Genomic DNA, 111,710 nt, shown 5'->3' with positions numbered 1-111,710 from the left:
TACGGGCAAGCCTATCGGCAGCGACGACGCGTTCTTCGGCGAGATCAACAATGAGCTCGCCGACAAGGGTTTTCTCGTCACCTCCACGGACGAGCTGATCACCTGGGCCCGCACGGGCTCGCTGATGTGGATGACCTTCGGCCTCGCCTGCTGCGCGGTCGAGATGATGCAGCTTTCGATGCCGCGTTACGACGTCGAGCGCTTCGGTTTTGCGCCGCGTGCCTCGCCGCGCCAGTCGGACGTGATGATCGTCGCCGGCACGCTGACCAACAAGATGGCGCCCGCGCTCCGCAAGGTCTATGACCAGATGCCGGAGCCGCGTTACGTCATTTCGATGGGCTCCTGCGCCAATGGCGGCGGTTATTACCACTATTCCTATTCGGTGGTGCGCGGCTGCGACCGGGTCGTGCCGATCGACATCTATGTTCCGGGCTGTCCCCCCACGGCGGAGGCACTGCTCTACGGCGTGCTTCTGCTGCAGAAGAAGATCCGACGGACCGGCACGATCGAGCGCTGAGGGCCAGAGGCTAAGGGTAATTGGACAAGATCATGAGTGAAGCCCTGAACGAGCTTTCGACCTACATCCGCGAAGCGCGTCCGTCCCTCGTGTCGGATGCGGAAATCGCCTATGGCGAGCTGACGCTGACCGCGACGGCGGAAAACCTGCTGCCGCTGCTGACCTTCCTGCGCGACGACGTGCAGTGCGGGTTCATCAGCTTCATCGACATCTGCGGTGTGGATTATCCGGCGCGCGAAAAGCGTTTCGACGTGGTCTATCATCTTCTGTCGCCCCGCCAGAACCAGCGTATCCGCATCAAGGTCGCGACTGCCGAGGACGAGCCGGTTCCGTCCGCCTGCCCGGTTTATCCCGGCGCCGATTGGTTCGAGCGCGAAGCCTGGGACATGTACGGCATCCTGTTCACCGGCCATCCGGACCTGCGCCGCATCCTGACGGACTACGGTTTCGAAGGCCATCCGCTGCGCAAGGACTTCCCGACCACCGGTTTTGTCGAGGTTCGCTACGACGACAACGCCAAGCGCGTCGTCTACGAACCCGTCGAGCTGCGCCAGGAATTCCGCAGTTTCGACTTCTTGAGCCCGTGGGAGGGGACGGATTACGTCCTTCCCGGGGATGAAAAGGCCAAGGTCTGAGGCTGGCGCGCCTGCGCCGGTCTAACCGTACTTCTTTCCGCTTGACGCCCGACGGGCACGGAGCAAGCAGCAATGACTGAACATAACGTTCGCAACTTCAATATCAATTTTGGGCCTCAACACCCCGCAGCGCACGGCGTCCTCCGCCTGGTGCTCGAACTCGATGGTGAAATCGTCGAGCGCGTCGATCCACATATCGGCCTGCTTCACCGCGGCACCGAGAAGCTGATCGAGACCAAGACCTATCTGCAGGCGGTCCCCTATTTCGACCGCCTCGATTACGTCGCGCCGATGAACCAGGAGCATGCTTTCGCGCTTGCCGTGGAAAAGCTTCTGGATATCCAGATCCCGATCCGCGGCCAGCTGATCCGCGTTCTCTATTCGGAAATCGGCCGCATCCTCTCGCATCTCCTCAACGTCACGACGCAGGCGATGGACGTCGGTGCGCTGACGCCGCCGCTCTGGGGTTTCGAAGAGCGCGAAAAGCTGATGGTGTTCTACGAGCGCGCCTCCGGTTCGCGCATGCATGCGGCCTATTTCCGGCCGGGCGGCGTCCATCAGGACCTGCCGGCAGAACTGGTCGAGGATATCGGCAAGTGGTGCGACCAATTCCCGGCCAAGCTCGACGACATCGACGAACTGCTGACCGGCAACCGCATCTTCAAGCAGCGCAACGTCGATATCGGCGCCGTCAAGCTCGAAGACGCCTGGGCCTGGGGCTTTTCCGGCGTCATGGTGCGCGGTTCGGGCGCTGCCTGGGACCTGCGCCGCTCGCAGCCTTATGAGTGTTATTCCGACCTCGAATTCGACATCCCGATCGGCAAGAACGGCGACTGCTACGACCGTTACCTGATCCGCATGATCGAGATGCGCGAGTCGGTGAAGATCATGAAGCAGTGCGTCAACCGTCTGCTCGGCGATGCCAGGACCGGCCCGTTCTCGTCTACGGACGGCAAGGTCGTGCCGCCGAAGCGCGGCGAGATGAAGCGGTCGATGGAAGCGCTGATCCATCACTTCAAGCTCTATACCGAAGGCTATCACGTCCCGGCGGGCGAGGTTTATGCGGCCGTCGAAGCCCCGAAGGGCGAGTTCGGCGTCTTCCTGGTCGCCGACGGCACCAACAAGCCCTATCGCTGCAAGATCCGCGCGCCGGGTTATGCCCATCTCCAGGCCATGGATTTCATCTGTCGGGGACACCAGCTGGCCGACGTTTCGGCGGTGCTCGGTTCGCTCGACATCGTCTTCGGCGAGGTGGACCGCTGATGATCCGCGCCGTCGTTTTCGCTGCCATTCTGTCTGGTGCTCCGGCTGCCTTCGCGCAGCAGCCGCAGACCGACGGCGCGATTTCGACCCAAGGCGGCGGATCGAAGTCGATGAAGGATCTCCTGTCCGACGGATACGAGATCAAAACCTCCGTTCCCAGTGGAACAAAGTTCATAGTGTTCATGCAGAAAGACAAGTCTGCCTATGCCTGCGAATTCGTGTCGCTCACGAGATCGCGGTGTGGATCCATAAACTGATAAGGCGTGGAAAAGAATGTCCGTTCGTCGATTAGCCGAAGACCAGGTGCAGCCGGCAATATTCGCCTTCAATGACGAAAATTCCGTCTGGGCCGAGGCAACGATCAGGAAATATCCGGCAGGCCGGCAGCAATCGGCTGTCATCCCGCTTCTGATGCGTGCGCAGGAACAGGATGGCTGGGTGACCCGCGCGGCGATCGAATTCGTCGCAAACAAGCTCGACATGCCCTATATCCGCGTCCTCGAAGTCGCGACCTTCTATACTCAGTTTCAGCTGAAGCCGGTCGGTACCCGCGCGCATATCCAGGTTTGCGGCACCACGCCCTGCATGCTGCGCGGTGCGGAAGACCTGATGAAGGTCTGTCAGCACAAGATCCATCACGATCCCTTCGCGCTCAATGCCGACGGCACGCTGTCGTGGGAAGAGGTCGAATGTCAGGGCGCGTGCGTCAACGCACCGATGGTCATCATCTTCAAGGATGCCTATGAGGACCTGACGCCTGAGCGCCTCGAGGAGATCATCGATGCTTTCGAAGCCGGCAAGGGGCATGAGATCAAGCCAGGCCCGCAGATCGACCGCATTTTCTCGGCCCCCGAGGGCGGCCCGCAGACGTTGAACGACGAGATCAAGCCGGTCCGCACCAATCTCGACCCGCAGCCGAGCGCCGAGGAAGTGGCGGACGCTGCCAGCATTCCTCCTGCCGATGCCGGTCGTCCGAAGGACACGGCGCCGGAGACGGACCCGAAACTGAAGACCCCCGCAACCGCGCCGGCGGCTGCCGCCGCGAATGCCAAGGCCGCGGAGACGCAGCCGCTGTCGGCGACCGCAAAGAGCAAGCCGGCTCCGAAGACGCCCGGCAGTGCAGCGGAAGGCGCGCCGCCGGAACCTGGCGCGGTCTCCGGGGACTTGAAGCCGAAGCGCACACGGCGCAAGACCACGACTGAAGGTGAGTCGTGACATTAGAGAATTTGTGTGCGGCCTTTGAAAAAGGCTGCAATATATCGACGGACAACCGGCTTAATCGCGACGGACTTGTGGAATAGATCATGTTGAAAGATCAGGATCGCATCTTTACCAATATCTACGGCCTCAAGGACAAGTCCCTGAAGGGCGCGATGAGCCGCGGCCATTGGGATGGCACCAAGGAGATCATCGAGAAGGGCCGGGACTGGATCATCAACGAGATGAAGGCTTCGGGCCTTCGTGGCCGCGGCGGCGCAGGCTTCCCGACCGGTCTCAAGTGGTCCTTCATGCCGAAGGAATCGGATGGCCGCCCGCATTACCTCGTGGTCAATGCCGACGAATCCGAGCCCGGCACCTGCAAGGACCGCGAAATCATGCGCCACGATCCGCACACGCTGATCGAAGGCTGCGTCATCGCCGGTTTCGCCATGGGTGCCCACACCGCCTACATCTACGTGCGCGGCGAATACATGCGCGAACGCGAAGCGCTGCAGGCGGCGATCGACGAATGTTATGATTTCGGCCTGCTCGGCGGCAACAGCAAGCTCGGCTGGGATTTCGACATCTACGTCCACCACGGTGCCGGCGCCTATATATGCGGCGAAGAAACCGCGCTGCTCGAAAGCCTCGAAGGCAAGAAGGGCCAGCCGCGCCTGAAGCCTCCGTTCCCGGCCAATATGGGCCTCTATGGTTGCCCGACGACGGTCAACAACGTCGAATCGATCGCTGTCGCCCCGACCATCCTGCGCCGTGGCGCCGGCTGGTTCTCGTCCATGGGCCGTCCGAACAATGTCGGCACCAAGCTGTTCATGCTCTCCGGCCACGTCAACAAGCCGTGCACCGTCGAAGAAGTGATGGGCATCACCTTCCGCGAACTGGTCGACAAGCATGCCGGCGGCATCCGCGGCGGCTGGGACAATCTTCTGGCGGTCATTCCGGGCGGCGCGTCCTGCCCGATCGTGCCGGCCAAGGACATCATGGATTGCCAGATGGATTTCGACGGCCTGCGCGCCGTCGGCTCCTCCTTCGGCACCGCCGGCGCCATCGTCATGGACAAGTCCACCGACGTCATCAAGGCGATCGCCCGCATCTCGGCCTTCTTCAAGCACGAGAGCTGCGGCCAGTGCACGCCGTGCCGCGAAGGTACGGGCTGGATGTGGCGGGTGCTGGAGCGCATGGTCAAGGGCAATGCCCAGAAGCGCGAAATCGACATGCTGTTCCAAGTGACCAAGCAGATCGAAGGTCACACCATCTGCGCGCTCGGCGATGCGGCGGCCTGGCCTGTACAGGGTCTGATCCGGCATTTCCGTCCGGAGATCGAAGCGCGTATCGACCAGTATACCCGAAACGCGACGGCGCATGGCGCCGTCCTGGAAGCTGCGGAGTAGCCAAGTGACAAAGTCGGGCAAAGAGCATGAAGGGGAGGCGACGGGTCGTCCGGCGCTCGATCCGGCGCGAATGCCCGATTTTTCCGAGGCGATGAAGCACAATCCGCTGATGGCGAATATGGCGGCCGCGACGGCAGTCGGCTTCGGCATCGCCGCTCAGATGGCCGGAGTCTTCCTGGGTGCGCTGCAGGGCGCGATGGAAGCGGGCAACCGTCAGAAGGCTGCCGGAGAGGCTCCATCCGCGACGGCTCCGGTTGAGGCGCCCGCTGCCACGGAAACGCCGGCTCCGGGACCGACCGCCGCGGCTGCAATCTCAGAGCCGGCGCCGATCGCTGAAAAGCCGAAGGCAAAGCTGGTCGCGCCGGCTCGCAAGGCTGCTGCACCGGCGCCCAAGGCCGCCGTAACAGCGCCCAAGGCCGAATCGGTCAAGAAGCCGGTCGCCAAGGCCAAGGTTGCGACGGCAAAGGCCGCTGCTCCGAAGGCTCCGGCAAAGCCGGTCGTCGAAGCAAAGCCGGTAAAGGCGGCCAGGGCGAAGGTAACGAAGGCCAAGGCACCTGCCGGCGGCGATCTGAAACAGATTTCGGGCATCGGCCCGAAGCTGGTGGAAGTGCTGAACGGGCTGGGCGTCACGAGCCTCGCTGAGGTCGCGGCCTGGAACGAGGCCGATATCGCCCGCTTCGACAAGGAATTGGGTTTCGAGGGACGCATCAGCCGCGACGATTGGGTCGGCCAGGCGAAAGCTCTGTTGAAATAAAAGAATATGTCCCCGAGTCGCCTGACCCCCAGGAGACCCAAAGGATGGAACTAAGGACGTAAGTGAGACGATGGTTAAGCTGAAGGTTGACGGCAAAGAGGTCGAAGTTCCGGATCATTTCACGCTGCTTCAGGCATGCGAGGAAGCCGGCGCCGAGGTCCCGCGCTTTTGTTTCCACGAACGTCTTTCGGTCGCCGGCAATTGCCGCATGTGCTTGATCGAAGTGAAGGGCGGCCCGCCCAAGCCGGCAGCCTCCTGCGCCATGGGCGTGCGCGACGTGCGCGGCGGCCCGAACGGCGAGCTGCCGGAAATCTTCACCAACACGCCGATGGTCAAGAAGGCCCGCGAAGGCGTGATGGAATTCCTGCTGATCAACCATCCGCTGGATTGCCCGATCTGCGACCAGGGCGGCGAGTGCGACCTGCAGGACCAGGCGATGGCCTTCGGCATCGACTCATCCCGCTACACGGAAAACAAGCGCGCCGTCGAAGACAAGTATATCGGCCCGCTGGTCAAGACCGTGATGAACCGCTGCATTCACTGCACGCGCTGCGTCCGCTTCACCACCGAAGTCGGCGGCATTTCCGAACTCGGCCTGATCGGCCGCGGCGAGGATGCCGAGATCACCACCTATCTCGAAAGCGCCATGACGTCGGAACTCCAGGGTAACGTCATCGACCTTTGCCCGGTCGGTGCGCTGACCTCGCGTCCCTTCGCCTTCACCGCCCGTCCGTGGGAACTCAACAAGACCGAATCGATCGACGTCATGGACGCCGTAGGCTCGGCGATCCGCGTCGATACCCGCGGCCGCGAAGTGATGCGCATCATGCCGCGCGTCAACGAGCAGGTGAACGAGGAGTGGATCTCCGACAAGACCCGTTTCATCTGGGACGGACTGAAGACCCAGCGCCTCGACCGCCCCTACGTCCGCAAGGGCGGCCGCCTTCAGGCTGCCTCTTGGGGCGAAGCCTTCGGCGCCATCAAGGCCGCCGTTTCCGGCACGTCCGCAGCCAAGATCGGCGCGATCGCCGGCGATCTGGCTTCGGTCGAAGAAATGTACGCCCTGAAGGAACTGATCCGGTCGCTCGGATCGGAAAACCTCGACTGTCGCCAGGACGGGACGGCGCTTGATCCGTCGCTCGGCCGCGCAAGCTACGTCTTCAACCCGACCATCGAAGGCATCGAACAGGCCGGCGCACTGCTTCTGATCGGCGCCAATCCGCGCCTCGAGGCAGCCGTCCTCAACGCCCGCATCCGCAAGCGCTTCCGCCGCGGCAACTTCCCGATCGGCGTGATCGGCGAAGTCAGCGAACTGCGTTACGTCTACGATTATCTCGGTGCAGGCCCCGAGACGCTTTCCGACCTCGCGTCCGGCGCAAACAGCTTCGCCGACACGCTGCGGGCTGCCAAGAACCCGATGATCATCATAGGGCAGGGGGCTCTCTCCCGTCCGGATGGCGCGGCGATCCTTAGCTCGGCCGCCCAGCTTGCCGGTTCGGTCGGCGCGCTCACCGAAGACTGGAACGGCTTTGCCGTCCTCCACACCGCTGCTGCCCGCGTCGGCGGCCTCGATCTCGGCTTCGTGCCGGGTGAAAAGGGCGCCAACGCCGCCGCCCAGGTCGCTGGCATGGACGTTCTCTTCCTGCTTGGCGCCGACGAACTCGACTTCTCGAAGAAGGGCGCCAAGTTCACCGTCTATATCGGCAGCCACGGCGATGCCGGCGCGCACAATGCCGACGTCATCCTGCCGGGTGCGGCCTATACCGAAAAGTCCGGGACCTGGGTCAACACCGAAGGCCGCGTCCAGATGGGCAACCGCGCCGGCTTCGCGCCCGGCGAGGCTCGCGAGGACTGGGCGATCATCCGCGCGCTCTCCGACGTGCTCGGAGTCAAGCTGCCCTTCGATTCGCTGAGTGCCCTGCGTGCGAAACTCTATGCGGACTACCCGCATTTCGCGGCCATCGACGAGATTGCGGCGGGTTCGGTGAACGAAATTGCCGCACTTGGCCAAAAAGCCGGTGGTATGACGAAGTCCGGGTTTGCGTCGCCGATCAAAGACTTCTATTTGACGAACCCGATCGCTCGCGCTTCGGCCGTCATGGCTGAATGCTCGGCATTGGCCCGCAACAATTTCCAGGCTGCGGCGGAGTAATTTTGAACATGGACTCGTTCTTTTCCATCTACGTCTGGCCGGGCATCGTCATGGTCGCGCAGTCGCTTCTGCTGCTGGTCTGCCTGCTCGTCTTCATCGCCTACATCCTGCTCGCCGACCGCAAGATCTGGGCAGCCGTCCAGCTGCGCCGCGGCCCGAACGTCGTCGGTCCCTTCGGTCTGTTCCAGTCCTTCGCCGACCTTCTGAAATTCGTCTTCAAGGAGCCGGTCATTCCGGCCGGCGCCAACAAGGGCGTCTTCCTGCTGGCGCCTCTCGTCGCCGTGGTGCTGGCGCTTGCCACCTGGGCAGTCATTCCGCTGAACCAGAACTGGGTGATCGCCAACATCAATGTCGGCATCCTCTATGTGTTCGCGATCTCCTCGCTCGAAGTCTACGGCATCATCATGGGTGGCTGGGCTTCGAACTCGAAATATCCCTTCCTCGGCGCGCTCCGCTCGGCGGCGCAGATGGTCTCCTACGAAGTCTCGATCGGCTTCGTCATCGTCACCGTGCTGCTCTGCGTCGGCTCGTTGAACCTCACCGACATTGTCAATGCCCAGAATGACGGGCTCGGCACGATGATGGGCCTGCCGGCCTCGTTCCTCGACTGGCACTGGCTGGCGCTGTTCCCGATGTTCGTGGTGTTCTTCATCTCGGCGCTCGCCGAGACGAACCGCCCGCCCTTCGACCTTCCCGAAGCGGAATCGGAACTGGTCGCCGGCTTCATGGTCGAATACGGCTCGACCCCGTACATGATGTTCATGCTCGGCGAATACGCGGCGATCTGCCTGATGTGCGCGCTGACCACGATCCTCTTCCTCGGCGGCTGGCTGCCTCCGGTCGATATCGCCATCCTGAATTGGGTGCCGGGCATCATCTGGTTCGTGCTGAAGGCGAGCCTCGTCTTCTTCATGTTCGCCATGGTGAAGGCCTTCGTTCCGCGCTACCGCTACGACCAGCTCATGCGCCTCGGCTGGAAGATCTTCCTGCCGCTGTCGCTCGCCATGGTCGTCATCACCGCATTCGTGCTGAAGCTGATGGGATGGGCATGATCATGACCGTCCTTTCTCTCGGCATCATTGGAGAATAATATGGCAAGTCTCGGCCAAGCCGTGAATTCGCTGTTCCTGAAGGAGTTCGTCGGCGCGTTCTTCCTGTCGATGCGCTACTTCTTCAAGCAGAAGGCGACGATCAACTACCCGTTCGAGAAGGGCCCGGTCTCTCCGCGTTTCCGCGGCGAACATGCGCTGCGGCGTTACCCGAACGGCGAGGAACGCTGCATCGCCTGCAAGCTCTGCGAGGCGATCTGTCCTGCCCAGGCGATCACCATCGAGGCAGGCCCGCGCCGCAACGACGGTACCCGCCGCACGGTGCGCTACGATATCGACATGGTGAAGTGCATCTATTGCGGCTTCTGCCAGGAAGCCTGCCCGGTGGATGCGATCGTCGAAGGCCCGAATTTCGAATTCGCCACCGAGACGCGCGAAGAGCTCTATTTCGACAAGGCGCGTCTCCTGGAAAACGGCGACCGCTGGGAGCGCGAAATCGCTCGCAACATGGCAATCGATGCGCCCTACCGCTAAGGCGGGGTGATTTGTCCGGTGCCGCCCATCAGCGGGCAGCGCACCGGTGACATCTGGATGAAATACCCGGCGCATATCACAAGGCCGGGTTTCGACGGGTAGGGGCATTCGCCCCGATCCCGGTGAGGGACGAAAAGGCACCACGATGGGTCTGCAGGCAATCTTCTTCTATCTCTTCGCGTTCATCGCGGTGGCGTCGGCGTTCATGGTCATTTCGGCCAAGAACCCGGTACACTCGGTGCTGTTCCTGATCCTGGTCTTCTTCAACGCCGCCGGTCTCTTCCTGCTGACGGGCGCCGAATTCCTGGCGATGATCCTCCTGGTCGTCTATATCGGCGCGGTCGCGGTTCTCTTCCTCTTCGTCGTCATGATGCTCGATATCGACTTTGCTGAACTGCGCTCCGGCGTGCTGCAATATGCGCCGATCGGCATGCTGGTCGGCCTGATCGTCGCAGCCGAACTGGTCGTCGTCATCGGCGGCAGCGTGCTGACGCCGGAAGCCGCCAAGGCGATCACCATGCCGATCCCGAACCCGGCCAGCCGCACCAACACGGCTGCCCTCGGCGACGTGCTCTATACGAATTACGTCTACTTCTTCCAGATCGCCGGCCTGGTGCTTCTGGTGGCGATGATCGGCGCGATCGTGCTGACCCTGCGTCACCGCACCAATATCAAGCGACAGGATGTTTCCAAGCAGGTGGCTCGCACGCCGGCGACAGCCGTCGAAGTGGTCAAGGTCAAGCCGGGCCAGGGCGTCTGAGGCGGGAAAAAGGAATAAAGACATGGAAATCGGACTTTCCCATTACCTTACGGTCAGCGCCATCCTCTTCACGCTCGGCGTTTTCGGCATCTTCCTGAACCGCAAGAACGTCATCATCATCCTGATGTCGGTGGAGCTCATCCTGCTCTCGGTCAACCTGAACATGGTGGCCTTCTCCTCCTTCCTGAACGACATCGTCGGCCAGGTCTTCGCATTGTTCATTCTGACCGTGGCGGCCGCCGAAGCGGCCATCGGTCTTGCAATTCTCGTCGTCTTCTACCGCAACCGCGGTTCGATCGCCGTCGAAGACGTCAATATGATGAAGGGCTGATCGGGTCATGATCTACAAGGCAATCGTCTTTCTTCCCCTGATCGGCTTCCTGATCGCCGGCCTGTTCGGCCGTTCGATCGGCGCAAAGGCGTCCGAATACGTCACCAGCGGCCTGATGATCATAGCGGCCGTACTCTCCTGGATCGTCTTCTTCAACGTGGCGCTCGCCCATGGCGAGGCAGGCGAGGTGATCAAGGTCCCGGTCATGCGCTGGATCCAGTCCGGCGGCATCGACGTCGAATGGGCCTTCCGCGTCGACACGCTGACGGCGGTCATGTTCGTCGTCGTCAACACCGTCTCGACGCTCGTGCATGTCTATTCGATCGGCTACATGCACCACGACCCGCATCGGCCGCGTTTCTTCGCCTACCTGTCGCTCTTCACCTTCGCGATGCTGATGCTGATCACGTCGGACAACCTCGCCCAGATGTTCTTCGGCTGGGAAGGCGTCGGTCTTGCCTCCTACCTGCTGATCGGCTTCTGGTACAAGAAGCCCTCGGCCTCGGCTGCCGCGATGAAGGCGTTCATCGTCAACCGCGTCGGCGACTTTGGGTTCGTGCTCGGCATTGCCGGCGTCTTCGTCCTGTTCGGCTCGATCAGCTTCGAAACGATCTTTGCGGCTGCCGCCACCTACCTGCCGGCCGCCGGTTCGCCGGAAGCGTCCCAGGCGATCGTCAACATCTTCGGCATGTCGCTCGACAAGGCAAATGCGGTCACCGTCGTCTGCCTGCTGCTGTTCATGGGCGCGATGGGCAAGTCGGCGCAGTTCCTGCTGCACACCTGGCTTCCGGACGCCATGGAAGGCCCGACCCCGGTGTCTGCGCTCATCCATGCCGCGACCATGGTCACCGCCGGCGTCTTTCTCGTCGCCCGCATGTCGCCGATCTTCGAACTGTCGCCCAACGCCCTGCTTGTCGTGACCATCATCGGCGCGATCACCGCCTTCTTCGCGGCGACCGTCGGCCTCGTCCAGAACGACATCAAGCGCGTCATCGCCTATTCGACCTGCTCGCAGCTCGGCTACATGTTCGTGGCGCTCGGCGTCGGTGCCTATGGCGCGGCGATCTTCCACCTCTTCACCCACGCCTTCTTCAAGGCGCTGCTGTTCCTTGGCGCCGGCTCGGTCATCCACGCCGTCGATGGCGAGCAGGACATGCGCTACATGGGCGGGCTCCGGAAGCACATCCCGGTCACCTTCTGGATGATGACGATCGGCACGCTTGCGCTGACCGGCGTCGGCATCCCGGGAACGATGTTCGGTTTCGCCGGCTTCTTCTCCAAGGACGTGATCATCGAAAGCGCCTATTCGTCGCATTCGGCGGCGGCGGGCTTTGCCTTCACGCTTCTGGTCATCGCCGCGCTGTTCACCAGCTTCTATTCCTGGCGTCTCGCTTTCATGACCTTCTTCGGCAAGCCGCGCGCGTCGGCCGACGTGATGCACCATGTGCATGAATCGCCGATGGTCATGCTGGCGCCGCTCTACATCCTCGCCGCCGGTGCGGTCCTCGCGGGCGTTCTGTTCGAAGGGTATTTCTTCGGCCACGAGTATGCCGAGTTCTGGAAGGGGGCACTGTTCACGCTTCCGGAAAACAAGATCCTCGAAGAGTTCCATCACGTACCGGTCCTGGTTGCCTGGAGCCCATTCATCGCCATGGCGGTCGGTTTCGTCACGGCCTGGTATTTCTACATCAAGTCGCCTTCGACGCCCCGCCGTCTCGCCGCTTCGCAGAAGGTCCTCTACGAGTTCCTGCTCAACAAGTGGTATTTCGACGAACTCTACGACTTCCTCTTCGTCCGCTCCGCCAAGGCGCTCGGCCGGTTCCTGTGGAAGAAGGGTGATGTCGGCGTCATCGATACCTACGGCCCGAACGGCGTCGCCGCCCGCGTGGTCGACGTCACCAACCGGGTGGTCAAGCTGCAGTCCGGTTACCTTTATCATTATGCGTTCGCGATGCTGATCGGCATCGCCGCCCTCGTCACCTGGATGATGCTCGGGAGCTCAATCTAATGACCGACTGGCCAATTCTCTCGACGGTCACCTTTCTGCCGCTGGTCGGCGTGCTGTTGCTGCTTCTGACGCGGGAAGACGGCCCCTTCGGGCGCCGGAACATCCTCAACGTCTCGCTGTTCACGACGGTCTTCACCTTCATCGTCTCGCTCTTCATCTGGATCGGCTTCGACAATTCGAATGCCGGCTTCCAGATGGTCGAGAAGCATGACTGGCTCGGCACCGGCATCTCCTACCATCTCGGCGTCGACGGCATTTCCATGCTGTTCGTCATCCTGACGACCTTCCTGATGCCGTTCTGCGTGCTCGCCAGCTGGAATACGATCGAGAAGCGCCTCAAGGAATACATGATCGCCTTCCTGCTCCTGGAAGTGGTCATGACCGGCGTCTTCGTTTCGCTCGACGTCGTCCTCTTCTACGTCTTCTTCGAAGCGACCCTCATCCCGATGTTCGTCATCATCGGCGTCTGGGGCGGCAAGGACCGCGTCTACGCGTCCTACAAGTTCTTCCTCTATACGCTGCTCGGCTCGGTGCTGATGATGCTCGCCATCATGGCCATGTACTGGCAGGCCGGCACGACCGACATCACCGAACTGCTGAAATACGGCTTCCCGGCCGGCATGCAGACCTGGCTCTGGCTCGCCTGCTTTGCGGCCTTTGCCGTCAAGATGCCGATGTGGCCGGTTCATACCTGGCTTCCGGACGCGCACGTCCAGGCTCCGACCGCAGGCTCGGTCATCCTGGCCGGCGTCATGCTGAAGCTCGGCGGCTACGGGATGATCCGCTTCTCGCTCGCCATGTTCCCGATCGCGTCCGAACATTTCGCGCCGCTGGTCTTCGCGCTGTCGGTCATCGCCATCATCTACACCTCGCTGGTGGCGATGATGCAGGACGACATCAAGAAGCTGATCGCCTATTCGTCGGTCGCCCACATGGGCTACGTCACCATGGGCATCTTTGCGGCGAACGTGCAGGGCGTGCAGGGTGCGATCTTCCAGATGCTGTCGCACGGCATCGTCTCGGGCGCGCTCTTCCTCTGCGTCGGCGTTGTCTATGACCGTCTCCACACTCGCGAGATCTCGGCCTATGGCGGCCTCGTCAACAACATGCCGAAATATGCCGTGGCTTTCATGATCTTCACCATGGCCAATGTCGGCCTGCCGGGCACGTCGGGTTTCGTCGGCGAATTCCTGACGATCATCGGCGTCTTCCGGGTCAACACCTGGGTCGCCCTGTTTGCCGCGACCGGCGTCATCCTCTCGGCCTCCTACGCTCTCTGGCTCTATCGCCGGGTGATCTTCGGGGCACTCGAGAAGGAAAGCCTCAAGGGCCTGCTAGACCTTTCCGGCCGCGAAAAGCTGATCCTCTATCCGCTGATCGCGCTCACCATCTTCTACGGCTTCTATCCGGCGCCGATCTTCGATGCGACGGCAGCATCCGTGGACCTGCTGGTGAACAATTATTCCGCAGCCCTGGCAGCAGCGAAAGACCTTGCACTCAACGTGCACTGAGACGGGACAAGACTGGACATGACCGCTGAAATTCTCTCCCTAAGCCTGCAGCTCTCGATGCCGGAGATCATCCTGGCCGTGGGCGCGCTCGCTCTTCTGATGATCGGCGTCTTCTCCGGCGACAAGTCCGCGCCGACGGTGACCGGGCTTGCGGTGGCGCTGCTCGCGGTCGCCGGCCTGTGGCTGATCTTCATGCCCGGCGAGGGCGTGGCCTATGGCGGCGCCTTCAAGCTCGATGCCTTCGGCCGCTTCATGAAGGTCCTGGCGCTCATCGGCTCGATTACCGCCATGGTCATGTCCGTCGGCCATGCGAAGTCGGATCAGCTCAACCGCTTCGAGTTCCCGGTCCTGCTGGTGCTCTCGACGCTCGGCATGCTGCTCTTGATCTCGGCGAACGACCTGATCGCCTTCTATCTGGCGCTGGAACTGATGTCGCTGGCGCTCTACGTCATCGCCGCCTTCAACCGGGACAGCCTGCGCTCGACCGAAGCCGGCCTGAAATATTTCGTCCTCGGTGCGCTTTCCTCCGGCATGATGCTGTACGGCATGTCGCTGGTCTACGGCTTCACCGGCAATACCGGCTTCGAAGGCATCGCCAAGGTTCTCTCCGCCGAGACCCGTGGCCTCGGCTTGATCTTCGGCATGGTCTTCGTGCTCGCCGGCGCCTGCTTCAAGATCTCCGCCGTGCCGTTCCACATGTGGACGCCGGACGTTTATGAAGGCGCGCCGACCCCGGTCACCGCCTTCTTCGCAGCCGGCCCGAAGGTCGCCGCCATGGCGATCCTCGTGCGCATCGTCTCCGACGCCTTCCTGCCGATCGTTGCCGACTGGCGCCAGATCATCGTCTTCGTGTCGATCGCCTCCATGCTGCTCGGCTCGTTCGCCGCGATCGGCCAGCGCAACATCAAGCGGCTGATGGCCTATTCCTCGATCGGTCACATGGGCTATGCGCTTGTCGGTCTTGCCGCCGGCTCCGAGACGGGTGTCTCCGGCGTCGTCCTCTACATGACCATCTACATGGTCATGACATTAGGCACCTTCGCCTGCATCATGGCAATGCGCCGCAAGGACGGTGAAAATGTCGAGAATGTCGACGATCTCGCCGGCCTGTCGTCCACCAAGCCATTCATGGCGGTGGTGCTGACCGCGCTGATGTTCTCGATGGCCGGCATTCCGCCGCTCGCTGGCTTCTTCGCCAAGTATTTCGTGTTCGTCGCGGCGATCGAAGCCAAGCTCTATGCGCTGGCCGTCATCGGCGTGCTCTCCTCGGTCGTCGGCGCCTACTACTACCTGCGCATCGTCAAGCTGATGTGGTTCGATGAAGCCAAGGGCGAGTTTGCCCGCATCTCCGGCGAACTTCGTCTGGTCTTCGGCCTCTCCGGTCTCTTCGTCACGGCCTATGTGCTGATCGGCGGACCGATCGGCACGGCGGCGAGTGCTGCCGCGAAGTCCTTCTTCTGAGAATGCCGGGAGCAGGGGGCCGCTTTTCGCTCGATGCGTTCCGCCACGAGGCGCTCGACGAAGTCGGATCCACCAATAGCGAATGTCTCGCCCGCGCCCGCGCGGGCGATTCCGGTTTGTTGTGGCTGACCGCGACGCGCCAGCTCGCCGGCCGTGGTCGCCGTGGCCGGGCCTGGACGTCGGAACCCGGCAATCTCTACGCGTCGCTGCTGCTGATCGATCCCGCGCCGCCGGAGCGCATCGGTTCTCTGCCGCTCGCCGTCGCCGTCGCGGTTCACGCCGCCGTCAGGTCGGTTCTGCCGCCGGGCGGCGAGCCGCTCGATGTCAAATGGCCGAACGATATCCTGATCGGCCGCAAGAAGACCTGTGGTATTCTGCTGGAAGGCGAGGGCCTGCCGGACGGCCGCCGCGCGCTCGTCATCGGCATCGGCATCAACATCCGCCACATGCCCGACAGTGCTGCCTATGCGGTGACCCGGCTTGCCGATCACGGCGCCAACATCTCGCCGGAAGAGCTTTTCGCGCATCTTTTCAGAGAGATGGCGCAGGTTCTGGAATCCTGGGATGAGGGGCGGGGCACGCCCGAAATCAGCCGGCGCTGGCGCGAAGTTGCCTGTGGCATCGGCGAAAAAATCACCGTGAACCTGCCGGATCGCTCGCTTGTTGGCACATTCGCAGGTATCGATGACAAAGGATTTCTGCTGCTCGACACCGGATTAGGCGCGCTGACGTCGATCGCCGCCGGTGATGTATTTTTTCAAGGAATGGAATAGACAAAGAAAATGGCAAACCAAGAAGAACTGGTGTTTCTGCCGCTTGGCGGCGTGGGCGAGATCGGCATGAACCTCGCCCTCTACGGCTATGGAACGCCGGAGAAGCGCCAGTGGATCATGGTCGACTGCGGCGTAACCTTCCCTGGGCCGGACCTGCCGGGCGTCGATCTCGTGCTGCCCGATATCCGCTTCCTCGCCAGCCAGCGCAGCCATCTCAAGGCGATGATCATCACCCACGCGCATGAGGATCACTACGGCGCCATGAACGACCTCTGGCCGGGCCTCAACGTGCCCGTCTATGCCTCGCCGTTCACCGCCGGCATGCTGGAGGCGAAACGCAATTACGAAGGTTCGCGCGCCGAAATCCCGGTGACGATCTTCAAGGCCGGCGACCGCATCAATATCGGTCCGTTCGAGATCGAGGCGGTCGGCGTCAACCATTCGATCCCCGAACCGATGTCGCTGGTCATCCGCACCCCGCTCGGCAACGTCGTCCATACCGGCGACTGGAAGATCGACCATGCGCCGTCGCTCGGACCGTTCACCGACGAGACGCGCTTCCGCAAGATCGGCGACGAGGGCGTGCTGGCGCTGATGTGCGACAGCACCAACTCCATGCGCGAGGGCGTTTCGCCTTCCGAGGAGGAGGTGTCCGAGGGCTTGCGCAAGATCATCGAGGCCGCTGAGGGCAGGGTGGCGATCACCACCTTCTCGTCGAATGTCGGCCGCATCCGCTCGATCGCGCAGGCCGCAGACGCTGCCGGCCGCGAAGTGCTGCTGCTCGGTTCGTCGCTGAAGCGCGTCGTCGGCGTCGCCCGCGATATCGGCATCATGGAGGGCCTGAAGCCCTTCATCGCCGAGGACGAATATGGCTATATCCCGCGCGACAAGATCGTGGTGATCCTGACCGGCAGCCAGGGCGAGCCCCGTGCGGCGCTTGCCAAGATCGCCCGCGACGAGATGCGCCATGTGGCGCTGACCGCAGGCGATACGGTGGTCTTCTCCTCGCGCACCATTCCCGGCAACGAGAAGGCGATCATCGAGATCAAGAACGGCCTGATCGAGCAGGGCATCAAGATCGTCACCGACAGCGATGCGCTCGTCCACGTTTCCGGCCATCCGCGCCGCAGCGAACTGGTGCAGATGTATGAATGGACCCGCCCGCAGATCCTCGTGCCCGTCCATGGCGAGGCGGCGCACCTGACGGCCCAGGCCGAACTCGGCGCATCCGTTGGCATCAAGACCATTCCGCGTGTCCGCAACGGCGATATCCTGCGCCTCGCGCCCGGCCCGGCCGAGGTCATCGGCGAAGCGCCGCATGGACGCATCTTCAAGGACGGCAAGCTGATCGGCGATTTCGAGGAAATGGGCATCGGCGACCGCCGCAAGCTCTCCTTCGTCGGCCATGTCTCCATCAACGTCCTGCTCGACACCCGCTATGACTTCGTCACCGATCCCGATCTCATCGCCTTCGGCCTGCCGGAGTTCGACGACGAGGGCGAGGACATGGAGGATACGCTTTATGACGCGGTGCTCGGCGCCGTCGAAAGCATCCCGCGTGCCCGCCGCAAGGACCTCGACATGGTCCGTGAGGCCATCCGCCGCGCCGTCCGCTCCACCGCCAACGAGGCCTGGGGCAAGAAACCGATCGTGACGGTGTTCGTGACAAGGCTCTGAGGGGCGAGAGCAGCCACTTTTGGAATGAGGCGTTGCCACGAATCGATCTCCCCCCCTGAGGGGGAGATGCCCGGCAGGGCAGAGGGGGGGATTGCGGCACACTCTTCTTCCACCGTATTTGCCGCACCGTCGCCACCCCCCTCTGTCACCTTCGGTGACATCTCTCCCTCAAGGGGGGAGATCATAGGGAGCCCGCGGCACCGTCCGTATCTCTATAGGCAGCCGCTCCAAAACCGCCTAACCTGCACTCGGGAGGACAAAAATGCTCGGACGCGTCAATCACATCGCCATCGCCGTGCCGGATCTCGGCATCGCGACCACGGCCTATCGCGATACCCTCGGCGCCCGCGTCTCCCAGGCCCAGGCCTTGCCGGAGCATGGCGTCACCGTGGTCTTCGTCGAACTCCCCAACACCAAGGTGGAACTGCTCGAGCCGCTCGGACCCGATTCGCCGATCGCGGCCTTCCTCGAGAAGAACCCGTCCGGCGGCATGCACCATATCTGCTACGAGGTGGATGATATCATCGCTGCCCGCGACCAGTTGAAGGCGGTCGGTGCCCGCGTGCTAGGAGACGGCAATCCGAAGACCGGAGCCCATGGAAAACCTGTGCTTTTCCTGCATCCGAAGGACTTCAACGGCACCCTGGTCGAGCTCGAACAGGTCTGAGTCCGCAACTGTGACATCACGCCCGGGCATGCAGGTTTGAGCTTGCTGGCCTTTAGGCCTATAAGGCGCCAATTCTTCGAACCGGAATCGAGTCGAAACCATGCCGCTTTTGACGGTCGCCGCCATCTACTTCATCATCTGGTGGACCGTGCTCTTCATCGTCCTGCCGCTCGGCTATCGCAGCCAGCAGGAAGACGGCGAGGTGACCAACGGTACTGTGGAAAGCGCCCCGGCCCGGTTTCGCGGCGGCCGCGTCATCCTGCTGACGACGGTGATCTCGTTGCTGATCTACGTCGGCTATTACGTTGCATCCGCCTATTTCGGCGTCGGCATTGCCGATATTCCCGTCATCGTGCCGACCTTCGACTAAGCGCACGAATGAGGCAGGACCATCGGGAGCCTGTCATTCCCCTGTCATGATTTGCGGGCATAGGAGCGGTGACGAAGGCACCCGCACGCCGCCGTTCGGACTGGCGAAAAAGCAAAAAAAAACAAGGCGGTTAAGCCTTGTTTCTAGTTTCGCGTGATCCTTAACCGTTACCGGGGCTGCGACAAGCGCGCCTAAGATCTGATCCTCCCAAGACTTGACCGCGAAATGGCAAGAATTTGAACTCCTTGCCTCTTTTGTGAGCTGAACCTAGCTCAAAGGATGTGCTTTGTCATCTGCTATTTTTGTATTTTTGCTACACTTCGATAAAATTTTTCTGTTGACATAAATGTCGCACGTTTGCCACGAAATCCCCATTTTTAGCGGGTCTGCAGATGCCGGCGCTGAATCGTGACACCCTCGCGATTCCTGCGGGGGCGGGTTCCCATGGAGCCCCGGAACGGCTATGTACCCTCGCCATATCACTGAAGAAATGGCCGATTCCTGTAACCTAAGGATAGGCCCTGACAACCTCGGAAATCGCGATGCGCCTGTCCCGCTATTTTATGCCCATCCTGAAGGAAAACCCCAAGGAAGCGGAAATCGTGTCCCACCGGCTGATGCTGCGTGCCGGCATGATCCGCCAGCAGAGCCAGGGCATCTATTCCTGGCTGCCGCTCGGCAAGCGCGTGCTTGACAAGGTCAACAACATCATCCGCGAGGAGCAGAACCGTGCCGGCGCCATCGAGGTGCTGATGCCGACGCTGCAGTCCGCCGAACTCTGGCAGGAAAGCGGCCGCTACGACGCTTATGGCAAGGAAATGCTGCGCATCAAGGACCGCCAGGAGCGGCCCATGCTCTACGGCCCCACCAACGAGGAAATGATCACGGACATCTTCCGGTCCTACGTCAAGTCCTACAAGAACCTGCCGCTCAACCTTTATCACATCCAGCTGAAGTTCCGTGACGAGATCCGTCCCCGCTTCGGCACCATGCGCTCGCGCGAGTTCCTGATGAAGGATGCCTATTCCTTCGACCTGACCAAGGAAGGTGCCGAGCATTCCTATCGCAAGATGTTCACCGCCTATCTGCGCACCTTCTCGAGGCTTGGCCTGCGGGCGATCCCGATGCGCGCCGATACCGGCCCGATCGGCGGCAACCTGTCCCACGAATTCATCATCTTGGCCGAGACCGGCGAGTCGGAAGTGTTTTCCCACAAGGATTTCGTCAATTTCGACATCCCCAGCACGGATACAGATTTCGATGACGTAGGGGCCATGCAGGCGGTGTTCGACAAGTGGACCTCGGTCTACGCCGCGACCTCGGAAATGCACGACGAGGAAGCGTTCAACGCCATTCCCGAGACCGACCGGCTGTCCGCCCGCGGCATCGAGGTCGGTCACATCTTCTATTTCGGCACCAAGTATTCGGAACCGATGGGCGCCAAGGTGCAGGGACCGGACGGCAAGGAACACCATGTCCACATGGGTTCCTACGGTATCGGCCCGACACGCCTTGTTCCCGCCATCATCGAAGCATCGCATGACGACAACGGAATCATCTGGCCGGCATCGGTCGCGCCGTTCGACGTCGTGGTGATCAACATGAAGCCCGGCGACGAGGCCTGCGACCGGATCTGCGAAACGCTCTATGGCGGTCTCGCGACGGTCGGCAAGGACGTGCTCTACGACGATACGGACGAGCGCGCCGGCACCAAGTTCGCGACCGCCGACCTGATCGGCGTGCCGGTCCAGGTGATTGTCGGACCCCGCTCCGCCGCGTCAGGCGAAGTGGAGGTCAAGGACCGCAAGACCGGCGAGCGCGAAACGCTGACCGTCGAAGCGGCCATGAACAGGCTCGCCGGCCGATAAGCCGGTCGGCGTATCACGGCGGATTTCCCGCCTTCGGCAGGTTGAGGAAATGGCATGGCGAGCGTCGCGACGAATGGTGAAGCGGTAAAGGCGGGCGGTTCGCCTGCGGCCGGTCCTTTCTCGGCTTTCGAGCGGATGGTCGCCTGGCGTTACCTGCGCTCGCGCCGCAAGGAAGCTTTCATCTCGGTCATCGCCGGCTTCTCCTTCATCGGCATCATGCTCGGCGTCGCGACGCTGATCATCGTCATGGCTGTCATGAACGGTTTCCGCACCGAGCTGATCTCGCGCATTCTCGGCATCAATGGCCACATGATCGTCCAGCCGATCGACGGACCGCTCACCGATTACGCCGAACTCACGCAGAAATTTGCAGCCGTCCCCGGTGTGCGGATGGCGCTGCCGCTGGTCGAGGGCCAGACGCTCGCATCGGGCCGCGGCGGTGCCGGTTCCGGCGCGCTGGTGCGCGGCGTCCGCCCGGAAGATCTCGAGAAGCTGTCGGAAGTCGCTGGCAACGTCAAATCCGGCGATATGGTCGGTTTTGCCTCGGGGCAGGGCGTTCTGGTGGGCTCCAGGCTCGCCGCCCAGCTCGGGCTGTCCGCCGGCGACCAGATCACCCTGATTTCGCCGGAGGGCGACGTGACGCCGATGGGCGTCAATCCGCGCGTCAAATCCTACCCCGTGTCCGGCATTTTCGAGATCGGCATGTCGGAATACGACGCGACGATCATCTATATGCCGCTCGAGGAATCGCAGCTCTATTTCAATGCCGAAGGCCTCGTTCAGTCGATCGAGCTGTTCATCGACAATCCGGACAATGTCGACGACCTGCGCCCGAAGATCGAGGCGGCGGCGGGCCGCCAGATCTTCATCACCGACTGGCGGCAGCGCAACCAGACCTTCTTCTCCGCGCTCCAGGTTGAGCGCAACGTCATGTTCATGATCCTGACCCTGATCGTGCTGGTGGCGGCGCTCAACATCATCTCCGGCCTGATCATGCTGGTGAAGGACAAGGGCAGCGATATCGCCATCCTGCGCACCATGGGCGCCGGTGCGGGTGCGATCATGCGCATCTTCTTCATGACCGGGGCGGCGATCGGCCTGGTCGGGACCTTCGCAGGCGTCCTGCTCGGCGTGGTCGTCTGTCTGAACGTCGAATCGATCCGCCAGTTCTTTTCCTGGATATCGGGCACCATCCTCTTCGATCCGCAGCTCTATTTCCTCAGCCAGTTGCCGGCGGAGATGAGCTTTGGCGAAACCTTCTCGGTGGTCATGATGGCGCTCGTCCTCTCCTTCATCGCCACCATCTTCCCGGCATGGCGGGCCTCCCGGCTCGATCCTGTCCAGGCCCTTCGATACGAATAGGACCGAAATCCTTCATGGCACCCAAAACCGTCTTGCAGCTCTCGGGCGTCGAACGTCACTACGGCCAGGGCGAGACCACGCTTTCGATCCTCAAGGGGGCTGATTTCGACCTGAAGACCGGCGAGATCGTCGCGTTGGTCGCTCCGTCGGGCACCGGCAAGTCGACGCTTCTGCATCTCGCCGGCCTGCTCGAACATCCCGATGCCGGCGAGGTCTTTCTTGCCGGGCAGGCCTGCAACGGGCTTCCCGATGCGGAACGCACCGCGATGCGCCGCAACAAGATCGGTTTCGTCTACCAGTTCCACCATCTCCTGCCGGAGTTTTCCGCCGTCGAGAACATCATGATGCCGCAGCTGATCGCCGGCCTTACCAAGGCCGAGGCGAGGGAGCGGGCAAGCCAGCTTCTGGACTATATGCGCATCGGCCACCGCGCCGAGCACCGTCCCTCGGAACTGTCCGGTGGCGAGCAGCAGCGCGTGGCGATCGCCCGTGCCGTCGCCAACGCCCCGCGCGTGCTCCTCGCCGACGAACCGACCGGCAATCTCGACCCGAAGACCGCATCCTATGTCTTCGACGCGCTGGAAGCCCTGGTGCGCCAGTCGGGCCTCGCGGCCCTGATCGCCACCCACAACCACGACCTCGCCAGCCGCATGGACCGCCGCGTGACGATCGAAGGCGGCAGAGTCGTCGAGATGTGAAGAGGCGTATATGCGTGCGTCTGGATCCTCTCCCGGACACGACGCCTGATAAAAGGGGTGTCCCCGTGCGACCGCACGGCGACTGGATCCTCGGGTCAAGCCCGAGGATGACGCCGCTGGGTGGGATGTTGTGCCCTCTCCTCCGTCATCCTCGGGCTTGACCCGAGGATCCACCCTCCACGCGCCACCCTCTCCGGGCACATTCGGCACGTCGCTGCCAGCCCTATCAAACACTTAGCCTTTCTCTCATCCCCGCCCCCGCAACCCATGCCTACAATCCCCCCGTTCCGTCGCGGATACACCGGCAGGCGTGCCGGCGAGACGGGACCGGCGCCGGGTGGCAGGAAACGACGTAAGTCCTTTCATCCGGGGTTCGCGGAAAATGGTCTCCCTCCGGCGACACGGGGAGAGACGGAGGCAAACGGACCGAGCCTTCGTCTCTTGAAGCCCGAAACAGCGCGCCGGGCGTGCCTGTGCGGCACACAGGGTGGCAAACCGGATGGTTTCGCCGGGCTTTGACAAGTCCGACCGATCCTATCGGAGAAACCGGCGGAGACCTGTGGAAGCCTTGCCGATAACTCGGTTCGGACGGGCGCCACGGGTCAGACGAACATCGTCCGGGAAGGCCACGGCAGAGGGGCCGAAGTCGCGGGCATAAACAGCCGAACGGGGCGCTGAGAGGTGTCACCTATTACTTATCTTACGAGGCAGCTTTCAGCGCCCCGTCCGAACATGCTCATGCCCGGACTGGTCATTCCAGGTCCGGATCCCTCGGCATGCGTTCAACCGGGCAGATCCCCGGATTAACGCCTTGTTTACCAGGTGAGGGAGGATATCGAGGCATGTTTGTTTCCGGTCTGTTCTTTTATTGACTCTCAAACAAAATGAGAACAAATTAAAAACATAAGAGAACACGGGAGACGACGATGACTGACCTGCTTCGTGACATTGCCGCATTCGCTTCCATCGCCACCTTCGTGGCCAGCCTCTCCATGATCATGATGGCCATGTGATCTGGACCCTCGGCCGAAAGGCGTTGAGGGAGGAATTCCGAACTGGACTCTCAAGCCCCTGCGCCGGACAATAGCCTGATTCATGAGATGGTTCCCGCTTCATCAAACGGGTAAGGCGCAGATATGGCAGATACAGTGGACGTAAAATCGGGATCGGAAAAGCTGGGGACCACCCCTCAATTCGTTCACCTTCGCGTCCATTCGGCCTATTCGCTTCTGGAAGGCGCCCTGCCGCTCAAGAAGATCCTCTCGAAGGCCATCGCGGACAATCAGCCTGCGATCGCGATAACCGACACCAACAATCTGTTCGTAGCCCTGGAATTCGCCCAGAAGGCGATCGGCGACGGCCTGCAGCCGATCATCGGCTGCCAGATGTCGATCGATATGGAAGACCAGTCGGACGAGCGGCGCAACAGCCACCAGCAGCTCGCCAAGTTGCCGGCGATCGTTGTGCTGGCTGCCAATGCCGTCGGCTACGAACGGCTCGTCGACCTCATCAGCCGCGCCTATCTCGGCGGCGAGGGGCACCAGTCGACCCATATCTGCCGTTCCTGGCTGGAAGAGGGCGGTACCGAGGGGCTGATCGCGCTGACCGGCGCCGGCAGCGGGCCGGTCGACGCGGTCCTGAAGGAAGGCAATGCCACGCTTGCCGAAGCAAGGCTGCTGAAACTCAAGGAGATCTTCGGCGATCGGCTTTATGTCGAATTGCAGCGCCATGGCGCCTACGACCGGCGCCACGAGCACAAGATCGTCACGCTCGCCTACGATCACGACCTGCCGCTGGTCGCGACCAACGAGGCCTTCTTTCCCACCAAGGCCGATTACGATGCCCATGACGCGCTGATGGCGGTTGCCCACAACGCGATCGTCTCGGACGACACCCGCTTCCGCCTGACGCCCGATCATTATCTGAAGAGCCGCGCCGAGATGGCGAAGCTGTTCGCCGACCTTCCTGAGGCGCTCGAAAACACGGTCGAGATCGCGCGGCGCTGCTCCTTCGTGCTGAAGACCCGCAATCCGATCCTGCCGCGCTTCACCGGTGCCACCGACGATCCGGCGGAAGCCGAGCGTGCCGAGGCCGAAGAGCTGCGCCGCCAGTCCGTCGAAGGGCTCGAAGAGCGAATCGCGACGCTCGGCATGACGCGCGGTTATTCCGAGCAGGATTATCGGGATCGGCTGGATTTCGAACTCAGCGTCATCGAGAAGATGAAGTTCCCGGGCTACTTCCTGATCGTTGCCGACTTCATCAAGTGGGCCAAGCAGCAAGGCATCCCGGTCGGCCCGGGCCGTGGCTCGGGTGCGGGCTCGCTGGTCGCCTATGCGCTGACCATTACCGACGTCGATCCGCTGCGCTTCTCGCTTCTGTTCGAGCGCTTCCTCAATCCCGACCGCGTCTCGATGCCGGACTTCGACATCGACTTCTGCCAGGACCGCCGCGAAGAGGTGATCCGCTACGTGCAGCAGAAATACGGCCGCGAGCAGGTGGCGCAGATCATCACCTTCGGTTCGCTGCAGGCGCGCGCCGCGTTGCGCGACGTCGGACGCGTGCTCGAAATGCCCTATGGCCAGGTCGACAAAATCTGCAAGCTGGTGCCGAACAACCCGGCCAACCCGACGCCGCTCTCGAAGGCGATCGAGGAGGATCCGAAATTCCAGGAGGAGGCCGACAAGGAGCCGGTCGTCGCCCGCCTCCTCGATATCGCCCAGAAGATCGAAGGCCTTTATCGCCACGCCTCGACCCACGCCGCCGGCATCGTCATCGGCGACCGTCCGCTGTCGAAGCTCGTGCCGATGTATCGCGACCCGCGCTCGGACATGCCGGTCACCCAGTTCAACATGAAATGGGTGGAGCAGGCGGGCCTGGTGAAGTTCGACTTCCTCGGCCTGAAGACGCTGACCGTGCTGAAGACCGCCGTCGATTTCTGCCGCAAGCGCGGCATCGAGATCGATCTCGCCAAGATCCCGCTCGACGACACCAGGACCTACGAAATGCTATCGCGCGGCGAGACGGTCGGCGTGTTCCAGGTGGAAAGTGCCGGCATGCGCAAGGCACTGATCGGCATGCGGCCGGACTGCATCGAGGACATCATCGCGCTGGTGGCGCTTTATCGTCCGGGCCCGATGGAGAACATTCCGACCTACAATGCCCGCAAGCACGGCGAGGAGGAGATCGAGTCGATCCATCCGATGATCGACCATCTCCTGAAGGAGACCCAAGGGGTCATCGTCTACCAGGAGCAGGTCATGCAGATCGCCCAGGTGCTGTCGGGCTATTCGCTCGGCGAGGCCGACCTGCTGCGCCGCGCCATGGGTAAGAAGATCAAGGCGGAGATGGACCAGCAGAGCGAACGCTTTGTCGATGGCGCCATCAAGAACGGCGTCTCCAAGCCGCAGGCCAACAACATTTTCGAACTGCTCGCCAAGTTCGCGAACTACGGTTTCAACAAATCCCACGCCGCGGCCTACGCGATCGTCTCCTACCAGACGGCCTTCATGAAGGCGCATTACCCGGTCGAGTTCCTTGCCGCCTCGATGACCTACGATATGTCGAACAGCGAGAAGCTCAACGACTTCCGGCAGGATGCGGGCCGCCTCGGCATTGCGGTCATTCCGCCCTCGGTGCAGACCTCGTTCCGGCAGTTCGAGACCGGCGAGAACCGCATCTATTATGCGCTGGCCGCCATCAAGGGCGTCGGTGAGTCGGCGGTCGACCACATTACCGAGGTGCGCGGCGACGTGCCCTTTGCCAGCATCGAGGATTTCTGCCTCCGGATCGATCCGAAACAGGTCAACCGCCGCGTCATGGAAAGCCTGATCTCGGCGGGCGCCTTCGATTGTTTCGGCCGCGACCGCGCCGAACTGAGTGGCGGCCTCGACCGCATCATCGGTTATGCGCAGCGCGCGCAAGGGGAAAAGGTCAGCGGCCAGCACGACATGTTCGGCTCGTCCTCCGCCTCAGGGCCGGAAACGCTGATTTTTCCGCCGTTCACGCCTTGGATGCCGTCCGAAAAGCTGATGCGCGAATACCAGGTGCTCGGCTTCTATCTCTCCGCCCATCCGCTGGATGCCTATGCCAACGTGCTCGCCAAGATGCGCGTCCAGAATTTCGCGGACTTTTCCGCCGCCGTGAAACAGGGCGCCACCGCCGGCCGGCTGGCCGGAACGGTGACCAGCAAGCAGGAGCGCAAGACCCGCACCGGCAACAAGATGGGCATCGTCACCTTCTCGGATGCGACCGGCCAGTTCGAGGCGGTGCTGTTCTCGGAGGGGCTGGCGCAATACCGCGACCTGCTGGAGCCCGGCAAGTCGCTGGTCATCACCGTGCAGGCGGAAGAGCGGCCGGAAGGCATCGGCCTGCGCATCCAGACCGCCCAGTCGCTCGAGGAAAAGTCGGTACAGATGCAGAAGGCGCTGCGCGTCTTCGTGCGCGATTCAGGCCCGATGCGCGCCGTCGCGCGGCACCTCAACGCCCGGGGCGACGGGCTGGTGTCCTTCGTGGTCATCAAGGATGACGGCAAGCGGGAAATCGAGGTGGAGCTGACGGAAAAATACCGCATCTCGCCGGAAATCGCCGCAGCGCTTCGGACAGCGCCGGGCGTTCTGGACGTCGAGCTGGTCTAGCCTCAGTAGAGGCCGTAGGCGCGGGGCCTCGCCGCCGTCCGCCGCTGGCTGACCGGCTGCGGCTTGGTGATGGAGGCCTGTGCTTCGGCCACCCGCTGCACCGGCTGGGTGACGGTGATGAAATCGGTGCCGTCGCCGGTTTCCTGGCCGATGCCCTGGTCGTTGATCGTCAGAGACGATCCGTCGCTGATCAGCGTTTCGATCCGGTCGCGGATGTCGGCCGGGATTTCGATACGGTTTAGAGCCTGTGCCGCGGCGCCCGGCGCGTAAGGATCGTCGGCGACCGTGATCCCGAGCCGCTGTTTCATCGCGGGGCTGAGGCCGTTGGGAACCGTGACGCTGTGCCATTCGGCCGTCTCTTCCTTGCGCTCGACCTTGTCGACGCTGAAGAAATGCGTGCCGAGCGCGATTTCGGGATCCTTGATGCCGACCGGGGCCTCGAACAGCGGCTGGAAATTCTGGCGCACCATGATCTGGCCCATCGGCGGACGCGGCTTGCCGGCGGTCTCGTAGAGCGATTCCAGGAATTCCGGCGTCACCAGCGCGCCCTTGGGCGAAAGGTTCTTCCAGCGCTTGAAGCCGGCGATCGCGCTGCGGGTCATCGGCCCGGCAAAGCCGTCGCCGCCGCCGGTGTCGAAGCCGAGCTGCTGCAGCAGGAGCTGGGCATCCATCAATGTCTCGCGCTCGCCGCGGCGGGTGATGAGGATGCGCAGCGGTGCGACATCCTCTTTCGCGGCCGCGACCGGTTGGGTGGGAGCAGGCCGCGCGTCGGTCGTCGGATGGATGATCGAGGGATTGTTCGGAACGACGTTCATCGCCACTTCGACCGGCTTGGAATCGACAGGCTTGGAACTGCCGCCGATCGACGAGGTCCTCAGCTGCACGTCGGAAAGCAGCGGCCCGGTCGGCAGCGGCTTGCGCGGCAGGAACAGGTTGGCGCTCTCGATCCGCTGCGGCACGACCGGCGCATCGGTGATGATCACATGCGCGCCGCGCTCGGTCATCTGGAAGAGTGATTTGGCAAATGCGCCCGGCATGCGCACGCAGCCATGCGAGGCCGGATAGTTCGGCACGCTGTTCGACTCGTGAAGCGCGATGCCCGACCAGGTCAGGCGCTGCATCCACGGCATGGGCGCGTTCGAATAGAGGTTGGATTCGTGATATTTCTGTTTTTCGAGGATCGAGAAGATCCCGCTCGGCGTCGTGTGGCCTTGCTTGCCGGTCGATACCTTTGAGGTGGTGAGGACCGTTTCGCCGTCATAGACGACAAGCGACTGCTTGTCCTTGGAAACGATGATCTGCAGCGTGCGGGCACCTTCCGCAAGAGCCGCATGCGACAGCATGGTCGCAGACAAAAGACCTAACCCGAACACCAGGCGACGCAACATGACCGACCCCATACGCAATACACGACCCGGATATTAGCGCATGAGGTTTAAGGAAGGTTATCCGCGACGCGAGTAGTTTTAGCGTCATGGTTAATAACGGATCACATTTCATTGATCCCGGCGGCGGCTGCCGAAAGTATATCCGGTCTCGACCGCGGCCTTGCCGAACTTGTCGCGCAGCTTGTCCATGGCCGCCTCCGCGGCCGCGCGGCGCCCAGCCTGGCGGTCGACGAGGTCTGGCGGATCGGCACGCGCCGGGTCGCCGAGGTCGGTGACGCCGATTCCGAGCAGGCGGAATTTGGTGCCGTCGGTCTCGCGTTCCATCAGCGAAAGGCCGGTCCTGAAAATCCGGTCGGCGAGCTGGGTCGGGTCCTCCAGCCGCTTGTTGCGGGTGCGGCTCTTGAAGTCGGCGGTCTTCAGCTTGAGAACGACGGTCTGCCCGGCGATGCCATGCTTCTTCAGCCGCGCCGAGACCTTTTCGGAAAGCCGGCGCAGGATCGGCACCAGGTCGTCGTAACGAGATATGTCGTCGAAGAAGGTGGTCTCGGCCGAAACGCTTTTGGCCGCGTCGTTTATATGCACTTCGCGGTCGTCGATGCCGCGCGAGAGGCGATAGAGCCGCTGGCCCATCGAGCCGTAGCGGCGCATCAGGTCGGCTTCCTGCATGGTCTGGAGCTGGCCGATGGTGCGGATCCCGTCCGCCTCCAGCGTCGCGTTGAACGCCTTGCCGACGCCCCAGATGGTGGTGACGGGGCGGGCTGCGAGGAATTCCAGCGCCTCCTCCTGCCCGATCACCGAAAAGCCGCGCGGCTTCTGCAGGTCGGAGGCGACCTTGGCGAGAAACTTGCAATAGGAGAGGCCGACAGAAACGCTGATGCCGATCTCGTCCTGCACCCGCTTGGCGAACTTGGCGAGAATTCGCGCCGGCGGGGCATGGTGCAGCCTTTCGGTGCCAGCAAGTTCGAGAAAGGCCTCGTCGATCGACAGCGGCTGAACCAGCGGCGTCAGATCCTGCATCATGGCGCGCACTTGCCGCCCGACGGTGACGTATTTCTCCATGTTCGGCGGGATCACGACGGCGTCAGGGCAGAGTTCCAGCGCCTTGAACATCGGCATCGCCGAGCGCACGCCATTGATGCGGGCAATATAACAGGCTGTCGAGACGACGCCGCGTTTGCCGCCGCCGATGATCACGGGCTTGTCGGCAAGATCCGGATTGTCGCGTTTTTCGATCGTCGCATAAAAGGCGTCGCAATCGATATGCGCCAGCGTCAGCGCGTAGAGCTCCTTGTGATAGACGAGGCGCGGGCTGCCGCAGGCGCGGCAGCGGCGCACTTCCGCCTTCTGCTCCGCAAGGCAGTCGCGACAGAAGCCGGGTGTCTTGTCAGGCGTGGGCGTCATGGCAGAGAACAAAGATTGAACACTGCGACGTTAAGGCCTAAGCTCGTGAGTCACAAGGGAGCGCGGAGAGGTTTGGCGTGGATATCGATCTTCGTTTCGAGCCTGTGACGGCGGAGCGCTGGGAGGATTTCGAAATGCTTTTCGGTCTGCATGGCGCCTTCTGCGACTGTTGGTGCGTCGCGCTGCGCCTGCCGCATGCGGTGCGTACCAAGATGCGGCCGCAGGAGCGCAAGGACCATATCCGCGACCGCATAGCCGCCGGTCCGCCGCCCGGCATTCTGGCCTATTCGGAGGATGAACCGGTGGCCTGGGTGCAGGTGGGGCCGCGGCACGACGTGCCGCAGTTCAATTCGCCGCGCACCGTTTCGCGCCCGCTGGAGGAAGCGGATGCAGCCGATCCCTCGGTCTGGGCGGTCAGCTGTTTTTTCCTGAAGTCGAAGCTCAGGGGCAAGGGACTGAGCCACCGCCTGCTGTCCGGCGCAGTTGACCATGCCCGGCATATGGGAGCGCGTTTCGTCGATGCCTGTCCGATCGATCATGTGAAGCAGTCGAAATCGGTGACGCTGTGCATTGGCTCGACGGCGATCTTCGACGCAGCCGGCTTCGACGTGGTAGAGCGCCGCAAGGACGGAAGGCCGCTGATGCGGCTGGAGCTTTAGATGTCAGGCGGCTTTGGGCTCGATATGGCGACGGATCAGCTCGGCAGCATGGCTCCAGTCGGTTGCCCGGACGATGCCTTCGGCAGGTTTCGGCGCAAGCAGATGCAGGGGCGAGTCGGGCATCATATGGAGGACAAGGCATTCCGCGACGTGATCCCGAACCGAGTGGAGATTGTGCGCCATGTCGTCGATGAAGACCGAGGGCAGGGGACGCCCGGCATGCAGGCGCTGCATGATCGGACCCTTGGGCTCTTCGCTGGCGATCAGCGGGAAGCTGAGGCCGATCTGGTCGAGAAGCCGGCGGCGGTGGTCGCGATAACGCGGCGGCATGGCGGTGAGGAACACGACGTCGGCATCCTTCGACAGCGTTTCGAGCGTCTGGACGACCAAGTCGGTGGGGATCTGCCAGTTTTCCTGGGCCTCGAAGAAATCCTCGATCAACCGACGCACGTCCGGATGCTCGAGCGCGATCTGGGTCTCTATGGAGACGATATTGCCGGTGAGCCGAAACGAGCGCGGCAGCAGCTCATGGCCTTCGCGCCGCAGAAACTCCTGGAAGGGAGCAACGAAATGCAGCACCACGTCGTCGACATCGCAGACGACGAGCGGCCGGTCGCCAAGGCGCACATGGGAAAGGTCGAGGATCTCGGTCATCTCAATAATCGCCGGAATCGAGCCCGGGGCCGGAATAGTGATGCGAGGCTGCCGCCACGGCTTCAGGTTTTGTATCCGTCGCCTCGCAGAAGGCGAGCAGCGTCGGCTCATGGCCCATCAGGAAATCGATCATGCCGGCGAGAAAGCCCGGATCGTTTACCGCATTGCGCAACTGGTTGGGCTGTACGCCGGAAAGGGCGAGGAATCGGCCCAGCATGTCGGGTTCGTTGGCGAGCCATCCAAGAATGGCGCCTGCCGTCTCTTCCGCCTTGGCTTCGTTGCTTCGAGCATTACCGGGATCGCGCCGCATTGTCCGCCGAATTACCTCTTTTTCAACTAAATGGCTTTACCGTGCCTGATAGGCGCTCCGTGGAATCGGCCGTTCCGGGAGCTTATATACTGAAGGCACTCATGCAAGCCGGGATTTAAGGAACGGATCGCTATGCCCAAACGGGTCATGATCGTCGAGGACAACGAGCTGAACATGAAGCTCTTCCGCGACCTGATCGAAGCATCGGGATACGATACCATCCAGACCCGCAACGGTATGGAAGCGCTTGATCTTGCACGCAAACATCGCCCCGACCTGATTTTGATGGACATCCAGCTGCCTGAGGTTTCGGGTCTGGAAGTCACCAAATGGCTGAAGGAAGACGATGAACTGCACGTCATTCCGGTGATCGCGGTGACCGCCTTTGCCATGAAGGGCGACGAGGAACGCATTCGCCAGGGCGGTTGCGAGGCCTATGTCTCGAAGCCCATCTCGGTGCCGAAATTTATCGAGACCATAAAAACATATCTCGGCGACGCGTGAAAACGGGACGGACCTCATGACGGCGCGGATACTGGTAGTCGACGATATTCCGGCGAATGTGAAGCTGCTCGAAGCCAGGCTTCTGGCCGAATATTTCGACGTCCTGACCGCCGACGACGGCTACAAGGCGCTGGCGATCTGCGACAGCACGCATGTGGACCTGATCCTGCTCGACATCATGATGCCGGGCATTGACGGTTTCGAGGTCTGCGAGCGGCTGAAGTCCAATCCGCGCACCGCCCATATTCCCGTCGTCATGGTGACCGCGCTCGACCAGCCGTCCGACCGCGTCCGCGGCCTGAAAGCCGGCGCCGACGATTTCCTGACCAAGCCGGTCAACGACCTGCAGCTTATTTCGCGCGTGAAAAGCCTGGTGCGGCTGAAGACGCTCAGCGACGAACTGCGCATCCGCGCCGACACGGCCAGCAATATCGGGCTGGAAGACATGCTCAAGGGTGTCGACGGCCGCGAAGAGATGGCCCAGGTCCTGCTCGTCGATGGCCGCGCGAGCTCGCAGGAGCGCATCATCAAGGCGCTTAAGCCGGTTGCCGGCGTCATTGCGATGTCCGATCCGCAGGCGGCGCTATTTGAAGCCGCGGAGAGCCCGGTCGATCTGGTGATCGTCAACGCCAATTTCGACGAGTACGATCCGCTGAGGCTCTGCTCGCAGCTGCGCTCGTTGGAGCGCACCCGCTTCCTGCCGCTGCTGCTGGTGACCGAAATGGGCGCCGACGATCTGATCGTGCGAGCGCTCGACCTCGGCGTCAACGACTATATCGTCCGCCCGATCGATCCGAACGAACTCGTGGCCCGTGTGATCACCCAGATCAAGCGCAAGCGCTACAACGATCGCCTGCGCATGAGTGTCCGCCAGACGATCGAGCTTGCCGTCACCGACGGGCTGACCGGCCTCAGCAACCGGCGTTATCTCGACAATCACCTCAAGGTCCTGTTCAACCGGGCTGCCGCACGCTCCCGGCCGCTGTCCGTCTGCATCACCGACATCGACCGCTTCAAGTCGGTCAACGACGCCTACGGTCACGATGCCGGCGACGAGGTACTGAAGGAGTTCGCGGCCCGCGTCCGCTCGACCGTCAGGGGAGCCGATCTTGCCTGCCGTTACGGAGGTGAGGAATTCGTGGTCGTCATGCCCGATACCGACGCTACGTCGGCCGCCACGATTGCCGAGCGGCTGCGCAGCATCATCGAGAGCCAGCCGTTCCATTTGAAGACGGCGGGTATCATGCTCAATATCACCGCCTCGCTCGGCCTCGCCTGCAGCACGCAGGGCGCCGAAACGCCGGAACAGCTCCTGAAGCAGGCCGACCGCGCGTTGTATGAAGCGAAAAACGGTGGGCGCAACCGGGTGGTTGCCGCAGCCGCGTAGAGAATCAGTAAATCCTGAAATTCCCGTCCGCCTTCTCTCAACGGCGAAATACCGAGAAAAAAGCCCACGGTCCCCAGTTATTTTTGGGCAGAACCTAACTTTTTGCGGGTGCTAATTAATGGAAGAATTTCATGAACAGTAATCAGTTATTGGACCTGCTGCAGCGCATCGAAGAAATTTCGAAGGTATCTGCACACTCTCAGATTTGACGATAGAGAATAGCTGTTCGTATTGGCTTTGAGTTTTTTCCGTGGCCGAGAAGATAGACAGCGCTCACCAAGGATGTGCTTGAAACTTGGAAGGCATTTCTAAGAGCTAGATCAAAGTAAGCATATAAAGCACCGGAAGTAACTTCGGATTTATGCCAAAAAAATCGGACAAATATCGGTAGCGGCCTCGGATTTTAACCAACAACAGTGAAGGATTCGGTTCGAGATTAAGATTGTGTTGATTTTCTTTCCGTTTTGCGCAATTTTGGCCCCGACCAGACAGTGTACCCGAAATGGTACATAGATACCCCATGATGCTCAGGTCCGCCGCATCTCCTGGGTCGTGGGGTCGGTCGACTGGCAGGCATACCAAAGCGGTTCCTCGTGCCGTGATTGCAGGCTGGTCGACCCCCATTTGAAAGCGCCGCTTCCAGTCTCTGGAGCGGCGCTTTTCCATTTCTACGCAGCCCGTCTCGCTCTGGATCACTCTGCTGCCGCATCGGCCCGAAAATCGGTTCCGAGTTCTGGAAAACACGCGGCAAGGCGAGGATTCGGGACGAAGCCAAAAGAAAAGGCGCCTAGCCCTGTCGGCCGGCGCCCTTCAACAAACCTCGGATCAAGGACTTACTTGATCTTGGTTTCCTTGAATTCAACGTGCTTCTTGGCGACCGGGTCGTACTTGGTCTTGGTCATCTTGTCGGTCATCGTGCGGCTGTTCTTCGTCGTGACGTAGAAGAAACCGGTGTCAGCCGTCGACAGCAGCTTGATCTTGATGGTCGTAGCTTTCGCCATGGTGTTCTGCCTCTAAGAAAAAATGAAGCCGCGGACGCGGGTTGGGTCCACGGCGAAATCTGGCGCGAAATTACAAATCGCGCCCGAAAAGTCAACTCCGTTTTGACCGGAAAAGCATTCGGCAGATGGAAACCAGCACATAGAAGCCGAAGAATCCCGCCAATGCCCAGGCAAAACCGTTATTGCCGGCGATATCGATGGCCGCGCCGATGCCCTGCGGGCCGGCTACCGTACCGACCGCATAGCAGAAGATGAAGGCTGCGTTGGCCGCGGCAAGGTCGGCTCCGCTGAGCCTCGATCCGAGATGCGCCAGGCCGACGGTATAGAGGCCGGACACGCAACCGCCCCAGAAGAACAGCACCACGGCCATCATGATCCAGTGCTGGACCAGGAAGGGCAGGGCAAGCGATCCCGCGACGCCCAGCACCGCCATGGCGGTCAGCAGCGGCCGCCGATCCTTCAGCTTGTCGGAATAGAGACCGAGCGGGATCTGGAAGGCCATGTTGCCGATTCCCATCACCGTCAGCAGCACCGCGGTCTGGGGTTCGGTCAATGCGGAACGCAGCGCATAGATCGGGAACAGCGACAGCCCGCGCCGCCGACACCGCGCCGAAGGCGAATACAGCGGCCGTCGCGGTCGGAACGAGGAAGATGTAGTGGAAGAAATGCCGGTCCGGCTTGGTGTCCAGCACGGGGCTTTCATTGCGGGCGATGAAGATCGGGATGATCGCCAGCATGATGATGGCCGCGCCGACCAGGAAAGGAAGGATGCCGTCGCTGCCGAGCGCGGAGAAGAGCAGGGGGCCGATTGCGAAGCCGATGGCGAGCACTGTCGCATAGATGCCGAGAACGAGCCCACGGCGCCGGGGAGGGGCTGCCTCGTTGATCCAGAATTCCGACAGGATGAACAGCGTTGTCGTTGCGCCGTGGAAGGTGAAACGCAGCGGGAACCACATCCAGAAGGCCTCCGCGTAATAGAAGCCGATGGCGCTGATGGCGGCGACGAGCACCGCGAACATCATGGTGCGCGCGACGCCGCAGTCGTGGGCAATCTTGGTGGTGATTGGCGCCGCCACCATCGAGGCGATGCCGGCCATGGCGGCGTTGAGGCCGATCAGGGTGGAGGAAATCCCGCGCTTTTCAAGAATGATGCTGAGGAGCGGCAGGCCGAGGCCGATGGCGATGCCCACGGCACTGATGGCGGATGTGGCGGCAATCAGCGACGGCCAGTGAATCTTCTCGACATGGCCGTTGGCGTCTGTCGTCGGCTGAGCCATTCAATATTCCTTACAGTCGGCTGCGGACGAATCGTCCATGACGCATGAAGTAGAAGGACACCGGGCTTCCAAACGGTAAAGATGGATCGGAGACCATCAGGTTTTTCACGTCCTCCAGAACCGCCTGCGTGATGCGCGGGAGTTTCAGACCCGAAAGCTCGGCAATGTCAACCCAGCGCACGTCCTGAAGTTCGCTTGAGTCGCCCAGGCGCGTCATGTCGAAGAGGGTTTCGTCGGCAAAGGTAAGAAAGAAGCGCGTATCGTAGCGCCGGACATTGCCGGGCGGCGTGATGGCGCGGGCGACGTAACGCAGGCGAGAGAGGTCGGCAGCGCCGCCGCCAAGCCCCGTCTCCTCGTGGAGTTCCCTGAGGGCCGCAAGCGCCAAGGCCCGGGCGCGGGCCGAGGTCATGCGGGCGCTGGCGCCAACCGCCAGCTTTTCGAAAACGAGCGGGTCGAGGTCGGCTTCGAAGGGAAGGGCATGGTCGCGAGGATCGCGCTTGCCGCCCGGGAACACGTAGACGTCCGGCATGAAGACGTGGCCGCTGCCGCGCCGGCCCATGAGGACCCGGGGAGCCGTGTCCGAGCGATCGATCAGGATCAGTGAAGCTGCATCCCTGGGCGTCACGCCGGCCACGCGGGCATGCTTCGGCGCGTCCATAGCGAACGGAGCGTGTTCCTCGGCAGACGATGTCATCCGATCGGTCCGCCTCGGCCTGGATCGACGGCTTCGTCGTCAGCACCATTGAAGCCGTGCATCTTCAGTGCCCACTGGAAGCCGATCACGCCGCCCTTGATCGGCTGGATCGTCAGAAGCGCCGCAAGGATCGCCATCGGTACCCAGATGGCGAGATGCACCCAGGGCGAAACCCGAAGCGTCATGTCGGTCAGCATGTAGCCGGTCATCAGCACGTGACCGACGACGACGATGACGAGATAGGCCGGCAGGTCGTCGGCGCGGTGGTGATGGATTTCCTCGCCGCAGACGGCGCAGGTATCGACCGGTTTCAGGAAGGCCCGGAACAGGCGGCCGGTGCCGCAGGCAGGACAGGTAGAGAGCATGCCCCGCTTGATGGAGCGGCCGAGCGGCCTTTCGGCCTCAGGCGCTCCACCATATCGGACGGTCTGTTCGCCCTGTTTCTGCATTGCTATCTCCTTCGGCCGCTCCGCGGAGGCCGCGTGCCGGGTTGCGTCCGGCCACGCCGCCCCGATTTGTGGAAGGAGCGTGTCGCGGTCGGCAATTTCTTGCCCTCGCTCAGCATTTCGAACTGCAGCGCGCCGGCAAGCGGGATGGCCTGTTTCAGCCGCACATCGACCGTATCGCCGATCTGGTAGCCGAGACCCGTCTTCTCTCCGGAGAGCGCCTGATGCGCCTCGTCGTAGATGAAGTAGTCGTTGCCGAGCGTGGATATAGGTATGAATCCGTCCGCGCCATAGGTCGGAAGCGAGACAAATAGTCCCGCCTTGGTGACGCCGGAGACCCGGCCGACGAATTCCTCTCCGATCCGCTCGCTCAAATGGTGGGCGATCAGCCGGTTGATCGTGTCGCGCTCGGCGGCCATAGCGCGGCGCTCGAAGGTCGAGATCTCGGCGGCAATATCGTCGAGCTGCGCCTCTTCCTCCGGCTTGATGCCCCCTTCGCCGAGACCCAGCGACCCGACCAGCGCACGGTGCACGATGAGGTCCGCATAACGGCGGATCGGCGAGGTGAAATGCGCATATTTCATCAGGTTGAGGCCGAAATGGCCGATATTCTCGGGGCTGTAGATCGCCTGGCTCTGGGAGCGCAGCACCATCTCGTTGACCATCACCTGGTGCGCGGTGCCCTCGGCCTTGGCGAGAATGCCGTTGAAGGAATTGGCGCGCATCTGGCCGCCCTTGGCCATCGGGATGCCCAATGTCGCGAGGAACTCGCGCAGCGTCTCCTGCTTGGCGAGCGAGGGCGTGTCGTGGATGCGGTAGATCAGCGCCTGCCGTTTCTTTTCCAGCGTCTCGGCGGCGGCGACGTTCGCCTGGATCATCATCTCTTCGATGAGCTTGTGCGCGTCGAGCCGTTCCGGCACGAAGACCCGGTCGACGGTGCCGTCGGGCTTCAGCAGGATCTTGCGCTCCGGCATGTCGAGTTCGAGCGGCTGGCGGCGGTCGCGGCCGCGCTTCATCACGCTATAGGCATGCCACAGCGGCTTCAGGATCGGCTCGAGCAGCGGTCCGCTCTTGTCGTCCGGCTTGCCGTCGATCGCCGCCTGCGCCTGTTGATAGGAGAGCTTGGCGGCGCTCTTCATCATGATGCGGTGGAAGGTATGGCCGGCCTTGCGGCCTTCCTTTGAAAACACCATCCGCACGGCAAGCGCCGGCCGGTCTTCGCCTTCGCGCAGCGAGCAAAGGTCGTTCGAAATGCGCTCCGGTAGCATCGGCACAACGCGGTCGGGGAAATAGACCGAGTTGCCGCGCTTCAGCGCCTCGCGGTCGAGCGGAGAGCCGGTACGGATATACCAGGAGACATCGGCGATCGCGACGGTGACGATGACGCCGTCCGGATTGTCGGGCGAGGGGTCGAGCTCGGCATAGACCGCGTCGTCGTGATCCTTGGCGTCGGCCGGGTCGATGGTGATGAGCGGCAGAGAACGCCAGTCCTCGCGCTGCGCCATGGTGGCGGGCTTGGCCGCTTCGGCCTCGTCCATGACCTGTTTCGGGAAGATATGCGGAATGCCGTGCGAATAGACGGCGATCATCGAGATCGCCTTTTCCGAACCGATCGTGCCGACGATCGACAGAACCCGGGCGCGGGGCAGGCCGAACCGGCCGGAGCGGACGACTTCCGTCTCGACCAGGTCGCCGTCCTTGGCCTCGCCGATATCGGCGGGCTCGATCACCATTTCCTCGCCGCGCCGGTCGATCGGCAGCAGGCGCAGCTCGCCGTCGTCAAGCTTGTGGACGATGCCGAGCGAGGCGCCGCGGCGCTTGTCGATGATCTTGATGACGCGGGCGGTATAGGCAGGGCCGGTCCGGTCCTTGTTGGGGAAGATCTTTGCCAGCACACGGTCGTTGAGACCTGCGGCAGTCACCCGGCCTTTGCCACGGCTGTCCGATGACTGGCGGATCAGCACCGCCGGAGCAGCACCCAGTTCCTCCGGCCATTCGGCCGGCCGGGCGATCAGTTCGCCGTCCTTGTCGCGGGTGGTGATGTCGAGCACGGTGACCGGCGGCAGCGCATCGGGACGGGTCAGCGACTTGCGGCTCTTCTTGAGAAGGCCTTCCTCCTCCAGCGTCCGCAGCAGGTCTTTCAGTTCGACGCGGGTGTCGCCCTTCAGCCCGAAGGCCTTGGCGATCTCCCGCTTCGACCCCTTGTCCGGATTTTCGGCGATGAATTCGAGCAGGACATCACGCGGCGGCACGGCACCGTGGATGATCACCGGCTTCTCCGTTGCGGAAGCGGCGTGACCGCGGGCAACCTTTTCGGGGCGTTTTCCCTGATGTCTCGATCTATCGCGTGGTTCTCTCACGTGCCTGTCTTCTTCGCCTTGGGTGCGGCTGCAGTCTTTTTCGCCGGAGCTTTGGCCTTCGTGGCCGTCTTGGCTTTCGGCGCCGCCTTCTTGGTATCGGTGGTTGCCTTGGCGGCGGCCTTTTTCGGCTTTGCCTTGGACGACGGTGCCTTGCCGCCCTTTTCGATGATGAAGGCCATCGCCTGTTCCATCGTCACCGATTGCGGGTCGAGCCCCTTCGGCAGCGTCGCGTTGACCTTGCCCCAGTTGACGTAAGGGCCGTATTTGCCGTCGCGCACGGTGATCGAACCACCGTCCGGATGGTCGCCGAGTTCCTTCAGCGCCGCAGGTGTGCCACGGCCGCGGCCGCCGCCAGCCGCCACCTTGCTCTGCTTTTCGGCAAGCACGGTCACGGCGCGGTTGAGGCCAATCGAGAACACGTCCTCGATGCTTTCCAGATTGGCATAGCTGCCGTCATGGAGCAGGAATGGTCCGTAACGGCCAAGCCCGGCCGAGATCATCTTGGCTGATTCCGGATGTTTGCCGACGTCGCGCGGCAGGTTGATCAGGGCGAGCGCCTTTTCGTGGTCAATATCCTCGGGCTTCCAGCCCTTCGGCAGCGACGAACGCTTGGCTTCCTTGCCGTCGCCGCGCTGGATATAGGGCCCGAACCGGCCCGAACGCAGCGTCAGTTCCTCGCCCGTATGCGGATCGGCGCCGAGCGCCTTCGGTTCGCTGAGGGCATTCGCCTCCGCATCCGCACCGCCTTCGGAGGAAAGCTGGCGGGTGTAGTTACAGTCCGGATAGTTCGAGCAGCCGACGAAGGCACCGTATTTGCCGAGCTTCAGCGACAGGTTGCCGGTGCCGCAGACCTGGCAGATGCGCGGATCGCTGCCGTCTTCCCGCTTCGGGAAGACCAGCGGCGCGAGCGTCTCGTTCAGCGCATCGAGCACGTTGGTGACCCGCAGTTCCTTGGTGTCCTCGATCTGGGCGAAGAAATCCTGCCAGAATTCGCGAAGAACCTGCTTCCAGTCGAGTTCGCCGGCCGAGATCTTGTCGAGCTTTTCCTCAAGATCGGCGGTGAAGTCGTATTCGACGTATTTCGTGAAGAAGCTTTCGAGGAAGGCCGTCACCAGCCGGCCCTTGGAATGCGGGATCAGCTTGCGCTTGTCCATCGTCACATATTCGCGGTCGCTCAGCGTCTTCAGCGTCGCGGCATAGGTGGAGGGTCGGCCGATGCCGAGTTCTTCCATCTTCTTGATCAGCGAGGCTTCCGAATAACGCGGCGGCGGCTCGGTGAAGTGCTGGCTGGCGTTCACCTTGTTCTTGTCGAGCTTTTCGCGGGCATTGATCTCGGGCAGGCGGCCATCTTCATCGTCGTCCTCGCCCTTTTCGGCATCCTCGCGGCTGTCCACATAGGCGCCGAGGAAGCCGTCGAACCGGATGACCGAGCCGACAGCGCGCAGGCCGGCCTTCTCGCCCTTGTTGTCGGCAAGGATTTCGACCGTGGTACGCTCGATTTCGGCGGACGCCATCTGGCTGGCGATGCCACGCTTCCAGATCAGCTCATAAAGACGAGCCTGGTCGGAATCGAGGTAACCGCGGACCTGGTCCGGCGTGCGGGTGAAATCGGTCGGGCGGATCGCTTCGTGGGCTTCCTGGGCGTTCTTCGCCTTGGTGGAATAGAAGCGCGGCTTTTCCGGCAGATAACGCTGTCCGAACTGGTCGACGATGGCGCTGCGGGCAGCGTCGATCGCCTCCGGCGCCATCTGCACGCCGTCGGTACGCATATAGGTAATGAGACCGACCGTTTCCCCGCCGATATCGACGCCTTCATAGAGCTTCTGCGCCACCTGCATGGTGCGCGAGGCGTTGAAGCCGATATTCGAGGAGGCGGCCTGCTGCAGTGTCGAGGTGGTGAAGGGCGGTCCGGGATTGCGCTTGACGGGCTTTGCCTCGACCGTGTCGACCAGATAGGTCGCGCCGTCGAGCAGCGCCTTCAGGCGGTTGGCGTCCTCGCCGTTCTTGATCGAGCGTCCCTGCAGCCGCTTACCGTCGGCCGAGACGAGGCGCGCCTCGAACTCGTCGCCGCGCGGGGTGCGCAGGAGCGCCGACAGGTTCCAGTATTCTTCCGAGATGAATCGCTCGATCTCCGACTCGCGGTCGCAGACGAGGCGCAGTGCAACCGACTGCACGCGGCCGGCCGAACGGGCGCCCGGCAGCTTGCGCCACAGAACCGGCGAAAGGTTGAAGCCGACCAGATAATCGAGCGCGCGGCGGGCGAGATAGGCATCCACCAGCGGCACGTCGATATCGCGCGGATTGGCCATCGCATCGAGCACGGCCTTCTTGGTGATGGCGTTGAAGACGACGCGCTTGACCGGCTTGTCGCCGATCACCTTCTTCTTCCTGAGAAGATCGAGCACGTGCCAGGAAATGGCTTCACCCTCGCGATCCGGGTCGGTTGCGAGGAACAATGCGTCCGAGCCTTTGACGGCGTCGGAAATGTCCTTCATCCGCTTCTGGGACGCGGGATCGACCTCCCACAGCATTTCGAAGTCCTGATCGGGAAGCACGGACCCGTCCTTGGCCGGAAGATCGCGTACATGGCCGAAAGAGGCGAGAACCTTGTAGCCGGAGCCGAGATACTTGTTGATTGTCTTGGCCTTGGCGGGAGATTCTACGACGACAACATTCATTTTGCTTCTCTGCAATAGAGGCTTGGCCCGGCACCGTTGCGGTCCAGGCGGAAATCTTGACCTCCCGACATGGAGGGCGTTTGCCTCGCGGTCAAGGGGCGTGTGCCAAATTATAGGGTACAACGAGATGCAACCTTGGGAAGATTTGCAATTGGTTGCAATCTTAAATAAATGCGATATGGTCTCTCGCATACCTTGAGGTGAATTTATTTGGACCGGTCGCCGACTTTTTTGACAGGATAGAATATGATTTCTCGGAGTGAGATAAACGGCCGGCGCGAGGACGATACCAGGGAAAATATTGCCTATATAAGGCAGATGCTCGGAGAGCTCCGGCAGGTCGCCTTGGGAGAGGGAGCCGATATGCTCTGTTATCTCATCGAGATGGCCTATGTGGAGGCGGGGGATGTACAGGCGGGCCGGCGTCCCCGCTCAGTCTTCCATCGCGAGTGAAACCAGGCCGCCGACATGCCGATGCAGCCGGCCGGCGAGATCGAGTTCCAGCAGGATGAGATAGACGGAAGAGGCGGGCAGTTCCGTATGGCGGATGATGTCGTCCACCTCGACCGGTGTCGGCCCCAGCGCCGAAACGATGATCGCCCGGTCGTCATCATTGGGCGGCAGTATGTCGCTGAATTTCTTAGGCTCTTCCACCACCGAGCCGCTGAACAGATCGAGTTGCGACAGTGGCGCCAGCGCTTCGATGACGTCGGCCGATCCGGTGGTGACGATCGCGCCCTGTTTGAGCAGTCCGTTTGTGCCGTGGCAGCGCGGATCGAGCGGCGAGCCGGGAACGGCGAAGACGAGCCGCCCGAAATCGGTCGCCATCCTGGCGGTGATCAGGGAGCCGGAACGCTCCGCCGCCTCCACCACGACGACGCCGAGCGAAATACCGGATATCAGCCGGTTGCGGCGGGGAAAATCCCGTGCGCGGGGCTCCCAGCCGAAAGGCATTTCACTGACGGCAAGGCCTGCACCCTCGGTGATCTCGTCGAGCAGAGGCACGTTTTCCGGCGGATAGGGCTGGTCGAGCCCGCCGGCGAGCACCGCGATCGTTCCGGTCTCCAGGCTGGCCCGGTGTGCGGCGGTATCGACGCCGCGGGCAAGGCCTGACGTCACCGTATAACCGGCTCGGCCGCAATCCCTGGCGATCATCGCCGCGAACTTGGCGCCCGATATCGAGGCATTGCGCGATCCGACGACGCCGACCGACGGACGTGTTGCGGCGGAAAGGTCACCTTTCATGGCAAGAAGCGGTGGCGCGCCTTCGATCTGGCGCAGCGCCGGCGGATAGTCCGGTTCGCCGATGCCGACGAAGCGGGCGCCAAACCGATGGGCGGCTTCGAGCTCGCGTTCGGCCTCCTGCACGCCGGCAATCCGGATCGCCCTGGTCGCTCCGCCGCGGGCGGAGAGCTCGGGCAGCATGGCAAGAGCGTTTTCCGCCGAGCCGCAGTGGTTGATGAGATCTCGAAACGTGGCGGGGCCGACATTGTCGGAGCGGATCAGTCTTAGCCAGGCGATCCTCTGCCTGTCCGTCAGCGCAATTCCCATTCGCCTTGCGCTGCCATCCGGCATTGTTTCCCCCGGTCTATCCCTTTTGGCCGATCCTGCTCTCGGTGCCGGCGATCAGCCGCTTGATATTTTCTTCGTGCTTCCACCAGGAAATCGCGGTCATCACCGCCATCACCAGCGCGATCTTCGGCTCGTTTAAGAACCACAGCACAACCGGAATGACAAGAGTTGCAACCAGAGCGGAAAGCGACGAATATTTGCTGATCTTGGCCACGCCGAGCCAGATCGCCGCAAACACCAGCACCATCCAGGGGGCGACGCCGAGCAGCGTGCCGATATAGGTGGCGACACCCTTGCCGCCCTTGAAGCCGAGCCAGACCGGGAAGAGATGGCCCATGAACGCCGCGAAACCGGCCAGCAGCCCCGCTTCCTTCCCGAAAAAATACCAGGCGACCAGCGCAGCGACGGTGGCCTTCAGCGCATCGAGCAGCAGGGTGGCGGCAGCGAGCTTCTTGTTGCCGGTGCGCAGCACGTTGGTGGCGCCGATATTGCCCGATCCGATCGAGCGGATATCGCCGAGCCCCGCGGCACGGGTGAGGATCAGGCCGAAGGGAATCGAGCCGAGCAGATAACCGAACACCAGCGCGGCCAGCGCGATCGGCAGGGTGATCTGCCAGTTGAAAAGGTCTGCCATCTTATTGTCCCCTGCGTCCTAAAAGCCCCTCATCCGCCTGCCGGCACCTTCTCCCCGCTTGCGGGGCGAAGGGATATGCCGCATCGCTTCCCCAATCTCCACCCACTGTGAGCGGATTTGATCGTCGCCGCACCTGTCCTTCTCCCCGCGAGCGGGGAGAAGGTGCCCGGCAGGGCGGATGAGGGGCAATCTTTTGGTCAGCCCAGATTATAAACGCACTTGCCGGCCACGTAGGTGGCGACGGCGCGGCCCGAAAATCGCGCGTCCTCGAACGGCGTGTTCTTCGACTTCGACAAGATCATATCCTTCGAAACGATCCAAGGCTCGTCGAGGTCGATCAGCGTGATATCGGCCTTGGCGCCGGGCTTCAGCGTGCCGGCATCGAGGCCGAAGATCTGCGCCGGCCGGGTCGACATCGCATCGATCAGCCGCATCAGCGGCACACGGCCGTCGTGATGCAGGCGAAGGGCTGCGGCGAGCAGGGTTTCCAGGCCGATCGCGCCATCTTCTGCATCGGCAAACGGCAGTCGCTTGGTATCGACGTCCTGCGGATCGTGGGAGGAGACGATGATGTCGATCGTGCCGTCGGCGATCGCATCGGCCATCGCGACGCGGTCGTCCTCGGAGCGCAGCGGCGGCGACAGCTTGAAGAAGGTGCGGTATTCGCCGATGTCGTTCTCGTTGAGCGCCAGATGGTTGATCGACACGCCGCAGGTTGCGTTGGCGCCGCGGGCGCGGGCGACGCGCATGGCTTCGGCCGATTCCGCCACGGAAATCTTCGCCGCATGGTATTTCGCCCGCGTCAGGCCGGCGATCCGAAGATCCCGTTCGAGCGGGATGATTTCCGCTTCCTTCGGTACGCCCGACAGGCCGAGCCAGCTGGCGAACAGCCCCTCGTTCATCACGCCGTTGCCGAGATATTTTTCGCGCAGTTCCAGCGAGACGACCGCATCGAACTCGCGGGCATAGGTCATCACCCGGCGTAGCAGCAGCGTGTCGGAAAGCCCGTGCCGGCCATTGGTGAAGGCGACGGCGCCGGACTGCTGCATGAGCCCGATCTCCGTCATCTCCTTGCCTGCGAGCCCCTTGGTGAGGGCTGCGGCGGGATGGACGTTGACGACCGCCTTGTCGCGGGCGGTCTTCTGCACGAACTCGACCAGCGCGATGTCGTCGAGCACCGGATCGGTGTCGGGCATCATGATGAAGGAGGTGATGCCGCCGGCCGCCGCCGCGCGGCTGGCCGATTCGATCGTTTCGGTGTGTTCGGCGCCCGGTTCGCCCACATAGACGCGGGCGTCGACGAGGCCCGGCGTCGCGACGAGGCCCTGGCAGTCGCGGATGTCAGCGCCTTCCGGAGCGCCCTGGTTCTGGGCATCCTTCCCGGCGGCGAGAATGCGGCCGTCGGCGCCGATGATGATCGTGCCGGTCTCGTCGAGGTTGCGCGACGGGTCGAGGATACGGAGGTTCTTGAGGACGGTCGGTGTCATGCGCGCTCTCCCTGGTTCTGGGAGACGAGCAGGGCCTCCATCACGGCCATGCGGACCGCGACCCCCATTTCCACCTGTTCCTCGATGACGCTCTGCGGACCGTCCGCCACCTCGGAGGCGATCTCGACGCCGCGGTTCATCGGCCCGGGATGCATGACGAGCGCATCCGGCTTGGCGACTTTAAGCTTTTCGGCGTCCAGCCCGTAGAAGCGGAAATATTCGCGCACCGAAGGCACAAAGGCGCCGGCCATGCGCTCGCGCTGCAGGCGCAGCATCATCACCACATCGGCATCCTTCAGACCCTCTTCCATCGAATGGAAGACCTCGACGCCCATGTCCCGGATGCCGGAGGGCAGCAGCGTCGACGGCGCCACCACTCGGACCCGCGCGCCCATGGCGTTGAGCAGCAGGATGTTGGAGCGCGCCACGCGCGAATGCAGCACGTCGCCGCAGATGGCGACGATGATGCGCGACAGCTTGCCCCTGGCGCGGCGGATGGTCAGCGCATCGAGCAGCGCCTGGGTCGGGTGCTCGTGCTGGCCGTCGCCGGCATTGATCACCGAGCAGGCGACCTTCTGGGCGAGAAGTGCGGCAGCACCCGCCGAGGAATGGCGCAGCACCAGCACGTCCGGGCGCATCGCGTTGAGCGTCATCGCCGTGTCGATCAGCGTCTCGCCCTTTTTGACCGAGGAATTGCCGACCGACATGTTCATCACGTCGGCGCCGAGGCGTTTGCCGGCGAGTTCGAAGGACGATTGGGTGCGGGTGGAAGCTTCGAAGAACAGGTTGATCTGGGTGAGGCCCCGCAGCGTGGAAGTCTTCTTCTCCCGCTGCCTGGAAATCTTCACGGCCTCGTCGGCCTTGTCGAGAAGAAAGGTGATATCCTGTTCAGTAAGGCCCTTGATGCCAATCAGATGGCGGTGAGGGAAGAAGACCATGGACACGTCTCCGCTTGCGTTCGGCGGTCTATAAGGTCTGACGGCAGGAGCCGCAAGCGGGCGCGGGACTTATCTCACTGCTTGTTTGAGAGGATCGCGATAAGAAGGTTTCTTGACGCGGGTGCGGCCTTTTGTTGAGAACGCCAGAAATCCTGATTGGGCGCCGTTCCCAGGCCCCGTAACTTCCGCTAGAACCCGTTTCATGAACCAGATGTCGCGCGCCGAAGAAAAATTTGCCGAACTGAACCAGCCAAAACCCTGGTCCGGCATCAATGCCTACCGATCCGATCCGCTGGTCGTCGACCTGACGAGCGCGCTGAACCGCACCATCCGCGAGGAATACGACCAGCTCGGCCGTTACGTCACCTCGCCGGAGGCGCAGGAGCTGGCGCGCATGGCGAACGAGAACCCGCCAAAGCTGAAGACCCATGGTCCGCGCGGCGAGCGGCTTGATGTCGTCGAGTTCCATCCCGCCTGGCACGCGCTGATGCGCCGTTCGATGCAGACCGGCCTGCATTCCTCGGTGTGGGAAAACATTCCCGAAGCCAAGGGGCATGAGCACAAGGCGCGGGCGACGCGATTCTATCTCTCGGCGCAGCTCGAATGCGGCCATCTCTGCCCGCTGACCATGACCAGCGCCTCGATCGCCGCGCTGATGGCCTCGCCGCGCGTCCAGAAGGAATGGGCGCCAAAGATCCTGTCGCGCAAATACGATTCGACGAATCGCCCCGCCTTGCAGAAGAGCGCGGTCACCCTCGGCATGGGCATGACCGAGAAGCAGGGCGGCACCGACGTGCGCGCCAACCGCTCGACCGCCGAGCGGGTCGGCGAGGGCATCTACCGGCTCTCCGGCCACAAGTGGTTCATGTCGGCGCCGATGAGCGACGGCTTCGTCATGCTGGCCAAGACCGGCGACGGGATCGGCTGTTTCCTGGTGCCGCGGCTACTTGAGGACGGGTCGGCGAACGGCCTGCAGTTCCAGCGCCTGAAGGACAAGGTCGGCAACCGCTCGAACGCATCCTCCGAAGTCGAATTCACCGATGCCTTCGGTTATCTGCTCGGTGAACCGGGCGGGGGCATCCGCACCATTCTCGACATGGTCACCCTGACGCGGCTCGATTGCGCGCTGGCATCCGCCGGCATCATGCGCGCGTCGCTCGCCGAAGCGGTTCACCACACCCGCGGCCGCAGCGTGTTCGGCAAGAAGCTCGTCGATCAGCCGCTGATGACGCGTGTGCTCGCCGACATGGCGCTCGATGTCGCCGCAGCGACGGCGCTCAGCTTCCGGCTAGCCGATTCCTTCGATCGCGCAGCCAGCAACCCGGCCGATGCGGCTTTTGCCCGCGTCATGACGCCGGTCATCAAATACTGGAACTGCAAGATCGCGCCTGCGCTGATCTACGAGGCGATGGAGTGCATCGGCGGCAACGGCTATATCGAGGAACGGCCGATCGCCCGGCATTACCGCGAAGCACCGGTCAATGCGATCTGGGAAGGCTCGGGCAATGTGATGGCGCTCGACGTGCTCCGGGTGCTGTCGCGCGGGCGGGACCTTTTCAACACGGTGCTCGCCGGTTTCGAAAGGGATCTCGGTCCTGCGGGCCGCAAGACGGTCGAGGTTCTGCGCGCCGCCATGGCACTCTGCGAGACCGACGAAGGTGCTGCCCGGCTTCTGGTGGAGCAACTGGCACTTGCGGCAGCGGCGTCTGAACTGGTGCGGCTCGGCGCCGGCAAGATCGCCGATGCCTTCCTGGAAACTCGGCTCGCCGGCGGCTGGCGCTCGACCTACGGCATGCTCGATGCCCGGTTCGACGCCCGCTACATCGTCGACCTGCTTTATCCTGCCGCCACGTAGGCGACGACCGTCATCACGACTGGAATGGTGAGGAACGAGGCGACGACCTGCAGGGTCGCCGCCGCGGCATACATGTCCGCATCGCCGTTCAGCTGTTTCGCCAGCAGATAGCCGTTCATGGCGGTCGGAACCGCGGCGCTCAGCGCCAGGAGCACGAGGCCGTTGCCCTGGATGCCGCACAGCGCGCCGACGCCGACGGCGACGATCGGGAAGGCGATCAGCTTCAGGAAGACGGCGAGGAGAGTGATCGGCTTCGGCTTGAGCGCGTCCATGATCCTGAGGCCGGCGCCGACCGTGATCAGGCCGAGGCTGAGCGAAGCCTGCGACAAGAGGTCGATCGTCACCATCACCGGTTCGTAGACCGGGATGCCGGCAAGGTTGATGACGATGCCGAGCGCCGTCGAGAGGATCAGCGGATTGGTGCAGACTCTATAAAGGATGGCCTTGTAGTTTCGGTCGTGGCCGGAGAACCACAGCAGCACCGTCACGTTGATGAAGTTGAGCGGGATGATGATCGCCGCCATCACCAGGCCGACCATGGTCAGCCCCTGCTGGCCGTAGGTCTTGGCGGCGATCGCCAGCGCCATGAACGCATTCCAGCGCGTCGCCGTCTGAAACAGCGACGTATAGGCCGGCCCGCCGACCCGCAAATTCCGCAACAGCGGCCAGGCCAGCAGCAGCCCGCCCGACATGACGAGGACGGAGATGATCGCCGCGAAACTGACGGTCAGGTTCTCGGTATTGGAGAAATCCGCCTTCGCCATGGTCGAGAATAACAAGGCGGGAAACAGCACCCAGTAGCTGCACTGTTCGAGCCCGTCCCAGAAATCGGGATTGATGACGGGTGCGCGTTTTAATCCCATGCCGAGGAGAACCAGCAGGAAAATCGGCAGAACGCTTTGGAAGACGATGAGCATGGAGGAGGGCACGTCGGTGGGAGAACAGGATCTCGTTAGTCCTCCCATGCCGATAGTGCAATGCAAGACCCTGCGAATTCAAGTGCTGCGCGCGCAATCCTGTGCATGGGCACCAAGACTGCTTGCGGCGAGTGATGGCTCGCACTATCGCGGTTGGTGAAGATGAAACCGAAACAGGCGAAAAATGCTCCAGATCCCTGAAGTCACAGCGCAAGAAGGTTCTGTCGCCAAAGTGCGCAGCCGCGCCGGCACCGAGCGGGCGATCTTTCTCGCCGCCCGCGCGCTGCTCGCCGAACAGGGCTTTCAGGGTTTCGGCATCAACGCGGTGGCGCGTCGCGCCGGCTGCGACAAGCAGCTTATCTACCGCTATTACGGCGGTCTCGACGGGCTGATCGAGGCGATCGGCGCCGATCTCGGCACCTGGGTCAGGGATCGCATCCCTGAAGATACCGGCGGCATGTTCCTGCTGACCTACGGCGATCTGATGGAAAAGCTCTCCATCTATTTCATGGAAGCGCTGCGTGACGATCCGCTGGTCTGCAAGATCGTCGCCTGGGAGGTCTCGCAGGATACGCCGCACGTCCGCCGGCTGTCGGAGGCGCGTACCAAGGCGCTCGGCAAATGGCTCGAAAAGATGCGCGGTTCGCTGACGCCGCCCAAGGGTGTCGATGCCGCGTCCACCAATGCGCTGCTGTTTGCAGCGATCCAGCACCTGGTGATATCAGCCGCCGTCAGCGGCCAGTTCGCCGGCATGGCGCTCAAGACCGAGAAGGACTGGGACAAGGTCGGCAACGCGCTCCGCCGGCTGGTCCGTGCGATCTACGGCTGATCTTTTCGCCGGAAACGTTGATCCCCTGTTCGAAGTCAGGGATTGAAGCGATGATCGGCGCTCCGTATCTCTTGTAGAGCTACGGGAGGGAACGCCATGACAGTGCCAACGCTTTATGAATGGATCGGCGGCTTCGATGCGCTCTTGCGTCTCACGACGGAGTTTTATCGGCGCGTTCCGACGGACGACCTGCTCGGCCCGGTCTTTGCCGGAATGGACTCGGAACATCCACAGCATGTAGCCATGTTCATCGCCGAGGTCATTGGTGGGCCGAAGCTCTACTCGGAGCAACGTGGCGGTCATCCGGCGATGGTGCGCCATCATCTTGAAAGGCACCTGACGGAGCCGATGCGCCGGCGATGGATCAACATCCTCCTCGATACCTATACGGATCTCGAACTTCCGGCCGACCCGGAGTTCACGTCGGCGCTGGTCGGCTATCTCGAATGGGGAACGCGGCTTGCGGTCGTCAATTCGCAGCTCGGAGCCAAGGTTTACGAGCACGCGCCGATGCCGAAATGGGGATGGGGCGAAACCGGCGGTCCGTATATTCCGAAGAAGCCGAAATCGCCAGCTGCCTGACCTGCTTTATCCACAGGCGCCCTTGCGAAATTAACCATCTCCCCCGGTTTCCGTTGCGGCAAATCCCTGCGGGCTTAAGTTCCACGTTAACGCACTGTTAACTACGACGTTCGCCGAGTATCCGCGTATGGGAACTGCAATCCGGAATATAGCATTGCTGATCGTCATGACGACGGTCTTCGCGGCGCTGGCCATGGATATTGCCATTCCCGCATTGGCCCTGAGCCTTATGGCTCTATCGAGATGGCTCGTGTCTCTGGAACTTTATCCGGCAGAGTCGAGAGGGAGGACTGCATGAAGTGGTTCGTGATTTTGTGGGCCGGTCCGGTCCTGCTGCTGACCAGCTGGTACGGGCTTTCCTATTACGACATGAGCTTCGGCTTCTTCATGCTGACCCGACAGACGCATGATCTTGTCTTCCAGATCTACGGCAATGTTCTGGGCATTCCCCCGGAAACCATTCCGCCTTTGGTGGCGCGCGCCATCGCTTTCGACAGCCTGGTCGTGTTTGCGATCATCGCCTTCCGCAAGCGTCGCGAGATCGGCGCCTGGTGGCGCAAGCGTCAGCTGGAGAAATCGGTCTCCCTGCCGAGCGATGAGAGCCTATCGAGCGCTCCCTGAAGAATGAAGCTTGCCGCGGCGGAATCGATCCGCTCGGCACGTTTGGCCCGGGACACGTCCATTTCCAGAAGCGCCCGCTCGGCGGCCACCGTCGATAGCCGTTCGTCCCAGAAGACGAAGGGCAGGGCGGTCTTTTCACTCATCGAGCGCACGAAGGCGCGCGTCGCCTGGACGCGCGGACCGGCCGAGCCGTCCATGTTGGTCGGCAGGCCAATGACGAAGCCCGCCACTTTTTCCTTCTCGGCAAAGGCAAGCAGCACTTCGGCATCCTTGGTGAACTTCACCCGCTTGATGACCGGGCGGGGAGAGGCGAAACGCCGGCCGAGATCCGACATGGCGAGCCCGATCGTCTTGGTGCCAAGGTCGAGGCCGGCAATCGCCTGTCCAGGTTGAAGGGCCTCGGCCAGTTCCTCGATCGTCATCACTGTCATGCGTTCTTCATCCCGGGGATCCAATAGGGTAGGCCGGAGAGGGTTCTGTCCCACCCTCTGTCCCACTTCCCTTTAGCCTCATATCGGCTATGTGTCGTTACCATCCCGCATATATTGAAGGAGAGTTTTCCATGAAGATCACCTGGCTCGGCCATTCCGCCTTCCGCATCGAGACCGCCAAGGCGAAGATCCTGATCGACCCCTTCCTGACCTATAATCCGGCCTTCGCCGGCCAGGACATCAAGGCCGCCGCCGAAGGCCTGACCCATATCCTGCTCACCCACGGCCACGGCGACCATGTCGGCGACACGGTCCAGATCGCCAAGGAAACCGGCGCCGTCGTTCTCGCCAACTACGATCTCGGCGTCTGGCTGGCAAAGAAGGGCGTCGAGAAGCTCGAAATGGGCAATACCGGCGGCACGATCGGTTTCGAGGGTTTCACCGCCACCTTCACCAATGCCCTGCATTCGTCCGCTTCGCTCACTGAAGACGGCGTTTCGCACTGCCTCGGCAATGCCAACGGCCTGATGCTGCATTTCGACGACGAGCCTTCCGTCCTCCACATGGGCGACACCGACATATTCTCCGACATGGCCCTGATCAACGAACTGCACCAGCCCGATATCGGCATCGTGCCGATCGGCGACCGCTTCACCATGGGCGGTGCCGTGGCCGCACTCGCCTGCCAGCGCTTCTTCGACTTCAAGCATGCGCTGCCCTGCCATTACGGCCTGCCGGGCGTCGACCAGACGCCGGAAAAGTTCGTCAAGGGCATGGAAGGCTCCCGCACCCGGGTCGAGACGCCGGTGCCGGGCGGCAGCCTGACCTTCTAAGTCGCATCCTTTCAGGCGGCGCGCCTTCGCAAATTGAGGCGCGCTCCCTGTTGCGAAGGGCGGGCATGGCCATTATAGCGAAGGGGAAATTTCCCATCGGAGTTATGCCATGTCCGTCGATCTCGCCACCGTCAAGCGCGTCGCGCGCCTTGCCCGCATTGCGGTCACCGAGGAAGATGCCAATCGCATGGTCGGCGAGCTGAACGGCATCATCAATTTCGTCGAGCAGCTTTCCGAAGTCGATGTCACGGGCGTCGAGCCGATGACCTCGGTCACCCCGATGGACATGCGCAAGCGCGCCGACGCCGTCACCGATGGCGACAAGGCCGACGATATCGTCGCCAATGCGCCGACCACCGACCATAATTTCTTCCTGGTGCCGAAGGTCGTCGAGTGAGCGCTCAATAGCGCCCCGCCGAACCTCCTCCCTGTTTCGAACCGTTTGAAGAGACCATGACCGAACTCACCAGCCTTACCATTGCCGAAGCCCGCGAAAAGCTCGAAGCCCGGGAGTTCACCTCCGTCGAGCTGACAGAGGCCTATCTTTCCGCGATCGATGCCGCCAACTCGGTGTTCAACGCCTATGTGGCCGTGACGCCGGAAAAGGCGCTCGACATGGCGAAGGCTTCCGACGCGCGCCGCGCGAGCGGCCAGGTGGGAGCGCTGGAAGGCATCCCGCTCGGCATCAAGGACCTGTTCGCCACCCGCGACGTCCATACCCAGGCCTGCAGCCACATCCTCGACGGTTTCTTGCCGAAATACGAATCGACCGTCACCCAGAACCTCTGGGATGACGGCGCGGTCATGCTCGGCAAACTCAACATGGACGAGTTCGCGATGGGCTCCTCCAACGAGACCTCCCATTATGGCGCGGTGATCAACCCCTGGCGGGCCAACGGTTCCAACCAGCAGCTCGTGCCGGGCGGTTCTTCCGGCGGTTCTGCCGCTGCCGTATCCGCCTTCCTCTGCGCTGGTGCTACCGCCACCGATACGGGCGGTTCGATCCGCCAGCCGGCCGCCTTTACCGGCACCGTCGGCATCAAGCCGACCTATGGCCGCTGCTCGCGCTGGGGTACGGTGGCCTTCGCCTCCTCGCTCGACCAGGCCGGCCCGATCGCCCGCGACGTGCGCGATGCCGCGATCATGCTGAGGTCGATGGCGTCGGTCGATGCCAAGGACACGACCTCGGTCGACCTGCCGGTGCCGGATTACGAAGCCTCGCTCGGCCAGTCGCTCAAGGGCATGAAGATCGGCATTCCGAAGGAATACCGCGTCGAGGGCATGCCGGAAGAGATCGAAAAGCTTTGGGCTCAGGGCATCGCCTGGCTGAAGGATGCCGGTGCCGAGATCGTCGACATCACCCTGCCGCACACCAAATATGCCCTGCCGGCCTATTACATCGTCGCGCCTGCCGAAGCCTCGTCGAACCTCGCCCGCTACGACGGCGTGCGCTACGGCCTGCGCGTCGACGGCAAGGACATCGTCGACATGTACGAAAAGACCCGCGCCGCCGGCTTCGGCACCGAGGTCAAGCGTCGCATCATGATCGGCACCTACGTTCTGTCGGCCGGTTATTACGACGCCTATTACCTGCAGGCGCAAAAAGTCCGCACGCTGATCAAGCGCGACTTCGAGATCGTCTTCGACGCCGGCGTCGATGCCATCCTGACGCCCGCCACGCCGTCGTCCGCCTTCGGCATCGCCGACGAGGACCTCGCCTCCGATCCGGTCAAGATGTACCTCAACGACATCTTCACGGTGACGGTGAACATGGCCGGCCTGCCGGGCATCGCCGTTCCCGCCGGCCTCGACGCCAAGGGCCTGCCGCTCGGCCTGCAGCTCATCGGCAAGCCGTTCGAGGAAGAAACGCTCTTCCGCACCGCTTACGTCATCGAACAGGCCGCCGGCCGGTTCACGCCGGCAAAGTGGTGGTAAGCGGACTGATCATCCGGAAAATGACGGCCGCCGATCACCAGGCGGTCGCCGGGGAGATGGTTCATGGCTGAGATGGATCTCGCACGTTTGATCGAGGCGTTCGATCGCCTCGCAACCTCCGGCTTCACCATGGGCACGGACTGGGAAGCGGTCCACAACATCTGTCAGGCCCATGAGGGCGAACAGCCCTTCGACTGGGGCCACGCCCTCTGCCACCGCATCGAAGGCGACGACTGGAACGCCGACTACTGGTACCGCCGCGCCGGAAAGAGGCGCGCAGCCTCAATCGCCGAGGACTGGTCGGTGATGCGGGCCGAGATTTCGGCATAGCACTCGGGATTTTCAATCTTCCTGCGGCGGATAACGCTTCCGTTGATGAACGATGGTCAGAATATCGAGATCGCTTGGCGAGAATATCCGGTAGACGATCGTATCGGGCAGGCCGGAAATCGCGAACTCGCGCGTGTCTTCGACGCAGCCCTCCCGCCCGAGAAGCGGAAAACTTTCAAATATCTGGATGACTTGCCGGATGCGGGATAACACGCGATCGGCGGCATTTCGGTCGAATTGGGCGATATGGATGTGAATTTCACTGAGATCCGCGATGGCTTGCGGCGTGAAATTAACGTTGAAAGCCGAAGCGCTCCCAGACTTTTCGCGCTGGGGTCATCTTGGAGCGGTCCTCGGACTGCTTGAGCGCGTGACGGATTTTTTCTTCCTTCCAGGAACCGTACTCCTCGTCGCTGGCCGCAGCCGCGTGAGGCTCGGTTAGCTCCTTGAAGCTGATTTTTTCCTGTAGATCGCTCATACCTGTAAAATAACGCGAATAGCTCCAAAGTCCAATCGCATTTGCTCGTCGACAAAAGCCGATCTCCTGGCAATGGAGACCGGCTTTCGCTTTCCTACCGATTATCCTGCTCGGCCCTCACCAGCACCAGTCCTCTTTCGGTGATGCGGTAGGGCCTGCCGCTCTGGGACTTGATCGCCTTCTTCTGCTTGAGCTTACGGAAGGTGACGAGGTCCAAACCTGAAAAGACCCAGCCCTCCCGGGTGACGAGCTGCAGCTTTTCGATCTTTCTGTTGTCGTCACGGGTGATCTCGATCCTGCCGCCCTGGGCGAGCAGGTGGAGGATGCGCTGTTCGGCGCGGGAAATATCCATTGTCTTGATGTCCGGAGAAGCGCTCGGAAACGAGCGCACAAAAACGTTGCCGGCGTTGCGAAACGTCGGGGTTCTCGTTTTTGTCTGGGCCGGCGCGGCTGGATGCGGGGCCGGCCCCTCAGCAGGTCTCTCTGGACGGGTACATCAAAACTCCATCAATGCGAAAACCGCACTAGGCGGGTTTTCCCCAGCCGTCAAGCACCTGACCGAAACGCCCTAGATGTTGCACTGGTCAAAGCGCAGACTCAGTGTTCTACTGGCATTTCCAACAGGGGAAGCTATGGCCCATATTCGCAATGCGCGTGAGGACGAGGTGGATATCCTGGCGGAAATCGGCTTCCGCTCCTGGGAGAAGGCCATGATTTCGATCGGCGAGATGACCGATATGCGCTCCAGCGCCCGCACTGCCTTCCAGAACTTCACGCGCTCCTCCTGGCTCACCATTACCGTCGTCGAACAGGCCGGCAATCTCGCCGGCTGGGCGGCGCGCGAAAAGCTCGACGAGCTGATCTCCGATTTTTGGATCGATCCGTCCTTCAAGGGGCAGGGGCTCGGCCGCGCGCTTCTTGTCGAGGTCGAGGCCGAGATCGTCCACCAGGGTTTTGAAGTCGCCCGCGTCGAAACCCACGCCCGCAATGCCGAGGCGGTCGGCTTCTTCGAGAAGCAGGGTTATTCCATCAACTGGCTCTCGACCATCTATTCGCCGAAGATAGACAGGGACGTGCAGTCGGTCGGCCTGTCGAAGCGCCTCGTCGCGGAAGCGCCTGACACCTACGGGCCGAGCTTCTAGATCGCCCGGGCGATCGCCGCGAGCGCCCGCTGCGTGAATTCCGGCGCAAATAGCCATGATGCGGCGCCGAGCGTGTGAAGGGCGACGATGATCATCAGCAGCGTGCGAAAAGGCTCCTTGCGGGTCTTGTGCCGCAGCATCTGCTGCGCGGTCACGGCGCCCAGGCTGCCGCCGATGAAGGCTATACCCAGGAGTGTGCGCTCGCTGATCCGCCATGTGCCATCGATAGCCGCCTGCTTGTCCCACCAGTAAACGCAGAATGCGAGGACGTTCAGGAGGAGATACAGGATAAACAGCGCGAGTGGGGTTGATAGCTCCATTGCGCGATTTCACCAGAGTCTGGTTAAAGCCGGCTGAACTGTGGTATTCCAGAGCGATACCGACGCGCAGCAAGCCTTGCACCTCCGCGCCATTTGCTCTACCTCCAGAAACCCAATCGAGACCATTTCACGAGCATCAGATGACCCTTGTCGACGTCCGCACGCCCGATCCGAAACGCTTCATCCCCGGCGCCACCGGCGATTGGGAAGTCATCATCGGCATGGAGGTGCACGCCCAGGTTCTCTCCAATTCCAAGCTCTTCTCCGGCGCCTCGACCGAGTTCGGCAAGCCGGCCAATTCCAACGTCTCGCTCGTCGATGCGGCTATGCCCGGCATGCTGCCCGTGATCAACGAGGAATGCATCAAGCAGGCGGTGCGCACCGGCCTGGGTCTCAAGGCTCAGATCAACAAGCGTTCGCTGTTCGACCGCAAGAACTATTTCTATCCGGACCTGCCGCAGGGCTACCAGATCTCCCAGTACAAGGATCCGATCGTCGGCGAGGGCAAGATCGTCATCTCGCTCGGTCCGGATCGCCAGGGCCAGTTCGAGGATATCGAGATCGGCATCGAGCGCCTGCATCTCGAACAGGATGCGGGCAAGTCGATGCACGACCAGCATCCGACCATGTCCTATGTGGACTTGAACCGCTCCGGCGTGGCGCTGATGGAGATTGTCTCCAAGCCCGACATGCGCTCCTCCGACGAAGCCAAGGCCTATATGACCAAGCTGCGTTCGATCGTGCGTTATCTCGGCACCTGCGACGGCAACATGGACGAAGGCTCGATGCGCGCCGACGTCAACGTCTCGGTGCGTCGTCCGGGCGCCGAATTCGGCACCCGCTGCGAGATCAAGAACGTCAACTCGATCCGTTTCATCGGCCAGGCGATCGAATACGAAGCGCGCCGTCAGATCGGCATTCTGGAAGACGGCGGCTCGATCGACCAGGAGACCCGCCTCTTCGACCCGAACAAGGGCGAGACGCGCTCGATGCGCTCGAAGGAAGACGCGCACGACTATCGCTATTTCCCGGATCCGGACCTGCTGCCGCTCGAATTCGACGATGCCTTCATCGCCGAGCTGGAACGCCACCTGCCGGAACTGCCGGACGACAAGAAGGCCCGTTTCGTGCGTGAGCTTGGCCTGTCGATCTACGACGCCTCGGTTCTGGTGTCCGAAAAGGCGATCGCCGATTATTTCGAGGCCGTTGCCGAAGGCCGCGACGGCAAGATTGCCGCCAACTGGGTCATTAACGACCTGCTTGGCGCCTTGAACAGAACCGGCAAAGACATTGAAGAGACTCCGGTTTCGCCGGCCCAGCTCGGCGCCATCATCGACCTCATCAAGGCAGAGACGATCTCCGGCAAGATCGCCAAGGACCTGTTCGAGATCGTGCTCACCGAGGGCGGTGACCCGGCCGAGATCGTCGAGAGCCGCGGCATGAAGCAGGTCACCGATACCGGCGCGATCGAGGCCGCTGTCGACGAGATCATCGCCGCCAATCCGGACCAGGTCGCCAAGGTCAAGGCCAAGCCCACGCTCGCCGGCTGGTTCGTCGGCCAGGTGATGAAGTCGACCGGCGGCAAGGCCAATCCCCAGGCCGTGCAGGCGCTCGTCAAGGCGAAGCTCGGGATCGAAGAGGAATAGGCTCGATGGTCTACTTCGTCCGCACCGCGGGAGAAGCCGACGTCGAGCAGGTCCGCGCGCTGCTGGCGGCGACCTTTCACGATACTTACGACCCGTTCTACGGGGCCGACAAGGTCAAGCGGATGGTCGATGGCTGGCATTCGGCCGCCGCCGTCCGGTCGCGCATCCAGAAGCGCGGCGGCGAATTCCTGGTGGCCGACAACGGCAAGGATATCGGCGGCATGGGTTATGCCGCCATGTATCCGAAAATGGTCAAGACGGCGATGCTGCACCAGCTCTACGTCAAGCCATCCTGCCAGAACGAGGGCATCGGCCGTGATATCTTCGCCGAGCTCGAAACCTGTTTTCCGGATGCCGAGATCATGCGGGTCGAGGTAGCGCTGCCGAACGTGCGCGCGATGTATTTCTACGAGCGGCTCGGATTTTCCGAGGTCGACCGGATGGAGGAATGGGGCGCTCCCAATTCCGGCCTGCCGGCGATCATCATGGAGAAGCGGCTGGAGTTGCGTTAGGTCTCGACACCGAAGAGGAGCCTGCATGGCCGACATCGTGATCCGCAGGGCGCGGCAAGCCGATCTTCCCGAACTCATCGCCCTGTTTGCGGCGGATGATCTCGGCGGCCATAGCGATACGACAGACGAGGCCGCCTTCGACGACTACCTGCGCGCCTTCAACGTCATCGATGCCTCTCAGAACGAACAGCTCTTCGTCGCCGAACTGGGAGGCGAGGTGGTCGGTACGTTCCAGATTCTCTTCAACCGCACGCTGACGGGCAGGGGATCGCTGTCGATGATCCTGGAAGCGGTGCAGACGCGCAGCGACATGCGCGGCAAGGGCATCGGTGCCCGGATGATCGGACACGCGATCGAGGAAGCCAGGCGGCGCGATTGCCGCCAGGTCGCACTCACCTCCAATATGGCCCGCACGGATGCGCATCGCTTCTATGAACGGCTCGGTTTCGCCAAAAGCCATTTCGGCTTCAAGATGAAGCTCAAATGACCGTGCGCGACATTTGGAATCACTGGACATCGAAGGCGTCAGGCGGCATAAGCGGATCAGCCAATTCGATCGTCATCCTGTTTGCCAAGCCGACGGAACATCCATGAAAAACCTCCTGCTGCAGATCTTCACCTGGTGGAACGGACAGACCATGGGCACCCGGTTCTTCACCTGGCGTTTCGGCAAGAAGGTCGGCGAGGACGAGCTCGGCAATATCTACTACGAAGGCCCGATGACATCCTGGGGCAAGCCGAAGCGTTGGGTGATCTACAAGGATTACGCGGAGGCCTCCGCAATCGGGCCGGGCTGGCATGGCTGGATGCACTATCGCACCGATGTCCCGCCGTCCAAGGAAGACTACAAGGCCCGCGAATGGGAAAAGGCGCACAAGGCCAACGGCACCGGCACGCCGCTTGCCTATCGCCCGCAGGGCTCGCTTGCCGCCACCGGCGAACGCCCCCGCGTCACCGGCGATTACGACGCCTGGACGCCCGGCAACTGACACCTGTTTTGGCCACAATCGCACTCTAGGTCTCGACGCCCACGGGATCGCCGGGACGGGAAGCATAATGGGATTGATGACGGTATTTCCACGCAGGCAAATGATCGGCGCATTGACCGCGCTGGCATCCGTGCTTGCGGCGGATGGTGTATCTGCTGCGCGGCTGAACAACCCGGTCGCGGTCTTTGCCGGCATCGACAAGATCACCGGCCGCATCACCACGTTCGACGTCTATGTTAATGAGACGGTCCAGTACGGCGCGCTGCAGGTGACGCCGAAGGTCTGTTATTCCCGCGACGAGACGGAAGCCCAGAAGATCGACGGTTTCGTGGAAGTTGACGAGATCACCCTCGACCGCAAGATCCGCCGGATATTCACCGGCTGGATGTTTGCCGACAGCCCCGGCCTCAATGCCGTCGAGCATCCGATCTACGACGTCTGGCTGACCGGCTGCAAGCAGAAGTCCGACGTACCGCCGCCGAAGGCGACCAACTGACTTTCCTCTAGAATTTCAGGTGCGGTGAATCGACCGCGATTCTCAGGAGCTTGAGATAGTCGTCCTTGGGGATGTCGATTGCGCCGAACGTCTTCAGATGTTCGGTGGTGAACTGCGTGTCGAGCAGGGTAAAGCCGTTTTTCCGGAGCCGCTCGACAAGGTGCACGAGGCAGATCTTGGAGGCGTTCGTGCGCCTCGAAAACATGCTCTCGCCGAAGAAGGCCGAGCCGAGCGAAACGCCATAGAGACCGCCGACCAGTTCATCGCCCTCGAAGGCCTCGACGCTGTGCGCGTGGCCCATGCGGTGCAATTCGTTGTATAGCTTGCGGATTGTGGAGTTGATCCAGGTGCTCGGCCGATCGCCGGCCGGCTCGGCACAGAGTGCGATCACCCGTTCGAAAGCCGTGTCGAAGCGGATGTCGAGCGGTGTCTTGCGAACCGCCTTGGCCAGGCTTTTGGAAAGATGGAAGGCGTCGAGCGGCAGGATGCCGCGCATTTCCGGTTCGACCCAGAAGATTTCCGGGTCGTCAGCGGATTCGGCCATCGGGAAAAGGCCGATGGAATAGGCGCGCAACAGGATTTCCGGGGTTATCGCCGGGTAATATCTGCCGCGTCGCCCTGCCATCGATCTCCCTAATGCGTCTTGTCGCCGGCGAGATATTGCTCAAGCCAGTGTATGTCATAATCGCCGTTGGCGATATCCGGATTGTCGACGAGGTCCTGGAAGAGCGGCAGCGTCGTCTTGATGCCGTCCACGACGAACTCGTCCAGCACGCGCCGCAGGCGCATCATGCATTCCACGCGGGTGCGTCCGTGCACGATCAGCTTGCCGATCAGGCTGTCGTAATAGGGCGGGATCTTGTAGCCGGCATAAGCGCCCGAATCGACGCGTACGCCAAGGCCGCCCGGCGCATGGAAATGCGTGATCGTGCCGGGCGACGGCACGAAGGTGCGCGGGTCCTCGGCATTGATGCGGCATTCGATGGCATGGCCGGAGAACACGATGTCTTCCTGGCGCACAGACAGGCCGCCGCCGGAGGCGACGCGGATCTGCTCGTGCACGAGGTCGATGCCGGTGATCGCTTCGGTGATCGGATGTTCCACCTGAAGACGGGTGTTCATTTCGATGAAGTAGAACTCGCCGTTTTCGTAAAGGAACTCGACCGTGCCGGCGCCGCGATACTTCAGCTTGCGCATCGCATCGGCGCAGATCTCGCCGATCTTCATGCGCTGCTCGACATTGAGGGCAGGGGAATTGGCTTCTTCCCAGACCTTCTGGTGGCGGCGCTGCAGCGAGCAGTCGCGCTCGCCGAGATGGATGGCATTGCCTTCACCGTCGCCGACGACCTGGATTTCGATATGGCGCGGCTTCTCGAGATACTTTTCCATGTAGACGGCATCGTTGCCAAAAGCGGCGAGCGCTTCAGAACGGGCGGTCGACACGGCTTCGTCGAGATCGGCTTCGGTCTTGGCGACCTTCATGCCGCGTCCGCCGCCGCCGGCCGTCGCCTTGATCAGTACCGGGAAACCGATCTTGCGGGCGATCTCCATGGCGTTCTCGGGCTTCACTTCGCCATCCGAGCCGGGAACGACGGGAATGCCGAGTTCCTGCGCTGTCTGCTTGGCGGTGATCTTGTCGCCCATGATGCGGATATGATCGGCGGTCGGGCCGATGAAGGTGATGCCGTGAGCATCGAGGATATCCGCGAACTTGGCGTTTTCCGACAGGAAGCCGTAGCCCGGATGCACGGCGTCGGCGCCGGTGATTTCGCAGGCAGCGACAATCTGGTGGATGTTCAGATAGCTGTCGCGCGACGGCGGCGGGCCGATGCAGACGCTTTCGTCGGCAAGCCGGACGTGCATGGCGTCGGCGTCAGCGGTGGAATGGACCGCGACGGTCGCGATGCCGAGTTCCTTGCAGGCGCGAAGCACGCGAAGCGCGATTTCACCGCGATTGGCTATGAGGATCTTGGAAATCATGATGCGCCTTACTCGATTATGACGAGCGGCTGGCCATACTCGACGGGCTGAGCGTCGTTGACCAGGATTTCCGTGACCTTGCCGGAGCGCGGCGACGGGATCTGGTTCATCGTCTTCATGGCCTCGATGATCAGCAGCGTCTGGCCTTCCTTGACGGTGGCGCCGACTTCGACAAAGGCGCGCGAGCCCGGGGCCGGGGAGAGGTAGATGGTGCCGACCATCGGCGCAGTGACCGCGTTCTTATTATCCTGGACTGCGGGCGCTGCGACGGCTACGGGCGCTGCAGCCGGGGCATAGGCGGGCGCTGCGACCGGAGCCTGGACGTATTGAGTCGTACCTACGCGCGATACACGAATACGCACATCGTCCTGTTCGACTTCGATCTCGGTGAGGTCGGTATCGTTGAGGATGTTCGCGAGGTCGCGGATCAGTCCCTTGTCGATACCGTTCTTCTTGTCAGACATGGCAAACCCTATTGTTCTGTTTATCTTGTCAGGCGGTAATGGTTTTCAAGGCGTGCAGCGCCAGAATGTAGCTCGCGGTGCCAAAACCGCAGATCACGCCCTTCACCGCCGGTGCGATCATCGAATGATGGCGGAATTCCTCCCGCGCGTGGACATTCGAGATATGAAGCTCGATCACCGGCACGGAGATCGCCTTGATGGCGTCGTGCAATGCGATCGAGGTATGAGTATAGGCGCCTGCGTTGATGGCGACGCCGACGGCCTTTTCATTGGCCTCGTGCATCCAGTCGATCAGCACGCCTTCGTGATTGCTCTGGCGGAAATCGACATCGAAGCCGAGTTCCCTGCCGGCAGCGATACACTCCTTCTCGACGTCCTTCAGCGTGGCCGCGCCATAGATGCCCGGCTCGCGCTTGCCCAGCATATTGAGATTGGGGCCATTGAGGACGAAGATCGTCTTGCTCATCACTTATCTATTGTTCCATGCAAAAATTCAGGGGCCACCTATAGACCGCCGACGCGGCAAGGGAAAGCCCCCCGCTGCGCCGAAAGGCCGCGAGTCCACTGCGACGGAACATCTGTCTGTCAGGGGGCGCCTTGTCAGCAGGTCGCCTTGCCGCAGGCGCGCACGTTGGCGACCTTCTGCTCTATCGTTTCGAGGCCGACGGCGCCGAAGACGGCTTCGTCGCCGACCACATAGGTCGGAGTGCCGGTGATGCCGATCGCGTTGGCGAGCCGGTAGGCGTCGCGCACCAGGTCGTCGTTCGGCTCGTCGGCCATGGACTTGCGGATCGCCGCCTCCTTGATGCCGAGCGCGCTTGCGACCGCAATGGCGGTCGCTTCCGAGGCGTGCGGCTGGCCGCTGAGCAGTTCGCGATGAAATTCCGCGTATTTTTCCGGCGCGACCAGGCGCACGGCGTTGGCCACCCGATGAGCGGCAACCGAGTCCGGTCCGAGGATCGGGAATTCCTTGAGGATGAAGCGGACGTTCTTATCCTTGGAAAGGATGTCGTCCATGTCGGAGAGCGCCCGCTTGCAGTAGCCGCAATTGTAATCGAAGAATTCGACGACCGTGACGTCGCCCTTCGGATTGCCGAGCGTGATGTCGGTCGCCGAGGAGAAGATCGCCTGCCTGTTGTCCGCGATCCCCTTCGTCGACTGCTCGACGCGCTGGGTCTGCTGCTTGGCCTCCAGCGCGTTCTGGACTTCGACCAGCACTTCCGGGTTCTGCAGCAGGTATTCGCGGATGAACTGGCCCATTTCCTTCTTCTGCTGGTCGTCCAGGGCGAAAGCCGGGGCGGTCGCGGAAAGTGCCAGGGCCAGCATCGAGCCGGCGGCCAATGTCCTGAAAACGGGCGTCTTGAACAGGCGGGTCATCCATATCCTCTTGGGTCGGCACACGAATCCCGCGCACCATTGTTGCGGTTTGTGCCCAAAGTAAGCCAGTCGGGCTTTCCGAAAAACCTCAAAATCGCGTCCAGACGGTTTCCACCGGTTCACAACTGCGTATGACGCTTTGCCGGATGGTGGACCCGACGCTGGAATGGAGTCCGATTTCAACAGGCTAGTCGGGTTTTCGGAATCGCTTCGGCAGACGGTTGATCCAGTTTCTGAGGATCGGGGAGGGCAGAAATAAAAACGGCCGCGTCTTGCGCGGCCGTTTCGTTGGTTCTCGTTAGGCTCAGAAGAAGCCGCGGCGCTGCCACCATCCGGCTTTCTTCGGCTTCGACGGGTCGCTTTCGGCCTCTGGCGCAGCCGCGGGATCGGAACTCTTCACCACCGCCTCGACGGAGGAAGAGATGTTCGATGCGCGGTTGGCCCGTGCCGGCTTCGCCTCGCCGCTATCGGCCTGCTCGGCCGCCTCTGCGACGGGGGTTTCTTCGGCAGGAGCGGCTTCGACCGGAGCGGCCTCGGGAGCCTGCGGCTCTTCGCCGAGTGCTGCTTCGACCTGTTCGACGGCGGTTTCCACCGGAGCCTGAACGGCCGCCTCTTCCACAGCCGGTGTGTCGGCCGCGGTCGCCGCCTTGCCACGACGCGAACGGCGCGGTTTGGCTTCGGGCTTGCCGCCAGTTGCCGCTTCCGTCTCGGCGGGAGCCGGGACAGCCTCGACGGCTGCCTCTTCGGACGCTTCCGCTACGGCTGCTGCCGGCACTGCCGCGACCTCTTCGCTGAATGCGTCTTCGTCGGCTGCCTCGCCGTCCTCCGAAGCGTTCAGCTCCTGTCCGTCCTCACCGGTGCGATTGCGGCGACCACCACGCTTGCCGCGGCGGCGGCGCTTGCGGCGGTTTTCTTCCGACTCCGAATCGGCGGCAACCGTTGCGTCGGAAGCTTCGCCGGCTTCGGAAACGTCGTCCTCGCCTTCGTCGCCGTCCTCGTCGCCATCGGCCATGTCGTCGTTGCCGCCCTGGGCGGTCTGGGCGTCTCCGCCCTTTTCTCCGCCACGGTTGCGACGACGCCGGCGGCGCTTGCGCTTGCGGCCGTTCTGGTCGTCGCCCTGCTGCTGGGTGCGCTCGGCATTGGCCGCTGCGGGCTGCGCCGTCGCTGCGACGGCCTCTTCTTCTTCATCCTCGTCGGCCTCGATGACGATGTCGTCATCGTCCTCTTCGACGGGGATGGCCGCGAACTGCATCAGGCTTTCGATCTTGACCGGGTTTTCGACCGGCTCGCCGCGATCGATCGCGAAGTGGCTGGAGCCGATGCTGACATCCGATTCGATGAAGATCGAGACGCCGAAGCGGTTCTCGTAATCGACGATGCTGCTGCGCTTGTGGTTGAGAAGATAGAGCGCGATTTCCGGCGTGGTGCGCACGGTGATGTCATGCGTGGTGTTCTTGAGCAGATATTCCTCGACGCCGCGCAGCACGTGCAGGGCGACCGACGACTGCGAGCGCACATGCCCGGTGCCGCCGCAATGGGTGCAGATCTGCGTCGTCGATTCGAGAACCGAGGCGCGGATGCGCTGGCGCGACATTTCGAGCAGGCCGAAATGCGAGATGCGGCCGACCTGGATGCGGGCGCGGTCGTTCTTCAGGCAATCCTTCAGTCGCTTCTCGACGGCGCGGTTGTTGCGCTTCTCTTCCATGTCGATGAAGTCGATGACGATCAGGCCGGCAAGGTCGCGCAGACGAAGCTGGCGGGCGACTTCCTCGGCAGCTTCCAGATTGGTCTGGAGCGCGGTTTCCTCGATCGAATGTTCGCGGGTCGAGCGGCCGGAGTTGACGTCGATGGCGACGAGCGCTTCCGTCTGGTTCATGATCAGGTAGCCGCCGGACTTCAGCGTCACCTGCGGCTGCAGCATGCGGTCGAGCTGCGCTTCGATGCCGGAGCGGGCGAAGATCGGATGCAGGTCGCGATAGGGCTGGACCACCTTGGCATGGCTCGGCATCAGCATCTTCATGAAGTCTTTCGCTTCACGATAGCCTTCTTCGCCGGACACGATGATCTCGGAAATGTCCTTGTTGTAGAGGTCGCGGATCGAGCGCTTGATCAGCGAGCCTTCTTCATAGACGAGGCACGGCGCGGTCGAATTCAGCGTCAGCGTGCGGACGTTTTCCCACAGGCGCATCAGGTATTCGAAGTCGCGCTTGACTTCGACGCGGGTGCGGTTGGCACCGGCTGTGCGCAGGATCACGCCCATGCCCTGCGGCACGTCGAGCTCGCGGGCGATTTCCTTGAGGCGCTTGCGGTCCTGCGGCTGGGTGATCTTGCGGGAAATGCCGCCGCCGCGTGCCGTGTTGGGCATCAGCACCGAATAACGGCCGGCGAGCGAAAGATAGGTGGTAAGGGCAGCACCCTTGTTGCCGCGCTCTTCCTTCGCGACCTGCACGAGCAGGATCTGGCGGCGCTTGATGACTTCCTGGATGCGGTATTGCTTGCGCGGCTTGCGCACGACACGATCCGGAACTTCTTCCATAGCGTCTTCGGCGCCGACCGATTCGATGATTTCCTTCTCGCCATGGTCGTCATCGTCGTCGTCATCGAAATCGTCGTTGCGGCCGCCGCCGCGGCGGGCGTCGACGTCTTCCGAAATCGAATCGGTCTCGACCATCGCGGCCATTTCGCCGGGCGTCGAGCCGTCGTCGTCATTGTTCTCGGAGGAAGGAGCACCTTCGCCTTCGGATGCGCCTGCTTCGATAGCAGCTGCTTCTTCTGCCGGCTTCTTGCGGGCGCGGCTGCGGCGCGGCTTGGCCTTCGGCTTTTCCGTCTCTTCGGCGGCGATTGCCTCGACCGGGCTTGCCTCGGCGGCTTCCGCGCCGGCTTCGCTTGCGGGCTCGGCAGCGGGGGCCGGGGTGGAAATGCCGATATCCGGCTGATCCTGATTGGCAAGATCGACCACGGGGTCGGCGGCTTCCGCCTCGGCGATCTTGCGCTGATCCTCGGCTTCCTGCTGCATCAGTGCCTGACGGTCGGCAAGCGGGATCTGATAATAGTCGGGATGGATTTCGGCAAAGGCGAGGAAGCCGTGACGGTTCCCGCCGTAATCGACGAAAGCGGCCTGCAGTGAGGGTTCGACCCTCGTCACCTTCGCCAGATAGATATTGCCGCGTATCTGTTTCTTATGCTGCGATTCGAAATCGAACTCCTCGATCCGGTTACCGCGAACGACAACTACGCGCGTCTCCTCTTCGTGAGACGCGTCGATAAGCATTTTGTCTGCCATTGAAATTCTGCTCCTCGGCGCCGCCGGGAGAGTGCAGAAAAGCCTGCCACGAGGACAGGCCAGTCATGCAATGCGGTCGTTGCGCCGGATAAAAATGTTCCCGTCGGGAGTGGTTGTGACGGCAACCGGAAAGATGACGGGGAGCCTTGCTCCCTCGGTCTCTCCAGGTTCTGAAAATTGTGCCGCGACATCAAAGACCAAACGAGAATGACGATACCATAGGCCCGCATGGGCCCGATGAATGTGCTCCGCATGAGCGGTGGGTGGCACGCCACCCAGTACTTTTCCGGCCACCGCCGGAGGGATCGAGTATCAGGAAAAGTGTAGCGACGGCGGATGACTGTCGGTCTTCGGCGCCAGGTCCTGAAGAGGCTGGCCAGCCTATCGGCAGACTATCCCGTCAACACTTTAACCCTCACGGGCGTTGTATGGTTTATCTGTCACAATAGCAAGGGAAAAGCCAAGTTTGCCATATTCTCGATGGAATTAGACCCCTTATGGATGGCAGGGAACGGGCGGTTGATTCGCATCTTTTGACATGCAAATGCCGTCTACGGCGGGCACTTTGATGCGGGTTGCCCGACAGGCGGCGGGGCTTTGAATGCGAGTGGCGGTTTGAGGGCGGATGTAAAGGCAAGCGCAGCGACGGTCTGCGGCGGAAGCCGGCAGCGGTTTTTTGCGCGAATCGCTTGCGCGGTTCTTCTCTTGGTCGCCTTCGTCGCGGCACCTCCCTTGAGTTCCGCAAGCGCCACGTCGCCGCCACCGCTTCTCGCCTTCAGCGCCCGGGTCGCCGGCGACGAGGCGCGCACCCGGATCGTCATCGAGTTCGAGAAAAAGCCGGAATTCTCCGTCCATTACGTCGCCGCGCCAGAGCGGGTGATCGTCGATCTGCCGGCGACCGCCTTCGGCTTCCCCGCCGAGGATCTGTCCGCGCGTGGTCTCTTCAAGGACATCCGCTATGGCACGATGGGTGAGTCGAGTGCCCGGATCGTGCTGACCGCCAAGCGGCCGGTGAAACTGTCGATCGCCGAGGTTCAATCCAACGACAACGGCAGCTACAGGCTGGTCCTGGATGCGGAAATGGCCTCCAAGGAGGTTTTTGCCGATCTGGTGAAGACCCAGAACTGGGCGACGCCGACGGCGGCGGCTCCGGACATGCTGGCGATGGGCGAGAAGGACAGCGTCTTTACGGTTGCGCTCGATGCCGGGCACGGTGGGATCGATGCCGGCGCAACGGGGGCGGGCACCAAGACGCCGGAAAAGACCATCACGCTTGCGTTCGCCAGGACGCTTGCCGAACGATTGAACAAGGTGGAGGGTATCAAAGCCTTCCTGACCCGCGACGACGACACGTTCCTTTCTCTTTCCGAGCGGGTGACGCTCGCCCGCCAGGGCCACGCCGATCTGTTCGTATCCCTGCATGCCGATACCCTCGGCCAGAAGGACATTCGCGGCGCGACCGTCTACACGCTGTCCGACAAGGCCTCCGACCGCATGGCGGAAAACCTCGCTGCCCGCGAAAACCTGTCCGACGAGCTTGCGGGCTATACGCTCCAGAGTGGCCCGCCCGAGGTCGCCGATATCCTGCTCGACCTGACCCGGCGCGAGACCCAGGCGTTTTCGATCGCGCTCGCCACCAATGTCGTCCAGTCCTTCGAAGGGCAGATCGGGCTCATCAACAATCCTCACCGTTATGCGGGCTTCCAGGTTCTGCGCGCGCCGGACATTCCCTCCGTCCTCCTCGAACTTGGCTTCCTGTCCAATGTCGAGGACGAAAAGCTGCTACTGGATGAGTCGTGGCGGTCCAAGGTGATCGATCGCATGGTCGACGCGATCAAGCGCTATCGTGCCCGCGCGATGGCGAACCGCGGCTGATGACCTGCGCTCCGCGTGGCGCCAGTGCCACAGGCGTCGGGGAATATCGCGCAGGGGAGGGCGGACGCCGGAAATCGGGTCTAAGAGCCCTATTTTACTCACATTCAGGCGGTTATTCGATAATCTCTCAGATGCAATGGATGGCGGACGATCGATCCGCTTTCGCCTTGCGCTGGTGCAATCACCGTGCAAAACGCCTCTAACCATGCGATGGTGTGTTTCACGCGCCTAATGAAAGCTGAACGGTAGCTCCGATATGGTAAGATTGATTGGTTATCTCTTTGGTTTGGCCTGCGTCCTGTTTCTGGTCGTGGCTGCCGGCGTGGGTATTTACCTCACCGGGATGACCAAGGACCTGCCGAACTACGAGGTGCTTGCCTCCTACGAGCCGCCGGTCGCCACCCGCGTGCATGCAGGCAACGGTGCTCTGATGGCGGAATATGCCCGCGAACGGCGCCTCTTCCTGCCCATTCAGGCGGTGCCGGACCGGGTCAAGGCAGCCTTCCTCTCGGCGGAAGACAAGAACTTCTACAGCCATCCCGGCATCGACATAACGGGTCTTGGGCGCGCCGTCCTCTCGAACCTCCAGAACCTCGGTTCCGGCCGTCGCCCCGAAGGCGCTTCGACGATTACCCAGCAGGTGGCGAAGAACTTCCTCCTCTCTGCCGACCAGACGATCGACCGCAAGGTCAAGGAAGCGATCCTCTCCTTCCGCATCGAGCAGACCTATTCGAAGGACAAGATCCTCGAACTTTATCTGAACGAGATTTTCTTCGGCCTGAACTCCTACGGCATCGCTGGCGCAGCACTAACTTATTTCGACAAGTCGGTGACCGAGCTGACGACGGCCGAGGCCGCCTATCTTGCCGCCCTTCCAAAGGGTCCGGCCAATTACCATCCCTTCCGTCGCGAAAAGGCAGCCCTCGAGCGCCGCAACTGGGTCGTCGACCGCATGGCCGAGAACGGCTACATCACCCAGGCCGATGCTGAGGACGCCAAGAAGCAGCCGCTCGGCGTCAAGCAGCGCCGCACCGGCGCCCATGTCTTCGCATCGGATTATTTCTCGGAGGAAGTGCGCCGCCAGATCATCGAGCGTTACGGCGACAAGGCGCTCTACGAAGGCGGCCTTTCGGTCCGTACCTCGCTCGATCCCGACCTGCAGGTCATCGCCCGCGCCGCCCTGCAGAACGGCCTGGTAGAATATGACGAGCGCCGCGGTTTCCACGGGCCGGTCGCTCAGATCGCCACGACGGGCGACTGGGGGCCGGAGCTCGCCAAGCAGAAGTCGCTCTCTGACGTGCCGGAATGGAAACTCGCCGTCGTCACCGAGGTCTCGGCAAAGTCCGCCACGATCGGCCTGCAGCCCTCGGCGGATGCGGCTGGCAAGGTTGACGCGGTCCGCGAGATGGGCACGATCAACGGCGACGACATGAAATGGGCCTACCGGGACTCGGCCAATGTCCGCAAGCCGGCGAAATCGCCTGACGGCGTGCTGAAGCCGGGCGATGTCGTCTATGTGGAGCCGATCAATCCGCAGGCCAAGACCTACCGGCTGCGCCAGCCGCCTAAGGTTCAGGGCGGTTTCGTCGCCATGGACCCGAACACCGGCCGCGTTCTCGCGATGGCGGGCGGCTTCTCCTATTCGCAATCGGAATTCAACCGTGCCACCCAGGCGATGCGCCAGCCGGGGTCGTCGTTCAAGCCCTTCGTCTACTCGGCAGCGCTCGACAACGGCTATACGCCGGCATCGGTCATCCTCGACGCCCCGATCGAGATCGTCTCCGGCGGTCAGGTCTGGCGGCCGGAAAACTACGGCGGCGAGGCAGGCGGCCCGTCGACCCTGCGCATCGGCATCGAAAAATCCCGCAACCAGATGACCGTGCGCCTGGCGCAGGACATGGGCATGGAACTGGTTGCCGAATATGCCGAACGTTTCGGCATCTACGACAAGATGCTGCCGGTGCTGGCCATGTCGCTCGGTTCCGGCGAAACGACGGTCATGCGCATGGTTTCGGCTTATGCGGTCATCGCCAATGGCGGCAAGCAGATCAAGCCGACCGTCATCGACCGTATCCAGGACCGTTACGGCAAGACCATCTTCCGCCACGAGGAGCGCGCCTGCGACGGCTGCAACGCCAATGACTGGGCCAACCAGGAAGAACCGAGCATCGTTGACAACCGCGAGCAGGTTCTCGACCCGATGACCGCCTACCAGATCACCTCGATGATGCAGGGCGTGGTCCAGCGCGGCACGGCAGCCGGCAAGATCCCGGTCAAGGATCGCGACGTCGCCGGCAAGACCGGCACCACCAATGACGAAAAGGACGCCTGGTTCGTCGGATTCACGCCGAACCTTGTCGCCGGTCTTTATGTCGGCTTCGACACGCCGGCACCGCTCGGCCGTGCCGGCACCGGCAGCGGCCTTGCCGCGCCTATTTTCGGCGAGTTCCTCGCCCAGGCCGCCAAGCTGACGCCTGCCGAAAAGTTCCACGTGCCGGACGGCATGCAGCTCGTCGCCGTCAACCGCAAGACCGGCATGGCGGCCATGGAAGGCCAGCCGGATACGATCGTCGAGGCCTTCAAGCCCGGCACCGGCCCGGCGGACGTCTTCCAGGTCATCGGCGACGGCGAATACATGACCCAGGACCAGATCTTCACCAACTCGCCCCAGGCGCAGCAGGCTGTCACCTCCGGCATGCCGGGTCTGTTCTGATCCTGACGGAAGCGAATGGCTTGCGGAGGTCGCCCGGTCTTTACATCCGGGCTCTCTGCAACTATGTCCACGGCACCTAAAACCCCAACACAAAGAGCGAAGAACAAGCGCCATGCGTGCGGAAATCATCAATGTAGTCGACGAAATCAAGCAGGCCATAAGCCTGCTGAGGAGGCATCTTTGACTGGGATCAGGCGGTAAGACGACTGGACTGGTTGAACAACAAGTCGGAGGATCCGAACCTCTGGAACGATGCCGCCGAGGCGCAGAAGCTGATGCGCGAGCGCCAGCAGCTCGATGACGGCATCAATGGCGTCAAGGCCATGGAGCAGCAGCTCAACGACAATATCGAGTTGATCGAGCTCGGCGAGGAAGAGGGCGACGAGGCGATCGTCAAGGAAGCCGAGGATGCGCTGAAGGCGCTGAAGGCGGAATCCGGCAGGCGCCAGGTGGAAGCCATGCTCTCGGGCGAGGCGGACGGCAACGACACCTATGTCGAAGTCCATTCCGGCGCCGGCGGCACGGAAAGCCAGGACTGGGCGAACATGCTTTTGCGCATGTATACCCGCTGGGCCGAACGCCAGCGTTTCAAGGTCGAGCTCCTGGAAGTGCATGACGGCGAAGAAGCCGGCATCAAGTCGGCGACCATCCTCGTCAAGGGCCACAATGCCTATGGGTGGCTGAAGACCGAATCGGGCGTGCACCGCCTGGTCCGCATCTCGCCCTATGACAGCAACGCCCGTCGCCACACGTCCTTCTCGTCCATCTGGGTCTACCCGGTCATCGACGACTCGATCAATATCGAGATCAACGAAAGCGACTGCCGCATCGACACCTACCGTTCTTCGGGTGCCGGCGGCCAGCACGTCAACACGACCGACTCGGCGGTGCGCATCACGCACATCCCGTCGGGCATCGTCGTGCAATGCCAGCAGGAACGTTCGCAGCACAAGAACCGCGCCAAGGCGTGGGACATGCTGCGCGCACGTCTCTACGAAGCCGAGCTGAAGAAGCGCGAGGAAGCGGCAAATGCCGAAGCGGCTTCGAAATCCGATATCGGCTGGGGCCACCAGATCCGTTCCTACGTGCTCCAGCCCTACCAGATGGTCAAGGACCTGCGCACAGGCGTGACCAGCACTGCGCCGGACGACGTGCTGGACGGAGATATCAATCCGTTCATGGAAGCTGCCCTGGCGCATCGCATCAGCGGCAAGCCGGATGCGGATGTCGCTGACGTCGATTGACGATCCGTGATAGAACACAAACGAAAGCGGCCGGACCTGCAAGTCCGGCCGCTTTTTTTGCTGGATGGCAGATAGTCGTTATTCCGCCGCGGCCGCCATTTCGCCTTGGCGACTGCGTAGCACGACAAGCGACAGCAGGAAGACGACAACCGAGCAGAGCGCAATGACCGTCACCATCGGCAGTGAAGTTCCGTCGAAGAACAGGCCGCCCAGGCCGATCACAACCGCCGACGTCACGAACTGGATCGTGCCCATCATCGCCGACGCCGTGCCGGCGATCCGGCCGTGATGTTCGAGCGCCAGCACCGCCGCCGTCGGGATGATCATGCCGAGGAAGCCGTAGCCGCCGAACAGGAAGGCCGCCATGACGTCGAGACGATCGACGCCGAGCGAGGTGACCAGCGCCAGCATGACCATCATCGCCGAATACCCGAACACCGCGCCGCGGATTACTTTCCGGAGCCCGATCTTGCGGGAGAGCCAGCCGTTCAGCTGCGACATGCCGATGAAGGCGACCGCATTGCACGAGAAGACGATGCTGTAGAAGGTCGGCGAGAGGCCGTAATGCTCGATCAGCACGAAGGATGAATTTGCCACATAGATCATGTAGCTCGACATGCCGAAGGAGGCGATCAGCACTAGCCCGAGATAATAGGGATCCCGCAGCAGCGTGCCATAGGACCTGAGCGCGCCGGCGAGACTGCTTTCGCTACGGGCCGCCGGCAGGCGGGTCTCTTCGAGGAAGAAAACCGCGACGACGGCGCCGACCGCACCGGCACCGACCATCACCCAGAAGATCAGCCGCCAGTCGCCGAACACGGTGACGATGCTGCCGGCAAGCGGGGCGAGGATCGGCGAGACGCTGAACACCAGCATCAGCCGCGACATCAGCTGGGCCGCAGCCGGACCGGTATGCAGGTCGCGGACGATGGCGCGGGAGATGACCACGCCGGCGCAGGCGCCCATGCCCTGCAGGAAGCGGAAGGCGATCAGCCACTCGATCGACGGCGACAGGGCGCAGCCGACAGCCCCGATGGCATAAAGGGCGAGGCCGACATAAAGCGGCTTCTTGCGGCCGAACATGTCGGAGAGCGGGCCGTAGGCGATCTGCGAAACGGCCATGGCGACGAAGAAGGAGATCAGGCTTGCTTGCACCTCATGGCTGTCGGCATTGAGGTTTGCGCTGATGGTCGGCAGTGCCGGAAGGTACATATCGAGGGCAAAAAGCCCGATAGCGGAGAGCAGCCCGAGCGACAGGGCATGCGAAGGAGCTCTGCTTTGCATTTGGAAAAAACCTTTCCCGTCACCACATCTGCCGTGGTAACGGCAGGGCGAGGACGATTATGGGAGATGAAGATGAGAGCCGGCCAGATACGGGAGAATGGGCCTAAACAATCATGTAAATTATTTTGGACACAATTGTCCAATCCGTCAAGCCCCGCTATAGTGATGTCATGAAAAATTCGTCTGCCGAACTTCCGCACGATTACGACACCTGGCCGCCGGCGCAGAACAAGCGCCAGGCGATCCTCAATGCTGCAGCCGATGTTTTTGCCCAGGAAGGCTTCGGCGGCGCCAGTATCGATGCGATCGCGGCAAGGGCAGGGGTGTCGCGCCAGACGATCTACAATCAGCTGGGCGACAAGGATAATCTCTTCAAGGTGGTGGTCGCCGAAATCACCGACCGCTCCAGCGCCGGTTTCTTCCGCGTGCTCGACACTTTCCCCGTGGCACCGCAGGATATCGAGACTGAGTTGACGCAGTTTTCGGCCCAGTTGCTGCGCAAGGCGATCTGCGACCCGAACGGCCGCTGGCTGCGCAAGGTCGTGGAGACCGAAGGCGCCCGCTTCCCCGAACTTTTCGAGACCTGGAAGGAATACGGGCCGGGCAAGAAATATCCGGCCATCGCCGCCCGCCTGGCGCAGCTTGCCCATGGCGGTTATCTCGAGATCGACGATCCCGCGCTTGCCGCCCGCCAGTATATGGCGCTTCTGGCAGCCGACCTTCGCTACGACCAGCAGATCGGCCGCCAGACGCCCGAATCGGAGATCGACCAGATGGCGGCGAATGCCACCCGCACTTTTCTGCGCGCCTTTACACCGAAGCGCTGAGCTTCACGCGAGGACAACAGGCTTCATCTGCGTGAGCTGACGCTGAGTCAGTTGTTGAACTGCTCGGCGAGAATCCGGTCGGACCAGGAATGGTTGGGGTCGGAAAGGATGCGCGCGGTGATTTCGGTCGATTGTGCTACCCGCACCTTCAGCACCGACTTCACCTCCGTATTGTCGGCAACCGCGTTGACCGGCCGCTTCTCCGCTTCGAGGATGTGGATATCGACGCAGACGTGGTTCGGCAGCAGTGCCCCGCGCCAGCGCCGCGGGCGAAATGCCGAGACCGGCGTCATGGCGAGCAGCGGCGCCTCCAGCGGCAGGATCGGCCCATGCGCCGAGAGATTGTAAGCTGTCGAACCGGCCGGCGTGGCGATCATCAGCCCGTCGCAGATCAGCTCCTCCAGCCGCACATGGCCGTCGATCTCCACCCGGAGCTTGGCCGCCTGGTAGGATTGCCGGAAGAGATAGACCTCGTTGATGGCGAGGGCCGCCGACGTAGACCCGTCCTCGTTTTCCGTCGTCATCTTCAGAGGGTGGAATTCGTTCTCGACCGATTCGGCCACTCGCTCATGAAGTTTTTCGGCGCGAAAATCGTTCATCAGGAAGCCGACTGAGCCGCAGTTCATCCCGTAGACGCTTTTGCCCGTATTGATGGTGTCGTGCAGCGTCTGCAGCATGAAGCCGTCGCCGCCGAGCGCGACGATCACGTCGGCGTCCGCCGTGGGCACGTTGCCGTAGAGCCTCACGAGTTCCTCCAGGGCGGATTGTGCTTCCGGGGCCGTCGAGGCGATGATGGAGAGCTTGTTCGTCTGGGACGACATGAACGGGCCTTTGAGGGTGCCGCCGCCCGAGGGGGCGCGCAAGGGACGCTGTAAACAGTTGAGCTAACACGATCCTGTGACAGGACCATGCCGGCGGGACGGCATTAAGTACAGGAAAAACAGGCTTTTGGACAAGCGCCTTGCGGCGGCGGGGGCGAGTGAAACAACGCAGCTCGAATGCACGGTATCTCATGTTGCGGCGATTTTCTCTTTACAGGAGGGGAAAATCTGGTAACTCCCCACTCGAAAGTGCCCTTGTAGCTCAGTTGGTAGAGCACCTGATTTGTAATCAGGGGGTCCCGGGTTCGAACCCTGGCGGGGGCACCACTTAATTTCAGACAGCTTTGTTTCTCAGGCCTTCCGCTCAATGTTTGGGGGAACCGGGTTTCGGTCCTTCTGGAACGGGGCATGCCGGTGAACGAGCTGCAGGCGCTCTATGACGGCGCGATCGATGAGCCGCGGGAGATGACCGCGATCATTCGGAAGTCGAACGCTTGGAAGGGCGATTGATCGGTAGCGATCAGCGGGTCCCTTGTCGAATTCATCCGACGTTGTCGCTAAGCCTACCGTCTGCTTTTTCGGCGCGGCCCATTCGGACAGTGAAGTTGAAAGCGGGAAGAAGATTAATCGCGATTCCAACGATGTGGATCAACGCTATCGCTCCCGAAAAGAACCACCAGAACCAACTCGATCCAGCGCCGTTCCAGGTTCCCGCGGCAACCAATAACAGGTGGAGCAGGAGCAGGCTCAGCCAGGTGATCAAGAGCAATACGACCATCAACCCGTAAAAAGCTTGATACGGCCTATTGGGTTCGAAGAAATCGATCCCATGGATGTCCATTTTGGGGCGGAACGCTTTCAAATAAACCTGCGAAAAGACGTTACCAAAAGCGATAAAATCTGGATCAATCCCGAGTTTGGAGGCGCGTCGGATATAAAATTGCTCCAGTATCGCTTGATACATCTGGGCGTTGAGGAAGGCCATCGCGAGGGTAAGGAAACCGAATGCCGCGACTACGGTAAGAACCTCATTGGCCGCGGGCAGGTCTTGTATCCCGAAATCAGTGCCCGGAACCTTGATGTTCTTACCGAACAAGAGCAGCGCAAGGCCGACATCAGAAATCAGCAGGGTCTTTAAAGCGCCTTGCTGTTGATTCAATGCCTCGCGGTGCATTGTGATATATTTGTCGTGCAGAGCATCGTTGAATAATTCTTGCTCGGGATCTAGCCGCATTTCCTCCGCTACTGTCATCCGCAAGCGGACGTTCGGCGACATATTTAGTGAAAAGGAATCTTTAGGATTGGTCATCTGAGCATCATTGCTTGGAGGTCCCTTTGTTCACCGTATCTACGATTGTGCCTTGCGCAAGGGATACAACCGCAAAATACACAGCATTGCGTCAAACGTTACAGCACGCTTCCAATACAAATCCTTAGCAGCCCATGGTCTTCTGCCATCAACAGGAGATGCGGCTTTGTCCGCCGCCCGATCCGCCGTTAGGCAAGGTGCCACCAACGTCGGACGACGTGGGCAATCCCTTAGATGGAGCCGCATATGCCGCTGAGCCCCAGCCCCCAGATCGTCTATGCCGACGGGCCGTCGTCCGACCTCAGTTTCTGAACACCGTGCAGGGCACCGCGTGTGCCCTGATCTTCGTACACAAGTCGGTCGCCTCGGCTCTGGTGGCGCGGCCGATCCGCGCCGCATAGCGCGGGCGATAGCCGAAATTGCCCCGTTTCTGCCGCACGACGAGCGCCCGTTCCGAGTTGAGCGGCGCCGGCAGCCGGCCGATCGTGTTGGCAAACAACTGGCTGGCGATATTCGGATTGTAGTGCGCGGAAAGCTGCACGCCCCATGGCGCCCAATCCGCCGATGCGATCAGAACGGTCTCGTTGAGACGCCTCGTGGCGGCGAGCTGGATGCATCCGTCGATGAAGTTTTTTTGCGGAGCGAGGGCCTGGGCCGCCGTCTTCGGCGGATTGTCCCTCCATGTCTCCGCTGAGTGACCGGTAATCGCAAACACGTAGTCGCGCGTCTCGATCGGCAGCCGGCCGACCTTCAGGAATGTTTCCAGCCCGGCTTCGCCGGCATTATAGGCCGCGGCGGCAAGGCCGAGATTGCCGAAACGGTCGCGCAGGTCCCTCAGATAGAGCGAGGACGCGGCAAGGGCTTCTATGACATCGAAGCTGTTTTGCAGGCCGCGGATCTTCGCGGTCGCCGGTATGAACTGGGCGATACCCTCCGCGCCTTTCGGGCTCACCGCGTTCGGCCGAAACAGGCTTTCCCGCCAGATCAGGCGCGCGAAGAATTCCGGCGGCAGCCCGTTCATTCCCGCCAGTCGCTCCATGACATGGCAGAGATCCTCGTTGTAGGCGTCGGGACGGATGCACAATCGGCCAGTCTCGTCCGATGCCACACGCTCGTATCGGCATTCGGGGGCGGCCGTCTCTTCCGCAGCATGAATGCTCCCGCCAAAGGGAGCGACGGCCAAGGACAAGCCCAAACCTGTCTGGCCCAAACCTGTTTGCATGAGACGGCGAAACATCATCGACATGCAATATGCCTAATCAAGTCGCCGCTTGAAAGCCTTCGGCACCAGGAACATTCGGCGCCGGACTATCTATCGCCTTGATCGTTCCAGAAGAGATTGGCAGGACTGGTCCAGCGCGACGAAATCTGCTTCCGCCATCGATTGCGTCTTTTCCAGCATCTGCTGCGTCTGCCTCTCGAAAAGCGCCGCCGCTTCGTCCCGCGGATAGTGATTGTCCTGGAGGATCACCATCGCCGCATGCATATGCTCTTCGTCGCGGGAAACGGTGCCCTCGGCCGTGTCGCTCTTGCCGAACTCCTTGGCCATGATCCTACGCATCGAATAGAAGGCCGAACACGATATGTGTTGTTCGGCAGAGCGTATCGGCTGGGTCTGGGCCAGCGCCGACGGCGATGCCGTCAGCACCGCGGTCATGGCCCAGACGATTTTCGCTTGCGTGGTCATGCGACACATCCTTGGGCTGAGCCCGAGGTTCCCGCCGGCCCGCCCTCTGCGGACTATTTTAGCGCAGTTTTCCGACGCCGGAATAGGCAAAGCCGTGCGCTTCGACTTCCGGCGCTCGATAGACATTGCGCAGGTCGACGAGGACAGGGCTCTTCATGACGGACTTCAGGCGTTCGAGGTCGAGTGCGCGAAATTCGTTCCACTCGGTCACCAGAACCGCCACATCCGCGCCCTCCGCTGCCTGGTAGGGGCCGCTGGCGAATTCGATATCCATCATCTGCCTGGCGTTTGCCATGCCTTCCGGATCGTAGCCGGACACGATCGCGCCTGCATCCTGCAGCGTCTGGATGACGGCGATCGCCGGGCTGTCGCGCATGTCGTCGGTGTTCGGCTTGAAGGTCAGCCCGAAAACGGCGACCTTCTTGCCGCGCACGTCGCCGCCGGCTGCTGCGATCACCTTGCGGCCCATGGCCCGCTTGCGGGTATCGTTGACGGCGATGGTGGTTTCGATGAGGCGGACAGGGCTGTCATAGTCCTGGGCGGTCTTTGCGAGCGCCAGCGTGTCCTTCGGAAAGCAGGAGCCACCGTAGCCGGGGCCGGCATGCAGGAATTTAGAGCCGATGCGGCCGTCGAGGCCGATGCCGCGCGAAACGTCCTGGACGTCGGCGCCGACGCGCTCGCAGAGGTCGGCCATCTCGTTGATGAAGGTGATCTTCATCGCCAGGAAGGCGTTTGCGGCATATTTGATCAGTTCGGACGTGCGGCGGCTGGTGAAGAGCAGCGGCGACTGGTTGAGATAGAGCGGACGGTAGACTTCCGTCATCACGCCGCGGGCGCGCTCGTCGGAAAGGCCGACGACGATCCGGTCCGGACGCTTGAAGTCCTCGATCGCAGCCCCTTCGCGCAGAAATTCCGGGTTGGAGACGACGGCGAAATCCGCATCCGGATTGGTTTCGCGGATGATCCGCTCCACTTCGTCGCCGGTGCCGACCGGGACGGTCGACTTGGTGACGATGACGGTGAAGCCGGTCAGCGCTTCGGCGATTTCGCGTGCCGCGGCATGGACATAACCGAGGTCGGCATGGCCGTCGCCGCGGCGCGAGGGCGTACCGACGGCGATGAAGACGACATCGGCATCGCCAACCGCCGGGCCGAGCTCGGTGGTGAAGGAAAGGCGACGGGATTTGACGTTCGATTCGACCAGAGCCTCGAGGCCGGGTTCGAAGATCGGGATGCCGCCCTTTTTCAGCGCCTCGATTTTTTCCTCAGCCTTGTCGACGCAGATGACGTCATGTCCGAAATCCGCAAAGCAGGCTCCCGACACGAGGCCGACATAACCCGATCCAACCATCACAATACGCATCAATAATCCTCATCTTTGCTCGGCAATCTCACGCGCAGCGGTTTCCTAAGCGCATCCGAAAGGGAATGCAACGCGTCGGTTTGGCTGCCTGTCACAGGCCTGGGTGGGCGTTACCCCGGGAGGCCGCCCTGACTGGCCAATGTTACCGGGTGATGACAATGGGACGACGGCTAGGAGTTTCCAGGCCGTGATCCCCAGGCGATGAAATCGGGGTTGGCGAAATCCAGCATGTCCGCGCGACCGGTCTTGCCATAGGTAAGCCGCGCGCCGTCGAGCGTGACCGTGCTGCCGCCCGCCGCGCGCAATACGGCGTCGCCGGCGGCCGTGTCCCATTCCATGGTTCTGCCGAAGCGGGGATAGAGATCGGCGGCACCCTCCGCCAGCAGGCAGAATTTCAACGAGGAACCAATACTGCGGATATCGGCGGCGCCTGATTTTTCGAGGAAGGCCTCGGTCTCTGCGGAATTGTGAGAGCGGCTCGCGACGCAGATCGGCCGGTTGCCGACCGGCCTTGCGACGATCGGTTCCCGGCTCGTCACCGCGAAGTCGTCATCGACGACGAGTTTTTCCGCCCGACCGCCGCCACCGAGATAGGCGACCTTGAGGGCAGGGGCATAAACGGCGCCGAGGATCGGCGCACCGTTCTCGATCAGCGCGATGTTGACCGTGAAATCCTCGCGGTTGTTGATGAACTCCTTGGTACCATCGAGTGGATCAACAAGGATGAAAGAGCGCCCTTCGATCGACGGGATGCGCCCCATCGCCACCGATTCCTCCGCGATGACGGGAATCTCCGGAAAAGCTCGGGCAAGTTCGGCGAGGATGATTTCTTCAGCCCGCTCGTCCGCCTCCGTGACCGGGGACCGATCGGCCTTGTAGCTGGTGCTCGGCCCAGCCCTGTAGATGTCCAGGATGGCCTTGCCCGCTAACAGCGCGGCTTGTTCGAATGTAGCGAGCATGAATTCCATGGAGGCTGGTCACGTCGGTTGCTTAGACTTCCCATGACACGTTTGCCCCGCGCATGGGAGTCTAAAACGGCTCGGCTCAACCGGCCTTGGCGAGATGCTGCTGTGTCGCGTAGAGCGCGATCGCGGCGGCGTTCGAGACGTTGAGCGACTTTATGGCGCCCGGCATGTCGAGGCGGGCAAGCGCGTTGACCGTCTCGCGGGTCTTCTGCCGCAGGCCCTTGCCCTCCGATCCGAGCACCAGCGCAATCCGGCCGCCGGAAAACGTGCCTTCGAGCGGGGCGGGGCCTTCCGAATCGAGCCCGATCGTCTGGAAGCCGAGCCGGTGCAGTTCCTCGATCGCGTCGGCGAGATTGGTGACCTGTATATAAGGTATGAGTTCCAGCGCGCCGGAGGCCGATTTGGCCAGTACGCCGGATTCGGTCGGGCTATGTCTCTGGGTGGTGATGACGGCGCCAGCGCCGAAAGCGACCGCCGAACGCATGATCGCGCCGACATTGTGGGGGTCGGTCACCTGGTCGAGGACGAGGAGAAGCGGGCTCTCTTTCAGGCCTTCCAGCCGGCGGACGGGCAGGGGGCGTGTTTCCAGCATCACCCCCTGGTGGATGGCCTCGGGGCCGAGCACCTTGTCGATATCCTGGGGCGAGACGAATTCGACCGGAAAGGACAGCGTCTCCGGTTCGCCGATATCGAGCCTCGCAAAGGCGTTCTGCGTCACCGACAGCTTGATGAGCTTGCGCTCGGGATTATCGAGGGCTGCGCGCACCGTGTGCAGGCCGTAGAGGAAGACCTGTTCCGGCTGAAGCTGCGGCGGCTTCCAGTCCTTGTTGGATTTCGGCCGCTTCAGCGGCGGTGTCGGAATTTCCCCACGCTCGCGCTTGGCGTCGCGCACCGCGCGCCGAAGCGTCGCGTAATGGGTGTCGCGGGTGGATTTGTCTTCTTTGTCGTCCTTGCTCATCAGGCCTTATAGCCATCCTCGCTCTCCGGGCAAAGCCCTCGACCGCGAGGCGGATCGAAAGAGCGACTGATTTATTTTCGTCATTTTTGCTTCTTCCTCGTGTTGACAGACGAGAACGAGGCGGTCATATACGCGGCGCAGATCGAGGGGCGGCAAGCTTCCCGGTCTGACGAACTTGGTCTCACGATCCGGACGAAAAACTGGAGAGATGCCCGAGTGGTTAAAGGGGACGGACTGTAAATCCGTTGGCTCAGCCTACGTTGGTTCAAATCCAACTCTCTCCACCATTCGTCTCTGATCGGACACCACACCGCGGGTATAGCTCAATGGTAGAGCAGCAGCCTTCCAAGCTGAATACGCGGGTTCGATTCCCGCTACCCGCTCCAAAATCATCAACGATCTGCAATGACGGCGTGCCAGCCGGTCCAACGCTTTACCGCGTCTCCGTCGAGGCGGGGGCGGCGACCGCGCGGCTTGCGCCATGCTCTGACCGGAAGCTTCCATCAAATGGAATGAGACACGGGTCCCATATTGTTTTGAGCCGCGCATCCAGCCTTGCGGCTTTGCCCGGTCGCGGGGCTTTTTGCGCTTCCGGCGCCTCTCAATTCGCTAAGGCCTGCGGTAACAGACGGCCCGGATCTTGAACCGAGCCCGCGCCGAACCGGCCGTCCTCCGGGCATTTTCAGGCCGATTTCGCCTGCTCCCCTTGTCCGGGCGCGCGTCGTAATTATGTCTTGCGCATTCTAGTGGAAAGCCTTAAACGGCGACACCAAACCCGGTCGCCGGGTCCACCCTTATGTTCACAGGAAGCATTCAATGGCAAAGAGCAAGTTTGAGCGCAACAAGCCGCACGTCAACATTGGCACGATCGGTCACGTTGACCATGGCAAGACGTCGCTGACGGCCGCGATCACGAAGTACTTCGGCGAGTACAAGGCCTATGACCAGATCGACGCGGCTCCTGAAGAGAAGGCTCGCGGCATCACCATTTCGACGGCGCACGTCGAATATGAGACGCCGGCCCGCCATTATGCCCACGTCGACTGCCCCGGCCACGCCGACTACGTCAAGAACATGATCACCGGTGCTGCCCAGATGGACGGCGCGATCCTGGTCTGCTCGGCAGCCGACGGCCCGATGCCGCAGACCCGCGAGCACATCCTGCTCGCCCGTCAGGTCGGCGTTCCGGCGATCGTCGTGTTCCTCAACAAGGTCGACCAGGTCGACGACGCCGAGCTTCTCGAGCTCGTCGAACTGGAAGTCCGCGAACTTCTGTCGTCCTACGACTTCCCGGGCGACGACATTCCGATCATCAAGGGTTCGGCGCTTGCCGCTCTTGAAGATTCGGACAAGAAGATCGGCGAGGATTCGATCCGCGAGCTGATGGCCGCCGTCGACGCCTACATCCCGACGCCTGAGCGTCCGATCAACATGCCGTTCCTGATGCCGATCGAAGACGTGTTCTCGATCTCGGGTCGTGGTACGGTCGTGACCGGCCGCGTCGAGCGCGGCATCGTCAAGGTCGGCGAAGAAGTCGAGATCGTCGGCATCCGCCCGACCTCGAAGACGACGGTGACCGGCGTTGAAATGTTCCGCAAGCTGCTCGACCAGGGCCAGGCCGGCGACAACATCGGTGCTCTCGTTCGCGGCGTGAACCGTGACGGCGTCGAGCGTGGCCAGATTCTCTGCAAGCCGGGTTCGGTCAAGCCGCACAAGAAGTTCATGGCTGAAGCCTACATCCTGACGAAGGAAGAAGGCGGCCGTCATACGCCGTTCTTCACCAACTACCGTCCGCAGTTCTACTTCCGCACGACGGACGTGACGGGCATCGTATCGCTGCCGGAAGGCACGGAAATGGTCATGCCGGGCGACAACGTCACGGTTGCCGTCGAGCTGATCGTTCCGATCGCGATGGAAGAAAAGCTGCGCTTCGCGATCCGCGAAGGCGGCCGCACCGTCGGCGCCGGCATCGTCGCCTCGATCATCGAGTAATCGATAGCCACATCGAAATAGCAAAGGCCCTGCCGGCAACGGCGGGGCCTTTCGCTTTTAAGTCCTGTCCCTGGGGCAGTCGCGTGGCTCACCCTGAGTCAGTCTTGGAAAAAGCTCGCTTCGGTAACGGAAATGCGTTTTGCCGCGGTCCGGCAGGTCGCAGATTGCCGGGCCTCAGGCGATGACAGGTCCGCTTCAGCCAAGCGCCGTCAGACCGAGCGTGCCATTGACGAATTCCGGCGGGGCAGGCGGCAGGCATCCGCCGAACCGACAGGTCGCCGCCCGGTGACTTGTCGCGGAGAAAGCGTAAATGTCCGTCGGGGGGGGGGCAATTCGACGGGTGCAAGCGCGGCGCCATCAACTGCCTCCCGTTGCGAATCGTCCGCCGGCCGATTCCCGGGGAGCCTCTGTCGATCATTCGGAAGCCTCCGCGGAGCGGCGATCTCAACTTTCTGACGGCTCCTGGCCCAGAAGGCCCATTCCTCCGGCCTGCTCCCAGGCGAAAATAGGCGAAGGCCGCGCCGGAACGGCGCTTCCGGGCGTTCGCTCTGCCGACGCACCTGACGGGTACGGAGGAAAGCTCGGGTAGAACGCTACGGATATCAAAAATGCTCTTGCAAAGCGCAGCGCATCCCCTTAAAGGGAGCGCCTAGCCAGTTGGCGGCGAGGCCGAGTATCCGGTTTGTGTTCCGCCAAGGTTGAAGGGGTGTAGCTCAGTTGGTAGAGCGGCGGTCTCCAAAACCGCAGGTCGTCGGTTCAAGCCCGGCCGCCCCTGCCACTTTCAGATGATTGGCGCGAGATTATCCGCAGCGGAATTGTCGGGAAATGGTCGCCGTGCAAAACGGCGAAATTTCATCGAACACTGTTTTCCCTCTTGTGTAAAGGGGAAGGGGTGTTTATGTAGGTCAAAACAGACACGCGGTGCGTGGGGCTGAGCAAGTTCAGCTTTACGCGCCGTAATTGCGTGGGCAATCAATGGCATCCAAGACCAATCCAGTTACGTTTCTGCGCCAGGTGCGATCCGAAGCGTCGAAAATCCATTGGCCGTCGCGTCGCGAGACCATGATCTCCACGGCCATGGTTCTGGTTATGGTTGTGTTCGCTGCGCTGTTTTTCTTCGCTGCAGACCAGCTCATGGGATGGTTGCTCCGTCTCGTACTGAACGTCAGCGTTTGATTTCTGGAGAATAAAGATGGCGGCGCGTTGGTACATCGTCCACGCATATTCCAATTTTGAGAAGAAGGTGGCTGAGGACATCGAGAACAAGGCTCGCCAGAAGGGGCTTGAGCATCTGTTCGAGAAGATCCTGGTGCCGACGGAGAAGGTGGTTGAAGTGCGTCGCGGCCGCAAGGTCGATTCCGAGCGCAAGTTCTTTCCGGGTTACGTCATGGTTCGGGCCAACCTGACCGACGAAGCCTATCACCTGATCAAGAACACGCCGAAGGTCACCGGCTTTCTCGGTTCCGACAACAGGCCGGTTCCGATCCCGGACTTCGAGGCCGAGCGTATCCTGGGCCAAGTCCAGGAAGGTGTCGAGCGGCCGAAGTCGTCGATCACTTTCGAGATCGGCGAGCAGGTTCGGGTGTCGGATGGTCCGTTCGCTTCCTTCAACGGTACCGTTCAGGACGTTGACGAGGAGCGTTCGCGCCTCAAGGTCGAGGTTTCGATCTTCGGCCGCGCGACCCCGGTCGAGCTGGAATACGCTCAGGTCGAAAAGGTCTGATCCGTTTGGAATTGGGGCCTGTCGTTTGTTCGGTGGGTCTCGTGCGGCGTTTGCCGCAAGCGCGTGGGAGGAACGGTGCCTTAGCCGGGCATCCTGACCGAACCACGCAACCGCAGCCGCCGGCGAAGGCCGGCATGTCGGATCGGGAAACCGGTCTCTAACGAAAGGCAGAGAGTAATGGCTAAGAAAGTTATGGGCCAGCTCAAGCTGCAGGTAAAGGCAGGGTCGGCCAATCCGTCCCCGCCGATCGGTCCTGCACTTGGTCAGCGCGGCATCAACATCATGGAATTCTGCAAGGCGTTCAACGCCGCCACGCAGGAAATGGAAAAGGGCATGCCGATCCCGGTCGTCATCACCTATTTCCAGGACAAGTCCTTCACCTTCGCGATGAAGCAGCCTCCGGTCAGCTACTGGCTGAAGAAGGAAGCGAAGATCACCTCGGGTTCCAAGACCCCGGGCAAGGGCGCCAAGGCTGGCACCCTGACCAAGGCTCAGATCCAGACCATCGCCCAGGCGAAGATGAAGGATCTGAATGCTGCCGATCTCGAAGGCGCAATGGCCATGATCGAGGGCTCCGCCCGCGCCATGGGCCTGGAAGTGGTGGCGTAACATGGCAAAGCTTGCAAAGCGTATTCAGAAGATCCGCGAAGGCGTGGATCCGACCAAGCTCGTAGCGCTCACCGACGCCATTTCGATGGTCAAGGAGCGTGCGGTCGCCAAGTTCGACGAAACCGTCGAAATCGCCATGAACCTCGGCGTCGATCCGCGTCACGCAGACCAGATGGTCCGCGGCGTGGTCAACCTGCCGAACGGCACCGGCCGTGACGTTCGTGTTGCCGTTTTCGCACGCGGCGCCAAGGCTGACGAAGCCAAGGCTGCCGGCGCGGACATCGTCGGCGCTGAAGACCTCGTCGAAATCGTCCAGGGCGGCAAGATCGACTTCGATCGCTGCATCGCCACCCCGGACATGATGCCGCTCGTCGGCCGTCTCGGTAAGGTTCTCGGCCCGCGCGGCATGATGCCGAACCCGAAGGTCGGGACCGTCACCATGGACGTCGCTGGCGCCGTCAAGGCCTCCAAGGGCGGCGCTGTCGAGTTCCGCGTCGAAAAGGCTGGCATCATCCACGCCGGTATCGGCAAGGCCTCCTTCGAAGCCAAGGCTCTCGAAGAGAACATCAAGGCCTTCGCTGACGCCGTCATCAAGGCCAAGCCGGCCGGCGCCAAGGGCAACTACCTCAAGCGGGTAGCGATCTCCTCGACCATGGGTCCGGGCGTCAAGATCGATCCGTCGACGGTCACGATCTAAAGTTTTGTCCGGAGCCTTCGGGTTCCGGACCGCATGAATTCCCGGTCCTTCGGGGCCGGGAATTTCCCAGGGAAACCTGGGAATTCCTGTCCGAGATTGCGGGTGGTTTCGACCTTAATCACTTGATGCCTGCATGAGACGGGTAAGACCCGAGATTTTTGAGGTGCCATGCGCCTCGTAAATTCGGTTCGAGCCTAGTGTGCCTTGTGCCTGGAGCCCCTGTGGCGACAGTGCGAGGGGACAGGATCCTCAAGCGTCGCTTGGGGTCCTAATCAAGGGATCCCTTGAGGCAAAGGCAACCCGATGGGGCCTGCAGGATTGCGGTCCCGTCAACTGGAGACAGACAGTGGAAAGAGCGGAAAAGCGCGAATTTGTCACGGAGCTGAACGAAGTCTTCAAGGCTTCTGGTTCGGTTGTCGTGGCCCACTATGCTGGTGTCACAGTTGCGCAGATGAACGATTTTCGTTCGAAGATGCGCGCTGCTGGCGGCACCGTCAAAGTCGCGAAGAACCGTCTGGCCAAGATCGCTCTTCAGGGTACGGAGTCGGAAGGGATGTCGAATCTCTTCAAGGGTCAGACGCTGATCGCATTCAGCGAAGACCCGGTAACGGCTCCGAAGGTCGTCATGGATTTCGCCAAGACCAATGACAAGATCATTGTTCTGGGCGGTTCCATGGGTGCAACCACGCTCACTGCGGATGCGGTCAAGTCGCTTGCGACCCTGCCTTCGCTGGACGAGCTTCGCGGCAAGCTGCTGGGCCTCTTGAATGCCCCGGCTACCCGCGTCGCCACGGTTGTTGCAGCACCGGCAAGCCAGCTTGCCCGCGTGTTCGCGGCCTACGCCAAGAAGGACGAGGAAGCCGCTTAAGGCGGTTTTTCGCTGTTCATACCCAAATCAAGTTCGAACCGAATATAAGGAACTAGTAAAATGGCTGATCTCGCAAAGATCGTTGAAGACCTCTCTGCTCTGACCGTTCTGGAAGCTGCTGAGCTTTCCAAGCTGCTCGAAGAGAAGTGGGGCGTTTCTGCAGCTGCTCCGGTAGCTGTTGCTGCTGCTGGCGGTGGCGCTGCTGCTGCCGTTGTTGAAGAAGAAAAGACCGAATTCGACGTCATCCTCGCTGATGCCGGCGCCAACAAGATCAACGTCATCAAGGAAGTCCGCGCCATCACCGGCCTGGGCCTCAAGGAAGCCAAGGATCTCGTTGAAGCCGCTCCGAAGGCTGTCAAGGAAGGCGTCAACAAGGCTGAAGCCGCTGACCTCAAGAAGAAGCTTGAGGACGCCGGCGCCAAGGTCGACGTTAAGTAATATCGGAATGCGGCGGGGGAGGTCTCCTCTCCCGCCCATTTCCTCCGAACGTATTACCCAGGAACCGTCAAAACGGTTCCTGGGTAATGGGTTCTCAAGAGGATGGTCCCGAATCGAACAGAAAAGGCAATCCGGCCTGGCGTGTTCGAGAGGTGGGACGAGATTGAGAATACCCATTGATCGACGGGATCGACTGGCCAGCGAACCCCGTCCGTTGCAGGCCCGGATGCAATTTTGAAGGAGCGACGATGGCTCAGACCCTTTCCTTTAATGGTCGCAGGCGCGTACGCAAGTTTTTTGGAAAAATCCCCGAAGTCACAGAGATGCCGAACCTCATCGAGGTTCAGAAGGCATCCTATGACCAGTTCCTGATGGTCGATGAACCGAAGGGCGGTCGTCCGGACGAAGGTCTGAACGCTGTCTTCCGGTCGGTCTTCCCGATCACCGATTTTTCCGGCGCCTCCATGCTCGAATTCGTGTCCTACGAATTCGAACTGCCGAAGTTCGACGTGGAAGAATGCCGTCAGCGCGATCTGACCTATGCAGCGCCGCTGAAGGTGACGCTGCGTCTCATCGTGTTCGATATCGACGAGGATACGGGCGCCAAGTCGATCAAGGACATCAAGGAACAGTCCGTCTACATGGGCGACATGCCGCTCATGACCGACAACGGTACGTTCATCGTGAACGGCACCGAACGCGTGATCGTGTCCCAGATGCACCGTTCGCCGGGCGTCTTCTTCGACCACGACAAGGGCAAGAGCCACTCTTCCGGCAAGCTGCTCTTCGCAGCCCGCGTCATTCCGTATCGCGGTTCCTGGCTCGACATCGAATTCGACGCCAAGGATATCGTTTACGCCCGTATCGACCGCCGCCGTAAGATCCCCGTGACCTCGCTGCTGATGGCGCTTGGCATGGACGGCGAAGAAATCCTGTCGACCTTCTATACGAAGTCGTCCTACCAGCGCGACGGCGAAGGCTGGCGGATTCCGTTCCAGCCGGAAACCCTGAAGGGTGCGAAGACCCTTTCCGACATGATCGACGCCGATACCGGCGAAGTGGTTGTCGAATCCGGCAAGAAGCTCACCCCGCGTCTTCTCCGTCAGCTGACGGACAAGGGCCTCAAGGCCCTGAAGGCGACCAATGACGACATCTACGGCAACTACCTTGCCGAAGACATCGTCAACGCGGCAACCGGCGAGATCTACCTCGAAGCCGGCGACGAAATCGACGAAAAGACCCTGCCGATCATCCTGAGCGCCGGTTTCGACGAGATCCCGGTTCTCGGCATCGACCATATCAATGTCGGCGCCTATATCCGCAACACGCTTGCCGCCGACAAGAACGAGAACCGTCAGGACGCTCTGTTCGACATCTACCGCGTCATGCGCCCGGGTGAACCGCCGACCATGGAATCGGCCGAAGCCATGTTCAACTCGCTGTTCTTCGATGCGGAGCGTTACGACCTCTCCGCCGTCGGCCGCGTCAAGATGAACATGCGTCTCGACCTTGAAGTCGCAGACACCGTCCGCACGCTGCGCAAGGACGACATCCTGGCCGTGGTCCGGATGCTGGTCGAACTGCGCGACGGCAAGGGCGAAATCGACGACATCGACAACCTCGGCAACCGCCGCGTCCGTTCCGTCGGCGAACTGATGGAAAATCAGTATCGCCTCGGCCTGCTCCGCATGGAGCGCGCCATCAAGGAACGCATGTCGTCGATCGAAATCGACACCGTCATGCCGCAGGACCTGATCAACGCGAAGCCGGCAGCTGCTGCGGTTCGCGAATTCTTCGGCTCCTCGCAGCTGTCGCAGTTCATGGACCAGGTGAACCCGCTTTCGGAAATCACCCACAAGCGCCGTCTTTCGGCACTTGGTCCGGGTGGTCTGACCCGCGAGCGCGCCGGCTTCGAAGTCCGCGACGTTCATCCGACCCACTATGGCCGCATTTGCCCGATCGAGACGCCGGAAGGCCCGAACATCGGTCTGATCAACTCGCTTGCGACCTTTGCCCGCGTCAACAAGTACGGCTTCATCGAAAGCCCGTACCGCAAGATCATCGACGGTGTGGTGACGAAGGAAGTGCTTTACCTCTCCGCCATGGAAGAGGCCAAGTATTACGTCGCACAGGCGAACGCTCCGCTCGACAAGAACGGTTCGTTCCTTGAAGAGTTCGTCGTCTGCCGTCATGCCGGCGAAGTCATGCTGTCCCCGCGCGACACCATCAACCTGATGGACGTCTCGCCGAAGCAGCTCGTCTCGGTCGCGGCCGCTCTGATCCCGTTCCTGGAAAACGACGACGCCAACCGCGCTCTCATGGGCTCGAACATGCAGCGTCAGGCCGTGCCGCTGGTGCGTGCTGAAGCTCCGTTCGTCGGCACCGGCATGGAGCCGGTCGTCGCCCGCGACTCCGGTGCTGCGATCGCTGCCCGCCGTGGCGGCGTGGTCGACCAGGTCGACGCGACCCGTATCGTTATCCGCGCCACCGAAGACCTCGATCCGTCGAAGTCTGGCGTCGATATCTATCGTCTGCAGAAGTTCCAGCGTTCGAACCAGAACACCTGCGTCAACCAGCGCCCGCTGGTCGCCGTCGGTGACATCCTGAACAAGGGCGACATCATCGCCGACGGTCCGTCGACGGACCTTGGTGACTTGGCGCTCGGCCGCAACGCGCTCGTCGCGTTCATGCCCTGGAACGGCTACAACTACGAAGACTCGATCCTGCTCTCCGAGCGCATCGTGTCGGACGACGTGTTCACCTCCATCCACATCGAGGAATTCGAAGTGATGGCGCGTGACACCAAGCTTGGTCCTGAAGAAATCACCCGCGACATTCCGAACGTTTCGGAAGAAGCGCTGAAGAACCTCGACGAAGCCGGCATCGTCTACATCGGCGCCGAAGTCCAGCCGGGCGACATCCTCGTCGGCAAGATCACTCCGAAGGGCGAAAGCCCGATGACGCCGGAAGAAAAGCTTCTGCGCGCCATCTTCGGTGAAAAGGCCTCCGACGTTCGCGACACCTCGATGCGCATGCCTCCGGGCACGTTCGGCACGGTCGTCGAAGTCCGCGTCTTCAACCGTCACGGCGTGGAGAAGGACGAACGCGCCATGGCGATCGAGCGTGAGGAAATCGAACGCCTCGCCAAGGACCGCGACGACGAACAGGCAATTCTCGACCGCAACGTCTATGGCCGTCTGACGGACATGCTGCGCGGTCAGATGTCGGTTGCCGGTCCGAAGGGCTTCAAGAAGGGCATCGAGCTCACCAACGCCGTCATCTCCGAATATCCCCGCTCGCAGTGGTGGATGTTCGCAGTCGAGGACGAAAAGGTGCAGGGCGAAATCGAAGCGCTCCGCGGCCAGTACGACGAATCCAAGTCGCGCCTTGAACAGCGCTTCATGGACAAGGTCGAGAAGGTCCAGCGCGGCGACGAAATGCCTCCGGGCGTCATGAAGATGGTCAAGGTCTTCGTCGCTGTGAAGCGCAAGATCCAGCCGGGCGACAAGATGGCCGGCCGTCACGGCAACAAGGGCGTCGTGTCGCGCATCGTTCCGGTCGAGGACATGCCGTTCCTCGAAGACGGCACGCATGTCGATATCGTTCTGAACCCGCTCGGCGTGCCTTCGCGCATGAACGTCGGTCAGATCCTCGAGACGCACCTGGCCTGGGCTTGCGCCGGCATGGGCAAGCGTATCGGGGCGATGCTCGAAGAGTACCGCAAGTCGAACGATATCACCGACTTGAAGAAAGAGCTGACGGAAGCCTATCAGAGTGAGGCAAACGCCGAAGTTGCCAGCTTCGACGACGACTCCCTCGTTCGTCTGGCCGAGCAGTCCAAGCGTGGCCTTTCGATCGCAACGCCGGTCTTCGACGGTGCGCATGAGCCTGACGTCGCAGCGATGCTGACCAAGGCGGGCCTCGATCCGTCCGGTCAGTCGGTCCTCTATGACGGCCGTACCGGTGAGCAGTTCGACCGCAAGGTGACTGTCGGCTACATGTACATGATCAAGCTGAACCATCTCGTGGACGACAAGATCCACGCGCGTTCGATCGGTCCGTACTCGCTGGTTACCCAGCAGCCGCTCGGTGGCAAGGCGCAGTTCGGCGGCCAGCGCTTCGGCGAAATGGAAGTCTGGGCGCTCGAAGCCTACGGCGCGGCCTACACGCTGCAGGAAATGCTGACCGTGAAGTCGGACGACGTGGCCGGCCGTACCAAGGTCTACGAAGCGATCGTGCGCGGCGACGACACGTTCGAGGCAGGCATTCCGGAGAGCTTCAACGTTCTCGTCAAGGAAATGCGCTCTCTCGGCCTGTCCGTCGAGCTCGAGAACTCGAAGATCGAAGACGTGAACGCCGGCCAGCTGCCCGACGCAGCCGAATGATCATAACGAGGCGCGCGCCGATTGAAGGCGCGCGCTGCTCCCTCCGCCGGTATCCGCCGGCAGGATAGGGAAACTTTCGCCGCATTTCGCGGCTAATACCGTTTTAATGCATCGGACGGTCCGTCCCGGGAATTTGGACTGTTGCGATCGCAAGCCGAGGGCTTCCGCCCCTAAAGGAGATAGGCATGAACCAAGAGGTCATGAATCTTTTCAATCCGCAGGTGCCTGCACAGCACTTCGACTCGATCCGTATCTCGATCGCGTCTCCGGAGAAGATTCTCTCCTGGTCCTACGGCGAGATCAAAAAGCCGGAGACCATCAACTACCGTACTTTCAAGCCGGAACGCGACGGCCTTTTCTGCGCCCGCATCTTCGGGCCGATCAAGGACTACGAGTGCCTGTGCGGCAAGTACAAGCGCATGAAGTACAAGGGCATCATCTGCGAAAAGTGCGGCGTCGAAGTCACGCTGTCGCGCGTTCGCCGTGAGCGCATGGGCCATATCGAGCTCGCTGCTCCCGTCGCCCATATCTGGTTCCTGAAGTCGCTTCCGTCGCGCATCTCGACCCTTCTCGACATGACGTTGAAGGATGTCGAGCGCGTTCTCTATTTCGAGAACTACATCGTCACTGAGCCGGGCCTCACCTCGCTCAAGGAAAACCAGCTTCTTTCCGAAGAAGAATACATGATCGCCGTCGACGAGTTCGGCGAAGATCAGTTCACGGCGATGATCGGCGCCGAGGCCATCTACGAGATGCTGGCCTCGATGAATCTCGAAAAGATCGCCGGCGACCTGCGTTCGGAACTTGCCGACACCACGTCGGATCTGAAGCAGAAGAAGCTGATGAAGCGCCTGAAGATCGTCGAGAACTTCATGGAATCGGGCAACCGCCCGGAATGGATGATCATGAAGGTCGTCCCGGTCATCCCGCCGGACCTGCGCCCGCTGGTTCCGCTTGATGGCGGCCGCTTCGCGACCTCCGACCTGAACGATCTCTATCGTCGCGTCATCAACCGTAACAACCGTCTGAAGCGCCTGATCGAACTGCGCGCTCCGGGCATCATCATCCGCAACGAAAAGCGCATGCTGCAGGAATCTGTGGACGCGCTGTTCGACAACGGCCGTCGTGGCCGCGTCATCACCGGCGCCAACAAGCGCCCGCTGAAGTCGCTGTCCGACATGCTCAAGGGCAAGCAGGGCCGCTTCCGCCAGAACCTTCTCGGCAAGCGCGTCGACTATTCCGGCCGTTCGGTCATCGTGACCGGTCCGGAACTGAAGCTGCACCAGTGCGGCCTGCCGAAGAAGATGGCGCTCGAACTGTTTAAGCCGTTCATCTACGCCCGCCTCGACGCCAAGGGTTACTCCTCGACCGTCAAGCAGGCCAAGAAGCTGGTTGAAAAGGAAAAGCCGGAAGTCTGGGATATCCTCGACGAGGTCATCCGCGAGCATCCGGTTCTCCTGAACCGTGCGCCGACGCTGCACCGCCTGGGCATCCAGGCCTTCGAACCGATCCTGGTCGAAGGCAAGGCTATCCAGCTGCATCCGCTCGTCTGCACGGCCTTCAACGCCGACTTCGACGGCGACCAGATGGCCGTTCACGTGCCGCTGTCGCTCGAAGCCCAGCTCGAAGCCCGCGTGCTGATGATGTCGACGAACAACATCCTGCATCCGGCAAACGGTGCACCGATCATCGTTCCGTCGCAGGACATGGTTCTCGGTCTCTACTATCTGGCGATCATGAACCAGAACGAGCCGGGCGAAGGCATGGCCTTCTCCGACATGGGCGAATTGCACCACGCTCTGGAAAACAAGATCGTTACCCTGCATGCCAAGATCCGCGGCCGCTTCAAGACCGTGGACGCCGAAGGCAAGCCGGTTTCCAAGATCTATGAGACGACCCCCGGCCGCATGATCATCGGCGAACTTCTGCCGAAGAACGTCAACGTGCCGTTCGAGACCTGCAACCAGGAAATGACCAAGAAGAACATCTCTAAGATGATCGACACGGTCTACCGTCACTGCGGTCAGAAGGACACGGTGATCTTCTGCGACCGCATCATGCAGCTCGGCTTCACGCATGCGTGCAAGGCCGGCATTTCGTTCGGCAAGGACGACATGATCATTCCGGAAACCAAGGCCAAGATCGTCGGTGACACCGAAACCCTGGTGAAGGAATACGAGCAGCAGTACAACGACGGCCTGATCACTCAGGGCGAGAAGTACAACAAGGTCGTCGACGCCTGGGGCAAGGCCACCGAGAAGGTTGCGGAAGACATGATGGCCCGCATTAAGGCCGTCGAGTTCGATCCGGAAACCGGTCGCCAGAAGCAGATGAACGCCATCTACATGATGTCGCACTCGGGTGCCCGCGGTTCTCCGAACCAGATGCGCCAGCTGGGCGGCATGCGTGGCCTCATGGCCAAGCCGTCGGGCGAGATCATCGAAACGCCGATCATCTCGAACTTCAAGGAAGGCCTGACCGTTAACGAGTACTTCAACTCGACCCACGGTGCCCGTAAGGGTCTCGCAGACACCGCCTTGAAGACCGCGAACTCCGGTTACCTGACCCGCCGTCTCGTCGACGTGGCGCAGGACTGCATCGTCAACCTCGTCGATTGCGGCACCGAGAGCGGCCTCACCATGACGGCGATCGTTGACGCCGGCCAGGTCGTGGCTTCCATCGGCGCTCGTGTCCTTGGCCGTACCGCACTCGACGATATCGATCATCCGGTCACGGGTGAGCGCATCGTCGATGCCGGCAAGATGATCCTCGAGCCGGATGTCATCGAGATCGAAAAGGCTGGTATCCAGTCGATCCGCATCCGTTCGGCACTGACCTGCGAAGTTCAGACGGGCGTCTGCTCGGTCTGCTACGGCCGAGATCTGGCCCGTGGTACTCCGGTCAACATGGGCGAAGCCGTCGGCGTCATCGCGGCGCAGTCGATCGGCGAGCCGGGAACCCAGCTCACCATGCGTACCTTCCACTTGGGCGGTACGGCAAACGTGGTCGACCAGTCGTTCCTGGAAGCGTCGTACGAAGGCACGATCCAGATCAAGAACCGCAACATGCTGCGGAACTCCGAAGGCGTTCTCGTCGCGATGGGCCGCAACATGGCGGTCACCATCCTTGACGAGCGCGGCGTCGAGCGTTCCTCGCAGCGCGTCGCCTACGGTTCGAAGCTGTTCGTGGATGATGGCGACAAGGTTCGTCGCGGTCAGCGTCTGGCAGAGTGGGATCCCTACACACGCCCGATGATGACGGAAGTGGAAGGTACGGTTCAGTTCGAAGACGTGGTCGACTCGATCTCGGTTTCGGAATCCACCGATGAATCCACCGGCATCACCAAGCGTCAGGTCATCGACTGGCGTTCGACGCCGCGCGGCGTCGACCTGAAGCCGGCGATCGTCATCAAGGACGCTTCGGGCAGCATCATGAAGCTGTCCCGCGGCGGCGAAGCCCGCTTCAACCTGTCGGTCGACGCCATCCTGTCGGTCGAGCCGGGTCAGAAGGTCAGCCAGGGCGACGTTCTCGCCCGCGTGCCGCTGGAAAGCGCCAAGACCAAGGACATCACCGGTGGTCTGCCGCGCGTCGCCGAACTCTTCGAAGCCCGTCGTCCGAAGGATCACGCCATCATCGCTGAGATCGATGGTACGATCCGCCTCGGCCGCGACTACAAGAACAAGCGTCGCGTCATGATCGAGCCGGCGGAAGACGGTGTCGAACCTGTCGAATACCTGATCCCGAAGGGCAAGCCCTTCCATCTTCAGGAAGGCGACTACATCGAAAAGGGCGACTACATCCTCGACGGCAATCCTGCGCCGCACGACATCCTGGCGATCAAAGGCGTGGAAGCACTCGCTTCCTACCTCGTCAACGAAATCCAGGAAGTCTACCGCCTGCAGGGCGTTGTCATCAACGACAAGCACATCGAGGTGATTGTCCGTCAGATGCTGCAGAAGGTCGAGATCACCGATGCCGGCGACAGCCAGTATATCGTCGGTGACAATGTCGACCGGATCGAACTGGACGAAGCCAACGAGCGTCTCGTCGAAGAAGGCAAGAAGCCCGCTTACGGCGAACCGGTTCTGCTCGGCATCACCAAGGCGTCGCTGCAGACCCCGTCCTTCATCTCGGCCGCTTCCTTCCAGGAAACGACCAAGGTGCTGACGGAAGCCGCGATCGCCGGCAAGACGGACACGCTGCAGGGCCTCAAGGAAAACGTCATCGTCGGTCGTCTCATCCCGGCCGGTACCGGCGGCACCATGACCCAGATCCGCCGCATCGCCACTTCGCGCGACGAGCTCATCCTGGAAGAACGCAAGAAGGGTTCGGGCGCCTCGTCCGCCACCCCGATGCTTCAGGACCTCGCCGGCGAAAAGGCTCCGGCCGCCGAATAATCCGGCTGCTGGGATTGAATATCGAAAACCGCCCGGAGCGATCCGGGCGGTTTTTTTCATTCTACGCGGCGGGGGGACGGGACATCAAAAAGCCGCCGAGACTGCTCGGCGGCTGAGGCATGTTTTGGTGAATTGCTCAGGGGCAGCGCGCGCCACGGCAGCTCCGCCGTGAATACGCTGGCTAGGGAGGCAAGTCACCGCTTGTGAGGTCGGAAGAGAAAGCCGCTGAGCGGAAAGGCCGGCACTCTTGCAGGCGCCGGCGGGAAGAGGTGAGGGCGGTCAGGCCTCTTCGAAGATCGAGACTACTCGAACCGGATGATCGCCACTTCGCCTTCGAGCGCGCCCTGGTAGGCCGAGGCATGCGGTTCCTCGGTGGGTTCGTCGGTCAGGACGCCGATCTGGTCGAGGTCGGCCTCGATGAAGCCTTCTTCCGAAAGGGCGTTGAGCGCCTCGCGCACCGCGGAATCGTCGTCCGGCGCGCGCAGCATGATATGCAGCTCGATACCTTCGGCGCCTTTCGTCTCATAACCCTTGCCGATGATGATGAAGACCATCGGCCCGTCGAGGTTGTTGTCATTGTCGGGTGTGGCGATCATGGTCATCTCCGCAAGCGATTCCCTGGTATCGTCCGAAGACGAGGCGGAACGGAAGGTTCCCGCACTCTTTAGTGCGATCAGCGGCGATTCCCAAACATTATCCGCGAGGGCATCTCATATTTCTCCAAAGCCCGTCTCCAAACCCTCCGTTTGGCCCCGAAACCAAGGGTTTGGGGCAATAATTTAGGATTTGGTCTTGACGGGCAGGGGGGAAAACAGTAAACGCCCCGCATCGGAAGCGATGTGAGGCTTGCCCGTTCGGAACGACTCGTTCCGGAGTACGCCTCAGACACGGTTCCATACGCACGTTGAAGACACGAATGCTGCACGCACGACGCATGAGGAATGCGTCCTCTGCTTTCTGTGGTCCATCCGAAAAGCGGATCGGGCCACGTTTTGCGCATGAGGAAATGTGTGTGCCGCCGCCGGAAACGGCATCAGATCGGCCCGAAAGGGTACTGAGAAAAACGTAAGGGATGGTTGAATGCCTACCGTAAACCAGCTGATCCGCAAGCCTCGCCAGGCGAACGTAAAGCGTAACAAGGTTCCTGCTCTGCAGGAAAACCCCCAGAAGCGCGGCGTTTGCACCCGCGTTTACACGACGACCCCGAAGAAGCCGAACTCGGCTCTGCGTAAGGTTGCCAAGATCCGCCTGACCAACGGCTTCGAAGTCATCGGCTATATCCCGGGTGAAGGCCACAACCTGCAGGAACACTCCGTCGTGATGATCCGCGGCGGCCGCGTCAAGGACTTGCCGGGCGTTCGTTACCACATCATCCGCGGCGTTCTCGACACCCAGGGCGTCAAGAACCGCAAGCAGCGCCGTTCCAAGTACGGTGCGAAGCGTCCGAAGTAATTCGGCATTCTGATTATCCGGCGCTGCGCGAGGTTCTCCGCGTGGTAAAGCGCCCGCAACAATTGAGAGACGAGAAGTATGTCCCGACGCCATAGTGCAGAGAAGCGTGAGATCAATCCGGACCCGAAGTTCGGCGATCTGGTCGTCACGAAGTTCATGAATGCGATCATGCTCCACGGCAAGAAGTCCGTAGCTGAAAACATCGTTTACGGCGCGTTCGACGTCGTGCAGGGCAAGGCCAAGGCCGACCCGCTGGGTATCTTCCATTCGGCGCTCGACAATGTCGCGCCGCATGTCGAAGTTCGTTCGCGCCGCGTTGGTGGTGCGACCTACCAGGTTCCGGTCGACGTTCGTCCCGAGCGCCGTCAGGCCCTCGCGATCCGTTGGGTGATCGCTGCTGCCCGCAAGCGCAACGAAACGACGATGGTCGATCGCCTTTCCGGTGAACTTATGGATGCTGCAAACAACCGTGGCAGTGCCGTCAAGAAGCGTGAAGACACGCACAAGATGGCCGACGCCAACCGCGCATTCTCGCATTACCGTTGGTAATCTTCACCCGATCGAATTTCGAAAGGCAGTCCTATGGCTCGCGAATATAAAATCGAAGACTACCGCAATTTCGGTATCATGGCGCATATCGACGCCGGCAAGACCACGACCACCGAGCGTATCCTTTATTACACCGGCAAGTCGCACAAGATCGGCGAAGTTCACGACGGCGCAGCCACGATGGACTGGATGGAGCAGGAGCAGGAGCGTGGCATCACGATCACCTCCGCTGCGACCACGACCTTCTGGAAGGGTCGCGACGGCAAGATGCGCCGCTTCAACATCATCGACACCCCCGGCCACGTCGACTTCACCATCGAAGTCGAACGTTCGCTGCGCGTGCTCGACGGTGCTGTCGCTCTTCTCGACGCCAATGCCGGCGTTGAGCCGCAGACGGAAACCGTCTGGCGCCAGGCCGACAAGTACAACGTTCCGCGCCTGATCTTCTGCAACAAGATGGACAAGACCGGCGCCGATTTCTATCGCTCGGTCGAGATGATCAAGACGCGCCTCGGCGCGACTGCGGTTGTCTGCCAGTTGCCGATCGGCGCTGAAACCGAGTTCAAGGGTATCGTCGATCTGATCGAGATGAACGCTCTCGTCTGGCGCGACGAGTCGCTCGGCGCCCAGTGGGACGTCGTCGAAATCCCGGAAGACCTCAAGGAACGCGCTGAAGAGTTCCGCGAAAAGATGATCGAGACCATCGTCGACATCGACGAAGAAGCCATGGAAAACTATCTGAACGGCGTCATGCCGGACAACGATAAGATCCGTGCGCTCATCCGTCGCGGCACCATCGACGTCAAGTTCTTCCCGATGTTCTGCGGTTCCGCCTTCAAGAACAAGGGTGTTCAGCCGCTCCTCGACGCCGTTGTCGAATTCCTGCCGTCCCCGGCAGACATTCCGGCGATCAAGGGCATCGACGTCAAGACCGAAGCCGAAATCGACCGTCATGCCGATGACAACGAGCCTCTCTCGATGCTCGCTTTCAAGATCATGAACGACCCCTTCGTCGGTTCGCTCACCTTCTGCCGTATCTACTCGGGCAAGCTCGAAAAGGGCGCCGCTCTGTTGAACACGGTCAAGGAAAAGCGCGAGCGCGTCGGCCGTATGCTGCAGATGCACTCGAACTCCCGTGAAGACATCGAAGAAGCCTTCGCTGGCGACATCGTCGCTCTCGCAGGCCTCAAGGAAACCACCACGGGCGACACGCTCTGCGATCCGCTGAAGCCGGTCATCCTCGAGCGCATGGAATTCCCCGAGCCGGTCATCCAGATCGCCATCGAGCCGAAGTCCAAGGGCGACCAGGAAAAGATGGGCCTCGCGCTCAACCGCCTGGCTGCCGAAGACCCGTCCTTCCGCGTCAAGACCGACGAGGAATCCGGCCAGACGATCATCGCCGGCATGGGTGAACTTCACCTCGACATTCTCGTCGACCGCATGCGTCGCGAGTTCAAGGTCGAAGCCACCGTCGGTGCGCCGCAGGTTGCTTACCGTGAAACCATCACGCGCAAGCACGAAGAAGACTACACGCACAAGAAGCAGTCCGGTGGTACCGGCCAGTTCGCGCGCGTCAAGATCGTCTTCGAACCGAACCCGGATGGCGACGACTTCAAGTTCGAATCCAAGATCGTCGGCGGTGCTGTTCCGAAGGAATACATCCCGGGCGTCCAGAAGGGCATCGAAAGCGTTCTGTCTTCCGGTCCGCTGGCTGGCTTCCCGATGCTGGGCGTCAAGGCGACCCTCATCGACGGCGCCTTCCACGACGTCGACTCGTCGGTTCTGGCATTCGAAATCGCCTCCCGCGCCTGCTTCCGTGAAGCAGCCAAGAAGGCCGGTGCCCAGCTCCTCGAGCCGATGATGAAGGTCGAAGTCGTCACGCCGGAAGATTATGTCGGTGACGTCATCGGCGACCTGAACTCCCGTCGCGGCCAGATCCAGGGCCAGGAATCGCGCGGCATTGCCGTCGTGATCAACGCCCACGTGCCGCTCGCGAACATGTTCAAGTACGTCGACAACCTGCGCTCCATGTCCCAAGGCCGCGCGCAGTATTCGATGACCTTCGATCACTACGCACCGGTTCCGACCAACGTCGCAAACGAAATCCAGGCAAAGTACTCCGGTCAGAAGTGACCGGGGTAACCCGCCCAATCAATTAGAGAATAACCCCTGACGGGGATAAGAACGGAGAAGCCGGAAATGGCAAAGAGCAAGTTTGAGCGCAACAAGCCGCACGTCAACATTGGCACGATCGGTCACGTTGACCATGGCAAGACGTCGCTGACGGCCGCGATCACGAAGTACTTCGGCGAGTACAAGGCCTATGACCAGATCGACGCGGCTCCTGAAGAGAAGGCTCGCGGCATCACCATTTCGACGGCGCACGTCGAATATGAGACGCCGGCCCGCCATTATGCCCACGTCGACTGCCCCGGCCACGCCGATTACGTCAAGAACATGATCACCGGTGCTGCCCAGATGGACGGTGCGATCCTGGTCTGCTCGGCAGCCGACGGCCCGATGCCGCAGACCCGCGAGCACATCCTGCTCGCCCGTCAGGTCGGCGTTCCGGCGATCGTCGTGTTCCTCAACAAGGTCGACCAGGTCGACGACGCCGAGCTTCTCGAGCTCGTCGAACTGGAAGTCCGCGAACTTCTGTCGTCCTACGACTTCCCGGGCGACGACATTCCGATCATCAAGGGTTCGGCGCTTGCCGCTCTCGAAGATTCGGACAAGAAGATCGGCGAGGATTCGATCCGCGAGCTGATGGCTGCCGTCGACGCCTACATCCCGACGCCTGAGCGTCCGATCAACATGCCGTTCCTGATGCCGATCGAAGACGTGTTCTCGATCTCGGGTCGTGGTACGGTCGTGACCGGCCGCGTCGAGCGCGGCATCGTCAAGGTCGGCGAAGAAGTCGAGATCGTCGGCATCCGCCCGACCTCGAAGACGACGGTGACCGGCGTTGAAATGTTCCGCAAGCTGCTCGACCAGGGCCAGGCCGGCGACAACATCGGCGCTCTCGTTCGCGGCGTGAACCGTGACGGCGTCGAGCGTGGCCAGATTCTCTGCAAGCCGGGTTCGGTCAAGCCGCACAAGAAGTTCATGGCTGAAGCCTACATCCTGACGAAGGAAGAAGGCGGCCGTCATACGCCGTTCTTCACCAACTACCGTCCGCAGTTCTACTTCCGCACGACGGACGTGACGGGCATCGTGTCGCTGCCGGAAGGCACGGAAATGGTCATGCCGGGCGACAACGTCACGGTTGCCGTCGAGCTGATCGTTCCGATCGCGATGGAAGAAAAGCTGCGCTTCGCGATCCGCGAAGGCGGCCGCACCGTCGGCGCCGGCATCGTCGCCTCGATCATCGAGTAAGTTTTAACGCAAGCGGCCCTGGCCGCTTGCGTATGACACAAAAATGTAGCAAATGGCGCGCGAGCGTGATTTGCCGTCTGCTTCGGGTTCGAGGCGGGCAAGGAACAAACAAGGTGGGCCAAAGGCCCGAAGACTGGAAAGGGACGCCGTATTTCGGTGTCCCCTTCGATCTTTGAAACCGGTGGTCCGCCTTAAGGTAAGAGAACAACCCGTGCCCTATTGGGTTGGCACGTGGATAAACAGACAACAAGGATAACGTCGAATGAACGGCCAAAATATCCGCATTCGCCTGAAGGCGTTCGATCACCGCATTCTCGACGCGTCGACGCGCGAGATCGTGTCGACGGCGAAGCGCACCGGCGCAAGCGTCCGGGGCCCCGTTCCGCTTCCGACCCGCATCGAGAAGTTTACGGTAAACCGGTCCCCCCACATCGACAAGAAGAGCCGCGAGCAGTTCGAGATGCGCACGCACAAGCGCCTTCTCGATATCGTTGACCCGACACCGCAGACGGTGGACGCGCTGATGAAGCTCGACCTCGCCGCTGGTGTCGATGTTGAGATCAAGCTCTGAGACTTTTGTCTCGGGCTGAGTGAGAAGGATTGAACCGATGCGTTCAGGTGTAATTGCACAGAAGGTGGGAATGACGCGCGTCTATAACGACGCAGGCGAGCATGTCCCTGTAACCGTATTGCGGTTGGAAAACTGCCAGGTCGTGGCTCAGCGCACCGTAGACAAGAACGGCTACACTGCCGTTCAGCTGGGTGCCGGCACCGCCAAGGTGAAGAACACGACCAAGGCGCTGCGCGGCCATTTCGCCGTTGCCGAAGTCGAGCCGAAGGCGAAGCTCGTCGAGTTTCGCGTTTCCGAAGACAATCTGATCGACGTCGGCACCGAGCTGACGGCAGGTCACTTTACGGCGGGTCAGCTGGTGGACGTCACCGGTACCTCGATCGGTAAGGGTTTCGCCGGCGCCATGAAGCGCCACAACTTCGGTGGTCTCCGCGCCACGCACGGTGTGTCCGTTTCGCACCGTTCGCATGGTTCGACTGGTAACAACCAGGATCCGGGCAAGGTCTGGAAGGGCAAGCGCATGGCTGGTCACATGGGCCAGACGCGTATCACCACCCAGAACCTCGAAGTCGTTTCCACCGACGAGAACCGTGGCCTGATCCTCGTCAAGGGTGCCGTTCCCGGCTCCAAGGGCGCTTGGATCGTCGTTCGCGATGCCGTCAAGTCGGCCGCGAAGTAAGGGAGCCAAGCACATGGAATTTAACGTCAAGACCCTCGAGGGAAAAGACGCCGGCAAGGTAGCCCTGTCGGACGAGATTTTCGGCCTCGATCCCCGCGAAGACATTCTGGCCCGCATGGTTCGTTGGCAGCTCGCCAAGAAGCAGCAGGGCACGCACAAGACCAAGGGTCGTGCTGAAGTCTCCCGCACCGGCGCCAAGATGTACAAGCAGAAGGGTACGGGCCGCGCTCGTCACCATTCGGCTCGCGCTCCGCAGTTCCGCGGCGGCGGCAAGGCTCACGGCCCGGTCGTTCGCAGCCACGAGCATGACCTTCCCAAGAAGGTTCGCGCGCTGGCTCTCCGTCACGCCCTCTCTGCAAAGATGAAGGCTGAAGACATCATCATCGTCGACAACCTGGTTGCCGCCGAAGCAAAGACCAAGGCGCTTGCCGGTTCCTTCGCTTCGCTCGGCCTCACCAACGTGTTGTTCATCGGCGGCGTTGAGCTCGACAGCAACTTCAAGCTCGCAGCCCAGAACATCCCGAACGTCGATGTTCTGCCGGTTCAGGGCATCAATGTTTACGACATCCTGCGTCGCGGCAAGCTGGTGCTTTCCAAGGCCGCGGTGGAAGCTCTAGAGGAGCGTTTCAAGTGACCGACATCCGCCACTATGATGTGATCGTATCTCCCTCGATCACCGAAAAGTCGACGCTGGTATCCGAACAGAACCAGGTCGTCTTCAACGTTGCCAAGACTGCTTCCAAGCCGGAAATCAAGGCTGCCGTAGAGGCGCTGTTCGGTGTGAAGGTCACGGCCGTCAACACGCTTGTCCGCAAGGGCAAGGTAAAGCGGTTCCGTGGCTTCATCGGCAAGCAGAAGGACGTCAAGAAGGCTGTCGTCACCCTGGCCGAAGGTCAGACGATCGACGTCTCCACCGGTCTCTGAGGTATAAGATAATGGCATTGAAAAGCTACAACCCGACGACCCCGAGCCAGCGTCAGCTGGTCATCGTCGACCGGTCCGGCCTCTGGAAGGGTAAGCCCGTCAAGAAGCTCACCGAGGGTCTCTCCAAGAGCGGCGGCCGCAACAACTACGGCCGCATCACCGCCCGCTTCATCGGCGGCGGTCACAAGCGTACCTATCGCCTGATCGACTTCAAGCGTCGCAAGTTCGACGTCGAAGGCACGGTCGAGCGTCTGGAATACGATCCGAACCGTACAGCCTTCATCGCTCTCGTCACCTATACCGACGGTGAGCAGGCCTACATCCTGGCTCCGCAGCGTCTTGCTGCCGGCGACAAGGTGATCGCGTCCGAAAAGGCCGTCGACGTAAAGCCCGGCAACACCATGCCGCTGCAGTACATCCCGGTCGGCTCGATCGTTCACAACGTCGAAATGAAGCCGGGCAAGGGTGGCCAGATGGCTCGCTCCGCAGGCACCTACGTTCAGCTCGTCGGCCGCGATGCCGGCATGGCGATCCTGCGCCTGAACTCCGGCGAACAGCGCCTCGTACCGGGCTCCTGCCTGGCTTCGATCGGTGCGGTTTCCAACCCGGATCACGGCAACATCAACGACGGCAAGGCCGGTCGTACCGTCTGGCGCGGCAAGCGTCCGCATAACCGCGGCGTCGTCATGAACCCGGTCGACCATCCGCACGGCGGTGGTGAAGGCCGCACCTCGGGTGGCCGTCATCCGGTCAGCCCCTGGGGCAAGCCGACCAAGGGCAAGCGCACACGTTCGAACAAGTCCACGGACAAGTTCATCATGCGTTCGCGCCACCAGCGCAAGAAGTAAGAGAGGAAGTCACTAATGGCTCGTTCAGTATGGAAAGGTCCGTTTGTTGACGGCTATCTTCTCAAGAAGGCTGAGAAGGTGCGCGAAGGCGGACGGAGTGAAGTAATCAAGATGTGGACCCGCCGGTCCACTATCCTGCCGCAGTTCGTTGGTCTGACGTTCGGCGTCTACAACGGCAGCAAGCACATTCCGGTCAGCGTCAACGAAGACATGGTCGGACACAAGTTCGGTGAATTCGCTCCCACCCGTACCTATTACGGTCACGGCGCGGACAAGAAGGCGAAGAGGAAGTAATCATGGCGAAGGCTAAGACCGAACGCCGGCTGAAGGATAACGAGGCGCAGGCAGTTGCGCGCACGCTCCGCGTCAGCCCCCAGAAGCTGAACCTCGTTGCCGCCATGATCCGCGGCAAGAAGGTCGAACGCGCGCTTGCGGAACTTGAATTCTCGCGCAAGCGCATCGCCGGCACGGTGAAGAAGACCCTCGAGTCTGCAATCGCCAATGCCGAAAACAACCATGACCTCGACGTCGACGCGTTGATCGTTTCGGAAGCCTATGTAGGCAAGTCGATCGTGATGAAGCGCTTCCACGCTCGCGGCCGCGGCCGTGCATCGCGGATCGAGAAGCCTTTCTCGCATCTGACGATCGTCGTCCGCGAAGTCGAGGAAAAAGGGGAGGCTGCATAATGGGCCAGAAAATTAATCCGATCGGTTTCCGCCTCGGCATTAACCGCACCTGGGACAGCCGTTGGTTCGCCGACAACGCGGAATACGGTCAGCTCCTCCATGAGGACCTGAAGATCCGCGCCTACCTGATGCAGGAGCTGAAGCAGGCCGGTATCGCCAAGGTGGTCATCGAGCGTCCGCACAAGAAGTGCCGCGTCACGATCCACTCGGCTCGTCCGGGCCTGATCATCGGCAAGAAGGGCGCTGACATCGAGAAGCTTCGCAAGAAGATCGCGACGATGACCAATTCGGAAACGCATCTCAACATCGTTGAAGTGCGCAAGCCGGAAATCGACTCGACGCTCGTCGCCCAGTCGATCGCCCAGCAGCTCGAGCGTCGCGTGGCCTTCCGCCGTGCGATGAAGCGTGCCGTTCAGTCGGCCATGCGTCTCGGTGCCGAAGGCATCAAGATCACCTGCGCCGGCCGTCTCGGCGGTGCTGAAATCGCCCGCACCGAATGGTACCGCGAAGGTCGCGTTCCGCTTCACACGCTGCGTGCAGACATCGACTACGGTACGGCGGAAGCCGAAACCGCATTCGGCATCTGCGGCATCAAGGTCTGGATCTTCAAGGGCGAAATCCTTGAGCACGATCCGATGGCTTCTGAACGTCGCGCCATGGAAGGCGATGCCCAGGGTCCCGCAAGCCGCGAACGCGGCGATCGTGGTGACCGTGGCGATCGCCGCCGCGAAAACGCTTGATCAACGCTGGCGAAAGATAAGCTCGGAGAAGTAAGAAAATGTTGCAGCCAAAGCGTACCAAGTACCGCAAGCAGTTCAAGGGTCGCATCAAGGGTGTGGCCAAGGGCGGCTTCGACCTGGCCTTCGGTGAATTTGGTCTGAAGTCCCAGGAACCTAACCGCGTCAACGCCCGCGAGATCGAAGCGGCCCGCCGCGCGATCACCCGCGCGATGAAGCGCGCCGGCCGTGTCTGGATCCGCGTGTTCCCGGACGTTCCGGTCACCGCAAAGCCGACCGAAGTCCGCATGGGTAAGGGTAAGGGCGGCGTCGAATACTGGGCTTGCAAGGTCAAGCCCGGTCGCATGATGTTCGAGATCGACGGTGTTTCCGAGGAGCTCGCCCGCGAGGCGCTTCGTCTCGGTGCTGCCAAGCTCTCGGTCAAGACGCGCTTCGTACAGCGCATCGCAGAGTAAGGAGCAAGGCACATGAAAGCCGAAGACGTTCGCGGCCTCACGGCCGATCAGCTCAAGGACAAGCTCGCCGACCTGAAGAAGGAGCAGTTCAACCTGCGCTTCCAGAAGGCAACCGGCCAGCTCGAGAAGTCCTCGCGCATCACCGAAGTTCGCAAGGACATCGCCCGCGTGAAAACCATTGCCCGCCAGAAGGCGGCAGAAGCCAAGGCCTAAGGAAAAATAATATGCCGAAACGCATTCTGCAGGGCGTCGTAGTTTCCGACAAGAACGAGAAGACCGTTGTTGTCCGGGTCGAGCGCCGCTTCGCGCATCCGCTGCTTCAGAAGACGGTCCGCCGTTCCAAGAAGTACAAGGCGCATGACGAGAACAACCAGTACAAGGTAGGTGACGTCGTTTCCATCGAGGAATGCGCGCCGATCTCCAAGGACAAGACCTGGACGGTTATTTCCGCCCAGGCTTAATTTGCTTCGGACTGCGTCTGGGCCTTGCGCCCAGCGCAGAATCCTGTATGAAGCACCCCACTGGCGCAGGACGCTCGGAAACGAGCGTTCTTTTGCTTTGAGCGCAGGGAAGGTCCTTTTTAAGGAAACCACCTTGGCAAGACCCCACCCGCGCACAACGAGATTCTGTCCATAAGCCGAAACGGGGCGTTTTTAACGCCCGGTCGTTTCGGTCATTAGAAAAAGGCGACCTGACATGATTCAGATGCAAACAAACCTCGACGTGGCGGATAATTCCGGCGCACGTCGTGTCATGTGCATCAAGGTGCTGGGCGGCTCCAAGCGCAAGTACGCTTCCATCGGCGACATCATTGTCGTTTCGATCAAGGAAGCCATCCCGCGCGGCCGCGTCAAGAAGGGTGACGTGATGAAGGCGGTTGTTGTGCGTACCGCCAAGGACATCCGTCGGCCGGACGGCAGCGTCATCCGCTTCGACAACAACGCAGCGGTCCTCATCGACAACAAGAAAGAGCCGATCGGCACCCGTATCTTCGGACCGGTTCCGCGCGAACTTCGCGCCAAGAACCACATGAAGATCATCTCGCTGGCTCCGGAAGTACTGTAAGGAGCTCATGCGATGAACAAGATCAAGAAGGGCGACAGCGTCGTCGTACTCGCCGGCAAGGACAAGGGCCGTACCGGCGAAGTCCTTCAGGTTATGCCGAAGGAAGACCGCGCCGTCGTGCGTGGCATCAACATGGTGAAGCGCCACCAGCGTCAGTCTCAGACGCAGGAAGCCGGCATCATCAACAAGGAAGCGTCCATTCACCTGTCGAACATCGCGATCGTCGCGAAAGACGGCAAGCCGACCCGCGTTGGCTTCTCCGTCATCGACGGCAAGAAGGTGCGTGTAGCCAAGCGTACGGGAGATGTGATCGATGGCTGAGGCAAAGTATGAGCCGCGGCTCAAGGTGGAATACAATTCCCGTATCCGCGCCGCGTTGAAGGAGCAGTTCTCCTACACCAACGACATGATGATCCCCAAGCTGGACAAGATCGTCATCAACATGGGTGTTGGCGAAGCGACGGCCGACTCGAAGAAGCCTTCCGTGGCTGCCGCCGACCTGGCCGCCATTGCCGGCCAGAAGCCGGTCATCACCAAGGCGCGGAACTCGATCGCGGGCTTCAAGGTTCGCGAATTCATGCCGATCGGTGCCAAGGTCACGCTTCGCGGCGCCCGCATGTACGAATTCCTGGATCGTCTGGTCAACATCGCGCTTCCGCGCGTTCGAGACTTTCGCGGCCTGAACCCGAAAAGCTTTGACGGCCGTGGCAACTTCGCCATGGGCATCAAGGAACACATTGTGTTCCCAGAGATCAACTACGACAAGGTTGATCAGATGTGGGGCATGGACATCATCGTTTGCACGACGGCTACCAAGGACGACGAAGCACGGGCTCTCCTGAAAGAGTTCAACTTCCCGTTCCGCCAGTAACCGTAACGACGAGCGTTTAGAAGGAACTCCCATATGGCGAAAACCAGCGCAGTTGAAAAGAACAAGCGCCGCCGCAAGACAGTTGCCAACCAGGCCGCCAAGCGTGCGACCCTGAAGGCAACCATCATGAACCAGGAACTTTCGATCGAAGAACGGTTCAAGGCAACCCTGAAGCTCGCTTCCCTGCCGCGCGATGGCTCGAAGACGCGTATCCGCAACCGCTGCGAAGTCACCGGTCGCCCGCGCGCTTTCTATCGCAAGCTCAGAATGTCGCGTATCGCGCTTCGTGAGCTCGGCAATCTCGGCAAGGTGCCGGGCATCGTCAAGTCGAGCTGGTAAGGAGATCGTTAGATGACCATGACTGATCCCTTGGGCGATATGCTCACCCGCATCCGCAACGGCGCAGCCCGCCGCAAGTCGACCGTTTCCACGCCTGCTTCCAAGCTGCGTGCCCGCGTTCTCGACGTTCTGCAGGCTGAAGGCTATATCCGCGGTTATTCGGAAATCGACTACGGTAACGGCAAGGCCGAGATCGAAATCGAACTCAAGTACTACGAAGGCGCGTCGGTGATCCGTGAGATCGGCCGCGTGTCCAAGCCGGGCCGCCGGGTTTATGTCTCGGTAAAGTCCATTCCGCAGGTCGCGAACGGCCTCGGCATCACCATCCTTTCGACTCCGAAGGGCGTGATGGCCGATCACCAGGCTCGCGAACAGAACGTTGGTGGCGAGGTTCTCTGCTCTGTCTTCTAAGGCAGGGCAGGGGAACTCCATAGCGAACAGACAGGATTGAAACATGTCTCGTATCGGTAAAAAACCCGTTCCGGTTCCTGCAGGGATCACGGCCACTGTTGATGGCCAGAAAGTGACTGCCAAGGGCCCGAAGGGTGAGCTTTTCTTCGTCGCAAACGACGAGATCAAGCTGGAACTCGAAAACAATGCTGTCTCGGTGACCCCGGTCAACGACAGCAAGGATGCTCGCTCGAAGTGGGGCATGTCCCGCACGATGATCGAAAACATCTTCAAGGGTGTGAAGGACGGTTTTGAGCGTAAGCTTGAAATCAACGGCGTTGGTTACCGCGCATCTCTGCAGGGCAAGAACCTGCAGCTGGCGCTTGGTTTTTCCCACGACGTGGTCTACCAGACCCCGGAAGGCATCACCATTGCCGTGCCGAAGCCGACGGAAATCGTCGTCACCGGCATCAATAAGCAGCAGGTCGGTCAGGTTGCCGCGGAGATCCGTGAATACCGCGGTCCAGAGCCTTACAAGGGCAAAGGCGTCAAGTACGCTGAGGAACGGATC

General features: G+C 61.6%; 109 protein-coding genes, 4 tRNA genes and 1 pseudogene (2 of these 114 cut by a window edge). 79 read left to right on the top strand and 35 right to left on the bottom strand.

Annotation, left to right across the window (positions count from 1 at the left end; genetic code table 11):
• From ACZ9EJ_RS11070 to dnaE, 23 genes are all read left to right on the top strand, one after another.
• Positions 1-517, top strand: the 3' portion of a protein-coding gene (locus ACZ9EJ_RS11070) for a NuoB/complex I 20 kDa subunit family protein (RefSeq protein ID WP_007754646.1). The gene continues 65 nt to the left of window position 1, outside the view; 517 of the gene's 582 nt are visible here — the last part of the coding sequence; its start codon lies off the left edge, out of view; its stop codon occupies positions 515-517.
• A gap of 32 nt (positions 518-549) precedes the next feature.
• Complete coding sequence (locus ACZ9EJ_RS11065; protein ID WP_046640548.1) at positions 550-1,152, top strand: NADH-quinone oxidoreductase subunit C; 603 nt, start codon at positions 550-552, stop codon at positions 1,150-1,152.
• 72 nt (positions 1,153-1,224) lie between these two features.
• Positions 1,225-2,415, top strand: a complete 1,191-nt coding sequence (locus ACZ9EJ_RS11060) for an NADH-quinone oxidoreductase subunit D (protein ID WP_046640495.1) — start codon at positions 1,225-1,227, stop codon at positions 2,413-2,415.
• Positions 2,412-2,672 carry a hypothetical protein gene (locus tag ACZ9EJ_RS11055; protein ID WP_370649724.1) on the top strand — a complete coding sequence of 87 codons (261 nt, stop codon included), beginning with the start codon at positions 2,412-2,414 and terminating at the stop codon, positions 2,670-2,672. The genes ACZ9EJ_RS11060 and ACZ9EJ_RS11055 overlap by 4 nt, the downstream gene beginning before the upstream one ends.
• Before the next feature lie 16 nt (positions 2,673-2,688).
• Positions 2,689-3,630: an NADH-quinone oxidoreductase subunit NuoE gene (nuoE, locus tag ACZ9EJ_RS11050; RefSeq protein ID WP_251091102.1), complete on the top strand. Its 942-nt coding sequence runs from the start codon at positions 2,689-2,691 to the stop codon at positions 3,628-3,630.
• Positions 3,631-3,719: 89 nt separating this feature from the next.
• Positions 3,720-5,024, top strand: a complete 1,305-nt coding sequence (gene nuoF / locus ACZ9EJ_RS11045; protein ID WP_046635492.1) for an NADH-quinone oxidoreductase subunit NuoF — start codon at positions 3,720-3,722, stop codon at positions 5,022-5,024.
• Positions 5,025-5,028: 4 nt separating this feature from the next.
• Positions 5,029-5,778 carry a hypothetical protein gene (locus tag ACZ9EJ_RS11040; protein WP_052764595.1) on the top strand — a complete coding sequence of 250 codons (750 nt, stop codon included), beginning with the start codon at positions 5,029-5,031 and terminating at the stop codon, positions 5,776-5,778.
• 70 nt (positions 5,779-5,848) lie between these two features.
• Positions 5,849-7,930 carry an NADH-quinone oxidoreductase subunit NuoG gene (gene nuoG / locus ACZ9EJ_RS11035; RefSeq protein WP_046640498.1) on the top strand — a complete coding sequence of 694 codons (2,082 nt, stop codon included), beginning with the start codon at positions 5,849-5,851 and terminating at the stop codon, positions 7,928-7,930.
• 8 nt (positions 7,931-7,938) lie between these two features.
• Positions 7,939-8,982, top strand: coding sequence for an NADH-quinone oxidoreductase subunit NuoH (gene nuoH, locus ACZ9EJ_RS11030; RefSeq protein WP_046640549.1), 1,044 nt, complete (start codon positions 7,939-7,941; stop codon positions 8,980-8,982).
• A gap of 39 nt (positions 8,983-9,021) precedes the next feature.
• Positions 9,022-9,513 carry an NADH-quinone oxidoreductase subunit NuoI gene (nuoI, locus tag ACZ9EJ_RS11025; RefSeq protein ID WP_038585696.1) on the top strand — a complete coding sequence of 164 codons (492 nt, stop codon included), beginning with the start codon at positions 9,022-9,024 and terminating at the stop codon, positions 9,511-9,513.
• Positions 9,514-9,658: 145 nt separating this feature from the next.
• Positions 9,659-10,273 carry an NADH-quinone oxidoreductase subunit J gene (locus ACZ9EJ_RS11020; protein ID WP_046635483.1) on the top strand — a complete coding sequence of 205 codons (615 nt, stop codon included), beginning with the start codon at positions 9,659-9,661 and terminating at the stop codon, positions 10,271-10,273.
• A 22-nt stretch (positions 10,274-10,295) separates the two neighbouring features.
• Positions 10,296-10,604, top strand: a complete 309-nt coding sequence (nuoK, locus tag ACZ9EJ_RS11015) for an NADH-quinone oxidoreductase subunit NuoK (RefSeq protein WP_007772674.1) — start codon at positions 10,296-10,298, stop codon at positions 10,602-10,604.
• Between the two features lie 7 nt (positions 10,605-10,611).
• Positions 10,612-12,612 (top strand): NADH-quinone oxidoreductase subunit L, encoded by a 2,001-nt coding sequence (gene nuoL / locus ACZ9EJ_RS11010; protein ID WP_046640499.1) that lies wholly within the window; start codon positions 10,612-10,614, stop codon positions 12,610-12,612.
• Positions 12,612-14,123, top strand: a complete 1,512-nt coding sequence (locus ACZ9EJ_RS11005; protein ID WP_046635479.1) for an NADH-quinone oxidoreductase subunit M — start codon at positions 12,612-12,614, stop codon at positions 14,121-14,123. Before nuoL ends, ACZ9EJ_RS11005 begins: the two co-directional genes overlap by 1 nt.
• Positions 14,124-14,141: 18 nt before the next feature.
• Complete coding sequence (gene nuoN / locus ACZ9EJ_RS11000; RefSeq protein WP_046635477.1) at positions 14,142-15,584, top strand: NADH-quinone oxidoreductase subunit NuoN; 1,443 nt, start codon at positions 14,142-14,144, stop codon at positions 15,582-15,584.
• Positions 15,585-15,586: 2 nt separating this feature from the next.
• The gene (locus ACZ9EJ_RS10995) at positions 15,587-16,357 is read left to right on the top strand and encodes a biotin--[acetyl-CoA-carboxylase] ligase (protein ID WP_046640500.1); all 771 of its coding nucleotides are present in this window, start codon (positions 15,587-15,589) and stop codon (positions 16,355-16,357) included.
• Between the two features lie 9 nt (positions 16,358-16,366).
• Positions 16,367-18,034 (top strand): ribonuclease J, encoded by a 1,668-nt coding sequence (locus tag ACZ9EJ_RS10990; protein WP_046635470.1) that lies wholly within the window; start codon positions 16,367-16,369, stop codon positions 18,032-18,034.
• 262 nt (positions 18,035-18,296) lie between these two features.
• A complete protein-coding gene (mce, locus tag ACZ9EJ_RS10985) occupies positions 18,297-18,701 on the top strand; it encodes a methylmalonyl-CoA epimerase (protein ID WP_046640501.1) in 405 nt (134 codons plus the stop codon).
• A gap of 100 nt (positions 18,702-18,801) precedes the next feature.
• Positions 18,802-19,071, top strand: a complete 270-nt coding sequence (locus tag ACZ9EJ_RS10980; protein WP_046635468.1) for a DUF1467 family protein — start codon at positions 18,802-18,804, stop codon at positions 19,069-19,071.
• Positions 19,072-19,613: 542 nt separating this feature from the next.
• Positions 19,614-20,939 (top strand): proline--tRNA ligase, encoded by a 1,326-nt coding sequence (gene proS / locus ACZ9EJ_RS10975; protein ID WP_046635467.1) that lies wholly within the window; start codon positions 19,614-19,616, stop codon positions 20,937-20,939.
• Positions 20,940-20,993: 54 nt separating this feature from the next.
• The gene (locus ACZ9EJ_RS10970) at positions 20,994-22,301 is read left to right on the top strand and encodes a lipoprotein-releasing ABC transporter permease subunit (RefSeq protein WP_046635466.1); all 1,308 of its coding nucleotides are present in this window, start codon (positions 20,994-20,996) and stop codon (positions 22,299-22,301) included.
• A 14-nt stretch (positions 22,302-22,315) separates the two neighbouring features.
• Positions 22,316-22,999 (top strand): ABC transporter ATP-binding protein, encoded by a 684-nt coding sequence (locus ACZ9EJ_RS10965; protein WP_046640502.1) that lies wholly within the window; start codon positions 22,316-22,318, stop codon positions 22,997-22,999.
• A 1,136-nt stretch (positions 23,000-24,135) separates the two neighbouring features.
• On the top strand, positions 24,136-27,633 hold the full coding sequence (gene dnaE / locus ACZ9EJ_RS10960) for a DNA polymerase III subunit alpha (RefSeq protein ID WP_046640503.1): 3,498 nt from the start codon (positions 24,136-24,138) through the stop codon (positions 27,631-27,633).
• A 2-nt stretch (positions 27,634-27,635) separates the two neighbouring features.
• On the opposite strand, the gene ACZ9EJ_RS10955 is transcribed toward dnaE, so the two are convergent.
• On the bottom strand, positions 27,636-29,021 hold the full coding sequence (locus ACZ9EJ_RS10955; protein ID WP_080955731.1) for a L,D-transpeptidase: 1,386 nt from the start codon (positions 29,019-29,021) through the stop codon (positions 27,636-27,638).
• Between the two features lie 108 nt (positions 29,022-29,129).
• On the bottom strand, positions 29,130-30,422 hold the full coding sequence (locus tag ACZ9EJ_RS10950) for a DNA polymerase IV (protein ID WP_046640551.1): 1,293 nt from the start codon (positions 30,420-30,422) through the stop codon (positions 29,130-29,132).
• A gap of 77 nt (positions 30,423-30,499) precedes the next feature.
• Here ACZ9EJ_RS10950 and ACZ9EJ_RS10945 point away from each other — a divergent pair, with 77 nt between their 5' ends.
• Positions 30,500-31,081: a GNAT family N-acetyltransferase gene (locus tag ACZ9EJ_RS10945; protein ID WP_046640504.1), complete on the top strand. Its 582-nt coding sequence runs from the start codon at positions 30,500-30,502 to the stop codon at positions 31,079-31,081.
• A 3-nt stretch (positions 31,082-31,084) separates the two neighbouring features.
• Here ACZ9EJ_RS10945 and ACZ9EJ_RS10940 read toward each other — a convergent pair whose 3' ends face one another.
• Positions 31,085-31,735 carry a hypothetical protein gene (locus ACZ9EJ_RS10940; RefSeq protein ID WP_046640505.1) on the bottom strand — a complete coding sequence of 217 codons (651 nt, stop codon included), beginning with the start codon at positions 31,733-31,735 and terminating at the stop codon, positions 31,085-31,087.
• Position 31,736: 1 nt separating this feature from the next.
• Positions 31,737-32,045 (bottom strand): DUF3572 domain-containing protein, encoded by a 309-nt coding sequence (locus ACZ9EJ_RS10935; RefSeq protein WP_037080482.1) that lies wholly within the window; start codon positions 32,043-32,045, stop codon positions 31,737-31,739.
• Positions 32,046-32,177: 132 nt separating this feature from the next.
• Here ACZ9EJ_RS10935 and ACZ9EJ_RS10930 point away from each other — a divergent pair, with 132 nt between their 5' ends.
• Positions 32,178-32,549 (top strand): response regulator, encoded by a 372-nt coding sequence (locus tag ACZ9EJ_RS10930; protein ID WP_007765577.1) that lies wholly within the window; start codon positions 32,178-32,180, stop codon positions 32,547-32,549.
• Positions 32,550-32,565: 16 nt separating this feature from the next.
• On the top strand, positions 32,566-33,936 hold the full coding sequence (locus ACZ9EJ_RS10925; protein WP_046635459.1) for a PleD family two-component system response regulator: 1,371 nt from the start codon (positions 32,566-32,568) through the stop codon (positions 33,934-33,936).
• Positions 33,937-34,769: 833 nt separating this feature from the next.
• On the opposite strand, the gene rpmG is transcribed toward ACZ9EJ_RS10925, so the two are convergent.
• The 6 genes and pseudogenes from rpmG to topA form a co-directional block, all read right to left on the bottom strand.
• On the bottom strand, positions 34,770-34,937 hold the full coding sequence (gene rpmG / locus ACZ9EJ_RS10920) for a 50S ribosomal protein L33 (RefSeq protein WP_003547442.1): 168 nt from the start codon (positions 34,935-34,937) through the stop codon (positions 34,770-34,772).
• A 91-nt stretch (positions 34,938-35,028) separates the two neighbouring features.
• Positions 35,029-36,214 (bottom strand): annotated as a pseudogene (locus ACZ9EJ_RS10915) (MFS transporter).
• A 10-nt stretch (positions 36,215-36,224) separates the two neighbouring features.
• Positions 36,225-36,908 carry an NUDIX hydrolase gene (locus ACZ9EJ_RS10910; protein WP_370649722.1) on the bottom strand — a complete coding sequence of 228 codons (684 nt, stop codon included), beginning with the start codon at positions 36,906-36,908 and terminating at the stop codon, positions 36,225-36,227.
• The gene (locus tag ACZ9EJ_RS10905; protein ID WP_046640508.1) at positions 36,905-37,357 is read right to left on the bottom strand and encodes a DUF983 domain-containing protein; all 453 of its coding nucleotides are present in this window, start codon (positions 37,355-37,357) and stop codon (positions 36,905-36,907) included. The genes ACZ9EJ_RS10910 and ACZ9EJ_RS10905 overlap by 4 nt, the downstream gene beginning before the upstream one ends.
• A 2-nt stretch (positions 37,358-37,359) precedes the next feature.
• Positions 37,360-39,714 carry a ribonuclease R gene (gene rnr, locus ACZ9EJ_RS10900; protein ID WP_046640509.1) on the bottom strand — a complete coding sequence of 785 codons (2,355 nt, stop codon included), beginning with the start codon at positions 39,712-39,714 and terminating at the stop codon, positions 37,360-37,362.
• Positions 39,711-42,392 (bottom strand): type I DNA topoisomerase, encoded by a 2,682-nt coding sequence (gene topA, locus ACZ9EJ_RS10895; RefSeq protein ID WP_046640510.1) that lies wholly within the window; start codon positions 42,390-42,392, stop codon positions 39,711-39,713. The genes rnr and topA overlap by 4 nt, the downstream gene beginning before the upstream one ends.
• 246 nt (positions 42,393-42,638) lie before the next feature.
• Between topA and ACZ9EJ_RS10890 the strand changes: the two genes are divergently transcribed.
• Entirely contained in the window at positions 42,639-42,845 is a 207-nt protein-coding gene (locus ACZ9EJ_RS10890; RefSeq protein WP_046635454.1) for a hypothetical protein, read from the top strand.
• On the opposite strand, the gene dprA is transcribed toward ACZ9EJ_RS10890, so the two are convergent.
• The 4 genes from dprA to ACZ9EJ_RS10870 all read right to left on the bottom strand — a co-directional run bounded on the left by dprA (position 42,825) and on the right by ACZ9EJ_RS10870 (position 47,023).
• Positions 42,825-43,967 carry a DNA-processing protein DprA gene (dprA, locus tag ACZ9EJ_RS10885; protein ID WP_046640511.1) on the bottom strand — a complete coding sequence of 381 codons (1,143 nt, stop codon included), beginning with the start codon at positions 43,965-43,967 and terminating at the stop codon, positions 42,825-42,827. The two genes, ACZ9EJ_RS10890 and dprA, sit on opposite strands and share 21 nt — an antisense overlap.
• Positions 43,968-43,980: 13 nt before the next feature.
• Positions 43,981-44,598 carry a glycerol-3-phosphate 1-O-acyltransferase PlsY gene (gene plsY, locus ACZ9EJ_RS10880; protein ID WP_046635452.1) on the bottom strand — a complete coding sequence of 206 codons (618 nt, stop codon included), beginning with the start codon at positions 44,596-44,598 and terminating at the stop codon, positions 43,981-43,983.
• Between the two features lie 197 nt (positions 44,599-44,795).
• On the bottom strand, positions 44,796-46,085 hold the full coding sequence (locus ACZ9EJ_RS10875) for a dihydroorotase (protein WP_046640512.1): 1,290 nt from the start codon (positions 46,083-46,085) through the stop codon (positions 44,796-44,798).
• Positions 46,082-47,023 carry an aspartate carbamoyltransferase catalytic subunit gene (locus ACZ9EJ_RS10870; RefSeq protein WP_046624246.1) on the bottom strand — a complete coding sequence of 314 codons (942 nt, stop codon included), beginning with the start codon at positions 47,021-47,023 and terminating at the stop codon, positions 46,082-46,084. The genes ACZ9EJ_RS10875 and ACZ9EJ_RS10870 overlap by 4 nt, the downstream gene beginning before the upstream one ends.
• Before the next feature lie 202 nt (positions 47,024-47,225).
• Between ACZ9EJ_RS10870 and ACZ9EJ_RS10865 the strand changes: the two genes are divergently transcribed.
• Positions 47,226-48,878: an acyl-CoA dehydrogenase family protein gene (locus ACZ9EJ_RS10865; RefSeq protein WP_046635448.1), complete on the top strand. Its 1,653-nt coding sequence runs from the start codon at positions 47,226-47,228 to the stop codon at positions 48,876-48,878.
• Here the strand turns inward: ACZ9EJ_RS10865 and ACZ9EJ_RS10860 are convergent.
• Positions 48,860-49,795: an AEC family transporter gene (locus ACZ9EJ_RS10860; RefSeq protein WP_046640552.1), complete on the bottom strand. Its 936-nt coding sequence runs from the start codon at positions 49,793-49,795 to the stop codon at positions 48,860-48,862. The genes ACZ9EJ_RS10865 and ACZ9EJ_RS10860 overlap by 19 nt on opposite strands.
• A gap of 184 nt (positions 49,796-49,979) precedes the next feature.
• Here ACZ9EJ_RS10860 and ACZ9EJ_RS10855 point away from each other — a divergent pair, with 184 nt between their 5' ends.
• The 3 genes from ACZ9EJ_RS10855 to ACZ9EJ_RS10845 all read left to right on the top strand — a co-directional run bounded on the left by ACZ9EJ_RS10855 (position 49,980) and on the right by ACZ9EJ_RS10845 (position 51,827).
• On the top strand, positions 49,980-50,624 hold the full coding sequence (locus ACZ9EJ_RS10855; RefSeq protein WP_046640513.1) for a TetR/AcrR family transcriptional regulator: 645 nt from the start codon (positions 49,980-49,982) through the stop codon (positions 50,622-50,624).
• Between the two features lie 96 nt (positions 50,625-50,720).
• Positions 50,721-51,206: a group II truncated hemoglobin gene (locus tag ACZ9EJ_RS10850; RefSeq protein ID WP_046640514.1), complete on the top strand. Its 486-nt coding sequence runs from the start codon at positions 50,721-50,723 to the stop codon at positions 51,204-51,206.
• Between the two features lie 294 nt (positions 51,207-51,500).
• Positions 51,501-51,827, top strand: coding sequence for a DUF6105 family protein (locus ACZ9EJ_RS10845; protein WP_046640515.1), 327 nt, complete (start codon positions 51,501-51,503; stop codon positions 51,825-51,827).
• On the opposite strand, the gene ruvX is transcribed toward ACZ9EJ_RS10845, so the two are convergent.
• Complete coding sequence (gene ruvX / locus ACZ9EJ_RS10840) at positions 51,770-52,258, bottom strand: Holliday junction resolvase RuvX (protein WP_046635443.1); 489 nt, start codon at positions 52,256-52,258, stop codon at positions 51,770-51,772. The two genes, ACZ9EJ_RS10845 and ruvX, sit on opposite strands and share 58 nt — an antisense overlap.
• Before the next feature lie 131 nt (positions 52,259-52,389).
• Here ruvX and ACZ9EJ_RS10835 point away from each other — a divergent pair, with 131 nt between their 5' ends.
• The 4 genes from ACZ9EJ_RS10835 (at position 52,390) to ACZ9EJ_RS10820 (ending at position 55,356) form a co-directional block, all read left to right on the top strand.
• Complete coding sequence (locus tag ACZ9EJ_RS10835) at positions 52,390-53,091, top strand: metal-dependent hydrolase (RefSeq protein WP_046635442.1); 702 nt, start codon at positions 52,390-52,392, stop codon at positions 53,089-53,091.
• Between the two features lie 109 nt (positions 53,092-53,200).
• On the top strand, positions 53,201-53,488 hold the full coding sequence (gene gatC, locus ACZ9EJ_RS10830) for an Asp-tRNA(Asn)/Glu-tRNA(Gln) amidotransferase subunit GatC (protein WP_037080429.1): 288 nt from the start codon (positions 53,201-53,203) through the stop codon (positions 53,486-53,488).
• Between the two features lie 56 nt (positions 53,489-53,544).
• A complete protein-coding gene (gene gatA / locus ACZ9EJ_RS10825) occupies positions 53,545-55,026 on the top strand; it encodes an Asp-tRNA(Asn)/Glu-tRNA(Gln) amidotransferase subunit GatA (protein ID WP_046640516.1) in 1,482 nt (493 codons plus the stop codon).
• Between the two features lie 63 nt (positions 55,027-55,089).
• On the top strand, positions 55,090-55,356 hold the full coding sequence (locus tag ACZ9EJ_RS10820; RefSeq protein ID WP_046640517.1) for a hypothetical protein: 267 nt from the start codon (positions 55,090-55,092) through the stop codon (positions 55,354-55,356).
• A gap of 12 nt (positions 55,357-55,368) precedes the next feature.
• Here the strand turns inward: ACZ9EJ_RS10820 and ACZ9EJ_RS10815 are convergent, their stop codons facing one another.
• The 3 genes from ACZ9EJ_RS10815 to ACZ9EJ_RS10805 form a co-directional block, all read right to left on the bottom strand.
• Entirely contained in the window at positions 55,369-55,602 is a 234-nt protein-coding gene (locus tag ACZ9EJ_RS10815) for a type II toxin-antitoxin system RelE/ParE family toxin (protein WP_251091113.1), read from the bottom strand.
• 46 nt (positions 55,603-55,648) lie between these two features.
• Entirely contained in the window at positions 55,649-55,834 is a 186-nt protein-coding gene (locus ACZ9EJ_RS10810) for a hypothetical protein (RefSeq protein WP_046640519.1), read from the bottom strand.
• 94 nt (positions 55,835-55,928) lie between these two features.
• Entirely contained in the window at positions 55,929-56,186 is a 258-nt protein-coding gene (locus ACZ9EJ_RS10805) for a YjhX family toxin (protein WP_046640520.1), read from the bottom strand.
• A gap of 280 nt (positions 56,187-56,466) precedes the next feature.
• Between ACZ9EJ_RS10805 and ACZ9EJ_RS10800 the strand changes: the two genes are divergently transcribed.
• Positions 56,467-56,976: a GNAT family N-acetyltransferase gene (locus ACZ9EJ_RS10800; RefSeq protein WP_046640521.1), complete on the top strand. Its 510-nt coding sequence runs from the start codon at positions 56,467-56,469 to the stop codon at positions 56,974-56,976.
• On the opposite strand, the gene ACZ9EJ_RS10795 is transcribed toward ACZ9EJ_RS10800, so the two are convergent.
• The gene (locus ACZ9EJ_RS10795) at positions 56,973-57,296 is read right to left on the bottom strand and encodes a DUF1294 domain-containing protein (RefSeq protein ID WP_046640522.1); all 324 of its coding nucleotides are present in this window, start codon (positions 57,294-57,296) and stop codon (positions 56,973-56,975) included. The two genes, ACZ9EJ_RS10800 and ACZ9EJ_RS10795, sit on opposite strands and share 4 nt — an antisense overlap.
• A 140-nt stretch (positions 57,297-57,436) precedes the next feature.
• On the opposite strand from ACZ9EJ_RS10795, the gene gatB reads away from it, so the two are divergent.
• The 5 genes from gatB (at position 57,437) to ACZ9EJ_RS10770 (ending at position 60,939) form a co-directional block, all read left to right on the top strand.
• Positions 57,437-58,942, top strand: coding sequence for an Asp-tRNA(Asn)/Glu-tRNA(Gln) amidotransferase subunit GatB (gene gatB, locus ACZ9EJ_RS10790; RefSeq protein WP_046640523.1), 1,506 nt, complete (start codon positions 57,437-57,439; stop codon positions 58,940-58,942).
• 5 nt (positions 58,943-58,947) lie between these two features.
• Positions 58,948-59,454, top strand: coding sequence for a GNAT family N-acetyltransferase (locus ACZ9EJ_RS10785; protein ID WP_046635435.1), 507 nt, complete (start codon positions 58,948-58,950; stop codon positions 59,452-59,454).
• Positions 59,455-59,479: 25 nt separating this feature from the next.
• Positions 59,480-59,941, top strand: coding sequence for a GNAT family N-acetyltransferase (locus tag ACZ9EJ_RS10780; RefSeq protein WP_046640524.1), 462 nt, complete (start codon positions 59,480-59,482; stop codon positions 59,939-59,941).
• A 103-nt stretch (positions 59,942-60,044) separates the two neighbouring features.
• A complete protein-coding gene (locus tag ACZ9EJ_RS10775) occupies positions 60,045-60,443 on the top strand; it encodes an NADH:ubiquinone oxidoreductase subunit NDUFA12 (RefSeq protein ID WP_046635433.1) in 399 nt (132 codons plus the stop codon).
• A gap of 76 nt (positions 60,444-60,519) precedes the next feature.
• Positions 60,520-60,939: a DUF2155 domain-containing protein gene (locus tag ACZ9EJ_RS10770; RefSeq protein ID WP_046640553.1), complete on the top strand. Its 420-nt coding sequence runs from the start codon at positions 60,520-60,522 to the stop codon at positions 60,937-60,939.
• A 7-nt stretch (positions 60,940-60,946) separates the two neighbouring features.
• Here ACZ9EJ_RS10770 and aat read toward each other — a convergent pair whose 3' ends face one another.
• The 6 genes from aat to ACZ9EJ_RS10740 all read right to left on the bottom strand — a co-directional run bounded on the left by aat (position 60,947) and on the right by ACZ9EJ_RS10740 (position 68,043).
• The gene (aat, locus tag ACZ9EJ_RS10765; protein ID WP_046635373.1) at positions 60,947-61,564 is read right to left on the bottom strand and encodes a leucyl/phenylalanyl-tRNA--protein transferase; all 618 of its coding nucleotides are present in this window, start codon (positions 61,562-61,564) and stop codon (positions 60,947-60,949) included.
• 8 nt (positions 61,565-61,572) lie between these two features.
• Entirely contained in the window at positions 61,573-62,919 is a 1,347-nt protein-coding gene (gene accC / locus ACZ9EJ_RS10760; RefSeq protein WP_046635364.1) for an acetyl-CoA carboxylase biotin carboxylase subunit, read from the bottom strand.
• Positions 62,920-62,927: 8 nt separating this feature from the next.
• Positions 62,928-63,383 carry an acetyl-CoA carboxylase biotin carboxyl carrier protein gene (gene accB, locus ACZ9EJ_RS10755; RefSeq protein WP_046635363.1) on the bottom strand — a complete coding sequence of 152 codons (456 nt, stop codon included), beginning with the start codon at positions 63,381-63,383 and terminating at the stop codon, positions 62,928-62,930.
• Between the two features lie 28 nt (positions 63,384-63,411).
• Positions 63,412-63,849, bottom strand: coding sequence for a type II 3-dehydroquinate dehydratase (gene aroQ, locus ACZ9EJ_RS10750; RefSeq protein ID WP_046635362.1), 438 nt, complete (start codon positions 63,847-63,849; stop codon positions 63,412-63,414).
• Positions 63,850-63,983: 134 nt separating this feature from the next.
• Entirely contained in the window at positions 63,984-64,760 is a 777-nt protein-coding gene (locus ACZ9EJ_RS10745) for a DsbA family protein (protein ID WP_046640525.1), read from the bottom strand.
• Between the two features lie 304 nt (positions 64,761-65,064).
• Positions 65,065-68,043 carry an Rne/Rng family ribonuclease gene (locus ACZ9EJ_RS10740; protein WP_046640526.1) on the bottom strand — a complete coding sequence of 993 codons (2,979 nt, stop codon included), beginning with the start codon at positions 68,041-68,043 and terminating at the stop codon, positions 65,065-65,067.
• 615 nt (positions 68,044-68,658) lie between these two features.
• On the opposite strand from ACZ9EJ_RS10740, the gene ACZ9EJ_RS10735 reads away from it, so the two are divergent.
• The 3 genes from ACZ9EJ_RS10735 to prfB all read left to right on the top strand — a co-directional run bounded on the left by ACZ9EJ_RS10735 (position 68,659) and on the right by prfB (position 73,875).
• On the top strand, positions 68,659-69,918 hold the full coding sequence (locus tag ACZ9EJ_RS10735) for an N-acetylmuramoyl-L-alanine amidase (protein WP_370688944.1): 1,260 nt from the start codon (positions 68,659-68,661) through the stop codon (positions 69,916-69,918).
• A gap of 256 nt (positions 69,919-70,174) precedes the next feature.
• Entirely contained in the window at positions 70,175-72,631 is a 2,457-nt protein-coding gene (locus ACZ9EJ_RS10730) for a penicillin-binding protein 1A (RefSeq protein WP_046635357.1), read from the top strand.
• Positions 72,632-72,743: 112 nt separating this feature from the next.
• Positions 72,744-73,875, top strand: a protein-coding gene (gene prfB, locus ACZ9EJ_RS10725; RefSeq protein ID WP_251091107.1) for a peptide chain release factor 2 whose coding sequence is annotated in 2 segments (ribosomal slippage) — positions 72,744-72,812 and positions 72,814-73,875 — 1,131 coding nt in all. Because the reading frame shifts where the segments join, the coding sequence is not laid out codon by codon here.
• 78 nt (positions 73,876-73,953) lie between these two features.
• On the opposite strand, the gene ACZ9EJ_RS10720 is transcribed toward prfB, so the two are convergent.
• Positions 73,954-75,159 carry a multidrug effflux MFS transporter gene (locus ACZ9EJ_RS10720; RefSeq protein ID WP_046640528.1) on the bottom strand — a complete coding sequence of 402 codons (1,206 nt, stop codon included), beginning with the start codon at positions 75,157-75,159 and terminating at the stop codon, positions 73,954-73,956.
• Positions 75,160-75,329: 170 nt separating this feature from the next.
• Here ACZ9EJ_RS10720 and ACZ9EJ_RS10715 point away from each other — a divergent pair, with 170 nt between their 5' ends.
• Complete coding sequence (locus ACZ9EJ_RS10715; RefSeq protein ID WP_046640529.1) at positions 75,330-75,986, top strand: TetR/AcrR family transcriptional regulator; 657 nt, start codon at positions 75,330-75,332, stop codon at positions 75,984-75,986.
• Positions 75,987-76,033: 47 nt separating this feature from the next.
• Here the strand turns inward: ACZ9EJ_RS10715 and ACZ9EJ_RS10710 are convergent, their stop codons facing one another.
• On the bottom strand, positions 76,034-76,807 hold the full coding sequence (locus tag ACZ9EJ_RS10710) for an NAD kinase (protein WP_046640530.1): 774 nt from the start codon (positions 76,805-76,807) through the stop codon (positions 76,034-76,036).
• Positions 76,808-77,058: 251 nt separating this feature from the next.
• Between ACZ9EJ_RS10710 and ACZ9EJ_RS10705 the strand changes: the two genes are divergently transcribed.
• Positions 77,059-77,134, top strand: a tRNA-Thr gene (locus ACZ9EJ_RS10705).
• A gap of 214 nt (positions 77,135-77,348) precedes the next feature.
• Here the strand turns inward: ACZ9EJ_RS10705 and ACZ9EJ_RS10700 are convergent.
• The 6 genes from ACZ9EJ_RS10700 to rlmB form a co-directional block, all read right to left on the bottom strand.
• The gene (locus ACZ9EJ_RS10700) at positions 77,349-78,116 is read right to left on the bottom strand and encodes a hypothetical protein (RefSeq protein WP_255742891.1); all 768 of its coding nucleotides are present in this window, start codon (positions 78,114-78,116) and stop codon (positions 77,349-77,351) included.
• Positions 78,117-78,417: 301 nt separating this feature from the next.
• Positions 78,418-79,353 carry a transglycosylase SLT domain-containing protein gene (locus ACZ9EJ_RS10695; RefSeq protein WP_080955733.1) on the bottom strand — a complete coding sequence of 312 codons (936 nt, stop codon included), beginning with the start codon at positions 79,351-79,353 and terminating at the stop codon, positions 78,418-78,420.
• Positions 79,354-79,428: 75 nt separating this feature from the next.
• Positions 79,429-79,803 carry a hypothetical protein gene (locus ACZ9EJ_RS10690; RefSeq protein ID WP_046640532.1) on the bottom strand — a complete coding sequence of 125 codons (375 nt, stop codon included), beginning with the start codon at positions 79,801-79,803 and terminating at the stop codon, positions 79,429-79,431.
• 58 nt (positions 79,804-79,861) lie between these two features.
• The gene (locus ACZ9EJ_RS10685; protein WP_046640533.1) at positions 79,862-81,166 is read right to left on the bottom strand and encodes a UDP-glucose dehydrogenase family protein; all 1,305 of its coding nucleotides are present in this window, start codon (positions 81,164-81,166) and stop codon (positions 79,862-79,864) included.
• Between the two features lie 170 nt (positions 81,167-81,336).
• Positions 81,337-82,125 carry a 3'(2'),5'-bisphosphate nucleotidase CysQ gene (gene cysQ, locus ACZ9EJ_RS10680; RefSeq protein WP_046640556.1) on the bottom strand — a complete coding sequence of 263 codons (789 nt, stop codon included), beginning with the start codon at positions 82,123-82,125 and terminating at the stop codon, positions 81,337-81,339.
• 85 nt (positions 82,126-82,210) lie between these two features.
• Positions 82,211-83,089 (bottom strand): 23S rRNA (guanosine(2251)-2'-O)-methyltransferase RlmB, encoded by an 879-nt coding sequence (gene rlmB / locus ACZ9EJ_RS10675; RefSeq protein WP_046640534.1) that lies wholly within the window; start codon positions 83,087-83,089, stop codon positions 82,211-82,213.
• Between the two features lie 202 nt (positions 83,090-83,291).
• Here rlmB and ACZ9EJ_RS10670 point away from each other — a divergent pair.
• The 12 genes from ACZ9EJ_RS10670 to rpoC all read left to right on the top strand — a co-directional run bounded on the left by ACZ9EJ_RS10670 (position 83,292) and on the right by rpoC (position 98,198).
• Positions 83,292-83,376 (top strand) — tRNA-Tyr (locus ACZ9EJ_RS10670).
• 25 nt (positions 83,377-83,401) lie between these two features.
• A tRNA-Gly gene (locus ACZ9EJ_RS10665) sits at positions 83,402-83,475 on the top strand.
• A 430-nt stretch (positions 83,476-83,905) separates the two neighbouring features.
• Complete coding sequence (gene tuf, locus ACZ9EJ_RS10660) at positions 83,906-85,081, top strand: elongation factor Tu (protein WP_037088622.1); 1,176 nt, start codon at positions 83,906-83,908, stop codon at positions 85,079-85,081.
• Positions 85,082-85,783: 702 nt separating this feature from the next.
• Positions 85,784-85,859 (top strand) — tRNA-Trp (locus tag ACZ9EJ_RS10655).
• Between the two features lie 197 nt (positions 85,860-86,056).
• On the top strand, positions 86,057-86,257 hold the full coding sequence (secE, locus tag ACZ9EJ_RS10650) for a preprotein translocase subunit SecE (RefSeq protein ID WP_037088459.1): 201 nt from the start codon (positions 86,057-86,059) through the stop codon (positions 86,255-86,257).
• A gap of 16 nt (positions 86,258-86,273) precedes the next feature.
• The gene (gene nusG, locus ACZ9EJ_RS10645) at positions 86,274-86,804 is read left to right on the top strand and encodes a transcription termination/antitermination protein NusG (protein WP_046642491.1); all 531 of its coding nucleotides are present in this window, start codon (positions 86,274-86,276) and stop codon (positions 86,802-86,804) included.
• Between the two features lie 177 nt (positions 86,805-86,981).
• Positions 86,982-87,413 carry a 50S ribosomal protein L11 gene (rplK, locus tag ACZ9EJ_RS10640; RefSeq protein ID WP_046635350.1) on the top strand — a complete coding sequence of 144 codons (432 nt, stop codon included), beginning with the start codon at positions 86,982-86,984 and terminating at the stop codon, positions 87,411-87,413.
• Between the two features lies 1 nt (position 87,414).
• Positions 87,415-88,110 carry a 50S ribosomal protein L1 gene (gene rplA / locus ACZ9EJ_RS10635; RefSeq protein WP_046635348.1) on the top strand — a complete coding sequence of 232 codons (696 nt, stop codon included), beginning with the start codon at positions 87,415-87,417 and terminating at the stop codon, positions 88,108-88,110.
• A 310-nt stretch (positions 88,111-88,420) separates the two neighbouring features.
• Complete coding sequence (gene rplJ / locus ACZ9EJ_RS10630; protein WP_245363563.1) at positions 88,421-88,978, top strand: 50S ribosomal protein L10; 558 nt, start codon at positions 88,421-88,423, stop codon at positions 88,976-88,978.
• Positions 88,979-89,038: 60 nt separating this feature from the next.
• Positions 89,039-89,416 carry a 50S ribosomal protein L7/L12 gene (gene rplL, locus ACZ9EJ_RS10625; RefSeq protein ID WP_024164302.1) on the top strand — a complete coding sequence of 126 codons (378 nt, stop codon included), beginning with the start codon at positions 89,039-89,041 and terminating at the stop codon, positions 89,414-89,416.
• Between the two features lie 248 nt (positions 89,417-89,664).
• Positions 89,665-93,801 (top strand): DNA-directed RNA polymerase subunit beta, encoded by a 4,137-nt coding sequence (gene rpoB, locus ACZ9EJ_RS10620; RefSeq protein WP_046642492.1) that lies wholly within the window; start codon positions 89,665-89,667, stop codon positions 93,799-93,801.
• A gap of 185 nt (positions 93,802-93,986) precedes the next feature.
• Positions 93,987-98,198: a DNA-directed RNA polymerase subunit beta' gene (gene rpoC, locus ACZ9EJ_RS10615; protein ID WP_046642493.1), complete on the top strand. Its 4,212-nt coding sequence runs from the start codon at positions 93,987-93,989 to the stop codon at positions 98,196-98,198.
• 302 nt (positions 98,199-98,500) lie between these two features.
• Here the strand turns inward: rpoC and ACZ9EJ_RS10610 are convergent, their stop codons facing one another.
• The gene (locus ACZ9EJ_RS10610; RefSeq protein WP_046635345.1) at positions 98,501-98,794 is read right to left on the bottom strand and encodes a hypothetical protein; all 294 of its coding nucleotides are present in this window, start codon (positions 98,792-98,794) and stop codon (positions 98,501-98,503) included.
• Positions 98,795-99,278: 484 nt separating this feature from the next.
• On the opposite strand from ACZ9EJ_RS10610, the gene rpsL reads away from it, so the two are divergent.
• The 21 genes from rpsL to rplF all read left to right on the top strand — a co-directional run.
• Complete coding sequence (rpsL, locus tag ACZ9EJ_RS10605; protein ID WP_003547537.1) at positions 99,279-99,650, top strand: 30S ribosomal protein S12; 372 nt, start codon at positions 99,279-99,281, stop codon at positions 99,648-99,650.
• A 78-nt stretch (positions 99,651-99,728) separates the two neighbouring features.
• Positions 99,729-100,199, top strand: coding sequence for a 30S ribosomal protein S7 (rpsG, locus tag ACZ9EJ_RS10600; RefSeq protein ID WP_007755828.1), 471 nt, complete (start codon positions 99,729-99,731; stop codon positions 100,197-100,199).
• A 33-nt stretch (positions 100,200-100,232) separates the two neighbouring features.
• Complete coding sequence (fusA, locus tag ACZ9EJ_RS10595) at positions 100,233-102,332, top strand: elongation factor G (RefSeq protein WP_037088445.1); 2,100 nt, start codon at positions 100,233-100,235, stop codon at positions 102,330-102,332.
• Positions 102,333-102,398: 66 nt separating this feature from the next.
• A complete protein-coding gene (gene tuf, locus ACZ9EJ_RS10590) occupies positions 102,399-103,574 on the top strand; it encodes an elongation factor Tu (RefSeq protein WP_037088622.1) in 1,176 nt (391 codons plus the stop codon).
• A gap of 262 nt (positions 103,575-103,836) precedes the next feature.
• Positions 103,837-104,145 carry a 30S ribosomal protein S10 gene (rpsJ, locus tag ACZ9EJ_RS10585; RefSeq protein ID WP_003547547.1) on the top strand — a complete coding sequence of 103 codons (309 nt, stop codon included), beginning with the start codon at positions 103,837-103,839 and terminating at the stop codon, positions 104,143-104,145.
• A gap of 37 nt (positions 104,146-104,182) precedes the next feature.
• Positions 104,183-104,824, top strand: coding sequence for a 50S ribosomal protein L3 (gene rplC, locus ACZ9EJ_RS10580; RefSeq protein WP_037084734.1), 642 nt, complete (start codon positions 104,183-104,185; stop codon positions 104,822-104,824).
• A 13-nt stretch (positions 104,825-104,837) separates the two neighbouring features.
• Entirely contained in the window at positions 104,838-105,458 is a 621-nt protein-coding gene (gene rplD / locus ACZ9EJ_RS10575; protein ID WP_037084733.1) for a 50S ribosomal protein L4, read from the top strand.
• Positions 105,455-105,748, top strand: a complete 294-nt coding sequence (locus ACZ9EJ_RS10570; RefSeq protein WP_007761057.1) for a 50S ribosomal protein L23 — start codon at positions 105,455-105,457, stop codon at positions 105,746-105,748. Before rplD ends, ACZ9EJ_RS10570 begins: the two co-directional genes overlap by 4 nt.
• Positions 105,749-105,759: 11 nt before the next feature.
• Positions 105,760-106,596, top strand: a complete 837-nt coding sequence (gene rplB / locus ACZ9EJ_RS10565) for a 50S ribosomal protein L2 (protein ID WP_037084730.1) — start codon at positions 105,760-105,762, stop codon at positions 106,594-106,596.
• A gap of 15 nt (positions 106,597-106,611) precedes the next feature.
• Entirely contained in the window at positions 106,612-106,890 is a 279-nt protein-coding gene (gene rpsS / locus ACZ9EJ_RS10560; protein WP_007770151.1) for a 30S ribosomal protein S19, read from the top strand.
• A gap of 2 nt (positions 106,891-106,892) precedes the next feature.
• Complete coding sequence (gene rplV, locus ACZ9EJ_RS10555; protein ID WP_007770149.1) at positions 106,893-107,282, top strand: 50S ribosomal protein L22; 390 nt, start codon at positions 106,893-106,895, stop codon at positions 107,280-107,282.
• Positions 107,282-108,022 carry a 30S ribosomal protein S3 gene (gene rpsC / locus ACZ9EJ_RS10550; RefSeq protein WP_046635344.1) on the top strand — a complete coding sequence of 247 codons (741 nt, stop codon included), beginning with the start codon at positions 107,282-107,284 and terminating at the stop codon, positions 108,020-108,022. Before rplV ends, rpsC begins: the two co-directional genes overlap by 1 nt.
• Positions 108,023-108,060: 38 nt before the next feature.
• Positions 108,061-108,474 (top strand): 50S ribosomal protein L16, encoded by a 414-nt coding sequence (gene rplP, locus ACZ9EJ_RS10545; RefSeq protein WP_007770145.1) that lies wholly within the window; start codon positions 108,061-108,063, stop codon positions 108,472-108,474.
• 12 nt (positions 108,475-108,486) lie between these two features.
• The gene (gene rpmC / locus ACZ9EJ_RS10540) at positions 108,487-108,687 is read left to right on the top strand and encodes a 50S ribosomal protein L29 (RefSeq protein WP_007770142.1); all 201 of its coding nucleotides are present in this window, start codon (positions 108,487-108,489) and stop codon (positions 108,685-108,687) included.
• Between the two features lie 11 nt (positions 108,688-108,698).
• Positions 108,699-108,935 carry a 30S ribosomal protein S17 gene (gene rpsQ / locus ACZ9EJ_RS10535; RefSeq protein WP_038585841.1) on the top strand — a complete coding sequence of 79 codons (237 nt, stop codon included), beginning with the start codon at positions 108,699-108,701 and terminating at the stop codon, positions 108,933-108,935.
• A 235-nt stretch (positions 108,936-109,170) separates the two neighbouring features.
• On the top strand, positions 109,171-109,539 hold the full coding sequence (gene rplN, locus ACZ9EJ_RS10530; protein WP_007770138.1) for a 50S ribosomal protein L14: 369 nt from the start codon (positions 109,171-109,173) through the stop codon (positions 109,537-109,539).
• A 12-nt stretch (positions 109,540-109,551) separates the two neighbouring features.
• Positions 109,552-109,860: a 50S ribosomal protein L24 gene (gene rplX, locus ACZ9EJ_RS10525; protein ID WP_046635342.1), complete on the top strand. Its 309-nt coding sequence runs from the start codon at positions 109,552-109,554 to the stop codon at positions 109,858-109,860.
• On the top strand, positions 109,853-110,410 hold the full coding sequence (gene rplE / locus ACZ9EJ_RS10520; RefSeq protein ID WP_046635341.1) for a 50S ribosomal protein L5: 558 nt from the start codon (positions 109,853-109,855) through the stop codon (positions 110,408-110,410). Before rplX ends, rplE begins: the two co-directional genes overlap by 8 nt.
• Before the next feature lie 33 nt (positions 110,411-110,443).
• Complete coding sequence (rpsN, locus tag ACZ9EJ_RS10515) at positions 110,444-110,749, top strand: 30S ribosomal protein S14 (protein WP_007770129.1); 306 nt, start codon at positions 110,444-110,446, stop codon at positions 110,747-110,749.
• Between the two features lie 12 nt (positions 110,750-110,761).
• Complete coding sequence (gene rpsH / locus ACZ9EJ_RS10510) at positions 110,762-111,160, top strand: 30S ribosomal protein S8 (protein ID WP_037084724.1); 399 nt, start codon at positions 110,762-110,764, stop codon at positions 111,158-111,160.
• A 43-nt stretch (positions 111,161-111,203) separates the two neighbouring features.
• A protein-coding gene (gene rplF, locus ACZ9EJ_RS10505) for a 50S ribosomal protein L6 (protein WP_046635340.1) crosses the window boundary here: on the top strand, positions 111,204-111,710 show its 5' portion. Its footprint extends 27 nt past the window's final position; only the first 507 of its 534 coding nucleotides appear in the window; the start codon lies at positions 111,204-111,206; the stop codon falls past the right edge of the window.

The sequence above is a fragment of the Neorhizobium sp. USDA 3394 genome, assembly GCF_056280385.1.
The sequence above is the reverse complement of the archived record's forward strand: the minus strand, read 5'-3'. Positions and strand labels throughout refer to the sequence as shown.

Bases quoted from the DNA above. Each gene is read 5' to 3' on its own strand.
- mce (WP_046640501.1), top strand. From the start codon at position 18,297: ATGCTCGGACGCGTCAATCACATCGCCATCGCCGTGCCGGATCTCGGC.
- ACZ9EJ_RS10865 (WP_046635448.1), top strand. From the start codon at position 47,226: ATGAACCAGATGTCGCGCGCCGAAGAAAAATTTGCCGAACTGAACCAG.
- ACZ9EJ_RS10820 (WP_046640517.1), top strand. From the start codon at position 55,090: ATGGCTGAGATGGATCTCGCACGTTTGATCGAGGCGTTCGATCGCCTC.
- rpsJ (WP_003547547.1), top strand. From the start codon at position 103,837: ATGAACGGCCAAAATATCCGCATTCGCCTGAAGGCGTTCGATCACCGC.
- rpsN (WP_007770129.1), top strand. From the start codon at position 110,444: ATGGCGAAAACCAGCGCAGTTGAAAAGAACAAGCGCCGCCGCAAGACA.
- ACZ9EJ_RS10780 (WP_046640524.1), top strand. From the start codon at position 59,480: ATGGCCGACATCGTGATCCGCAGGGCGCGGCAAGCCGATCTTCCCGAA.
- ACZ9EJ_RS10610 (WP_046635345.1), bottom strand. From the start codon at position 98,794: ATGATCGCCACACCCGACAATGACAACAACCTCGACGGGCCGATGGTC.
- nuoH (WP_046640549.1), top strand. From the start codon at position 7,939: ATGGACTCGTTCTTTTCCATCTACGTCTGGCCGGGCATCGTCATGGTC.
- aat (WP_046635373.1), bottom strand. From the start codon at position 61,564: ATGGCAGGGCGACGCGGCAGATATTACCCGGCGATAACCCCGGAAATC.
- ACZ9EJ_RS10935 (WP_037080482.1), bottom strand. From the start codon at position 32,045: ATGCGGCGCGATCCCGGTAATGCTCGAAGCAACGAAGCCAAGGCGGAA.
- nuoL (WP_046640499.1), top strand. From the start codon at position 10,612: ATGATCTACAAGGCAATCGTCTTTCTTCCCCTGATCGGCTTCCTGATC.
- ACZ9EJ_RS11065 (WP_046640548.1), top strand. From the start codon at position 550: ATGAGTGAAGCCCTGAACGAGCTTTCGACCTACATCCGCGAAGCGCGT.
- ACZ9EJ_RS10950 (WP_046640551.1), bottom strand. From the start codon at position 30,422: ATGACGCCCACGCCTGACAAGACACCCGGCTTCTGTCGCGACTGCCTT.
- ACZ9EJ_RS11005 (WP_046635479.1), top strand. From the start codon at position 12,612: ATGACCGACTGGCCAATTCTCTCGACGGTCACCTTTCTGCCGCTGGTC.
- ACZ9EJ_RS10850 (WP_046640514.1), top strand. From the start codon at position 50,721: ATGACAGTGCCAACGCTTTATGAATGGATCGGCGGCTTCGATGCGCTC.
- rpsQ (WP_038585841.1), top strand. From the start codon at position 108,699: ATGCCGAAACGCATTCTGCAGGGCGTCGTAGTTTCCGACAAGAACGAG.
- rpoB (WP_046642492.1), top strand. From the start codon at position 89,665: ATGGCTCAGACCCTTTCCTTTAATGGTCGCAGGCGCGTACGCAAGTTT.
- ACZ9EJ_RS10695 (WP_080955733.1), bottom strand. From the start codon at position 79,353: ATGTTTCGCCGTCTCATGCAAACAGGTTTGGGCCAGACAGGTTTGGGC.
- ACZ9EJ_RS10835 (WP_046635442.1), top strand. From the start codon at position 52,390: ATGAAGATCACCTGGCTCGGCCATTCCGCCTTCCGCATCGAGACCGCC.
- ACZ9EJ_RS10990 (WP_046635470.1), top strand. From the start codon at position 16,367: ATGGCAAACCAAGAAGAACTGGTGTTTCTGCCGCTTGGCGGCGTGGGC.
- nuoF (WP_046635492.1), top strand. From the start codon at position 3,720: ATGTTGAAAGATCAGGATCGCATCTTTACCAATATCTACGGCCTCAAG.
- ACZ9EJ_RS10970 (WP_046635466.1), top strand. From the start codon at position 20,994: ATGGCGAGCGTCGCGACGAATGGTGAAGCGGTAAAGGCGGGCGGTTCG.
- rpsC (WP_046635344.1), top strand. From the start codon at position 107,282: ATGGGCCAGAAAATTAATCCGATCGGTTTCCGCCTCGGCATTAACCGC.
- ACZ9EJ_RS10995 (WP_046640500.1), top strand. From the start codon at position 15,587: ATGCCGGGAGCAGGGGGCCGCTTTTCGCTCGATGCGTTCCGCCACGAG.
- rplC (WP_037084734.1), top strand. From the start codon at position 104,183: ATGCGTTCAGGTGTAATTGCACAGAAGGTGGGAATGACGCGCGTCTAT.
- rplD (WP_037084733.1), top strand. From the start codon at position 104,838: ATGGAATTTAACGTCAAGACCCTCGAGGGAAAAGACGCCGGCAAGGTA.
- accC (WP_046635364.1), bottom strand. From the start codon at position 62,919: ATGATTTCCAAGATCCTCATAGCCAATCGCGGTGAAATCGCGCTTCGC.
- ACZ9EJ_RS10860 (WP_046640552.1), bottom strand. From the start codon at position 49,795: ATGCTCATCGTCTTCCAAAGCGTTCTGCCGATTTTCCTGCTGGTTCTC.
- rplB (WP_037084730.1), top strand. From the start codon at position 105,760: ATGGCATTGAAAAGCTACAACCCGACGACCCCGAGCCAGCGTCAGCTG.
- gatA (WP_046640516.1), top strand. From the start codon at position 53,545: ATGACCGAACTCACCAGCCTTACCATTGCCGAAGCCCGCGAAAAGCTC.
- ACZ9EJ_RS10875 (WP_046640512.1), bottom strand. From the start codon at position 46,085: ATGACACCGACCGTCCTCAAGAACCTCCGTATCCTCGACCCGTCGCGC.
- tuf (WP_037088622.1), top strand. From the start codon at position 102,399: ATGGCAAAGAGCAAGTTTGAGCGCAACAAGCCGCACGTCAACATTGGC.
- rpsH (WP_037084724.1), top strand. From the start codon at position 110,762: ATGACCATGACTGATCCCTTGGGCGATATGCTCACCCGCATCCGCAAC.
- rplK (WP_046635350.1), top strand. From the start codon at position 86,982: ATGGCTAAGAAAGTTATGGGCCAGCTCAAGCTGCAGGTAAAGGCAGGG.
- ACZ9EJ_RS11060 (WP_046640495.1), top strand. From the start codon at position 1,225: ATGACTGAACATAACGTTCGCAACTTCAATATCAATTTTGGGCCTCAA.
- topA (WP_046640510.1), bottom strand. From the start codon at position 42,392: ATGAATGTTGTCGTCGTAGAATCTCCCGCCAAGGCCAAGACAATCAAC.
- nusG (WP_046642491.1), top strand. From the start codon at position 86,274: ATGGCGGCGCGTTGGTACATCGTCCACGCATATTCCAATTTTGAGAAG.
- rplL (WP_024164302.1), top strand. From the start codon at position 89,039: ATGGCTGATCTCGCAAAGATCGTTGAAGACCTCTCTGCTCTGACCGTT.
- ACZ9EJ_RS10775 (WP_046635433.1), top strand. From the start codon at position 60,045: ATGAAAAACCTCCTGCTGCAGATCTTCACCTGGTGGAACGGACAGACC.
- gatB (WP_046640523.1), top strand. From the start codon at position 57,437: ATGACCCTTGTCGACGTCCGCACGCCCGATCCGAAACGCTTCATCCCC.
- rpoC (WP_046642493.1), top strand. From the start codon at position 93,987: ATGAACCAAGAGGTCATGAATCTTTTCAATCCGCAGGTGCCTGCACAG.
- ACZ9EJ_RS10685 (WP_046640533.1), bottom strand. From the start codon at position 81,166: ATGCGTATTGTGATGGTTGGATCGGGTTATGTCGGCCTCGTGTCGGGA.
- plsY (WP_046635452.1), bottom strand. From the start codon at position 44,598: ATGGCAGACCTTTTCAACTGGCAGATCACCCTGCCGATCGCGCTGGCC.
- rplX (WP_046635342.1), top strand. From the start codon at position 109,552: ATGAACAAGATCAAGAAGGGCGACAGCGTCGTCGTACTCGCCGGCAAG.
- rlmB (WP_046640534.1), bottom strand. From the start codon at position 83,089: ATGAGCAAGGACGACAAAGAAGACAAATCCACCCGCGACACCCATTAC.
- nuoK (WP_007772674.1), top strand. From the start codon at position 10,296: ATGGAAATCGGACTTTCCCATTACCTTACGGTCAGCGCCATCCTCTTC.
- nuoN (WP_046635477.1), top strand. From the start codon at position 14,142: ATGACCGCTGAAATTCTCTCCCTAAGCCTGCAGCTCTCGATGCCGGAG.
- ACZ9EJ_RS10930 (WP_007765577.1), top strand. From the start codon at position 32,178: ATGCCCAAACGGGTCATGATCGTCGAGGACAACGAGCTGAACATGAAG.
- ACZ9EJ_RS10800 (WP_046640521.1), top strand. From the start codon at position 56,467: ATGGCCCATATTCGCAATGCGCGTGAGGACGAGGTGGATATCCTGGCG.
- rplV (WP_007770149.1), top strand. From the start codon at position 106,893: ATGGCGAAGGCTAAGACCGAACGCCGGCTGAAGGATAACGAGGCGCAG.
- fusA (WP_037088445.1), top strand. From the start codon at position 100,233: ATGGCTCGCGAATATAAAATCGAAGACTACCGCAATTTCGGTATCATG.
- ACZ9EJ_RS10810 (WP_046640519.1), bottom strand. From the start codon at position 55,834: ATGAGCGATCTACAGGAAAAAATCAGCTTCAAGGAGCTAACCGAGCCT.
- ACZ9EJ_RS10715 (WP_046640529.1), top strand. From the start codon at position 75,330: ATGAAAAATTCGTCTGCCGAACTTCCGCACGATTACGACACCTGGCCG.
- rplN (WP_007770138.1), top strand. From the start codon at position 109,171: ATGATTCAGATGCAAACAAACCTCGACGTGGCGGATAATTCCGGCGCA.
- ACZ9EJ_RS11020 (WP_046635483.1), top strand. From the start codon at position 9,659: ATGGGTCTGCAGGCAATCTTCTTCTATCTCTTCGCGTTCATCGCGGTG.
- cysQ (WP_046640556.1), bottom strand. From the start codon at position 82,125: ATGCTCGCTACATTCGAACAAGCCGCGCTGTTAGCGGGCAAGGCCATC.
- ACZ9EJ_RS10710 (WP_046640530.1), bottom strand. From the start codon at position 76,807: ATGTCGTCCCAGACGAACAAGCTCTCCATCATCGCCTCGACGGCCCCG.
- ACZ9EJ_RS10870 (WP_046624246.1), bottom strand. From the start codon at position 47,023: ATGGTCTTCTTCCCTCACCGCCATCTGATTGGCATCAAGGGCCTTACT.
- ACZ9EJ_RS10855 (WP_046640513.1), top strand. From the start codon at position 49,980: ATGCTCCAGATCCCTGAAGTCACAGCGCAAGAAGGTTCTGTCGCCAAA.
- ACZ9EJ_RS10700 (WP_255742891.1), bottom strand. From the start codon at position 78,116: ATGACCAATCCTAAAGATTCCTTTTCACTAAATATGTCGCCGAACGTC.
- rplA (WP_046635348.1), top strand. From the start codon at position 87,415: ATGGCAAAGCTTGCAAAGCGTATTCAGAAGATCCGCGAAGGCGTGGAT.
- dnaE (WP_046640503.1), top strand. From the start codon at position 24,136: ATGGCAGATACAGTGGACGTAAAATCGGGATCGGAAAAGCTGGGGACC.
- ACZ9EJ_RS10805 (WP_046640520.1), bottom strand. From the start codon at position 56,186: ATGGATATTTCCCGCGCCGAACAGCGCATCCTCCACCTGCTCGCCCAG.
- ACZ9EJ_RS10745 (WP_046640525.1), bottom strand. From the start codon at position 64,760: ATGACCCGCCTGTTCAAGACGCCCGTTTTCAGGACATTGGCCGCCGGC.
- ACZ9EJ_RS10905 (WP_046640508.1), bottom strand. From the start codon at position 37,357: ATGCAGAAACAGGGCGAACAGACCGTCCGATATGGTGGAGCGCCTGAG.
- ACZ9EJ_RS10980 (WP_046635468.1), top strand. From the start codon at position 18,802: ATGCCGCTTTTGACGGTCGCCGCCATCTACTTCATCATCTGGTGGACC.
- ACZ9EJ_RS10770 (WP_046640553.1), top strand. From the start codon at position 60,520: ATGACGGTATTTCCACGCAGGCAAATGATCGGCGCATTGACCGCGCTG.
- proS (WP_046635467.1), top strand. From the start codon at position 19,614: ATGCGCCTGTCCCGCTATTTTATGCCCATCCTGAAGGAAAACCCCAAG.
- ACZ9EJ_RS10785 (WP_046635435.1), top strand. From the start codon at position 58,948: ATGGTCTACTTCGTCCGCACCGCGGGAGAAGCCGACGTCGAGCAGGTC.
- ACZ9EJ_RS10795 (WP_046640522.1), bottom strand. From the start codon at position 57,296: ATGGAGCTATCAACCCCACTCGCGCTGTTTATCCTGTATCTCCTCCTG.
- ACZ9EJ_RS10690 (WP_046640532.1), bottom strand. From the start codon at position 79,803: ATGACCACGCAAGCGAAAATCGTCTGGGCCATGACCGCGGTGCTGACG.
- ACZ9EJ_RS10720 (WP_046640528.1), bottom strand. From the start codon at position 75,159: ATGCAAAGCAGAGCTCCTTCGCATGCCCTGTCGCTCGGGCTGCTCTCC.
- ACZ9EJ_RS10965 (WP_046640502.1), top strand. From the start codon at position 22,316: ATGGCACCCAAAACCGTCTTGCAGCTCTCGGGCGTCGAACGTCACTAC.
- ACZ9EJ_RS10845 (WP_046640515.1), top strand. From the start codon at position 51,501: ATGAAGTGGTTCGTGATTTTGTGGGCCGGTCCGGTCCTGCTGCTGACC.
- aroQ (WP_046635362.1), bottom strand. From the start codon at position 63,849: ATGAGCAAGACGATCTTCGTCCTCAATGGCCCCAATCTCAATATGCTG.
- rpsS (WP_007770151.1), top strand. From the start codon at position 106,612: ATGGCTCGTTCAGTATGGAAAGGTCCGTTTGTTGACGGCTATCTTCTC.
- dprA (WP_046640511.1), bottom strand. From the start codon at position 43,967: ATGCCGGATGGCAGCGCAAGGCGAATGGGAATTGCGCTGACGGACAGG.
- rplE (WP_046635341.1), top strand. From the start codon at position 109,853: ATGGCTGAGGCAAAGTATGAGCCGCGGCTCAAGGTGGAATACAATTCC.
- tuf (WP_037088622.1), top strand. From the start codon at position 83,906: ATGGCAAAGAGCAAGTTTGAGCGCAACAAGCCGCACGTCAACATTGGC.
- ACZ9EJ_RS10890 (WP_046635454.1), top strand. From the start codon at position 42,639: ATGATTTCTCGGAGTGAGATAAACGGCCGGCGCGAGGACGATACCAGG.
- rpsL (WP_003547537.1), top strand. From the start codon at position 99,279: ATGCCTACCGTAAACCAGCTGATCCGCAAGCCTCGCCAGGCGAACGTA.
- ACZ9EJ_RS10730 (WP_046635357.1), top strand. From the start codon at position 70,175: ATGGTAAGATTGATTGGTTATCTCTTTGGTTTGGCCTGCGTCCTGTTT.
- rplP (WP_007770145.1), top strand. From the start codon at position 108,061: ATGTTGCAGCCAAAGCGTACCAAGTACCGCAAGCAGTTCAAGGGTCGC.
- rpmC (WP_007770142.1), top strand. From the start codon at position 108,487: ATGAAAGCCGAAGACGTTCGCGGCCTCACGGCCGATCAGCTCAAGGAC.
- ACZ9EJ_RS10740 (WP_046640526.1), bottom strand. From the start codon at position 68,043: ATGGCAGACAAAATGCTTATCGACGCGTCTCACGAAGAGGAGACGCGC.
- secE (WP_037088459.1), top strand. From the start codon at position 86,057: ATGGCATCCAAGACCAATCCAGTTACGTTTCTGCGCCAGGTGCGATCC.
- nuoE (WP_251091102.1), top strand. From the start codon at position 2,689: ATGTCCGTTCGTCGATTAGCCGAAGACCAGGTGCAGCCGGCAATATTC.
- gatC (WP_037080429.1), top strand. From the start codon at position 53,201: ATGTCCGTCGATCTCGCCACCGTCAAGCGCGTCGCGCGCCTTGCCCGC.
- accB (WP_046635363.1), bottom strand. From the start codon at position 63,383: ATGTCTGACAAGAAGAACGGTATCGACAAGGGACTGATCCGCGACCTC.
- ACZ9EJ_RS10910 (WP_370649722.1), bottom strand. From the start codon at position 36,908: ATGACATCGTCTGCCGAGGAACACGCTCCGTTCGCTATGGACGCGCCG.
- ACZ9EJ_RS10925 (WP_046635459.1), top strand. From the start codon at position 32,566: ATGACGGCGCGGATACTGGTAGTCGACGATATTCCGGCGAATGTGAAG.
- nuoG (WP_046640498.1), top strand. From the start codon at position 5,849: ATGGTTAAGCTGAAGGTTGACGGCAAAGAGGTCGAAGTTCCGGATCAT.
- ACZ9EJ_RS10955 (WP_080955731.1), bottom strand. From the start codon at position 29,021: ATGTTGCGTCGCCTGGTGTTCGGGTTAGGTCTTTTGTCTGCGACCATG.
- ruvX (WP_046635443.1), bottom strand. From the start codon at position 52,258: ATGACAGTGATGACGATCGAGGAACTGGCCGAGGCCCTTCAACCTGGA.
- nuoI (WP_038585696.1), top strand. From the start codon at position 9,022: ATGGCAAGTCTCGGCCAAGCCGTGAATTCGCTGTTCCTGAAGGAGTTC.
- rpmG (WP_003547442.1), bottom strand. From the start codon at position 34,937: ATGGCGAAAGCTACGACCATCAAGATCAAGCTGCTGTCGACGGCTGAC.
- ACZ9EJ_RS10940 (WP_046640505.1), bottom strand. From the start codon at position 31,735: ATGACCGAGATCCTCGACCTTTCCCATGTGCGCCTTGGCGACCGGCCG.
- rpsG (WP_007755828.1), top strand. From the start codon at position 99,729: ATGTCCCGACGCCATAGTGCAGAGAAGCGTGAGATCAATCCGGACCCG.